We start from the raw sequence: 115,343 nt of genomic DNA, 5'->3' as shown, positions 1-115,343 counted from the left end.
TGGTTTGCGTGCCGTGAATTGTCGGTGTTTTTGCGACAGAGGCGGAAAGGTCTTGTGCAGACTGGGTTTGCGGTAGCTTGGTATGCGATTCCCGGATATTGCGGTTTTCGGTTTCGTGATCATCGATCGAGCGATGCGCCGAATTGATGCAGCAATTTGCCGTGCGCACCAGATTGAAATGCAATTCGGGTTTTATTGCACCAGACTGGCGTCATTGAAATGATTGGCCGGCTGCCTCGGGCGGTTTGACTGGAAATAGGGTGTGGCATACGGATTGCTGAGTTGGTGCAACTGCTCACGTTGCCAATTCAGGAGAACCCGATGCCTTTCAGTTTTACTCGCCGCACAGTCATTCAGCTTGCCGGTGCCGCTTTCTTGCTACTCAACGGTGGCAGTGTTCTTGCGGACGAGGCATTGAAGTTGAAGTTCACGCTCGACTGGCGCTTCGAAGGCCCGGCTGCACCATTCCTGCTGGCTAAATCGAAAGGCTACTTCGCGGCGGAAGGGCTGGATGTCACGATCGATGCAGGCAACGGCTCGGCTGGCGCGGTTACCCGCGTGGCGACCGGAGCCTACGAAATGGGCTTCGCCGATTTCAACGCACTGGTTGAATACGATGCCAAGCAGCCGGGCTCCAAGATCCAGGCTGTGTATATGGTTTACAACAGCACGCCGGCCGCCGTGTTCTCGCTGAAGAAGTCCGCCATCAACAAGCCGGCCGACCTGCTCGGAAAGACACTCGCGGCGCCGGTGTTCGATGCGGGCCGCAAGGCCTGGCCAGCGTTTGCGAAGAGCAACAAGCTCGATCCCAATGCCGTGAAGTGGCAGTCGGTTGAACCGGCACTGCGCGAGACCCTGCTGGCGCGCGGCGATGTGGATGCGATCACCGGCTTTTACTTCACCAGCCTGCTCAACCTCGAAGCGCGCGGCGTGAAGCCACAGGACATCGCCGTAATGCCCTTCGCCGACAACGGCGTGGAGTTGTACGGCAACGCGATCATCGTTGCGCCGAAGTTCGCGGCCGAACAGCCGAAAGCCGTGGCTGGCTTTCTGCGTGCGTTCAACAAGGCGCTCAAGGAGACGATCGCCTCGCCGGATGCTGCCGCAATGACAGTGAAGGAACGCGATGCGCTGGTCGATGCCGCGCTCGAGACCCGCCGCCTGAAGCTCGCACTCGCGGCCAACGTGGTCACGCCGGAGGTCAAGGCCAACGGGCTCGGCGGCGTGACGCCGGAGCGCCTGCAGCGTTCGATCGCCGAAACCGCCGAAGCCTACGCGCTGCCCAAGGTGCCGAGCGGCGCTGAACTCTTCAATCCCGCCTTCCTGCCGGCCAAGGCCGAGCGGATGGTCAAGTGAGGCGCGAATGAGCTTCGTCCGATTCGAGAACGTCAGCCTTGCCTACACGGACGATGGTCCCCGAGCGATCGAGGATGTGAACCTTGATGTGCGTGAAGGCGAGTTCGTCGCCGTCGTCGGGCCATCCGGTTGCGGCAAATCGACACTGATGAAGCTCGTCTCCGGTTTGCGCTTGCCCAACGACGGCTATGTCTATGTGAATGGCCGTCAGGTGGGCGGGCCGCTCAACTTGGTGGGCATGGCCTTTCAGGCAGCGAACCTGCTGCCCTGGCGAACCACATTGCAGAACGTCATGCTGCCGATGGAGATCGTCGAGCCTTACCGCAGCGAACTGCGCAGCCACCGCGCCGAATTCGAGCAGCGTGCGCGCGCGCAATTGGCTGCAGTGGGCCTCGCGGGCTGCGAAGACAAGTTTCCGTGGGAGCTTTCCGGCGGCATGCAGCAGCGTGCTTCGATCTGCCGCGCGCTGATCCACAAACCGCGCCTGCTGATGCTCGACGAACCCTTCGGTGCGCTCGATGCCTTTACCCGCGAAGAGCTGTGGTGCATGTTGCGCGACCTCTGGCAGACGCAGCCCTTCACGGTGATTCTGGTGACTCACGATCTGCGCGAGGCAGTCTTCCTTGCCGATACGGTGTACGTGATGAGCGCGCGCCCCGGCCGCATCCTCGTCCGGCGAGAAATCGACCTGGCGCGCCCGCGCGATCTGGATCTGACCTACACCGACCACTTTGCCAGCCATGTGCACGCCTTGCGTGAGCACATCGGCCACGTCCGAAAGCACTGAGGCAGCGCAATGGCCATTCGCCAGAAGACCCTGATGCGGCTCGCCCCATGGGCGGTCACCCTGTTCATCCTCATCATGTGGGAAGGCATGTGCGTGAGCTTCGCGGTGCCCGAATTCCTCATGCCGGCACCCAGCGCGGTGTTCAAGGCCGGCCTTGCTACCGCGGGGCCGATCTTCGAGCACGCGACGCAAACCTTCTTCACCACCCTGGTCGGCTTCGCACTGGCAGTGGTGGTGGGGCTGGTGGTCGGCGCGGTGGTGGGCTCCTCACCGTTGGTCTACAAGGCGCTCTACCCGATGCTGGTGGGCTTCAACAGCATCCCAAAGGTCGCCTTCGTGCCGGTGCTGGTGGTGTGGTTCGGCATCGGGACGGTGCCGGCGATCCTCACCGCTTTCCTGATCTCCTTTTTCCCGGTGGTGGTGAACGTGGCGACCGGGCTGGCGACGCTGGAGCCGGAACTGGAAGACGTGCTGCGCTCGCTCGGCGCATCGCGGCTGGACATCCTGCGCAAGGTTGGGCTGCCGCGCGCGATGCCTTACTTCTTTGCCTCGCTGAAGGTGGCGATCACGCTCGCCTTTGTCGGCTCGGTCATCTCCGAAACCGTCGCCTCGAACCTTGGCATTGGCTATCTGATGATGTCCGCCAGCTCGTCGATGAACATGCCGCTGGTGTTCGCTGGGCTGATCGTAATCGGCGCGATGGGCGTGGTGATGTACGAGCTTTTTGCCGCGCTTGAACGCCGCCTCACCGGCTGGGCCCATCGCGGCGCCGGCGCGGCACTCTGACAAAGCGGGGCGCCGTTTCGGGCGCCCCGTCGTTCAATCGCGCCGATACACCGGGCGGCCCATCGCGTGGGTCGCCACCACGCAGCGTTCGTCACCAAGCGTCTGCAGCGCAAACAGGCGCTCCTGCAGCGTTGAAGCATGCGAAATCCGCCACGCCAGTTCCTCGGTGGCGTGCAGGTCCAGCACCACGAAGTCCGCTTCCTTGCCGGCTTCAAAGTTGCCGATGAAGTGTTCAAGCCCCAAGGCCCTGGCGCCCCCCAGCGTGGCCAGATACCAGGCCGAGAGCGGCGCCAGCGGCTGCGCGCAGAACTGCGACACCTTGTAGGCCTCGCCCAGCGTGCGGATCAACGAGAGGGAGGTACCACCGCCCACATCGGTCGCGAGCCCCACCGCCATGCCCGCATCGCGTGCGGCGCCGTAGTCGAACATGCCGCTGCCGAGGAACAGGTTGGACGTCGGGCAGAACGCGGCCGCGGTGTGCGTGTCGGCCATCCACTTGCGTTCGGCTTCATCCAGATGCACGCAGTGGCCGTAGATCGTGCGCGGGCCGATCAGGCCGTGGCGCGCATACACATCGAGGTAGCTGCGCCGATCCGGAAAGAGCTCGCGCACCCATTCGATCTCGCGTTTGTTCTCCGCGAGGTGCGATTGCACATGCAGATCCGGCCACGCGGCGTACAGCGCGCCGGCCACGTCCAGCTGCTGCGGCGTCGAGGTCGGCGCAAAGCGCGGGGTCAGCGTGTAGCGCAGGCGGCCATGGCCGTGCCAGCGCTCGATCAGCGCGCGGCTGTCGTGTTCGGCACTCACGGCGGTGTCGCGCAGTGAATCCGGGCAGTTGCGATCCATCATCACCTTGCCGCACAACATGCGCAGATCAAAGTGCGAGGCTGCCTCGAAGAAGGCATCCACCGAATGCGGATGCACCGTCGCGAAGACCGATGCGGTGGTGGTGCCGTGCGCGAGCATCCTTCGCACCACGAACTCGGCGCACTGGTGCGCCACCGCAGGGTCGGCGAAGGCGGATTCGGCCGGGAAGGTGAATTCGGTGAGCCAGTCGATCAGTTGCCGCCCGAAAGAGCCCAGCACCCCCACCTGTGGGTAGTGGATGTGCGTATCGACCAAGCCCGGCAGGATCAGGTGGCCGCGGTAGTCATGCAACTGCGCATGCTCACGTGCAGCGGGATCAAGCGCGGCGGCGATGTGCCCCCATTCGCCGACAGCGCTGACACGGCCGGCTTCGATCAGTAGTGCGCCGTCTTCAAAGAACTCGCAGGCCGAGGCGTCGTCGACCGGCCCCGGATCGCGGAGGAAGTGCAGTACCGCGCCACGGACAAGGTGGATCTGCTGGTTCATGCGTGCCCCGCAGCGAGGGCAAGCGCGAAGCGGTTGTGGCGTTCGAGCACACGAGGCAGGTCGATCGTCGTGAGCTGACCCTCGCGCACGACCACTCGGCCGTTGATGACCGACAGGCTCACCGGCGGCGGGGTGCAGAACAGCAGCGCAGCGACCGGGTCGTGCACCGCGCCGCCCGCAAGGCTGACGCCCCCGGTATTGAAGGCCACGCAATCTGCGCTCATGCCGGGCGCGATCGCGCCGATGTCGTCGCGGCCCAGCACGCGGGCGCCGCCCAGGGTCGCCAGTTCCAGCGCCTCGCGGGCGGTGAGTGCAGCGGGACCATGGCCGACGCGCGCCAGCAGCATCGCCTGCCGCGCTTCGCCCAGCATGTGCGCACCGTCGTTCGATGCCGAACCGTCGACGCCCAGACCGACCGGCACCCCCGCCGCGCGCATCTGCGGAATCGGCGCGATGCCAGAGGCCAGACGCATGTTCGAGCATGGGCAGTGCGCCACGCCAGTGCCGCTTCGCGCAAACAGTGCGATGCCCGGGGCGTCGAGCTTCACGCAGTGCGCGTGCCATACATCGTCGCCGGTCCAGCCCAATGACTCGGCGTACTCGGCCGGCGTCATGCCGAAGACCTCGCGGCTGTAGCTGATGTCTTTGTCGTTCTCGGCCAGGTGGGTGTGCAGGCGCACGCCGTAGTGGCGCGCCAGCTCGGCCGATTCGCGCATCAGCTCGCGCGATACCGAGAAGGGTGAGCAGGGCGCCACCGCCACATGCAGCATCGAATGCCGCCGCGGGTCGTGCCAGGTCTCGATCAGTCGCCGGGTATCGGTGAGGATCGCGTCCTCGCGCTCCACCACTTCGTCCGGCGGCAAGCCGCCCTTCGACTGGCCCACGCTCATGCTGCCGCGGCATGCGGTGAAGCGCATGCCGATCTCCTGTGCGGCGGCGATCGAATCGTCGAGCCGGCTGCCGTTCGGATAGATGTAGAGGTGATCGGACGAAGTCGTGCAGCCGGAGCGGATCAGCTCCGCCATCGCCGTCTGTGTGGAGACATGGATCATCTCCGGCGTGAGCCCGGCCCACACCGGGTAGAGCGCGCGCAGCCAGTCGAACAGCTCCGCATCCTGCGCCGCGGGCATTGCGCGGGTCAGGCTCTGGTACATGTGGTGATGGGTGTTTACGAGGCCGGGCATCAGCACATGGCCGCGCAGCTCGATCGTTTCGTCCGGCGCCACACCGGCGTGCGCGCAGAGCGCGGCGAGTTCATCGGTGGTGCCGACGGTTTCGATCACGCCGTCGCGGATCAGCACTGCGCCGTCCGCGATCTCGCGGCGCGCAGCATCCATCGTCAGCAGCACATCGGCGTGGTGCAGTAAAAGGGTCGTCATGGCTTAGGTCCTGCACGGCGACGCTTCAGGTGGCGTCGCCGGATTGATTTGGGAATCAGCGCCCTGGCACGAAGCTCTTGCCGAGCGAGGCCGGCAGGTTCAGCTGCAGCAGCTTGCGGTCGCGCGAGATCAGCACCAGCACCACGATGGTGGCGATGTAGGGCAGGGCGGAGAGCAACTGCGACGGCACCCGCACGCCCAGCGCTTGCGCATGGAACTGCAGGATCGTGACGCCGCCGAACAGCCAGGCGCCGAGCAGCAGGCGGCCCGGCTTCCAGGTCGCGAACACGACCAGCGCCACGGCGATCCAGCCGCGCCCGGCGCTCATGTTCTGCACCCACATCGGCGTGTAGACAGTCGAGAGGTAAGCCCCCGCAATGCCTGCCATCGCACCGCCGAACAGCACGGCGCCATAGCGGATCGCGAACACTGGAAAGCCCAGCGCATGCGCCGATTCGGGTGATTCGCCGACCGCGCGCAGCATCAGGCCCAGCTTGGTCTTCGCCAGCACCCACCACACGATGCCGAAGAACACGAAGGACAGGTACACGCCCATGTCCTGCGTGAAGAAGACCGGGCCGAGCAGCGGAATCGACGACAACAGCGGCAGCGCAACCGGCTTGAGGCCGGGCAGGCTGTGGCTGACGTAGTGCTGGCCGATGAAGGCGGAAAGGCCGATGCCGAAGATCGTCAGCGCCAGCCCCGCCGCGGACTGGTTCGCGGCCAGCGACAGCGTCAGCACCGCGAAGCACAGCGCGGCAAGCGTGCCGGCGGCAGCGCCTGCAAGGAAGCCGGCGCCCGCACCGCCACCGGTCTCCACTGCGGCGGCAAAGCCGGCGACCGCGCCGATCAGCATCATGCCTTCGACGCCCAGATTGATGACGCCGCTGCGTTCGGCCACCAGTTCGCCGAGGCCGGCGTAGATCAGCGGCGTGGCAGCCCCCAAGGTGCCGGCGAGAATCGGAATCAGATGTTCGATCATGCGATGGCCTTTTTGGCGAGTGCGGCGGCGCGGCGTTTTTCGAGTGGCTTGCGCAGGCGGAAGTCGATGAACACGTCGCAGGCAAGCAGGAAGAACAACAACATGCCCTGGAAGATGCCGGTGATCGCGGCCGGTGTTTGCAGCGCCATCTGTGCCGCCTCGCCGCCAAGGTAGATCAGCGCCATCAACAGTCCGGCGAACACGATGCCGATTGGATGCAGGCGCCCGATCCAGGCAACGATGATCGCGGCGTAGCCATAGCCCGGTGAGATGTTCAGGTTCAGTTGCCCGACCGGGCCGGCGACTTCGCCTATGCCGGCCAGCCCTGCCGTGAGGCCGGAGAGCACCAGGCTGAGCCAGACCGTACGGCTGGCCGGAAAGCCCGCGTAGCGTGCCGCCTGCGGCGCAAGCCCACCGACCGTGACCTGGTACGACAGGAAGCTCTTCGATACGAACAGCCAGAACAACAGCACAGCGGCGGCGGTGATGAACACCGAGGTGTTCAGGCGCAGCCCTTCAAACAGCATCGAGAACAATGCCGCGTCGCCGAACATCACCGACTGCGGGAAGTTCATGCCGGCCGGGTCGCGCCAAGGGTCGCTGACGAGCCACGAGAGGATGAAGTTCGCGACATAGGCGAGCATCAGCGTGGTCAGCGTTTCTTCTGCGTTGAAACGGGTTTTCAGCAGCGCAGGAATGGCGCCCCACAATGCGCCGCCAACCGCGCCGGCCAGCACCATTGCCGGCAGCAACCAGGCGCTCTGCGATTCGGGGAAGGCAATTGCGACGCCGCCGCCGAAGATTGCGCCCATGATCAACTGGCCCTCGGCGCCGATGTTGAAGATGCGCGCCCGAAAGCCGATCGCCAACCCCTGTGCGATCAGGATCAGCGGGGCGGCCTTGAGCAGCAGTTCGCTCCAGCCGTTGGCGTCGGCCAGCGGGCCGATGAAGAAGACATGGAAGGCTTCGCGCGGATCTTTGCCGAGCGCAAGAAAGAGCAGGGCGCCGACGCCAAGGGTGAGCAGGATCGCCAGCAGCGGCGCGGCATAGCTCATCCACCGCGAGGGGGTGGCGCGGGGTTCAAGCAGCATGGGCGCTCTCCGGCGTGGGTTGGGCAAAGAGGCCAGACATCGCAAGCCCGATTGCCTCGGCGTTGGTTTGTTCGCGCGGCACCGCGGGCGAGAGACGCCCACCGGCCAGCACCGCGATGCGGTCGCAGATCTCGAACAGTTCTTCGAGTTCTTCCGAGATCACCAGCACGCCGACTCCGCTGCGCGAGAGGTCGAGCAGGGTCTGGCGCAGGAAGGCCGAGGCACCGACATCGACGCCCCAGGTCGGCTGGGCGACGATCATCACCTTGGGTGCTTGCATGATCTCGCGCCCGACGATGAACTTCTGCAGGTTGCCGCCGGAAAGACTGCGCGCCAACGCGCCGGTACCACCGCAGCGCACGTCGAAGCGCTCGATACAGCGTTGGGCAAATTCGCGCGCCGCAGCGAAGCGGCGCAGGCCGTGGCGCACCAGCCCTTGCCGGTGTGCGGTAAGCAGTGCGTTGTCGGCGAGCGACATCGCCGGCACCGCGCCGCGCCCGAGCCGCTCTTCCGGCACGAACGAGAGCCCGCGATCGCGCCGCGCCCCGGCATCGCGGTGGCCCACGGCCTCGCCGCACAGCTGCACCATCTCGCGCGCGACCGGCGTTTCGCCCGACAGCGCGGCGAGCAGTTCAGCCTGCCCGTTGCCTGAGATGCCGGCGATGCCGACCACCTCGCCGCTGTGAACGGTGAGCGCGATGTCGGCCAAGCGGGTGCCAAAGGCGTCGTCCGGCTCGCGTGATAGCGCGCGGATCTCCAGCAGCGGCTTGCGTTCGCCCTCGTAAGTCGGCGCTTCGCAATGCGGTAGTTCGCGGCCGATCATCATGCGGGCGAGGCTGGCCGAACTCTCCTGGCGCGGGTCGGCTTCGCCCGTGACACGGCCGCCGCGCATCACGGTGGCGCGTTCGCACAGCTCGCGGATCTCGTCGAGCTTGTGGCTGATGTAGAGGATGCTGACGCCCTCGCTGGCAAGCTGACGCAGCGTTTCGAACAGCTTGCGCACCGCCTGCGGCGTGAGCACCGAAGTGGGCTCGTCGAGAATCAGCAATTGCGGGTTCTGCAGCAGGCAGCGAACGATCTCCACCCGCTGCCGTTCGCCCACCGAAAGGCTGTGCACATGGCGCAGCGGATCGAGCGGCAGGCCGTAGCGCTGCGACACTTCCTTGACCTTGACCGCAAGGCTTGCGAGATCGAACTCACCGCCGAGTGAGAGCGCGATGTTCTCGACCACCGTGAGCGTTTCGAACAGCGAGAAGTGCTGGAACACCATGCCGATGCCCAGCGCGCGGGCGGCGGCGGGGTCGGGGATATCGACCTGACGGCCGTTCCACATGATCTCGCCCATGTCGGCTTTCACCGCGCCGTAGATCACCTTCATCAAGGTGCTCTTGCCGGCGCCGTTTTCACCCAGCACCGCGTGGATCTCGCCCGGTCGCACAACCAGGCTGACGTCGTCATTCGCCAATACCGACGGGTAGCGTTTCGAGATGTGGAGCAACTGCAAACGCGGCTCGCCGTGAAGCGGGATCGGAGACGCTGGCTCAGGGTTCATCGCGGGCTTCCGGTGGATTTGCAATGGATGTCGGCGAGGGCCGACGCTGCATGTTGCGAAGCGTGTTGCAACAGCAGCCGCGTTTCGCGCAGTTGCAGTAGTTGCGCGGCAACGCCGATGGCAATCGACTGCGGCGACTTGCTCTGAATGCCGGCGATACCGATCGGGCAGGTGAGTTCTTCGAGGCGCTCCGCGGCAATACCGCGCTCGATGAAGCGATGCTCAAAGCGGGCACGCTTGGTGTCGGAGCCGATCAGGCCGAAGTAGGCGAAGTCCTTGCGGCGGTAGATCGCCATGCACAGCTCGAAGTCCAGTGCGTGGCTGTGCGTCAGTACGAGAAAGCAGGTGCCGGGCGGCGCGTCGGCCACTGCTTGCTCGGGCACATCGGTGCTGATCGCGCGGACGTTGGCGGGCAGTTCAGCGGGGAACACATCCTCGCGGGTGTCTATCCACGCGATCTGGGCGCCGAGCGGTGCGAGCACCCGCACCAGTGCCTCGCCTACGTGGCCGGCACCGAAGATGCTGATCGGGAACGGCGGCTCGCCGATGTGTTGTTCGAACTGCCAGTGGCCGTCGGGCTGGCGTGAGAAGTCAGTGCCGGTTCGCCCCGCGGGGCATAGCGACCAGACTGAGTGGGCATCGCTGCTCGCGACCGAGCGTGCGAGGTGTTCGCCGCGCGCCACGGCGGCGGCGCGGTGGCGCCACATGAGCGCGCTGTCTGCGTCGATGCGTTCGAACAGCAGCCACACTGCACCGCCGCAGCATTGCCCGAGGCTTGCGCCGAGCGAGAAGCGAACGGTGCGCAAGCGGGTGCCGTCCCGCAGCAGGGCGCGTGCGATTGCGGTGGCCTCCCACTCCAGGTGGCCGCCGCCGATCGTGTCAGCCGTTTGTGTCGCACCGACGAGCATTGCCGCGCCCGCCTCGCGGGGTGTCGAGCCTAGGGTCTGCGCCACGGTGACCAACACCAGCGGCCCCTCGGCGCCGAGCAGGGGGGCTATTTGCGTGAGCCACTCGTTCATGCCGCCTCCGCGGGTATGGCGAGGCCGCCGATAGCGCGCAGCAGCGCTTCCGGCGTGGCAGGGGCAGAGAGTTCAACCGGGCCGCCGGTCGCAGCCGCGCAGGCATCGCGCAGCGCGAAGAACACGGACAAGCCCAGCATGAGCGGCGGTTCCCCCACCGCTTTGGACTTGTGGATCGCGTCTTCCACGTTCTCGCCTTCGAACAGCTTCACGTTGAAGACAGGCGGGCAGTCGGACACCGCCGGGATCTTGTAGGTGGATGGCGCGTGCGTCATCAGCCGGCCATCCGGCTTCCACCACAGTTCTTCGCTGGTGAGCCAGCCCATGCCCTGGATGAATCCGCCTTCGATCTGACCGATGTCGATGGCCGGATTCAGACTGCGGCCGACGTCGTGCAGGATGTCTGCGCGCAGCACGCGGCTCTCGCCGGTGAGGGTGTCCAGCGCCACTTCGGCACAGGCTGCGCCGTAGGCGAAGTAGTAGAACGGCCGGCCCATCATCGTGTGCGGGTCGTAGTGGATCTTGGGCGTGGCGTAGAAGCCGGCGTCCCATAGCTGGATGCGGGCGCGGTAGGCCTGCCCGACGAGATCGACGAAGGGGATGATCTCGCTGCCCGCGATGACGCGACCGCCCGTGAACAGCACATGCTCCGGGGGGACCGCGTTGCGCGCCGCGATGAAGGCCGAAAGGCGCGCGCGGATCGCCTGTGCAGCGGCCTGTGCTGCCTTGCCGTTCAGATCGGTGCCGCTCGAAGCAGCGGTAGCCGAGGTGTTGGGCACGCGGCTGGTGTCGGTGGGCGAGAGGCGCACATCCTCCACCTGCAGGCCGAACTCATGGGCGACGATCTGGCGGATCTTGGTGTAGAGCCCCTGGCCCATCTCGGTGCCGCCGTGGGTGAGCAGCACCGTGCCATCCGAATACACCGCCACCTGCGCGCCGGCCTGGTTATACATCGTCGCCGTGAAGGAGATGCCGAACTTCACCGGCGTGAGCGCCAGCCCGCGCTTGATGATGGGGCTACTGGCGTTGAAGCGGGCAATCTCCACCCGCCGCGCGGCGTAGTCGCAGTCGCGCACCAGTTGCTCGACCAGCGCGGGGGCGATGTTGTCTTCCACCTTCATGCCGTAGTGGGTGACGTTGCGCTGCGTGCCGCGGCTGTCGCCGTAGAAGTTCACCCGCCGCACATCGAGCGGATCGCAACCGAGGTGGCGCGCGATATCGTCGATGATGGTCTCGATTGCGAACATGCCCTGCGGGCCGCCGAAGCCGCGGAAGGCGGTGTTCGATACCGTGTTGGTTTTGCAGCGCAGGCTACGGATGGCGACCGCATCGAGGTAGTAGCAGTTGTCGGCGTGAAAGATCGTTCGGTCGTTGATCGGGCCGGAAAGGTCGGCCGAGAAACCGCAGCGCGAGGCCAGCGTCAACGCCAGGCCTTCGATCCGACCTTCGGCATCGAATCCCACGTTCCACTCGATGCGGAAGTCGTGGCGCTTGCCGGTGATCGTCATGTCGTCGTCGCGATCCAGCCGCAACTTCACCGGGCGCTTGGTGTGCCAGGCAGCGAGCGCGGCGGCGCAACTGATCTGCGACGATTGCGATTCCTTGCCGCCAAAGCCGCCGCCCATGCGCCGGCATTCAACGCTGACCTGGTGCGCCCGCCAGCCAAGCGCATGGGCCACCATGTGCTGCATCTCGGTCGGGTGCTGGGTCGAAACGTTCAGGTGTATCGAGTCGTCTTCGCGCAGCGTCGCGATCGCGATCTGGCCTTCGAGGTAGAAGTGCTCCTGTCCGCCCAGATCCACCGCGCCTTGCAGCCGGTACTTGGCGGCGGCCAGTGCGGTGACCACATCGCCACGGCGTACTTCCACCGGCGGCAATACCCAGGATTCGGCCGCCATCGCCGCTTCAGCGGTGAGCACTGCAGGCAGGGGCTCGAACTCGAATTTCGCGAGGCGCGCAGCACGGCGTGCGGCGTCATGGCCTGTGGCGACGACAAGGAACAGCGGTTGGCCCCAGTACTGCACCAGCCCATCGGCGAGGATGGGGTCGTCGTGCAGCACCGGGCCGCAGTTGTTCTCGCCGGGAATGTCGGCGGCGGTGAGCACCTTGACCACGCCGGGTGCGGCACGCACGGCCGCCAGATCCATCGCAGTGATTTGCCCGTGCGCGACCGGGGCGCTGCCGAACGCGGCGTGCAGCGCGCCGGCGGGTAGCGGCATATCGTCGGTGTACTGTGCGCGACCGCTGACATGGAGCTTCGCGCTTTCGTGCGGCAGAGAGGCGCCGATGACGCCACGCGGAACCATCATGCTGAGACCTCAGCGAGTCGGGTTGGTGCTGTCGCTGGGGCCGCGGTCTCCAGCCAGAAGCGCCACAGCAGGTTGCGTGCGGTGGCGTTGCGATAATTGGCGGTGGCGCGCATGTCGGTGAGCGGCATGTAGTCGGCGCTGAGCGCCAGCATTGCTGCGCGTACCGACTCGGCCGACCAGGGCTGGCCAAGCAGTGCGGCTTCGCAACGCGGTGCACGGCTGGGTGTCGCGGCCATGCCGCCGAAGGCGACACGTGCGGACTCGATCAGGCCGTCGCGCACGCTTACGGCGATGCCGGCACAGACGGCGGAGATGTCCTGATCGGCGCGCTTGCTGACCTTCCAGGTACGGAACATCGTGGGTGCTGCAGGGCCGCAGGGCACGCGAATCGCGCGCACAAATTCGCCCGCCTGCAGCGCTGACTTCTGGTAACCGAGGTAGAGGTCTTCCAGCGCGATCTCACGCGTCGCGTCGCCACGTTGCAGCAACACGCTCGCGCCGAGCGCGATCAAGCCGGGCATCGAATCGCCGATGGGCGAGCCATTGGCGATGTTGCCGCCCAAGGTGCCGGCATTGCGAATCGGCATCGATGCGAATCGCTCGGCCAGTTCTTGCCAGGCGGGATTCGCCGCGACCAGTGCGGCGAAGGCCTCGGTCAGCGTCGCGCCTGCGCCAATCACCAGTTGATCATCGTCGCGCGTGATCGTGCGCAGTTCGGTTACGGCACCGAGGTAGATCAGATCCGGCAAGTCGCGCATTTGCTTGGTGACCCAGAGCCCGATGTCGGTGGAGCCGGCGAGCAGCCTCGCGCTCGGTCGAGCGAGATAGGTGCTTGCAAGTTCATCGACGGTGCGCGGGGCGAAGAAGCGCGTGTGGTCGCTCTGGTATTCAAGTGCGGGCAGGGCGGCGAGCAAGTCGAGCGCAGCGCGCACCGGGGCGCGGTCCATGGCTACGCGCGGCCTCGCATGGGCCGCTGTCGCGGCGTCGATGATTGGCCGGTAGCCGGTGCATCGGCACAAGTTGCCCGAGAGCACGCTGAGCGTCTGTTCGCGGGTCCGCGTGCCGGAGCGCGTTTCGTAATCGGCCCACAGGCTCATTGCAAAGCCGGGCGTGCAGAAACCGCACTGCGACGCGTGGCAATCAACCATGGCTTGCTGAACCGGGTGCAGGTCGCCGCCGTCGGCGAGGTCTTCCACGGTGAACAGGGCCTTCCCGTCCAGCGTGGGCAGAAACTGGATGCAGGCGTTAACGGCGGTGAGCTTCAGCCCACCGGGTGCGCTGTCATCACGTTCGCCGATCACCACCGTGCAGGCACCGCAGTCGCCTTCCGCGCAACCTTCCTTGGTGCCCGTGGCACAGGCGTCTTCACGCAGCCACTGCAGCACGCTGCGGGTGGTCGGTTTGCCGCTGATTTGTTGGACAGCGCCGCGGAAATAGAACTGGATCGGTCGTGCGGTCATTGTGTTTTCTCTCGCGCAAGCTCATGTGCGCCGGGGTGATTCGAAGTTATCAGGTGCGCTGGCTGTGCGAAGCCGGGCAAGGCGGATAGGGGTTATCCGCCTGCGCTTATGAAGGTCTGGCGGTAGCGCTTCGAGCGTGCGACCTGCGTTGGACGAATACCGCTCATAAGCGCTGCGGGATGGGTTGCGCGGCGACGAGTCGATACAGTCGATTCCAGTCCGCGATCCGGTCACGGGACCGGCGGCGAAATTCCAACAGGAGAGCGTTCAATGTCCCGATTCAAGTGTCTTGTGGCTGGCGTCACGCTGGCCCTGGGTATCAGTAGTGCTGCGCACGCGGCCGAGCCTTTGCAGGCCGGCTTCGTCTACATCGGCCCGACCGGCGATCACGGCTGGACCTATTCGCATGACGTGGGCCGCAAGGAGGTCGACGCCAAGTTCGGCGACAAGGTGAAGACACAGGGAATCGAGAACGTGCCGGAAACGGCCGACTCGGAGCGCGTGTTCCGCGACTTGGCGAGCAAGGGCACCAAGGTGATCTTCGCCACGTCGTTCGGGTACATGAACCAGATGGAGAAAGTTTCGAAGGCCTTCCCGAAGACGGTCTTCATGCATGCGACGGGCTACAAGACCGGCAAGAACCTTGGCACCTACGATGTGCGCACCTATGAAGGGGCCTACATGCTGGGTGTGGTGGCCGGCAAGATGACCAAGAACGGCAAGCTGGGTGTGGTGGGCTCGTTCCCGATCCCGGAAGTGATCCGCAACATCAACGCGTACACCATCGGCGCGCGCAGCGTGAACCCGAACGTGACCACCCGCGTGGTGTGGGTGAACACCTGGTTCGATCCGGGCAAGGAGCGTGAAGCTGCACTGACCTTGATCGCGCAAGGCGTCGATGTGCTGATGCAGAACACCGACTCGCCGGCCATCGTGCAGGCTGCGAAAGAGAAGGGCGTTTATGCCTTCGGCTGGGACTCGGACATGACCAAGTTCGGCGACAAGGCCCACCTGGCCGCCTCAGTCCTGCACTGGGGCACGATCTACAACGAGACGGTCGAGAAGGTCATGGCCGGCACCTGGAAGCCGACGCCCATCTGGTACGGCGTGAAGCAGGGTGCGGTGAACATCGAAGCGTTTGGCCCGGCCGTGCCGGCGGACGTCAAGAAGCTCGCCGAAGATCGCCGCGACGGCATCAAGGCCGGTACGTTGCACCCCTTCACCGGCCCGCTGAAGGACCAGTCTGGCAAGGAGTTCGTTGCTGCTGGCAAGTCGTTGCCGGATAGCGAGTTGGCGAAGATGAACTTCTACGTTGAAGGCGTGGAAGGCTCAGTGCCGAAGTAAGCCGCGGGCTGTATTCGCACCATTGACACGAAACGCCCGGTGCCGCCGGGCGTTTTCGCTGGATTACCCCAAGGAGTCGCGATGCGCTATCCCGCCCAAGGCCTTGAGCCCACCCATGAGCAGATTCTGCGGCACCTTCGGCGTTCCAACGCTGTGGCCGAACGAGCTGTAAGCCTGGGTCACCACCCTTTCGGCGCAATCCTGGTCGGGCCCGATCAGGAAACCGTGCTGCTCGAACAGTGCAATATCGACACCGTGAATCACGCGGAATCGACGCTGGCTCGAATAGCGGCGACGAACTTCAGCGCGGATTACCTGTGGGGCTGCACGCTCTACACCGCTGTCGAGCCGTGCTGCATGTGTGCTGGCACCGCCTATTGGGCCAACATCGGCCGCGTCGTCTTCGGCATGACCGAAGCCCAGCTGCTTTCTGCGACCGGCGACCACGCTGAAAACCCGACCCTCAGCGTGTCGTCCGCCTACGTATTCGCGCACTCGCAGAAGCCGGTGAAGCTGATTGGCCCCGTCGACGAGATTGCCGCCGAGACCATCGCAATGCAGCGGCTTTTCTGGAGCACGCGATAGGCCTGACCGTAGCGTCGGTCGTACACTCGGAGCCATGCAAGCTCGATTGGGGGCGTGATTTTTCGAATACGCACTCGATGTGCGTTGAACTGCTCTGGAGCCAATGTTCCGCCTGCGCAAGAAACAAGCTGGCCGGCTTGAGGATCTCGTTCGCCTTGCGCAGCTCGCGCAACTTGCGCTCTAGGTCCATGATGTGCTGAGGCTCGTCGGCCGTGACGCCATTACACAGGCTGGCATCGGCCTCATGCTGCCCGACCGCGGCATGCAGCGTCTGCGGTACGCACCAAGGGAAAGCTAGGGGATTTCTCCATGCCTCCATGTTCTCAAGCGTGGGTGCGTCCTCAGAACCCACCGCGATTCGGTCTTTTGCTATCGGTGAGCGCGTTCTAGTGGCTGATCATCCAAGGGCGTTTTCCCGGGAATGATTTACTACCGTCGGGCGCTTTTGCGGTGCTCTTGCTGATGCCGCTACCACAGCCGCAGCCCGGCCCGTGAACATGCGTACTGGATCGCTTGGGTTCGTGGCGCGCGCGCTCGTTGGTGGCGTGGGCGCTGCGGGTATTGCTGTCCATCAGCGATAGCGCGGAAAGGGTCTGCACCCGTGAGGCGCGTGTACCGCAGCGCGGGCAGAAGGTGGGCGCGTCCCGGCTGGCGATGCTGCGCAGGGTCTCGAAACCGCCGCAGTCCGGGCACTCGTAGGCGTAGAGAGGCATGGCACAACTCCTGATCCGTGGAACTTGCCCTCTCCGCGGCGCGGAGAGGGCCTCATGCGCTTAAAGGTCGGGCGAGATCGGCATGTCGATCGAACCGTCGAGGTACTTCACCGGCCCGGCTGCGCTCGGGTTGATGTCGAACTCGAAGATGTCGGTCGGCAGCCACAGCGTGGCGCAGGCGTTGGGGATATCGACGACGCCGCTGATGTGGCCCTGGCAGGGCGCGGTGCCGAGGATCGAGTACGCCTGCGCGCCGGAGTAGCCGAACTTCTTGAGGTACTCGATCGCGTTGAGGCAGGCCTGGCGGTAGGCAACATGCACATCGAGGTAGTGCTGCTTGCCTTGCTCGTCGACCGAGATGCCTTCGAAGATCAGGTAGTCGTCGTACTTGGGCGTGATCGGGCTGGGCTTGAAGATCGGGTTCTTGATGCCGTACTTGGCCATGCCACCCTTGATTAGGGAGACCTTCATGTGCACCCAACCGGCCATTTCGATCGCGCCGCAGAAGCTGATCTCGCCATCGCCCTGCGAGAAATGCAGATCGCCGACCGAGAGACCCGCGCCTTCGACGTAGACCGGGAAGAAGATCTTCGAGCCACGCGACAGATCCTTGATGTCGCAGTTGCCGCCGTGTTCGCGCGGCGGCACGGTGCGCGCGCCTTCGGCGGCAATCTTCGCGGCCACCTCGCCCTTGGCCTTGCCGGCGTGCGCGGTCTTGGCGAACGGCGGGTTGGCGAGCGGCGGCACGCGATCGGGCTGGGTGGCGATGAAGTCCACTTCGCGCGTGTTCCAGGTTTCCAGCATCTTCGGGTCGGGCAGGCAGCCGATCAGGCCAGGGTGGATCAGGCCCGCGTAGCGCACACCGGGCACATGGCGGCTCTTGGTGAACATGCCCTCGATGTCCCAGATCGACTTCTGCGCCTGCGGAAAGTGATCGACGAGGAAGCCGCCGCCGTTGTTCTTCGAGAAGAAGCCGTTGAAGCCCCACAGGCTGTCCTGCTTGGCGCCGATGTCGAGCAGCTCGACCACCAGCAGATCGCCCGGCTCGGCGCCGTGCACCCCGACCGGGCCAGAGAGGAAGTGCACCGTGGAAAGATCCACATCGCGCACGTCGTCTGCGCTGTCGTTGTTCTGGATGTAGCCACCGGTCCAGTCGTAGGTTTCCAGCACGAAGTCGTCTCCGGGCTTGACCCAGCAGGCCATCGGGATATCCGGATGCCAGCGGTTGTGGATGTTCTCGTTCTCGTAGGGCGACTGCTTCAGGTCGACTTTGATGAGTGTTTCAGGCATGGCACACCTCCTTGATAAGCGGGCGCGGCGCTCGGGCCGCCCCCGGAACTCCCGATGAAAACGCTTGATTGACTGCGCGGCGCTGCCGGCTAAACGGACAGGAACTGCTTGATTTGGGCAACGTCGGTGCTGGCGCGCGGGCTCTCGTGCACCAGGCGCCCTCCCTCGATGACGAAGAGGCGGTCGGCCACGTCCATCGCAAAGCTCAGTACCTGCTCCGAGACGACGATCGTGATCTCGCGCATCTTGCGGATCTCGTTGAGCGCCTTGGCGATGTCCTTGATGATCGAAGGCTGGATCCCCTCGGTCGGTTCATCGAGCAGCAGCACCTTCGGATCGGTGACGAGCGCGCGTGCGATCGCCAGCTGTTGCTGCTGGCCGCCGGAAAGGTTGCCGCCCTTGCGGCGGCGCATCTCCCACAACACCGGGAAGAGCGCATAGATCTCGTCCGGCACCTTCTTGATGGCGGCGTTCTCCAGCCCGGTCTGGATGTTTTCTTCGACAGAGAGAGTGGGGAAGATCATCCGGCCTTGCGGCACATAGGCGATGCCCTTGGCGACGCGGCGGAAGCTCTCGTCTTTCGAGACTTCCTTCCCCGCCACCTGGATCGAGCCGCTGCGGGTGGGCAGCACGCCCATCAGCGATTTGAACAGCGTGGTCTTGCCCATGCCGTTGCGGCCCATGATCGCCACGGTTTCGTTCTTGTTGGCTTCGAACGAGATGCCATGCAGGGCTTCGCTCTGGCCGTAACACACGACGAGATCGGATACGTTGAGCATGCTGGGGTTCCTTTCTCAGTGGCCCAGATAGACGTCGATGACCTTGGGGTCTTGCTGGACTTTCTCCATCGAGCCCTCGGCGAGGATCTTTCCCTGGTGCATCACGGTGACCTTGTGGGCGATCTGCGCAACGAAGGCCATGTCGTGCTCGATCACGATCATCGAGCGGTTCTTGCAGATGCGTTTGAGCAGGTCCGCGGTCAGTTCGCGTTCGCGCGCGCTCATGCCGGCGATCGGCTCGTCGAGCATCAACAGCTCCGGGTCCTGCATCAGCAACATGCCGATCTCCAGCCACTGCTTCTGGCCGTGCGAGAGCAGGCCGGCTTCCATGTCTAGCAGGTCGCCCAGACCGATCTCGTTGGCCACGCTCTGCACCTGGTCGCGCACTTCCTGATCGCACTTGAAGGCGAGCGCGCCGAAGACCCCGCGGCCGCGCGGGAAGGACACCTCAAGGTTCTGGAACACGCTGAGGTTTTCGTAGATCGAAGGCGTCTGGAACTTGCGGCCGATGCCCGAGCGCACCCGCTTGTATTCGGCCAGCCGCGTCATCTCCACGTTCTTGAACTTGATGCTGCCGGCGCTGGCCGCGGTGCGGCCGCAGATCAGGTCGAGCAGCGTGGTCTTGCCGGCGCCGTTGGGGCCGATGATCACGCGCAGCTCACCCTTGTCGACATAGAGGTTCAGCGCGTCGATCGCCTTGAAACCATCGAAGGACACGGTCAGGTCTTCCACCGCGAGTACGAAGTCGGTATTGCTCATGTGAGGCTCCCTTCAACGAGCAGGTATGCGATCAGGTGGCGCGGATCAGGCCGGGGATTTCGGCCTCTTCGGTTTGCGGCGCGCTGTCTGCCGGCGGCTCCGCAAGGGCCTGTGATCTGATCTGAGTGGCCTTGCGGCGCGCGAGCCAGGGCTTGACGTGGCTGGTGTAAACGCCGGCCAGTCCGTTCGGGAAGGCCATCACGACGCCGATGAAGAGGCTCGCCATGAGGAAGAGCCAGAGGTCGGGGAAGCTCTCGGAGAAATATGTCTTGCCGAAGTTCACCAGCAAGGCGCCGTACACCGCGCCGATCAGTGACATGCGCCCACCCACTGCGGCGAAGATCACCATCTCGATGCTCGGGACGATGCCGACGAAGCTCGGTGACATGAAGCCGACCTGCAGCGTGAACATCGCGCCGCCAATCGCCGAGAGCATCGCGGCGAGGCAGAAGGCGAACACCTTGAACATCGACACGTCGTAACCGGAGAAACGAACCCGGTCTTCCTTGTCGCGCATCGCGAGCAACAGCGTGCCGAGTTTGCTTTTCTGCACCCACAGGCAAAGGTAGATGCAGCCGAGCAGCAACGCGGCGTTGGCGAAGTAGAGGATGTACTTGGCGCTGTTGGTGCGGATGTCCCAGCCGAGCAGGGTCTTCAGATCGGTGATGCCGTTTACCCCGCCGGTGTAACCCTGCTGGCCGATGATCAGCACCGAGAGGATCAATGCCACCGCCTGCGTGATGATGGCGAAGTACACCCCGCCGACGCGGCGCTTGAACATCGCAAAGCTGATCACGAAGGCGAGTAGCGTGGGCACCAGCAGCACCGCGATCAGCGCAAACGGCAGGTACTTGAACGGGGTCCACCACAGCGGCAGCGCGGTCAGCTGGTTCCAGTCCATGAAGTCCGGGATGCCCGGTGTGGACTGGATCTTCGTGCTGATTGGGTCGGACGCTTCGAGCTTGAGGAACATCGCCATCGCGTAGCCCCCGAGGCCAAAGAACACCCCCTGGCCGAGGCTCAGCACGCCGCCGTAACCCCAGCACATCACAAGGCCAATGGCGACGAAGCCGTAGGTGAGGTATTTGCCGACGAGATTGAGCCGGAAGATGTCCATCGCAAGCGGGAACACCACCAGGATCAGTGCGGCGAGTATGAGGAAACTGCCGAGGCCACGTTGATCGATGAATGCCTTGATCTTGTTCATGATGCGTTTCTCCGGAAGTGCTGTGCAGGTCGGGCGCCGGGTGGATACATGGGGCGATGACTAGCGGCGGATCTTTGAGGCGAACAGCCCCTGCGGCCGCATCATCAGGATCACCACGATGGTCATTAGCGTGAGCACCTTGGCCATCGAGCCGGTCATGAAGAATTCGCTGATCGATTGCATCTGCGCGATGCCGAAGGCCGAGGCCACCGTGCCAAGCAGACTGGCAGCACCCCCGAAGGTGACCACCAGGAAGGCATCGACGATGTAGAGCGAACCACTGGTGGGGCCGGTCGAACCGATCGTGGTGAAGGCTGCACCCGCAACGCCTGCGATGCCGCAGCCGATGGCATAGGTCAGGCGGTCGGTCTTCTTGGTATTGATGCCGATCGCGTTGGCCATCGCGCGGTTGGCAACCGTGGCCCGCACGCGCAGGCCCCAGCGGGATTTGTAGAGGGCCAGCAATATGCCGCCGGTGACGACAAGCGTCAGGGCCATCACGAAGAGGCCGTTGATCGGGATGTCGAGCCCCTCATGCGGCGACCAGGAACCCATCAGCCAGTCGGGCAGGGTAGGACTCACTTCCTTGGGGCCGATGAAGCTGCGGAAGCACTGTTGCATGCCGAGCGAGACGCCCCAGGTGGCTAGCAGCGTATCGAGCGGGCGCTTGTAGAGGTGGCGAATCAAGGCCCACTCGACGAACCAGCCTGCCAGGAAAGTGACAAAGAAGGCCGCGACGATGGCGACCAGAAAATACGTTTGTGTGAATTGGGGGAATAAGCTCTCGGAGAGCGAGGAGAACAGGAAGATGGTGTAGGCGCCCAGCGTCATGAACTCGCCATGCGCCATGTTGATCACCCCCATCTGGCCGAAGATGATCGCCAGACCAAGGCCCATCAGCAGTAGCACCGCGAACAGGCTAAGCCCTGCGAAGCCTTGCATCATTCCGATGTTGAGCATGTCGGCGAATGCCATGGTGCTTACCTCCCAAGTTCAGAGTGAAGTGCGTTTGCGTTGCCGCGAGGCGGCCGTCACCCCGATCCGCGTGGGCAGGGGTGACGGGTCAGGCTGTTACTGGTAACCCTTGGGGAAAGGATTCGGCTCGATCAGGTCCGGCGACTCGGCGACCACCTTGAACTGGCCGTCAGCCTGGGCCTGGCCGATACGTGTCTTGCTCCACAGGTGATGGTTGGCGTGGATCTTCACGTAGCCTTCAGGCGCGCCCTTGAACTCGATGTCCTTGGACGCTGCGGCGACCTTGTCGACATCGAAGCTGCCCGCTTTCTCGACGGTTGCTTTCCACAACCACGGGCCCAGGTAGGCCGCCTGCGTCACATCGCCAATCACCGCCTTGGCGCCGTACTTGGCCTTGAAGGCCTGCACGAAGGCCTTGTTGTTGGCGTTGTCGAGCGACTGGAAGTACTTCATCGAGGCATAGAAGCCGGCCATGTTCTCGCCACCGATACCCAGCACTTCGTCTTCGGTGACCGAGATCGTCAGCAGCGTCTGCTTCGCGTCCGTCACGCCCGCAGCCTTGAGCTGCTTGTAGAAGGACACGTTCGAGCCACCCACCACCGCGATGAAGATGACGTCTGGCTTGGCCGCCTTGATCTTGTTGATCAGCGAGTTGAACTGGGTGTGACCGAGCGGGTAGTACTCCTCGCCCACGACCTTGCTGTCGGCAAGGTGGCCCTCGATGTGCTTGCGCGCGATCTTCATCGAGGTGCGCGGCCAGATGTAATCAGAGCCGACGAGGAAGTAGGTCTTCGCCTTCTTCTCCTTCGACACCCAGTCGAGGCCCCAAAGAATCTGCTGGGTCGCTTCCTGGCCGGTGTAGATCACGTTCTTGGATTGCTCCAGGCCCTCGTAGAAGGTGGGGTAGTAGAGCATCCCGTTTTCCTTCTCGAAGATCGGTAGCACCGCCTTGCGCGAGGCAGATGTCCAGCAGCCGAACACTGCTGCGACGCGGTCGTTGATCAGCAGTTTCTTTGACTTTTCGGCGAAGGTCGGCCAGTCAGATGCGCCGTCTTCCTTGATCACCTTGATCTTGCGGCCGAGCACGCCGCCCATCGCGTTGATCTGGTCGATCGCCAGTTGTTCGGCCTGGATCGAGCCGATTTCCGAGATCGCCATGGTGCCGGTGGCCGAGTGAAGCTGGCCGACGGTGACTTCGGTGTCGGTCACCGCCAGCTTGGTCGTGTTCACCACTGCGGTGGCCGGCGGCGCGGCTTGGCCTACGGCAGACAGACCAATCAGCGGCAGGGTGACGATGCCCTGCAAGAGATGGCGGCGGAGGGTGGATCGGGGCTTGGGCGAAGCGTGGTCACGCATGATGGTCTCTCCTGATGAACGCGGGCTTCAAAGCAACGCAGCCGGGTTTCTGGTTCCGCACTGGCCGCCGCGGCGGTCGTGATGTGCTGCGTTGTTGGAACGCACTTTGGGAGCAGGGGCGGAGACGCGAAATAAGTCATTTGACGTACTGCGCATACGCACTGCGCACACCAGAATCGGCGCCACAGACTGCACGCAATCGGGCACGCCGCTTGCGTGCTTCCGGCGTGAACATTGGCGTCGACGCGCGCGTTTCAGAGGGATTACGGGTGGACCAGGAAGTCGCCAAAGCGCAGCCGGTACAGCGCATCATGAAGGTGCGGCGGGACTACAACCGCTGGGTGTCGGACGAAACGCTGGAGGACTACGCGCTGCGTTTCACGCCGCGCAGTTTCCGAAAATGGAGCGAGTTCCGCGTCGCGAATACCGCTTTTGGTGCAGTGTCCTTCCTTGCACTGGAGGCGATTGGTGCAGCCATCACCCTGAGCTACGGTTTCACCAACGCAATGTGGGCGATCGCCGTGGTCAGCCTGGTGATCTTCCTCACCGGTCTGCCGATTGCGTATCGCGCTGCGCGCCACGGGCTCGACATGGATCTGCTGGCGCGTGGTGCGGGCTTTGGTTATCTCGGCTCCACGATCACCTCGCTGATCTACGCCAGCTTCACCTTCATCTTCTTTGCCATCGAAGCGGCGATCATGGCGCAGGCCTTCGAGCTCTGGTTTGGCCTGCCACGCGGCGTGGGCTACCTGCTCAGTGCACTGATCGTGGTGCCGTTGGTGACCCACGGCGTCACCCTGATCAGCCGTCTGCAGATATGGACCCAGCCGGTGTGGCTGCTGCTGCTGGTCCTGCCTTTCATCGCGGTGGCGATCAAGAACCCGCAGGCCTTCGTCGCCTTCAGTTCGCTCAACGGCAGCAGCGCCGGCAGCGATGAATTCTCATGGGCTGCGTTCGGTGCGGCAGCCACGGTGGCGGCATCGCTGATCGCGCAGATTGGCGAGCAGGTGGACTTCCTGCGTTTCATGCCGGAGCCCACGCCTGGCCGCAAGCTGCACTGGTGGCTGGCAGTGATCGTGGCCGGGCCGGGCTGGATCCTGATGGGCGCGGCCAAGATGGTCGGCGGCGCCTTCCTGGCCTTCCTTGTCTTGCAGCACGAAATGCCACTGTCGCGTGCGCTCGAACCGATGCAGATGTACCTGATCGGCTTCCGGGAGGTGGTCGGCTATCACGGGGGGGCAATCTTTCTTGCCGGCGTTTTCGTCATCGTGTCGCAGCTGAAGATCAACATCACCAACGCCTACGCCGGGTCGCTCGCCTGGTCCAACTTCTTCGCACGGCTGACGCACAGCCATCCGGGGCGTGTGGTGTGGCTGGCCTTCAACGTGCTGATCGCGGTGCTGCTGATGGTGATGGGCGTATTCGAAGCGATCGAGCAGGTGCTGGGCCTCTATGCACACCTTGCAGTGGCCTGGGTCGGCGCGGTGGTGGCCGATCTGGTGATCAGCAAACCGCTGGGCCTCTCGCCCAGAACCATCGAATTCCGCCGCGCCTACCTGTACGACATCAACCCCTCCGGTTTCGGCGCTATGGTGATTGCGTCGGTGCTGTCTGTGGCGGTCTACGTGGGGCTGTTCGGCGAGGGCCTGCGCCCGGCCTCCACAGGTATCGCCTTGCTGGTGTCGCTGCTCGCCGCGCCGCTGATTTCGCTGCTCACGCGGCAGCGTTACACGATTGCGCGCACGCCGGTGGACTTCGGGCCGCGGCACCGCGTGATGCGCTGCGCGATATGCCGCAACAAGTTCGAATCGGACGACATGGCGCACTGTCCGGCCTACGGTGGCTCGATCTGTTCGCTATGCTGCACGCTGGACGCGCGTTGCGGCGACCGCTGCAAGACCGGCGCGCGGGTGCACGAACACCTCGCCGATCTGTTGGCCGGTTGGCTACCGCATCGCGTGTCGCTGCCGATGGCGCGTCGCGTCGGGCAGTTCGCGCTCGTGCTTGGCGGCATGGTCTGCGTGTTCGGCGCCATGCTCTGGCTCTTGTATGCACAGGAGTTGCTGCATCCCGGCGGCCCGGTGTCGGCCGACCTCGCGCCGCTGTTCTGGAAGGTGTTCGCCGGGATCTTCCTGCTTACCGCGGTGGCGGCTTGGTGGCTGGTGCTGGCGAACGAGAGCAGGGTGGTCGCGCAGGAAGAATCGGATCGGCAGAACCAGCTCTTGCAGCGCGAGATCGATGCCCACCGCCAGACCGACGCCGCGCTGCAGAAAGCGAAGGAAGTCGCCGAAAGCGGCAACCTTGCCAAGAGCCGCTTCGTTACCGGCATGAGCCACGAGATGCGCGCGCCGCTCAACAGCATCCTCGGCTATTCGCAGGTGCTCTTGCGCCAGCAGGCGCTGGCGGGCGGCTTGCGTGATGCGGTCAGCACCATCCACCGCAGCGGCGAACACCTCGCCAGCCTGGTCGATGGCTTGCTCGATCTGTCGCGCATCGAGGCGGGCAAGCTGCGGTTGGAGCAGGAAGGGCTGTACCTGGAGGAATTCTTTACCGAAATCGTCAAGATGTTCCGCCCGCTGGCCGAAAGCTCCGGCCTCAGCTTTCACTACGAGGCGCGCGGCCACTTGCCGCAGCGCGTGCATGCCGACCCCAAGCGCTTGCGCCAGATCCTCATCAACCTGCTGGGCAACGCGGTCAAATTCACCGAGCACGGCCAGGTTTGCCTGCGTGTGCGCTACCGCCGCGAGATTGCGCACATCGAGGTGATCGACACCGGGGTCGGCATCGATGCGGCCGAGCATGAGCGCATCTTCCAGCCCTTCGAACGTGGCGCCGGCCGGGTGGGGGCGGAGGGTACCGGGCTCGGGCTCACCATCACGCGTCTGCTCGTTGAATTGATGGGCGGTGACATTCAGCTCTACAGCAAGCGGGGCGAAGGGAGCCGTTTCGTCGTGCGGCTCTACCTGCCGACCTTGCCGAGCGTCGAAGTCAGTGCGTTGGCTGCGCCGGTCTGTGGCTACCTTGGGCGGCGGCAGCATGTGCTGATCGTGGACGATGAAGCGGCCCATCGTGGCGTGCTGCGCGCGATGCTGCAGCCGCTCGGCTTTCTCATCGAAGAAGTCGATAGCGGCGCCGCTTGCCTTGCGGTGCTGGCCGAGCGCACGCCGGATCTTCTGCTGCTCGACATCAGCCTGCGTGACACCACCGGATGGGTGATCTGCCGCCAACTGCGCGAAGCCGGGCATAGCACACTCGCGATCGTGATGGTGTCGGCCAACGCGCATGACAACACCGAGCAGGCGCGGGCGCAGAGCGGTTGCAATGGCTTTGTCACCAAACCGGTGGCCGAGGCGGATCTGCTTGAACAGGTGCGCAGTGCGCTGGGCATCGAGTGGTTGCACGCCGCGCCGGCGGCAGCGCCACGCATCGTCCCGCCCGGCCCCGATGTGCTGCGAGAACTGCTGGCGCTGGCCGCTGGCGGCTACCCGCGAGCGTTGCGGGCGCGGCTTGAAGAATTGGGCGACGACAGCCCTGACCTCGCACCCTGGGCCGCACGCTCCCTGGCGCTGATCGGCACTGATGATGCCGCGCTTACCGCAACCCTCAGCCAGACCTTGCAAGACCATGCATTCAGTTGAAGAAGCCTGTGACGTACTGCTTGTGGATGACAGCGCTGATGCGTTGGCACTGCTATCGCTCGAACTAGGGGCCGTTGGCCTTCAGGTGCACACTGCCGCCAGCGGGGCGCTGGCGCTTGCATATCTGGCCAAACACCTTCCGGGAGCGATTCTGCTCGACGTGCAGATGCCCGGCATGGATGGCTTTGAAGCCTGCGAGCGGATCCGCGATCTGAGCGAGGACATTCCGGTTATTTTCATGACCGGCCTGGGCGAAACCGAACACATCGTGCGGGGCTTTGCGGTGGGCGGTAATGATTACGTCACCAAGCCGGTGTCGCCGCCCGAAGTGATCGCGCGGCTGCAGGCCCACACCCGTACCGCGCGCCTGGTGCGCGCCACGCGCGAGGCGGTGAACGCCAGCAGCAATGCCATGCTGGCGGTGGACGAAACCTCGCAACTTCTGTGGTGCAACAACGCTGCGCGGCAGCTGCTCAGCGCGCTGGAGCCGGGCTTGAACCTCAACGAAGGGCTCAGAATGCCGCCTCATCTGGCGGGGCTCCTGACTGGGCTGGGCGAGCAGACTAGCACGTCGCTTTCGCTTTCAAATGGCGCCCTGCAAGCGCGGCGAGTGAGTGAGTCGGCACAGGCCATCACGGTCTTCGCGCTCACCGCCGCGGGCACGGGCGCGAGCAAGCGTGCCGCTGCCGAGCTGACTGCGCGGGAGAGCGAAGTTCTGCTGTGGGTGGCGCGTGGGAAGACCAATCGCGATATCGGCGAAATCCTCGGCATGAGCCCGCGTACGGTAAACAAGCATCTCGAACACATCTTCGAAAAGCTGGGCGTGGAAACGCGAACGGCGGCGGCTTCAGCAGCTGCCCGCGCTTTGGGTAAGGTGTGACGCGCGCGGGTTGCGGGGCCAAATCGCACAAAGGATCAGTGGTAACGCACAAACCCCACCTGATCTAACTAGCGGGCGAGCGCTTTGAAGAATATGCGTTTGTAAGACTGTTTCAATTGTCTACAGACAAAACGCACCTGGTCCGAGCGCTGTTCGCCCGATTTCCCATGGACAAATCTCAGTTGATCCGGTTGATCGAAGCGCTTGATATCCCGCGGCGCGTTCGACCATTTGCGCGCTCTTCGGTTGAAGACATCATGCAACTCGGCCAACATCGGGCGCGCTTCAGGGGGCCAGAACAATGGGTTAGGGGGTGCCAAGTCCGGCGTTACGACTCGGAGCAGCATGTATCGGTGACAGAGGTTTGGGGTGTGCATTGCGTGCGCCGTGCCCGCCGTATCGAAGCGACGGCCAAGGCTGCGCAGTCCGCAACGTGATCAAGGTCGGAAGTTGCTGTTCGCTAGGCGGTTGGCTTCGGAATCTGCATACGGTCGAGACGACTACCAAAAGAAGCTGGGCAACTCCTTTTAGTAGTCGTAGGCCGTCTGTTTGGTGACCCACGCTGCGCTGTCCCGGGCGCCTGTATGTTCCCGCTTCAGGACGATCAGGAGCTCGCCAGTTCGCTGACAGAAACCGACCTGCTGCGAGCCTTCGTATGGCTAACCGTCTACTCGCGGGTTACCGATCAGATCGGTCGCTCGTTGTGTTTGATCATCGAGGGGTGTTCGGCCTTCGCGGGCGTTCAGGCGCCGACGATCGAGATGCTCTCGACCGGCAGCTTTGGGATCCCAGGTTTGTGAGGAGCTAGCCCAAAGCCGACGTTCAAGCGCTTACGAGCAGACGGTTCTCGACCGTCAGCTTTGAAAACCCGTCGGCGTGAGAATCCGACCCATAGCGGAACTTCATTGCCAAGAGGGATATGTGGTCCGGTTTGCGCGCGAGCAGACATTCAAACGACCGCTTTATGGCTGCGGGCACTGGAGTTCCGGCGAACGTGGCGCCCGCGGCGGGTCAAGGGCCCCGGGCGCCATCGCTCAAAGCAGGTCGAACGGACTCTTTACGGTACGAACCGCCGCCTCGACATGGGTGTAGATCATCGTCGTCTGCAGATTGCGGTGTCCAAGCAGCAACTGGATGGTACGAATGTCGGTGCCTGCAGCAAGCAAATGGGTTGCAAACGAGTGGCGAAGCGTGTGAACGCTGACATGCTTGTTGACCTGAGATTTTCTCACCGCGGCCTTAAATGCTCTCTGGATCGTTGAAGGGGATGCGTGCCAGCGCACCAGACGGTCGCTATCGCCCCAGGGACGTACGGCAGCGGACGGAAACACGAACTGAATCGCCCCGGACTCCTTAGACACATTCTTGCCTCACACTGAGGCGTACAAGGAGGTGTCATGGGTACGGCGCGTTACACAGAAGAGTTCAAGGTTGAAGCGGTGAAGCTGGTCACCGATCGAGGGCATGCCGTTGCGGAGGTGGCGGCGCGGCTGGGGGTCTCCACACACAGCCTGTACCAATGGATCAAGCGCTATAGTGCGCCCGCGCCGGAGCGGGCGAAGGCGGATGCCGAGAGTGCGGAGCTCCGTCGTTTGAAGAGCGAACTCAAACGCGTCACCGAAGAGCGCGACATCCTAAGAAAAGCCGCCGCGTACTTTGCCAAGCAGTCCGGGTGAAGTACGCGTTCATCCAGGCCCATCAAAGCGAGTTCGTGGTGCGACGGATGTGCAAGGTCATTGGCGTCCATCCAAGCGGGTTCTATGCGTGGAGTCGATGCCACGAAAGTCCTAGGAGCCGCGAGGATCGTCGGCTCCTGGGGCTGATCAAGCACGCGTGGCTTGAGTCGGGCGCCGTGTATGGCTATCGCAAGATCCATGATGATCTGCGCGAGATGGGCGAACAATGCGGCAAGCATCGGTGGCTCGGCTGATGCGGGTCGAAGGGCTGCGTGCGCAAACAGGCTATTCGCGCCGGCGCGGCCACTATGGCGGACGACCGGCAATCGTCCATCCGAATGCGCTCGACCGCCAGTTCTCACCCACGGCGCCTAACAAGGCATGGGTCACCGACATCACCTACATCCGGACCTTCGAAGGTTGGCTTTACCTTGCGGTGGTGCTCGACCTGTTCTCGCGCCAAGTTATTGGATGGTCGATGGGGCCGCGTATGCATCGGGATCTGGCACTCAATGCGTTGCTGATGGCCGTCTGGCGACGCAAGCCGGACACCTCCGTCATCGTGCACTCGGACCAAGGTAGCCAGTTCTCCAGTTACGACTGGCAGGACTTCCTAAGGCACCACAATCTTGTGGGGAGCATGAGCCGGCGCGGCAACTGCCACGACAATGCAGTCGCAGAGAGCTTCTTCCAACTACTCAAACGAGAACGGATTCGCCAAAAGATCTACGCGACCCGAGAGGACGCTCGGCGCGATGTCTTCGACTACATCGAGTTGTTCTACAACCCGAAACGTCGGCATAGTCACGCCGAGAACATGTCTCCGGTCGAGTTCGAACAGCGGTATTTCAACAAGCAGAAAACTGTCTAGGGAAGTCGGGGCGATTCAGTCTTTGATTATTCGGGAACGGAATTGGCGCGATGTGCCGCATATCGTCGAGCGCTCGAAGCGGTTCGTGAACGGGTGACCTAGCGTGCGCCGCCAGCGCTCCGATTGAAGCCGTTCGTAAGCCGTTGTTATGGCGTCAGCTTTTCTTTCCGGATCAGATCGGTTTTGTCCGTGAGTAGATGCTTGTCGGTCAAACTGGATCAGGTCGTTTTGGCCAGAACGGCTGGATCAGATGGTTTTGTCCTGGAGCAGATCGGATTTGTCCGTGACCAGAACGCCGTTTTGGTAAGAACGGCACCGCTGGCAAAGGCCGCATAATCTGTATTATGTCCACCAAAGTCTGTGTGGTTGGGATGTATCTGTTTGTTAGCGCCCACCCGATCAGTCGCAACTGGCCATACTGAGTTCGCGTTTGCTACGCGCGGGAAGCATTCTGATTGGGCGTAAAGGCTATTCTTGATTCATGCCTTTACTGAAGAACCGCAGTACTCGCGCGGCACCGTTTGTGCCACGTGCATCCGGTCTGCCACCGTTCAATCCGCGCCGTGTTTGCGCCGCCATTCTTGCACTCGGCTTGTCTGCCTGCGCCAGCGTGGGACCGGACTACCGCACGCCTACGCCTGTCGAATATCCGGTCTGGCAATCGCAGGCTGCCGATTCGGTTAGCCGCCCGGCGACACCGGCGCTGCTGGCGCGTTGGTGGCAGCAATTCGATGATCCGAGCCTCAACGCATTGGTGGACGCTGCGCTTTCGGGCAGTACGGACCTTCAAAGCGCGCTAGCGCGGCTTGAGGAAGTACGTGCGCGACGCGGGCTGACCAAGGCCGGGCAACTGCCGGAAATCGATGCTTCAGCGAATGCGCGGAATCAGGCGTCACGCCCGAACGATCAGACGCTCACCACTCGCAGCTATTCGGCCTCAGCCGACTTGAGCTGGGAGATTGATCTCTTCGGTGGCAAACGTCGTGCTGTGGAGGCTGCTGAGGCCGACGTCGATGCGGCCCAGGCGGATCTGTATGCAGCCCGGGTAAGTCTGGTGGCGGCCGTAGCGAGTGCCTACATCGATCTCCGTACGGCCGAGAATCGGCTGGCGGTGCTCCAGGCGACACTCGCCAGCCGTGATGAAACCGACCAGATCACCCGCTGGCGCGAACAGGCTGGACTGACCTCCACCCTCGACGTCGCTCAATCCAAGAGCAGCCTCGAGCAGGCGCGAGCGGCTTTGCCGAGTGTTGAGCGCAGCATTTCGGAGGCTCGGAATCAGTTGGCGCTGCTGGCAGGCAAGCCTCCGGGTGCAATTGATGGCCTTGTGGGGCCACGCCGCGCCCTGCCCGACTTCCAGTTTGCGCTCGGGCTTGGTATTCCGGCACAGACCCTGCAACAACGCCCCGATCTTGTCGCTGCCGAGCGCCAATTGGCCGCTGCGACGGCACGTGTTGGCGAAGCGGAGGCGGCCCGCTATCCGAAACTGGTCTTGAGTGGCTCGATAGGTGTCGATGCACTCAGTGCAGGCGATCTGTTCCGCCCCGAAGCCGTGTTGGCCAGCATTGCGGGCGGGCTGAGCGCCCCGATCTTTGATGCGGGCCGAATCAAGCAAAGCATCGCAATTCAGAATGCCTTGCAGCAGCAGGCGCTGATTACTTGGCAGGCATCGGTCCTGACAGCCCTGAGTGAAGTCGAGAACGCGCTCGTGGCATGGCGCACGACCAACACGCGTTTGGCGAGTCTGGACACCGCGACCGCGGCCGCTAGTGAGGCGGAACAACTTGCATCGCAACGCTACAAGGCGGGCTTGATCGATCTGTCGATTCTGCTCGACACCCAGCGCACCCTCCTGTCGCTGCAGGATCAGCAGACTTCGGCACAAGGCGAGCGCGCCAAAGCGCTGGTCAATCTATACAAGGCACTGGGTGGCGGATGGTCGCCCGAAGCAGCGGGCAAGACGCCCGCCGTTGGAGATTCAATCAATGGTTGATACCCGCAAGATTCTTCACATCGCCGCCAAGGATGGCGCATGGTCGCGCCGCCGTGTGATCGTGGTCGCAGCAATCGCGCTCGTTGTGCTTGGCGCTATCGGCTTTGGGATTCGGGCCCTGGTCGCCGGCAATGGCGCGCCAAAGTTCAACACCGTCGCCGTCAAGCGTGGCGATCTCGTGGTGACCGTTACGGCCACAGGCAAGTTGGAGCCAACGAATCAGGTGACCGTGGGCTCCGAACTCTCTGGCACAGTCGCGCAGGTGCTCGTCGATACGAATGATCGGGTGCGCAAGGGGCAAACACTCGCCGTGCTCGATATCTCAAAGCTGCGCGATCAGACCGAAAAGGCCCGCGCCGTGCTCGCTGCGGCGCGCGCCAAGCTGGAACAGGCGCAGGCGACGCAAGTGGAAAGCGAAGCCACGCTCGCACGGCAAGAGGAAGTGGCGAAACTCTCGGGCGGCAAGGTGCCGGCCAAGAGCGAGCTCGATACGGCACGTGCTACCGCGGCGCGTGCTCGGGCGGATGTGGCTTCGGCCCGGGCTAGTGTTGCCGAAACCGAAGCAGCCCTGCGCACCAACGAGACCGATCTTGGCAAGGCTGCAATCCGCTCGCCGATCGATGGTGTGGTGCTGACGCGCAAGATCGACCCGGGCCAGACCGTAGCGGCCTCGTTCACTGCGCCGGAGTTGTTCGTGCTGGCCGAGGACCTCGCGCAAATGCGTCTGAAAGTGGATGTGGCCGAAGCTGACGTCGGCAAGGTGCACGACGATCAGCCCGCCTCGTTCACGGTCGACGCCTGGCCGGATCGCAACTACGCGGCAAAGGTCACCAAGGTTCAGTACGGCTCGACCTTGGTCGAGAACGTGGTGAGCTACAAGACCGAACTGCAAGTCAGCAACAAGGATCTCACCCTGCGCCCAGGCATGACCGCCACTGCGGATATCCGCATCGCCGAGCGCAAAGGTGTGCTGCTCGTGCCTGGCACGGCGCTGCGTTTCAAGCCGCGCACCGAGGCTGCCGCTACCGAGGGCGGCGGGCTGCTCTCAAGCCTGATCCCCAAACCGCCCCGCCCGCCTCGCCCCGCAGCGAACGCTGCCTCGCGCAACCGGCCGCTCGCGCAAGGCAGTGAGCAAACCCTATGGGTCTTGCGCGATGAGCGCCCGCAGCCGATCAAAGTGACCGTGGGACTCACCGATGGCCGCATGGTCGAAGTCAGTGGCACTGGCATTGAGGACGGTCTCGAAGTGATTACCGAGCAGCGCGCGGAGACTCGCAAGAAATGACGGAATCCAGCATCGCGCCCGAGCCGCTGTTCCGACTGTCCGGCATCACCAAGACCTACGGCCAGGGCGAGGCGCGTTTTGAAGCGCTTCGCGGTATCGATCTGGAAATCCCGCGCGGGCAGTTCGTCGCGGTCATGGGCCCGAGCGGCTCAGGTAAATCCACCTTGATGAACATTCTCGGTTGCCTTGATACGCCGACGACGGGCGAATACGTTTTCGATGGCCAGCATGTCGAGCGCTTCGACAGCATTCAGCGCTCGTTGCTGCGGCGGCACCATCACGGCTTCATCTTTCAGGGCTTCAACCTGCTTGCCCGCACCTCAGCGCTGGAAAACGTCGAGTTGCCGCTGCTTTACCGAGGCATGCCGCGCAAGGAGCGCGACGCCTTGGCCGCGGAGGCTCTGGCCGCGGTGGGTTTGGAAGGCAAACTCCGTAACACGCCATCAGAGCTTTCGGGCGGGCAGCAGCAGCGAGTGGCGATTGCCCGCGCGATCGTGACGAACCCCTTGGTTTTGTTTGCCGACGAACCCACCGGCAATCTCGATACGCAGACGAGTGACGACGTGATGGCGTTGATCACCCGCCTGAACACCGAGCGCGGCATTACCGTGCTGATGGTGACGCATGAAACCGACATCGCGGCGCACGCACAGCGCGTCGTCCGTGTGAAAGACGGCCGCATCGACGCGGACTCACTGCCGCCAGGGGGCGCGTGATGCTACTGAACGCCCTACTTCTTGCGCTACGCGAGATCCGCCGCAACCTGATGCGCGCCTTCCTGACGGTGCTTGGCATTGTGATCGGCGTTGCCGCAGTGATCACGATGGTGACCGTTGGCCAAGGTGCCACCGATGCGGTGACGGCACAGGTGGCGAGCCTCGGCAGCAACCTGATCATCGTGCGTCCGGGTGCCGCCATCGGCATGCCTCAGGGGGGCGTGGCGCGCTTCAAGATGACCGATGCAAGCGCGCTGGCGGATCGCGTATCGAGCATTGAATCGGTCGCCCCGGTCACGAACCGCTCCGTCAGCATCGTCTACCAGCAGAAGAACTGGACGACCAGCGTCATTGGCACGACGCCTGAGTACTTCCCGATTGCCAATCGCGAAATCGCCAGTGGCCGCGCCTTCAGTGCCGCCGATGTGCGCAGCGGACGTGCGGTGTGCGCAATCGGCAACACGGTGCGCAAGGAGTTGTTCGGAAACGAAGATCCGGTCGGTGCCAAATTGCGCGTCAACACGATGGCCTGCGAGGTGATCGGCGTCCTTGCGACGAAGGGCCAGTCTTCGTTCGGGATGGATCAGGACGACACGATCATTCTTCCGATCACCACGCTGCAGCGCCGCTTGGCGGGCCGCCAGGGCACGCAGCAAGTCGGGCAGATCTATGTGTCCGGCAAGGATGGTGTCGATGGTGATGTGCTGGTTGCAGAGATCAGCGCGGTGATGCGCGAACTGCGCAATCTTGCTGCCAATGAATCCGACGACTTCTCGGTGATGGATACGCGCCAGATCGCTCAGGCGCTCAGTTCCACCACCCGGGTCATGACATCGCTGCTCGGCGCTGTGGCGGGCGTGAGCTTGCTGGTGGGTGGGATCGGCATCATGAACATCATGCTGGTGTCCGTCACCGAGCGTACGCGGGAAATCGGCATCCGCCTTGCAATCGGCGCACTGCCACGCGAAGTGCTGTGGCAGTTCCTGGTCGAAGCGGTGACGCTGTCTTCGCTCGGCGGCCTGGTCGGTGTGCTCCTGGCGCTGGTCGCGTCAGCAGCCATGGCCGGCGCGATGAACGTGCCCTTCAATTTCGACACGAGCATCAACCTGATCGCGTTTGGTTTCGCGGCGGCCGTTGGCGTGGTGTTTGGCTTCATGCCGGCGCGGCGTGCGGCGCAGCTCGATCCGATCGAAGCGCTGCGCCACGAGTAGGACCGACAGCCGGGCTCAACCCCGGCTGGCCATCGCCTCGCCCATGCGCAGCGCGCCGCCCGGCGCCCAAGTGGGGTTGAAGCGCAAGGGGCCTTTCGGAAACAGCATCACGACCGTAGACCCAAGCAGGAAGCGCCCCATCTCGGCGCCCTGCTCCAGCACCACTGGCGTGTCGGCGTAGGTCCACTCGCGGACGACGCCGGGGCGTGGCGGATTCACCACGCCGTGCCAAACGGTGGCCATGCTGCCCACGATGGTGGCGCCGACCAGCGTCAGCACGAACGGACCATGCTCCGATTCAAAGACGCAGACGACGCGTTCGTTACGTGCGAAGAGCCCGGGAACGCCGCGCGCCGTCGTCGGGTTCACCGAGAACAGATCGCCCGGCACATGGATCATCCGCGTCAGCCGACCGGCGCAGGGCATGTGGATGCGGTGATAGTCGCGCGGGCTCAGATACAGCGTTGCGAAATGGCCGTCCTGAAACTCGGCCGCCAGCGCCGCGTCACCACCAACCAGTGCCGTCGTGCTGTAGCTGTGCCCCTTGGCCTGGAAGATCTGGTCGCGCTCGACGGCGCCAAACTGGCTGATCGCACCATCCACCGGGCAGATCAGGTCGGCTTCAGCCAATGGCCGCGCGTCAGCCTTCAATGCGCGGGTGAAGAAGTCATTGAAGCTCGCGTAGCTCGAAATATCGGGGTTGGCGGCTTCCCCCATGTTGACCCCATAGCGTGCGACGAAACGACGAATAACGGCCTGCGTCAGACTGCCGCCGTGCCACGAAGCAAAGCGCCCCGCGAGCGACGTCAGCGCCTGCTTCGGCAAAAGGTACTGCGGCAACACGGCAAGGCGATCAGACACGGCGGCTCTCGAATTCGGTAAAGCGGGTAATTGTATCGGTCCGAAGCGCGCGGAGTCACACCGCGCGTCGCAGATCTCGGACGTTCATGTCGCAAGGGCGATTGCGCGGATCAGCTTGTCGGAGTGAAATCACGCATCGCTCACCTGCCCGCTCGCCCGAACATGAAAACTCGCATCAGCCTGATTGGCGCACCCACCGACATCGGCGCAGGTAGCCGTGGCGCTTCAATGGGCCCCGAGGCCCTGCGCGTGGCGGATATCGGACCGATGCTGCAGCGCCACGGCCTCGACGTCGAAGACCGCGGCAATATCGCCGGCCCGAAGAATCCTTGGCTGCCGCCGGTTGAGGGCTATCGTCACCTCGACGAAGTCGTCGCATGGAACCGCGCCGTGCACGACGCGATCTATGGCGAACTTCAACGCGACCGGCTACCGATCATGCTCGGCGGTGACCACTGCCTCGCGATCGGCTCGATCAGCGCCGTCGCCCGTCGCTGCCGTGAGACGGGCCGCAAGCTACGCATCCTGTGGCTGGACGCTCACGCCGACTTCAACACCAGCGAGATCACGCCGAGTGGAAACATCCACGGCATGCCGGTGGCTTGCCTGTGCGGGCTCGGGCCGAAAGCCTTGATCGAGATCGGTGGTCAGACGCCCGCGATTGAGCCGGATTGCATTCGGCAAATCGGAATCCGGAGTGTCGACGAAGGTGAAAAACGCCTCGTGCACACCAAGAACCTCGAGGTCTTCGACATGCGCTTCATCGACGAAGCCGGCATGCGCGCAGCGATGGAACTCGCCCTGGACGATCTGGACCCCGACACCCACCTGCACGTGAGCTTCGACGTCGACTTCCTCGATCCGGAAATCGCCCCCGGCGTTGGCACAACAGTTCGCGGCGGCCCCACCTACCGCGAAGCACAACTGTGCATGGAAATGATCGCCGACACCGGCATGCTGGGATCCCTCGACGTCGTCGAACTCAACCCCGCCCTCGACCGCCAGAATCAGACGGCGCTACTCGCCGTGGACCTGATCGAAAGCCTCTTCGGCAAGTCGACCTTGATGCGCAAACCGAGACGCTGAGGCGGTTCGATGGCTGCAAAAGCAAAACGCCAACATATTGTCGGCGTTTTTTTTCATGTCCATCAGCAGTTAACCGCGAGGCTGACCTCGGCGCAGATGATGTCAAAGGCGAGCGGGCGTCAGTCGAAACTATCGCAATCGGCTAGCGCACTACCCTGCTGGTCCTTCCCCGAAAGCGAGGGCTCAAGGCCGTCGAGTGGCCATTGAACACCCACGGTCGGATCATTCCACTTCAAACAGCGCTCATGCGCCGGCGCGTAGTAGTCCGTGGTCTTGTAAAGAAAATCGGCTGAGTCCGACAGCACCACGAAACCGTGCGCAAAGCCTGGCGGAATCCACAACTGTCGGTGGTTGTCTTCGCTCAGCTCGACGCCGACCCATTTACCAAAGTTCGGCGAGGATCTGCGCATATCCACCGCCACGTCAAACACGCGGCCTCGCGGAACCCGTACCAGCTTGCCCTGCGGCTGCTGCAGCTGGTAGTGCAGACCGCGCAGTACTCCTCGCGTCGAGCGTGAGTGATTGTCCTGCACGAATTGCACGTCGAGCCCGGTGGCTTCACGGAACGTGTTCGCGTTAAAGCTCTCCATGAAGAAACCGCGCGAATCGCCGAATACCGTCGGTTCTAGGATCAGCACATCGGGGAGTGCAGTAGCGGTCACCTGCATCAGAACACCTTGTCTTCAAGAATTCGGGATAGGTATTGGCCGTAGCCACTTTTCCCGAGTGGCTTCGCAAGGGCGGCCAGTTGAGCGTTATCGATCCACTTCTGCCGCCAGACAATTTCCTCAGGACAACAGATCTTCAGGCCCTGGCGTTTCTCTAGCGTCTGGATGAACTGACCTGCCTCGATCAGACTATCGTGCGTGCCGGTATCGAGCCAAGCGTCACCGCGCCCCATCACCTGTACATCCATCTGCCCCTTTTCGAGGTAAATCCTGTTCAGGTCTGTAATCTCAAGCTCGCCTCGTGGCGAGGGCTTGAGGTTACGCGCGAACTCGACGACCTGCTGGTCGTAGAAATAGAGGCCCGTCACCGCGTAGCGACTCTTCGGTGCCTTGGGCTTCTCCTCAAGGCTTATTGCATGGCCGTCAGCGTCAAATTCCACTACCCCGTAGCGTTCCGGATCGTGCACCGGGTAGGCGAACACGGTTGCGCCAGTTGTTCGCGCGTCCGCAGCTTCCAGTCGGCGCTGGAGGTCGTGCCCGTAAAATATGTTGTCGCCGAGGACGAGCGCTGAGGGCGAATCCCCAACGAAATCGGCGCCGATAATGAAGGCTTGGGCCAGGCCATCGGGGCTTGGTTGCACCGCGTAGCTGATCTCGATACCCCACTGCTTGCCGTCGCCGAGTAGCTGTTCGAAGCGCGGCGTATCCTGTGGTGTCGAGATGATCAGAATCTCCCGGATACCCGCGAGCAGCAGTGCGCAGAGCGGGTAGTAGATCATCGGCTTGTCATACACCGGCATCAGTTGCTTGCTGACCGCCAAGGTCACCGGATGCAATCGGGTGCCGGAACCTCCGGCGAGGATGATGCCCTTGCGTTGCGTCATGACGACTCCTCGATACTGTTACGCGCGATGATTTCGGACTCTTAGGCCCGTTGAATGTGTGGCAAGCTCACTTGCCCAAGATCTCGACGAGCATGCGTTCTACGCCCGTTTTCCAGTCAGGCAGGGTCAGCTTGAATGTGTCCTGCAATTTTGTTGTGGAAAGACGGGAGTTGAGCGGCCGCTTTGCCGGAGTCGGAAAACTCGTCGTCGGAACCGGCGCAATCTCATTTACCGCGAGTACTTCCCCCGCACGACGGGCAAACTCGATGACGAAGCTCGCGTAGCCGTGCCAGGACGTTTCTCCGGCAGCGACAAGGTGGTACAGACCGCACAGATCCGGCCGCGCCTGCACCGTGCGAATCGCATGGGCCGTCACGTCGGCCAGCAGATCAGCGCCCGTCGGGGCGCCGATCTGGTCGTCGATGATGGTCAAACGCTCACGCTCGCGCGCCAGCTTCAGCATCGTCTTGGCGAAATTGCCGCCGCGTGCGGCGTACACCCAACTCGTGCGGAAGATCAGGTGGCGACAACCGCTTTGCTGGATCAGTTGCTCGCCTTCGAGCTTAGTAGCCCCATAAACACTCAGTGGAGCCGTGGCTGCTGACTCGTCGCGGGGTGTGTCACCACTACCGTCGAAAACATAGTCGGTGGAGTAATGCACCAGCAGTGCTCCCGTCGCTGCGGCCTCCCGCGCCAGCACGCCCGGCGCAAGCGCGTTGATGGTGCGCGCCAAATCGGATTCGCTCTCGGCTTTATCTACAGCGGTATGCGCTGCGGCATTGACGATCACATCCGGCGCCACGGCCCGGACGGTCGCAGCCAAACCGTCCAGATTCGTGAAGTCGCCGCAGTAATCGGCGCAGTCAAAGTCGACCGCGACAATCGAACCAAGCGGCGCCAGTGCCCGCTGCAGTTCCCAACCGACTTGCCCACCCCTTCCGAGCAGCAGGATCTTCATCATGCCCCCGCGCGGTCGCCGTAGTTCTTCGCAACCCAGTCGCGGTAGGCACCGCTCAGCACGTTCTGAACCCAGCCTTGGTTGTCGAGGTACCACTGAACTGTCTTACGAATGCCTGTCTCGAAGGTCTCTGCCGGCTTCCAACCAAGGTCGCGCTCGATCTTGCGGGCATCGATCGCGTAGCGGCGGTCGTGACCAGGGCGGTCAGTCACATAGGTGATCAGACGCGCATAACTACCCTCGGGGCTGGGCTTAAGTTCGTCGAGCAGCGCGATGATCGTTTTCACGATATCGATGTTCGGCTTCTCATTCCAACCGCCCACGTTGTAGACCTCGCCCACCTTGCCCTTGGCGAGGATCGTGCGGATCGCGCTACAGTGGTCGGTGACGTAGAGCCAGTCACGGATCTGCTGACCGTCACCGTAGATCGGGAGTGGCTTCCCGGCCAACGCATTGGCGATCATCAGCGGAATCAACTTCTCGGGGAAGTGATACGGGCCGTAGTTGTTCGAGCAATTGCTGGTCGTAACCGGCAGCCCATACGTGTGATGCCATGCCCGCACCAAGTGATCACTAGCGGCCTTGCTTGCCGAATAGGGGCTGTTCGGCTCGTAGGTGTTGGTCTCGGTGAAGGGCGGATCATTCGGGCCGAGCGAGCCGTAGACCTCGTCGGTCGAAACATGATGGAAGCGGAAGTTCGCCTTCGCTTCGCCTTCGAGCCCGTTCCAGTAAGCACGCGCGGCCTCGAGCAAGGTGAACGTGCCGTCAACGTTGGTGCGCACGAACTCACCGGGACCGTGAATCGAGCGGTCCACATGAGACTCGGCGGCAAAATGCACGATCGCCCGCGGCTTGTACGTCGAAAACAGCGAATCGATCAGCGCGCGATCGCAGATGTCGCCCTGCACGAAGGTGTGACGATCGTCGCTTTCCAGTGACTTCAGCGTTTCGAGGTTACCTGCGTAAGTAAGCTTATCCAGATTGACGACGGACTCACCGGTCGATGCAATCCAGTCAAGGACAAAATTACCGCCTATAAAGCCGGCGCCGCCGGTTACGAGAATGGTCATCAGGACTCCAACAGACATTAAGATCGGGGCTACGCTGTGCGTCAGCAGCGCGATCACTGGTTAGGGACAATCGGCCGCGATTTTACCTTGGCGCAGCTTGGTTGCCGTGCCGCACGCCAAACACGGAGACAGTTCGGGCCTAAGCTATGTATGCGAGGTTGTATCCAGTCCGTGCCTGTGAGGTCGGCCAAATGTCCATCACCCCCATGTTTGGTTGATTGGCCCCGGAATAATCCAGCGGCGCATTGGCGGCTACGAGGTGACCATAGCGCATTCTGGCAATACGGCCCTGCAGTGTCCTCTCGGGCGGTGGCGCGTAAGCGAGCGGACCGCTTTGCCTGCACTCAGAGGGCTTTCCCTCGTACGCCGCAGCGCCAAGAATATGGCGCTACTAAGGAGATTTTGCAGGGAGGCTTTAGCGCGTTGGCTGGAGTCCCGCCTGCACCTCCATATGGCGCGTCGGATCCGACCTCTCATTTCAAAGTAGGCTTTTCGTTTCGGGTTCAGCGGTGCTTCGTTGAGGATGCAGACGGCGCTTAATCGACAGCAGTTGGATCGCGCTCAATCATGTCGATGTCGAGGCAGGACGTGATGTGTTCCGAGTCGCGCCGCGGATACGACGGGGGGACCCGGCACCAAAAGGGACCGATATATCCTCCCAACTAAGCGCGCACCTCACTGGCTGACGATCACGAATAGCGGGCCGTCCGCCTCTTTGATTGAAACTGTGTTCACCGCACCAGCGTAGCCAGGGCTCACAGCATCGCCGTTCCAACGGCGAATGGCACTCGTCGCGGCCGGTAGGGATACGTCCACGGTCTGGCCCACGGTGTCCGACCATATTGCAAACACTCTGTCCGCCGCCCCATCCCAGCGAAGCGCATGAACACCGGGGGGAACATCGAGCACAGGGCCTTTGAACGCCCTGCCCGATTGAGCCGAAAACAACGTCTTCAATCCCGAAAAACTGGGTTTCTCCTCGCCTGGGTACGTAAGCAGACCAAAATTTGCCTCTCTGTCGAGTGGCCCAGTGATGCCATCAACCAAGTTGTAGAGGTTCAGAAACGGAATCGCCAAACCCAAATCCGTGAGCACCCGGCGCAACACCAGAACTGCTTGGCGATTTCTCGCGGCTGGCGCATTTCCGTCCCCATATTTACTCGCGTCGAAATCGCCGTACGAAGAGTATCCCCACTCAGTATCCCAAATTGGCTTATTCATACCCAAAGAAGCAAGGGAAGCCTTCAATGGATAGAGCGAGTTGGCGAAATTTTCCGGCGCTGGTTTGCTGTACGGGTGTACGGAAAAGGCGTCCACTAAGTTTTCAGGCACGGCAGAAGCCACTTTGATCGAGTAATTCATATCGACGCCTGCTGTGCTGCCAACGATCACTCTGGCATTTGGGTCTGCGGCACGAATTGCAGTTGAAGCGCTTGAAGCCAGCTTTGCGTAGGCAATCGGATCAGGATTCGACCAGAAAGATTTCAGATTTGGCTCGTTCCAGATTTCAAAACCGACGACGTTCTTTCCCTTAAAGTTGGATGCGGTTGCTGCCGCGAAGGCGGAAAAAGCCGCCCGATCCGCATCCGAGATTGGAGCACCTCCCCCATGGTCAGGATGGCCGTAGGCGAGGATCCAAAGAACCGACATTCCCCTCGAGCTGAGGTTCTCCGCGTACTTCGTGTATCTTGAGAAATCGTAGATTCCTGCCTTCTCGATGTTTGCCCAAGTCAGATCTCGACGTACTACCGTGATTCCGATGGATTTAGCCTTTTCGACAGAGATGAGGTCATCGGACGAAACGTTAACGGACATTCTTCCAACGTAACTTTGGGGAAAGCTCCCCGGGGCCGTTGCAGCTGTGGCATTTAGTGTGAAATTGAATGTGCCAGCATCGACAAGCGCAATATTGTCGAACTCGGCCAATCCCGCAGGCTGCAATTCCGCAAAGTCACCAACGCCAATTCCAATGGCTTTGATTGGCGGATGCAGAACCCCGTCATTCGCACCACCATAGTGATTCGACGAGCTAGCGATCGGTAGGATGACTCTCCTCCAGTTTTCGCCAGAAGGCCGTTCGATGTTGCGCGCGTTGGGGTGAAATTGCAGCGTTTGGCCGGTACTGTCCTGCACTCGAGTGAGCAACACTGCGACACCTTGCGGATTGCGAACGTCGAAGGCCAGCGCAGGATTGACACCGGCAGAAACGCTGACTGGAGAACTCAAAGTGTTTGTCATTTGAACGTAAGCACCGCAAGCTTGTGTGCCGCGTGGGGCTACGTTCAGGACCCCGCAGCCTAAGTCGTAGTCGACACGTGCCGCAGCGCCACCGCCAGAGCCAACCGTTTGGGTCATCGAACCAACAGCCCCAGGATATTCCGTACCGAGGGAGAATTTCCAGGCGGTAACTACATCCGGTGCGGCATCAAACGCGGCTATCGTCGTCCCGATGGGCTGCGACACCGTTACGTCCTGCAATGGCAGGGATCGGAAATCAGTGCTTGCAGGGTAAGTCTGCGTCTTGCCGTCATTCGTGTCCGACGAGCCCGAATAGCCAAGAGCCGCATCAGGCATGAATTCCGGCTGAGGTGAGGTTGTGTCGGCCCCTTGATCGACACTTCCTTCAAGCGGATCGGGGGCGCAGCCCTGACTATTGGCCCCAGTTCGTAGGCAGCCATTCTCAGGAACCGCAGCGGACGTCGGCGTAGGGAATTTACCTGAATGGGGCACGTCGTCCCCAACTCCTCCACAACCGGACAAGCCGACGCCTAGGGTCAATGTGATTCCATATATTGCGGCCAATACGACTGACTTCATCACGCGTGCTCCGTGGGCTCGATAGTCTGTATTGAGGACTACGTCAATATCCTTCACGGCTGAAGTCATCAATAGAGATTTAGAGACTCGCCTACGCGTGATTTCTTCTTTTACCTACAGCGTCAATGAAGCCCGATTTTGGTGCAAGCGCGATAGCAGTGCCGGCCTGCCACCAACGCAGAAAAAAAGAGCCGGCGAAAGGCCGGCTCTCTGGCACTAGATCGGTCGGGACTAGGTTCACGCCCGCGCGTCACCCCAGCGCAACAGGCAACGATCGTCACCGACGTACATCGTTTCACCCTTTCGATCGACGCAATACTGTGGAGACGCGATCATCTCCTCAAAGATCATATCTTCGCCGAGGCGCGTGTACTCGAAGAGCACACTACGGATCACCTTTGATCCGTGGCGCAGGTGACTGCCGTGACCGATCCAGGCTGGGCCGATGACGCTGCAACCTGGTTCTATCTTTACCCCGGAACCGATGTAAACCGGCCCCACGATCTGAACACTATCCCAAGCAATCGAGGTGTTAAGCCCAACCCACACGCCTGGCGCGACTTCCTTGCCGGGCATATCCATCTGAGCAACTTCACCGCGCAATACGCGCATCAGCACAGAGTAGTAGTCAGAAACGCGACCGATGTCGATCCAGTTGAAGAACCGCTTCTGTGCGAAGAACGGCAACCCCTTCTCAGCCAAGAGCGGGAACAACTGACTACCGATATCGAATTCGGTATCAGGCGGAATGAGATCAAGGACTTCCGGCTCGAAGATGTAGATGCCGGTCGACGCCGCCGTCGACTTGGCCTCTTCGGGCTTGGGCTTTTCCTGGAATGACGTCACGCGTCCGGTTTCATCGGTCACGACGATCCCGTAGTTCTTCGTCTCTTCGCGAGGTACGTCCAGCGTGATCACGCTGGCGATTGCGCCCTTAGTCTTATGCTCGAATAGCGCGGCCTTGATATCGAGATCAACGATTGCGTCGCCGCACAGCACGATGAACGTGTCATCGAAGAAGCCGCCGAAATCCTGAATCTTGCGCATGCCGCCTGCAGAACCGACCGGCTTGCACACCACCTCACCGTTTTCGCGCACACCCTCGTACGAGTAGCCGAGTTCGACGCCAAAGCGGCGGCCATCCCCGAAGTAGTTCTCGATCTTCCAGTGCATGAAGGCAACGTTGACCATGATCTCCTTCACGCCGTAGAGCGCGAGGTGATCGATCAAGTACTCCATCACGGGCTTGCCGAGAATCGGCACCATCGGTTTCGGCGTGTGCTTCGTCAAGGGTCTTACGCGCGTGCCCTGTCCGGCAGCAAGGATCAATGCCTTGGCCATCTTTCTCTCCTTGAGTTTGTTATGTAGCTGACCGGTAAGTACCGTGTCAGCCGTACCAACTACCTAAGAAATCCAATCACTGCCGCGGCACAAGGTTGCGCAGCCGCGTCAGTCCCTCGCTCACCAAGTGTTCGGCTCGCTCCTGAGTAGCTGCCTCAGCGTAGCAACGCAACTCTGGAGCATTCCCCGATGGACGAAGATGGAAGATCTCTCCACTGCGCAACGTAACGCGCAAACCGTCGGTTTCGTCCTGCGAAGCAATCTCGCCACACAGGCTGCCGAACAACTCGCCAAATGCCGCGGCTGACGAGGCGAAACGAGCAATCAGCGTGCCACTCAACGCCGTAGGGAATGACTGGATCCGGTCGCTTGCTGTGAACCGGCTAGGCAGGCCGAGCGACACGGCGGACACCTTCACGCCCTGCTCGCGCGCCATCATCAGCACGCATAGGATCGGTAGCACGGCGTCACGGGTCATCAATGGAGCGAGACGTCGCCCTTCGCGCTCGATCGACGAGCCAACAAGGAAACCGCCGTTCGGCTCGAAGCCCACTACCGGCGATATCCCGGCAGCGAGTTGTCGCTCAATCCCCTCAATCACGTACGGCGAACCTATCCGTGTCCGCGACACACTTGCGAATGCCCCACACTTTTCAACCGCAGTGTTCGAACTGACCGTCGTCACGACGCCCTTTGCCCGGAGATACTGGGCGCAAAGAATGCCGACCACGTCGCCTCGGAACCAGTTGCCGTTCTCGTCGCCGACCAGAGGACGATCCGCATCGCCGTCGGTCGACACGATGGCATCGAACCGATGCTCTGCTGCCCAGCGACGTGCTTGTTCAACATCAGCGCGGCTCACAGCCTCGGTGTCGATCGGCACGAACTCGTCGGTCCGGCCCAGCGAAACCACTTCAGCACCAAGAAGTTCAAGGATGCGGCGGAGCACATCGCGAGCCAAGCTCGAATGTTCATAGAAGCCGAGGCGCATTCCCGCCAGACTCTGCGCAGGGAAGAAATCCAGATAACGCGCCACGTAGGCATCGAAGGCGCTGCGGTTGGCTGCAGGCAAAGGCGTAGTGCTCGAACTCCCCATCTCGACGACTGCCGCGCTGATTCTTGCCTCGTCCGTCTTGGTGATCTCGCCCTCGGCACGATAAAACTTGATGCCGTTCCGATCGAAGGGAATGTGGCTCCCTGTCACCATGATGCCCGGCATGCCGCGCATCTGTGCGTGGTACGCCAACGCGGGCGTTGGCACCGTGCCACAAAAGTCCGTTTCAAGGCGCGCATGCTCAATCGCTGCCGCACACGCGGCGGCAATTTCGGGACTGCTCGGCCGCAGATCCATCGCAAGCGCAACCTTGCCCTCGAACGCCTTAATCGCTTCGAGGAAAGCGCTCGTATACGCAAAGCACACGTCGCTGCTCATGTCCGCCACCAGGCCTCTCGCCCCGCTGGTGCCAAAGCGCACGCCGCGTTCATTCTGAATCGCTGCGATCGATATCGTCTTTTTAGTTTCAGTCATGGCCTTCTCCGCCTTTCAGCCTGTAATCAAGATGGCCAGTCGCCCCTCGCGGGGCGCAGGCTCATCCGTATTCCCAACGTTAGGGACGGCCAATCGGCAGGTAGGTCAGCCCGGCGGCGCGAGGCATTGCCGGGTCGTACAGGTTGCGACCATCGAAGACCACGGGGCTGCGCAAAACCGCTTTGATGCGCGCAAAGTCCGGGCTACGGAATTCCTTCCACTCCGTGACAATCACTAACGCATCGGCCCCTTCAAGCGCATCCATCGGATTCCGTGCGTAAGCGAGCCGCGGCTCGTCACCAAAGATCCGCTTCGTCTCGGCCATCGCGACCGGGTCATACGCGCTCACGGTAGCGCCACGCTTGAATAGCTCTTCAATGACTACACGGCTCGTTGCCTCGCGCATGTCGTCAGTATTCGGCTTGAACGCTAAGCCCCACACAGCGAAACGCTTGCCGCTCAGGTCTTCGCCAAACTGTTTGACCACCTTGTCGACCAGTACCAGCTTCTGCGCGTCGTTCGCCGCTTCCACTGCGTTCAGCACCTTCAAGTCCTGGCCCGCGTCGGCGCCGCTCTTGATGAGAGCCTTTACATCTTTCGGGAAGCACGATCCACCGTAACCACAGCCAGCGTAGAGGAAGTGGTAGCCGATCCGCGGATCGGAGCCGATCCCCTGCCGCACCAATTCAATATCCGCACCCAGCTTTTCAGCCAACAGGGCCAGTTCGTTCATGAACGAGATCCGCGTCGCCAGCATTGCGTTTGCTGCATACTTCGTCAGCTCGGCAGAGCGCACATCCATCACTACAAGCTTGTCGTGATTGCGCTGAAACGGTGCATACAGAGCGCGCATCATGTAGATCGCGCGCTCGTCTTCAGCACCGACAACGATGCGGTCAGGTTTCATGAAATCCTCAACCGCCGCGCCCTCTTTCAAGAACTCGGGGTTTGAAACCACCGAGTACTCAAGATCAAGCCCGCGCTTTGCCAACTCGTCCGCCACTGCAGCGCGTACCTTGTCTGCCGTGCCAACAGGCACCGTACTCTTGTCGATAATGACCTTGTAGTCAGTCATCAAACGGCCGATGTTGCGGGCCGCCGCCAGCACGTATTTCAAATCCGCCGAACCGTCTTCGTCCGGCGGAGTGCCCACTGCAATGAACTGGATCGTGCCGAAACGAACCGCTTCTTCTACGTCAGTCGTGAAGTGCAGGCGGCCCGCCGCCACATTGCGCTCGACGACCTTGTCCAATCCCGGTTCGTGGATCGGGATGCCGCCGTCTTTCAGAATCTTGATCTTGTTCGGGTCGAGATCCAGGCAGAGAACGTCATTGCCCATTTCTGCAAGGCAGGCTCCGGACACCAGGCCAACATAACCCGTTCCGACAACAGTGATTTTCATAGTTGCTTACTCCACAGAGCTTGAATAATTTGGGGCGTCAAGACACGAATCGACGTCACGCTGCTGCGCGATCCCGACTCTCAGGCGTCGTAGGGTCGGCCGTTGGCGTCGTGTCGCTGCCGCGAAACGCACGCCATTCGCGATCCACAATCGTTTTGAGTTGATGGCGGAAGCTCCGCGGCGAGAATCGCTCGGCGTTCATTCGGCACGCCGCGGCGCTGAAACCGGGCCCGGCTTCGTACTGCGCAACCGCGGCCTGGATAGCAGGCACGGTCTGCTCGCTGAAAAACAAGCCCGTATCGCGCTCGCCATGCCCTTCCGCGCGCACCGTCTCAAGCGCACCGCCTTTTCCGAACGCGATAACCGGTGTTCCGCACGCCTGAGCTTCCACCGGTGTAATGCCGAAGTCTTCTTCCGCGGCAAACACAAAAGCTTTCGCGCGCTGCATGTAATCGACCATCACCTCGGTCGACTGGTACCCCAGCAAGGTCACATTAGGCGCGTTGGCCGCAGCAGCCTTGGCTTTCTCGAATTCTGGCCCTTCGCCGATAACAAAGAGTCGCTTGTCTGGCATACCCGCAAAGGCTTCCACAATCAGCGGAATCTTCTTGTACGGCACCATGCGAGAAGCCGTGAAATAGAAGTCTTCCTTCTGCTCACGAAGCGTGAACCGATCAACATCAACTGGCGGAAAGATCACCTCGGCGCTACGGCGGTAGACCTTCTTGATACGGCGGGCGATGAAATGCGAGTTCGCAATAAACGCGTCGACGCCATTCGCGGTTCGCATATCCCATATCCGCATGTAGTGCATGATTGCGCGGGCTACGAGGCTCTTGAAACCTTTCGTCAGGTTCGCCTCTTTAAGGTACTGATGCTGAAGATCCCAGGCATAACGAATCGGCGAATGCACATAGCTCACATGCAGTTGGTCCGGTCCGGTCAGCACGCCCTTCGCCACCGCATGGCTAGACGAGAGCACCACGTCGTACGCCGACAGATCCAGTTGCTCCATCGCGATCGGCATCAAAGGCAGATAGGCACGGTAGCGCTTTTCCGCTTTTGGCAAACGCTGAATGAAACTCGTAGTCGCGCGCTTTCCCTTCACGAAGAAACGCTTGTCGTCAGGCAGAAAATCCACCACGGAGAACAGATCTGCATCCGGCCAGATCTCAAACATCTGCTCCAGAACCTTCTCGGCGCCGGCATACACCGTCAGCCAGTCATGAACAATCGCCACCTTCATGCTTGCGCCTCCGCTAGCGTTCCCGCCGGTACGTATTTCGGCACCAGCGCCAGCATGCGCTCAGTGCGCCGCTCGTACGTCTGCTCACGCGCCACGTCCAACCTTTGCTCCAAGGCAGGCACCTCGCCACGCAAAGCAGCCTCGACCCCGGCAATAAAGTCGTCGTGGCTGCGTGCCAGGTGCGCCACGTGACCATACGCCTGCAATGCATGGAGGTCGGTGGCCACCACCGGACGCCCCGCTGCCAGATACTCAAAGAACTTCATCGGAAACATGCCGCGCGTGTACTCGTTCAGCATGCTCGGCAGTATTGCCACATCAAACCCCTTGAGGTACGCCGGCAAGGTGTCGTACGCGCGGGGGCCAACAAAATGGATGTTCGGCAAATTCTGCAAACTGGAAACATCTGTCCAGGGATCGCCCTCGCCCACTTTTCCGATCATTACGATCGACCAGTCCGGATGGCATTCCGCCATCTTCCTCAATAGCTCAAAGTCGACCTTGTAGCCGCTGATCGCGCCAATGAACCCGATCTTTTTCCCCGGTAGCGCAGCCAAATCGTCTGGCACCGCAGTTGACGCCTCGCGAGCCTTCTCGAAATGAGCAAAGTCGGCCACATTCGGGAAATAGTGAGTATTCGAATTGATTGCTCGTCGTGTTTCCAGAAGATGCTCGGCCGTAACGAAGCACACGTCGGCGTGTGCCGTCAGCTCAAGCTCCGCGCGCTCGATCTCCTCCGACGGCATTCCCGGCTGGGCCTTGATCTCGTCCACACAGTGATACACGCGGCAGGCGAACTGTTCATCACGAAACAGGCGCGTGGTCATCGGGTTGTAGGTCCAGAACAACTCCGGCTTCAAACCCAGTCGCCACATCCAGAAGCGCAGGCCCCAGTCGAGCAGGCGGCGGTTAAGCCCGCGCACCCATGCATAACGCTGGAATGGAATGACGAACGGCGACCAAACCCAAATCCGCTCCCGCACCGGTTGCGGCGGACGCACCGCCTTCTTCAGCCGATTGGCAATCCGTCGAAAGTCCTGCGCGCTGGCAGACGGGCGTCGCAACCCCAGCGAGTCAATGTAAAGCAACCGGTGCCCGCGCCGGGCCAACTCCACGGCAACGTGCTGCTTATTGGTCCAGAAAGGATTGTCCCAATCCGCGGTCGAGAGCAACACTACGTCCATATCACAGCCCCCTTTCTGTAGCGACGAGCGGGGCACTACCCCAATGACAATCCATTTTCGCGTCGAGCCGCTTCACAACGCGCGCCGGAGCTCCAACTGCAACCGACGCATCCGGAATTCGTCCTCGTACCACTGCATTTGCTCCAATTATGCAATTCGAACCGATCCCGGCACCTCTCGCCACGATGACGTTGGCACCAAGCCATGTATTCTTCCCAATCGTTACTGGGGCCTTGACGTACCCCTGAGCGCTAAATGGAATACTCAAATCATCGTGTGCATGGTCCGCGTCAAACACGCAAACGTTTGGTCCGAACATACTGTCGGCCTGAACGCTGACCGATTGATGGGATACCACAACACAGTTTTGATTGAAAAAGGCGCCTTGCCCGATTGTGAGTATTCCTCCAGACGCTCGAATGACGCATCCACGCGATATGTAGATTCGCTTCCCGCGTTCAAACACAATCTTGCCGCCGCCAACGATTTCTATCAGTGCGGAAGAGTCGATGTACGTTTTGAAAATATCAAAATCAAACGCCGACCGATGGCGCAGCTTAAATGCCAAGTTTCTGAATAGCGCCAGTACAAACTTTGGTTTAAGCAATCGAAATGCCGACATCGCCACCCATCCTAAAATTGTTCATCACAGCGTGGGCCCCTATGGATTGGGCCTATCTAAAGACCGACTTGATCACCGGGATCCGACAAAGCACCGGGCGAGCTGCCGTCCGAAGAGGAGGCACAACGATGGACAGCACCCCCCAAAGGACCAACGTAGCTACACAACTCGCAATGAGTCCATAGGGGTACGCAAGCCCTTCTGCTAGATATCGAGTCAGAACAAATTGAACGAAACAACAACCCACAACCACAGCCAGAAAGGGGCCAAGCTCTCGCCAAAGATGTAAGCGTGTAAACGACAACGTAAATAGAACCATGCTGTAGGAGGCAACAGCCATGCCGACGGTCTGTGCACCATACGACCGCCACAGCAGCACGTTTACAAGCATGTTTGCCGAACACGCCGCGATAGTTATCATCAACGCCTCAACGTTGCGCAACTGCGAATTCAGTGCCTTCACAAGGTAGTAGGCCGTAATCGTCATTCCCAGCGCACCACCCATCCACCGCAAAACGTCAGCTGTACTTGAGATTGACTGTTCGTTAAAGGCCCCTCGTGCGAACAGAGTTCTTATGATGTCTTCCGCATTTTGCGAAATGATAACGGCCAGAGGAAAAGCAATCAGAACAATGGTTGCGGAGACGTCGCGTATATGAGTTCGCGCCTCTTTTGTGTCCACGCCTCCGTGTTTGGACATTGTCAGGACCCCAAGAGGCATCGCGATCAGCTGCACAGTGGTGTCTGCTATGAACCGCGAGTAGTCGACGCTTGGAATCACGGACGTTCCGATCCAAGACGAGACAATTCGCTCAACCAAAACATTGACTTGGGCGATTAATGGCAATCCCAAAAGAGGCAGCATGTTGCGAGCAAATCGACTGCCGATTTGACGGACCACCGTAACAGCAATCGGGCCTTCCGGCATGAGTCGATCGAGGCGCCGCAGCTCTAGAACGGTCCACATGAAGAAAAGGACGTGGCTTATGAGAATCGCGGTTGCAAGCCAATGATCTACGTGAAATAGAACCGCCAGGCCGACACCAGCGATCGAACCAACGTTCAGCAGCACCGGACGCCATGCGATTGCTCCGAAGCTTCCGAAGCTTGCTTCAACGAAAGAAATGGTTCCGCTTAGGACGTAGAAGGGCGTTGCCAACGCTAAGACTTTCAGCAGTCCGCTGGCGACGGCCAATACCGATGGTTCCACCGCCGGCGCGATAAATCTCGCAGCAGACTCCGAGTAGAGGTAGAGCAAGATCGTAACGACCGCCGAGAAGATCAGCCCATAGAAACAGGCGACCAAAACTAAAACCCGTGCCGAATCCTTGCTCTCCGCGCTGAGCTTGCGGTAAAGCGGAAGCAAACCGGCGCTGAGCGCGTCACCGACCAGCGCCTGGGAGGGCAGCTGGAAGCCGGTCTGCGCGATGCGGAAGGCTGCGGCAGTGTCGCCGGTACCGAACGACGCCGCGAACAGCAGTTCTCGGACAATGCCAAGCCCTTTGGATGCGAGGTTTCCGATCGCAATCGAAAATACGTTACGCGCCATGCATCCGCTCCCGCACCGCCGCCACCACGTCGAGGTACTTGCGTGCGACACCGCTCCAGCCATACGGCTCAGCGGCAAGGCGGGCGGCTCGCCGCATTGCGGCGTATCGAGCCCCGTCCGATAGCAGTACAGAGACCTTCTCGACGATTGATTGGGCGTGGTAGTCGACCAGGTAGCCGGTTTCACCGTCGCGGACTACGTGGGGCGCGCATCCCACCGGTGTCATCAAAACCGGCGTGCCGCAGGCCATCGCCTCCATCACGACAAGCCCCCAGGTTTCATAGTCACTCGGCAATACGAAAACGTCGGCGGCCTGGTAGTAACGTTCTGCATCATTGACGGTGCCGAGAAACTGCACGCGCTCCGCCACGCCAAGGCGCCGCGCCAGATCAGCATACTGGGCTGACGAACTGCCACGCCCACCAATGACCCACAAGCACACGGTTGGCGGTAAAGCAGCGATTGCCTCAAGCACGAGGTCAAGCCGCTTCCTCTCGAACTCATGCCCAACGAAGAGCATCACGAAACGCTCGGCAACGCCAAGCGCCTGGCGGTTCGCGGTGCGTGTTGCGTCGTCCAGCGGGTGATAGCGCGACAGATTGATGCCGTTGTGGATGACGAATTGCAGCGCGTCAGCTCGCAGGTATGGGCGCGCCTCCTCTAGTGTCTGTTCTGAAACCGCAACGACGGCCTGCACCCTCCGGGAGCGAAGCGCAATTTGCTCCCGGACCAGGCGAAACACGAAGACCGGGTTTAGAAATTGCGGGAGCTTTCGAATGAGCGGCCGCCTGTCGGCTTTGTATTGCGCAATGAATACGTTATGGAGAACGACGATGTCGCCGCCGAAGGCCTCGATGTTGTGGTCGATCGATACATAGCCCTGTTTCTCAAGCTTCGCCAAACGCCACCGCCCCAAGCAGGAGAATATGAACATTTGGAGAAAATGCCTGAGCCGCGACGCCATACGACCCTGCGGGTGCCAACGCTTGAGCGCGTTTCCAAACGCGGTTCTGGAAAGCGCAACGGTGTTGAGGTCTGCTGGAACATCGGTGTCGACGACAAACGCAACGGTGTGGCCGCTCTCGTCAAAGTTCCGGACGGTCTCGATGGCTACGGTTCCACCGCCAGTACCAACCACATCCCTCGCGGCAACAGCGACGCGCAGCGGACCGACCGCTACCTTGTCAGCGCCGGTGAGGTCCGCTGGCATTACCTCGGGTGCACGCGGCGCCATATCTGCAGCACAATTCATCGGGCGCCCCGTAGGAGGTCAAGGTAAGCGGAGGCGCAGTGCTTGAGCGTGTAACTCGGCGTCAGCAATGACGCGTTAGCACAACCATGCACGAGCGCATCAGCGAGCTTCGCCGCGATCTTGTGAACGTCGCGCGGTGGCGCATAGGCGATCGGAAGTTCTGAATCGAACACATCTTTCATGTTGTCCGAGCAGACTGGCCGTAGGCCACATGCGAGCGCCTCAAGGACGTTCATCGGGAGGCCTTCCTGCCTGAGCGAAGGAAAGCAAAATGCGTCGCATGCCGCTAGCAGTGCCAGCACGCGCTCGCGCGACACGGCACCAGTGAAGGTCACGCGGTCAGCGCAGCCCAGGGTAGCGGCGAGCTGGCGCAGCCTTGGCAGGTCTTCGCCGTCGCCGATCATCAGCAGACGCCGGTGGCTGTCGGCCGCCATTTCGGCGAACGCTTTGAGTGTCGATTCGCCGCCTTTCTGCGGGTGCATGCGCGCCGCGAAAGCGACGACGCGATCCGCTTCGTTCCAACCCAGTTCGGTTCGGATCTGCTTGCGCACAGCAGAGTCCGGGCGGAATCGTTGCGTGTCGATGCCATTGCGGATCAGGCGAGTCGGGACACCGCGCGCGTACCAGGCGACGGGCGCACTGGAAAACTGGTTCGCCAAAACGTCACCAACCAGCACGACGTGATCAAACCGACGATAGATCAGTGCGTCCTTGAACAGCCAATAGACGTTTCGCATCGACTTGGCCCATTGCAACGGGCGTCCGGTGCGCCACTTCGAAACGATCTCGCCCCAGGAGGTGCCGTGTGCCTGAAACAAGAACGGCATTGTGGGCGCGAGTGCCCTTTTTTCTGCAATGCTTGCGGCGGCGGAGCTGATGCTCAGGACCGCGTCGAAGCGCTGATGATTGGCTTCGAACCAAGTCGCACTCAGACGCCACCACGCCTTATCACAACGTTCCGCTGTTGTGCCTTCGAGTGCAACAACACGGACGCCATCACGCGTCGACTCACCAAAGGGCTCGCCAGCAATACGCGTCGTGAGGACAGTGACCTCATGACCCTCTCTTGCGAATTCGCGGAAGAGATCCCAGGCGATCGATTGCATGCCGCCGATGCTGTGAAATGGCAACGTGCGTGCCACACCTAGAATGCGCATCAGGCTGCCCTCGCTTTGGTGCAGAAGATCATTTGCATAGCTCTGTGTAATGCCCTTCCAGTTCGGCGGACTGGCGATGAATGTCGAATCGAGTGCGCGCGAACTCGCGGGCCGCCAGCCCCATCCGTTGCTGTAGCGAAGCGTCGCTGACGAGGGTGTCGAGCGCTAATGCGAGTGCGTGGACGTCACGTTCCGGAACGAGCAGACCGGTCTTGCCCTCCTCGACCGCCTCGGGAATGCCCCCGTGATAGGTACCGATGACGGGCACGCCCGTAGCAGACGCCTCAAGGAGCACGATTCCGAGCCCTTCGGCGTCTCCGGACGCCGCAGTCACGCTTGGCAGCACCAGCGCGCTGGCGCCCTGTAGCGTGCTGCGGACCTTGTCGTGCGGCTGAACACCCAGGAACCGGACGCTCTTCGAAATGCCGAGGTCAACTGCCTGCGCCTCGAGCTCCGCGCGCAGCGGGCCATCACCAATGACGTCCAGCAAGATGTCCGGATGTTTCTGGTGGACTTGCCCGAACGCATCTAGGAGGTAACGCGTCCCTTTCTTTTCCACCAAGCGCGCAACATGGACAAATCGGGGGCGAGACTCGACCGGCGTTGCTTCGAACTGCGACGTGTCGATTCCGATGTAGTGCACGCGGAGCTTGTGCTCCGGCATGCCGGCCTTCAGCGCAGCATCGCGAATGAAGCGCGATACGCATATGAAGAGCGAACCGTCTGCTTTCAGCCGGTCCTGCAGCATCGCGTAGCGCACCAGCGCGGGGCGGCCACTCCGCAGGAAGTGCTGGCGGCTCGTAGTGATGTCGAAGCCATGCAGCGTCGTTACGAGTGGTACATCGAGCGCGCGCGCAAGCGGCAACGCGTAGAGGCCGTCAATCGAGAAATGTGCGTGCAATAGCTCCAGCCCCCGCCCCCGCAGGCCGGCGAGATATGGGGTCGGCGTTGCAGTGGCCAGAAATCTCAACAGGCGAGCGCGTTTGAGGTCCGGGGGGACCCAATGTGCGAGCGCCGGGTCTGCAGGCCCGAACATGGCCCGGCCGATCAGCAGCGGATCGGCGGTCGGCATCGCCTTCGCCTGGGCGGCTATGAAAGTCTCGGACGGCTTGAAAAGCTGAAGGCGATATACGCCAACTTTCATCGCCTTCGGGGTTGGTTCAACGTTATTCATGTTTGTATGCAGCATCCCGTGAGAATCAAGTAAACCGGGCGATTGCACGGTGGCCTGAGCGGCCGTGCAGCGCGGCCACGTCAGCGGCTTGAATCGCGGTTTGCGGAAAAAAGGCCCCATGCCACAACAACGCCAAGCGGTACTGCGGCGTTTTGGGAGCCGATCAACGGGAATGTGTCGCCCAGCGACATCACAAAAGTACAGAACAGTGCGAAAAAGGCGCCTGTGGCACGAAGCCTAGAGTCGGATTTCGTCATGCCCTTTACGAGCCGAGCCATGGCGATCAAACAGGCCGATACGAGCGCGACAGCGCCAACCACACCGCTCTCGGTCCATGCGAGCACGACTCCGTTGTGCGGAGGCCAATAGTCCTCAACGCCAAACAAAAAGGCGTACTGCTCCATGACTTTGCCCCAACCACCAAATCCCAGACCAAGGATCGGATGCTGAAAGAAGGCCTTTGCGGCGATCTGGAGCAATAGCGCCCGATACGTTGACGTCTGTGCCGTCTGCTGACCGAACTCTGAGCCGGTTGCTGCACTGTGCAGCCACTCGATCCCCCATATGCCAGCCACACCCGCGGCAAACCCGAAACAGACGATTGCGACGCGCAGAAACGGATCCTTGATTGCACTGAGTGTGAATAAGGTGCAAAGCGCAAATCCACCCACGAGGATAATCACCGCTGACTTCGAGCCGGAAGCCCCTACAGCGACAATGAATAACATCAATAGGAACCAACGCAGGGTGCGATTGATCTTGTCGAAAACCGAAAGCGTTGCGCCAACACACAACAGACTGAATGCGGCACCGGTATTGGCATTATCGAAGACGCCACCTGCTTTGAGTGGGTCCAGGACGTTTGGCTTAAATGCCACAAGATTGGCGACCCGCTTCGGGTTCTTAAACAGATTGATCGCTCCGGAGTTAAGAAACGCCGCTTCGATTGACGGCAGAAACCGGAAAACGATAACCAGAATTGCGTTAATGGCCGCAAAGTAGACAAAAGTTTTGAGGATTCTCTCCATGGCCGCTTGATCTGCCACGGAACGCGCCGCGAAGAATGCAATGAAATAGATAAATCCGTATACGACGGCGTTAGCCCATGCCCCAAAGTCTGAAGACCACCCAATGCTCAGCACAATCGACACAACGTATATCACGCTCGCGATCCAAACTGAACGGTCTTCGGGCAACTTATTAATGTAGGGAACACAGGCCCATATCAGGAAGATAGATATCGGGAAGAATGTTCCAAGTACCGGCAGGAAGTAGATCTGATAGGTCGCGACTGCCGTCGCGAATAACAGAAATTTCGATAGCCTAGATCGGCCTCGGGCCTCATGTGTTTCCGCGTTGGACGGAAAATACGCGCCGGGCACGGCATGTATCTGCGGTCGAGGTGTATGCACGGCGGGCATCGCGGTCAGCGCTTCAGAGACTGATATACGGGTTTGGGCGACCAGTCATGACGAAGCAATCCAAACGCTCCCTCAGGGTCACGAGGATTCGTATTTTCGTCTCTCAGTTCGTAGAGCATGACAGCGGCAACACCGAGGTCTTTCGCCAGCTTGATCCCACGCACGATGTAGTCTTTTTGGTCGCTTTCGCTGACCCCTCGCTCATGAGCGCTTGCTGTCGTCCAACCAAGCTCCGTAATGAATATCGGCTTACGCTCGAAACCCGGTGTAGCCCTGATGCGCTTCACGGCCGCTGTGAGCAACTGTGCAAAACCGTCGTACGAACGCATAGGCCCGTTCCGGTAGACGACATACGGATGAATTGCAACCGCATCACCGGTAACGGCTGTCTCGCGCATACTAAGGAAATCGTCCAAAGTCCGCTTCTTGTTTCCATATCCGACCAGACTGTCGTATGCAGAGGAGTCAAAGCTCCCGGTAATCACAATAGAGTCCGGCGCGACTGCCTTGATCTTCGGGTAAACGACTGAGACCAAGCGAGCATAGTCACGTGCACTTCCAGGAGTCGTATTGCCGGTCCGCCCGTCCCATTCGTTCCATATCTGGAAGTAAGGAACGCGCCCGGCGAAATGGCGCGCCAGAAACTCAGCGTATCGGGAAAACGCTTCAATCGCCTCAGGGGATACAGGCTTGTCGGCCTGATCGTAGTGCTTGTTTCCGTAATCGAGGATCATTAGGGACTGGACACCTTTTGACCGAGCGCGATCGACGATGTAATCCCACAGCGGAGGAACAACAAGCTTTCCCTTTTCGACCTCCACCGCCTTCCAGGGGGTATCCCACCGAATGACTTTGAGGTTCGCCGCCGCGGCCGCGTCAATTGTTCGATCAATCAAATCCGTCGGCGCTCCCCAGAGGTGCTCACAAACGCCAAGGATGGGAGTTTCATCCTTGGCAGCGACAGCTGAAATCGAAGCCGTGAAGAGAAGAACCACAGCCAGCGTAGCCCGAAGCGTGAATCGCATGGCCAGCGCGGCGCGCTTTGGAAGCTTGTCGATATTGCAGAGCATCATCGTCTCACCAGGAGTAAGTTGCCGGCGGCAGGCGTGCTGTCAATGAGATCGACCAGAAAACGTTCCTGCGACGTAAAGGCCTTTTCTTGCTCCTCGCTAGGCGCTCCTTTTGGAAGGATTTGCGAGACTCGGACAAGAACCCCATCTGGAATCTCGCCGTGCAGGCCTTTTAGAAAGATGTGCAATCGAGATTGAAGCGCGTTCTCCGTAAAGATATCGCCAACACGAATCCAATAGCTGACGAGCTCCATTCGGTCGCCCGATACAGCGATCATGCGTTTTCCGGTGATCGGGGAATGAGTCGGGCCGCCGTAAAGGGGGAACCGAGCGTCCGAGAGAGACAGAACCTGAAACCCCTGTGCGACGTAGCAAAGCTCTGGTCGGTGGATCTTTATCTCCTGCCGCAGGCTCTGGCTGTACGCGACCGAAAGCATCACTTTGTTGCCAGAGCCGTTTTGGTAGGTGCGCATTACCACCTGATCATAGGTGGCATTGGCGCTCTCATTGGCTCGTTGAGCGGTGGGGGTTAATCCGGTTTGCACCAGCGAGCTTGGCACCAACGTCCAATCGCGGAAGCTGCCCGGCACATTCTCCTCCAGGCTAGCAACCGCGCTTACCTGCTGGGAACGTGGCGTCGCGACAAGAGCAAGACCCGCAGCGATCAAACACGAAACCGCGATCCAAATCGCTCTACTGAACTCAATAGACGGGAGCTTCAGCGTGGTCATGACGACGCTCCGATCCGTCTTTGACGGATACGCGCGACTGTCCGAAGTAGCGAATCGAGGCCAATGATAAGAAGCAGCGCAGTAATGAAGAGAACCATCCCGGAGAACGTGTGCAAGAAACCCTGCCCCGCATCGTCGCCAAAGTGGTACGTAATGAGCGACAAGGTCACCACACGGACCAAATTCGATGAAAAACTGATTGGAACGATGAGCGCAGCAAGCAGTGCATTCCTGAGCACCGATTCATGACGCATGACGTTCATGTAAAGCAGCCCCAGTGCCTCTAACGTAAATAGTGAATTAAGCCCAGCGCACGCGTCCGCCACGAGGAGTTGATATGGGCCAATGCTAAGAACAACCCCGTTTCGAGCGATTGGGTAGTCCAGTGCGTAAAGAACGTGCTCGGCCCCCCATGAAACCGCAAGCTTCATCGGTTGGGTCAGAGTATCAACTAGCGATCCCGGCATCGGAATCATGAAAACCATAAAGAAGAAGGCGAACCAGAGGCGTTTGAGAAAGCTCAGTCCAAACAAAAGCCCCACGCTACCGGCCAAGACCAATATTAGCGAACCGACCTCGAATAGATAAACCGACTGTGACCGGCCCAGCACGTACAGCACTAACCCGATAACAAGCAACGACCACCCCGCCCCAGAGCCTCTAATAGTGTCGGGGAATTCAGGCAGGCCAACTTCTCGCGCCTTGAAGATGAGAAACCAGAACGAAACAACCAACACGATGGGGCCATGAGCGTTCTGATCTGTCGCCCATATTCCCCCGAATAGATCCGAAAAGGTCGGCAGGTAGAGAGCGGAAAGGCCGGCAACTAGCACAGCCCAAGCAATCAGCACATCTCGCGTTGCGCTCGATTGCTTCTCATCGCTTACGGCGTTACGCTGCAAGACAGGCGCCGTACTCCTTTGAATAGTCACAGGATCGTCACTCGTAGTGTTTCGTGTCGTTGGGGCAGTTAGTTTCGTCGCTTTGCGAGTTGACTAACACGCGTTCAATAGGCGTTGAGTACCGCACCAACTACGGCGACGTTTGCCGCATGCAAGGTCTTGCTTAGATTATTCAGTTTGGGTTCAGGAGTGTGGTCACGACGGGCAACAACGAGGCTAGCCTTCGCTCGCGACGAAATCACGTTAAAGTCCGCGGCCGTATCCGAAGCAGGTGTATCGATGATTACAACGTCAAACGACTCGCACACCCTTTCGATAAGCCGTCCGAATTGCGGGCGTGCAATGAGCTCCTGCGGGTTCGGTGGAAGCGCCCCTGCGGGCAGCACAGACAGCCCGAGCAAAGACGGAATCCGGATTATCGCCTCGCCGTTTGCCCTGCCCGAGAGCACGCTCGACAGGCCAGGGGTCCGGGGATCCAGTTTGAATAGAGCCTGCTGGCTCGGATAGCGCAGATCGGCGTCGATGAGCAGGGTGCGCTCGCCGAGCTGCGAGAACACCACGGCCAAATTCGCCGCTATAAAGCTCCTACCCTCACGGCGGTCAGCACTTACGACTGTGAGCGCACGTTGATTCGGCTCATCCCCAAACCAACGCACCATGAGCTGACTTCTTAGAGCCCGTAATTGCTCAACAATGGCGCTTGTGGGCCTATACGCGGCGACGATATTCTCGGAAAGCGAAGTATCGCCAGCGCCGAGGTACGGATAGTCGAATTGGCGAGCGAGCGCGAAATCAACGTCGTCTTGGGTGAGTAGGCCTAGTCGGATCGCTGCATCGCCAAAACGAAGGCCGTGGGCCTTCTGTTCTCGGATGATCTTCTCCGCCCCGTCGGCACTTAACCGCCCCGAATCAATGAGGATCGCTCCCAAGGAGCGCTCTCTGCCGGCGCCTTGGGCGTGCGTGCGGGCCGGTTCGTCAATACTGCTGGGTGGGTTCATATCCATCTCATGACCTCTTGGCGCGTAAGCCGCCTATCTCTCGCTATGGCTGTTTGTGCGCTGGAATCGCACAATCACATGCGGGCAACGCGATTTTCTAAGTGCTGCAGTGGCCGAATCGAACTATCTCGTTTGCGGCGCGTGCTCGATGAAATTGGCGCCTATTCCTGCTCCTAAGAGGCCGACACTACACGGCGCCCCGCAAATCCAAATCGGCGCACGCCAGGTTTTTGTTCGTGTTCAAGCGTGGCCAGAACGGGTACGCCAAGGGCATTGAAAAGATCTTCTTGACTGCGAATGCGGCGATTCAGCATCTCTTGCAAAAACGCCGTCCCAACGCCCAGAAAGCCTCCCAAGAATATCGACAGTAGCGTGTTCAACAATAGGCGCGGGCTGGAGTGCTTGGTTGGAGGTTCGGCCGGAGTAAGCACCACGATGTTCGTCTGCTGCGTCTGGCTCTCCAGGCTGGTCTGGGACAACCGCTGCCCAACGAGATCGTAGGCGCGCTGCGCGGTCTCCACATCACGCTGCAGGACAGCCACTTCATCTCGTTGCGCGCGAAGTTCAAGTACTCTTTTCTTTTGAGCCTCGAGCGAGGCGCGGAGTTCGGATTCGCGCTGAACATTGACGATGTTGGATGTGCCGACTGATGAGGCGACCTGGCGCATCTCTGAATCCAGCTTCGCCTTTAACGCATTCAGTTCTGCTTCCGTTCGCTGATATTGAGGGTGATTTTGGCCAAGTTGCCCGCCCATCTCTTTTAGCTTCGCCTCTTGACGTGCGACGTCGGCGCGCAGCGATTGAATGAGCGGGCTGTTGATCACGTCGGGCGAAGTACCCATGCTTCCACTAGCTTGCCTTTGGCGCGACGCGGAATCCGATCGTTGCGCTTGGATCGCTGTCAATTGTGACGAGAGCTCTGCATACCGAGCGATCTCAACATCCAAGCGATCGTCGGTTGCCACGATACCTTTTTCGCGCTGATACGCAGAAAGGCGGGACTGCGCTGTTTCTAGACTATCGCGTAGTTGTTTGGCCCGGTCGCCAAACCAGGACGCGTACTCTTTTGCTGGTTCAACCTTTAACTCAAGGTTGATGTCCATGTAGGCCCGTGCGAAGGCATTTGCAACACTAGAGGCAAAAGCAGGATCGGCCCCGGTAAATGCAATTGTGATGACACTTGACTCACGAGACGGACGAACGTCCAGCTTTTTCTGGAGCGCCTCTGCGAAGAAGCTGACAATCGTCCCCTTTCCTTCGCCCTCTTCCTTCCATTGCGCAATAGCGTCTTGGTTCTTGTCGAGGCCCAACATTTTTACGACGCGCTGGGCCACGCGGTCGCTTGTAATGATGTCGACCTGAGTAGCCATATAGCCCGGAAGAAACTGCGCCTGCATCATTGCGCCGTAAATCGGATCGCTGGACTTTACGTCCACCAACACCGACGCGTTAGCTGTGTATTTCTTTGGCAGAACCAGGCTAAGTGTGACAACAAGACTCACAACGCTGAAGAAAACAATCCAAATCGTCTTCTGGCGCGCTTTTAGTGTTAGGAGAAACTGTTGGAGAGTCATGGTGACGTCTTTCAGAAAATGCTTTCTTTGACGTACACGACGTCGTCGGGGCGTACTGGCTCGTCGAGCGCAGGCTCAATGACCTGGACTTTTCCATCGGCGGCACGGCGATGAATTCTTAGACCACGCTGGGTACCTTTCTGGGTGAGGCCGCCGCCTGACGCCAGGGCCTGCATGACGGTCATGTCGCGTTCGACCCTAAATACGCCGGGACGCTGCACTTCGCCGTAGATGTAAAACACCGGGGCGCGATGCACGTAAAGGATGTCTCCGCCTTTGAGCGAGAGGTCGTCTTGGGCATCGCCGCGGAGGAACATCGAGGCGATGTCGATTTCACGACGAACCTGTTTGCCGTCGCGCACGCCTGAGAAAATGACAACATCAGAGCCCGTCGCAGCAATGCCGCCCGCTTGGGAGAGCATGTCTGACAGGCGCGTGTTCGCGGTTTCGAGTGGGTAGCGGCCGGGGCGATTGACCTGACCCAGCACAGCAACCTGGTTGCCACGAATTTGCAACAGCAGGATCGAAACCTGCGGCTGCACGACAAAACCGCCGTCTTTCAGAAGTTTGGCGATCTTGGCCTCAGCCACGGATAGCGCAAGCCCGCCGACCTTCACATTGCCGATAAGCGGGTAGCTGATGCTACCGTTCTCGGATACACGGGTCTCGAGCAAGAGATCCGGGCTCTGGAATACGCTGATGCGAATGACATCGCCCGGACCTAGCAGGTATTCAGCCCCCTTCTCGACCGCAGGCTGCTCAGTGGCAGCCCAGACGTTTGCGCCGGTCATGGCAAAGCCAAAGAGGGCGAGCGCCGCTAGACGGACAATGCGCTGAACCCTGGAGATGGATGCTCTAAGTGAATACATGCTTCTGTTGCCTCTATTCGTTACTGCGACACGCGGCAATTACTTGAGACCTTTGATGCCTTGCTGCATCCCGTCGGCCGCTGCGGACTGGTCTGAGACAGGGGCCGACGTTTCACCCGCCGGCGCGGCCGGCGCGTCCTTTGAGAATTCGCCGACGTAGCTGATCTTTCCGGAATCGCGCAGACGCTTGACTTCAGCAGCGACCGCCTCGGACTTGGCTTTGTTCGTCAGGAACTGCTCGATGGCCTGCTTGGCCTTCGCTTGGTCTACGGGCTCGGTGCGCGACGCAGCGACCTGCAGGACGATGAGTCCTTGGCCGCGCGGGATGATCGACACCTCGCCGTCTTTCAGACCATGCAGGCGCCGTGCAGCGTCGAGCGGAAGCTGTTCCGCCGGCTTCACAAAGGCGTTTGCGGCGAAGCGAACATTCTGGGCGCGAAGTACGGCGATCAAATCGTCCATCGATTTACCTGCATCGAAATGGCTCTTGATCATGTCCTGCTTGCTGCCGTCAGCAACCGCGAGTTCACGGAAGTTATAGATGCGACGTTCTGCGAACAGTTCGGGGTGTTCGGTGTAGTACGCGGAGATGGCTTGGTCCGTTGGTTTGGCTTGGCCATTTGCCACCTGCTCCAGATACGCGCGGGCAATGACTTCGCGTCGTGCGGCTTCGATTGCCTGGACAACGCGCGGGTCACGATCGAGCTTCTTCTCCTTCGCCGCTTGCACCAGGAGGGATTCTTCGACCAGGCGGTCGAGCGCTTGTTTGCGTGCCGCGTTGACATCGGTTCCAGGAGGGATGTTCGCCTTGCCCAGCAGACCATTCAGTTGGTGAACGGTCACTTCTTCGTCATTGACCTTTGCGGCAACCTGGCTTGCGCTGGGTTCCTTGGACTTGGATCCGCAACCGGCGAGCACGGCAGCAGCGAGCAGCGCCAAGGCAACGTGGCGAACAGAAACAGCAGACATCGGGACCTCTGGATGGTGACGCCCGGGAAGTCGGGCAAGAACCCGCCAATTTGCCAGAAATATCAATGGTGGCAAATTACGGCGGGCGCCTGCAGCGCACCGAGTGTGAACTGTGACCCGGTGCGATGCAGGCAGTTGCGCTTAGACGCGAGCGGAACGGCGGCGGGCGATGGCGCCCACCATGCCGATGCCAGCGAGCATCAGCGCCCACTGCTCCGGTTCCGGAACAGCGGCAGTCATGACTTGAAGCGAGTAGTCGTGCGCAGCGATGGATGCGAAGCCGCCCTTGGCCGCGTCAGCGGACAGGAGGCTCAGCGCCCAGACGTTGAGCTTCGAAGCGTTGGCGTACGGCGTGCCAGCGAGGTTATAGGTCGAAGTCAGCGACCAGCTATCCGCACCCTTCTTCACACCGTCAAGATCGAAGATCGCGGTCTTGTACGCTGCGCTCTTGGCGACACCAGCGATCGACACGGTGCTGGTCATCGAAGCAAACACTTCGCTGTTCTTCTTCAACAGCGCGTAGTCGCCAGACTGCGACATCTCGAGCGACTTGAAGGTGTAGCCGGAATCAAGCGTGATCGAGAAGTTCAGCTTGTCGAATGCGAAGTCGGAGTCGCCTTTTTCGGCAAAGGCGGACAGTGCGTCGGTGTCGAACAGCACCGATTTACCGTCAGCGGAGAGGCTGATGGCGCCGGGGGCAAACGTGCTGCCGTTGAAGCTGACATCGAACCCCTTGCCGTCGAGCGTGGTAACCGCAGCAGATGCCGCGGCAGAGCCAATCACCGCAACAGCGGCGGCGATGATCTTGATTGCAGTAGAACTCATGGGATGACCTCTGTTGTGTTGGTCGGGCAGCTTCACTTATGCAATCGACGTGCCAAGTGCGACCTGCTTGTGGGCCCAAATGCGAAAAGAGTCCGCTGTCGCCAAAGAACACCGTCGAACGCCAGACTCCGCTGCCTGAACCGCTTTGGAGCGCGGAGTCTAGCGAGTGAAGCATTGCGTCGCAACATGACAAAGGTATTGCGCGCGACTTATTACCGTTACTGCCATTCAAGCTATTTATGCGGCCATCTTGCGGCCTTATCGGGCGGATCTTCGTTGGCGTCGTCAAGTCGGATCTGATCACCCCATGCGGGGTCTGCAACGCTGCGCTGCACCATCAAAAACCGATCTGCACTGTCACGGTGCCAGTGTGGTCGTCGTAGTCGCGCAAATATCGATTTGAGTCGCGGCGTTCGCCGCGATATCCGATGTCCACAAGCAACCAGCGCAGCGCTGCATAACGCACGCCCACGCCCCAGGACTGGAAATCGTCCTCCCTGCCCGGAGCCTCGATTTCAATCGGCAGCCCTTCGCGGGTGCTTCCGATGTAGCGGCGTTGGCCAGCTTCAAGCTGCGCATTCAGCGAGAGCTTCCCAGTCACCTCCCAAACCGGCGCAATGCGCAGCGCCTTCGTTACCGCTGCATCGAATTCGTTGTCACCGGCCGCACCCATCGTGCGGTATGCGGTGATGGCCACAACGGTGGAACCGGCTGGCTCCCAGGTCCATGCAACACGGAAGCTCGGACCCGAGAAATCGAGGTTGGAGAAGTTCTCATTGCGACGCTCCAAGTACCCAACGTAGCCCTCCAGATGACTCGCGCCAGTGACAGCCCAAAGCGCCCGAAGCGACCCCATACGCTCGCGGTAGGCAGAGTCAGAGAATGGATTTGGCGTACGCTCCGTGTAATCAACATTGGTCTGCTGGCCAACGAAATCGAGTCGACTCCCGTAGGGCGTGACGTAGCGCAGGCCGCCCTCTACAGAGCGCCCATCGAGATCATTGGCGCTGTCGAGCGTGCTGCTGTTCCTTGTCTGGTTCACAGTGCCTGCTGCGACAATGTGCCAGTTCGCCATGACAGGCACGTCGAGATCGAGTCGCACGGCATCCCGGGTGATCACGTTGCGCCGGGGTTTTGTCAAGTCGGCGAAGTTGGCGAGTTGAGCGGTTCGCGTCCACACCAATCCGGTCCGGATTTGGCCGGGAAAGTCGCCATCCCAGCCGGTCTTTATGTCCTGTTTGTCATAATCGAGTTGTGAAAATCGGCTAAACTGCGTTTTTCCGAAATTGAAGTTTCCGTAGAGCCTTTGCCGGCTGAGTGTTGTGTCAAAGCCGAGGTAGGCGTAGCTACTAGTGATGTTGTCAGATTCGACGCCGATCGGGGTTTCAACGCCAACCGGCGTTTCGACGCCAGTTGGCGTCTCGGCATCACGCCGAAACAGGTTTGAATCCCGCTGGAAGGTGACACCCGCACCGTAGCGAAGCGGTGTCGGATCTTCCGCCTGTGCAGGCGGTGTCAAGACAAGTGGCACGACGCTCATGACACTGGCGATGCCACAACGGGCGAATTTCTTGCTTGATATGTTCATCTGATTCTTAGATTGAGTAGTTCGTGTTGAACATGCGACACGATCGAATGTTCGCAACACTGGTGTCGATAGTATGACGCCCAGCTTTCAAATTCTGTGCCAACGGATTCTCGCTTAAACGATGCTTGCCCGACTTGAAGCCCAACGCACCCCCCTGCGAAACAATGTCACCCTGGCCGGCGTGGTGGAGACTTTCCTCGACCCGGTGATGGTGATCCTCACCTTGTTCGTCTCGGCCCTGATTTTCGGGGAGTCGGTCGATGCTGATTATGTGATCCTTTCGCTGATCGCGTTTTCTTTGAGCTTTCCAGGAAACACCTTGCTGAGCGACCCGCTTCGCCGGGTGGCGAAGGATGCATTCCTGAATGCGATGATCCTTGCCGGGATCTTGCTGCTGCTCGGTTACGCAACCGGCTACGCGAGCTACTTTCCGGCTGAAGTGCTGTTTGCGTGGTTCGCTTCGCTGCCCGTGGTGCTGTTTGCTACACATGCAGCGGCCCGTTATGCGATCCCTCGGGTGCTGACGCTTTCTGAGGCGGAGGTCACAGCGGTGGTGTGCGGTTTCAACGACATCGGGTCGCAGTTGTCGTCGCACTTCCTCAGCAACCGTTTCTTGGGCGTAAAGCTGATGGGGTTCTTCGATGACCGCAGCCGTGCTCGTCTGGGTGCCCAGGATGATGTGCAACTGCTGGGTTCGCTGTCCGAGGTCGCCAACTACGTGAAGCAGCACCACATCGATCGCATCTACCTCGCACTGCCGATGGCGACTCAGCCGCGGATTCTCGCGTTGCTGGATGATTTGAAGGACACCACCGCATCCATCTACTTCGTGCCGGACATCTTCGTGACCGACCTGATCCAGGGACGGACCGAGTCGGTTGCTGGCATGCCGGTGGTGGCTGTGTGCGATACGCCGTTCTCGGGATTCAATGGCGTCGTCAAGCGGTTTGAGGATATCGTCCTGTCGATCTTGATCCTGATCCTGATCTCGCCAATTCTGATTGCTGTCGCAATCGGGGTCTGGCGAAGCTCGCCGGGGCCAATCGTGTTCAAGCAGCGGCGTTACGGCCTCGATGGCAAGGACATCACGGTCTATAAGTTCCGCTCGATGACTGTCTGCGATGACGGTGCGGTGGTGAAGCAGGCTACACGCAACGATCAGCGGATTACCCCGTTCGGCGCGTTCATCCGCAAGACCTCGCTCGACGAGTTGCCGCAATTCGTCAATGTGCTGCAGGGTCGGATGAGTATCGTTGGCCCGCGCCCGCACGCAATCGCGCACAACGAGCAGTACCGCAAGCTGATCAAAGGCTACATGGTTCGCCACAAGGTGAAGCCCGGCATCACCGGCTGGGCTCAGGTGAATGGTTACCGCGGCGAAACCGAGACCATCGACAAGATGCAGAAGCGCATCGAGTTTGACCTCGAGTACCTGCGCAAGTGGTCGCCGGGTCTGGACCTCTGGATCATCTTCAAGACAGCACTTCTTGTGGTGAAGGACGACACAGCCTTCTAGGCGTGCGTTAGCAATGCCTACCAGCGGGCACCGGCGGCGAAGGCCCCAGTGCCCGTTGTCATTTATGGTATGCGCTCAGTTCGTTGGGGATACCTGGTGGGCGGCCAGGAGGCAGTCGATGAAGGTCTGCGCCACGCGTGATGGCTTTGGTGCGTGGCGAACCAAAGCTGCGAACTGAACGTCGTAGTTGAACATCTCCGGGCGCAGACGCCGCATCGCGCCACCCTCCTCAAAGCTGCGGGCGTAGTGATCCGGCAGGAATCCGACGAAGCGCCCGGACTGCACGAGCATCGCCACAGCCTCTTGGTCGTATGCCGAGGCCGCTCGCCGCAACTGCACGTTGTGACTGAGCTCCATGTTCGGCGAGTGGTAGCCGAGTCCGGCATAGCTCTCGGCACGGATGTCGTCCCAGGTCAGGTTGCCATCGTTTGCCCGAAAGAGACGGTGGTCGCACCCGCAGTAGAGGTACATGCGCTCCGGAAACAGCCGGTGATAATCGAGGCTTGCCGAACATCGATGCATCGGCGCGATGCCGATCTGATACTGACCATCCATTACGCCGCGCTCGATCGCATTCAGCGGTGCAACGTGCAGTTCAATCGCGACATCGGGTGCGCGTTCTGCGAAGGCCCCCAGAGCTTGGCTCACCCGCGCCTGAGGGTTGCTGACGATCTTGTCGAACAACGCAATCGCGATTGAACCAGTCATCCGCTGGTGGATCTCCTCCACGCCCGCTCGAAACCCGTCGATCGCGGCGAGTAGCCGCAAGGCGCCGTCATACACCTGCTGGCCCTCGGCAGTCAGCGCAAAGCCGCCCCGCCCTCGCCTGCACAGAACCAGTCCGAGCCGGTCTTCGAGGTCCTTAATATGGCGACTCACGGTAGAGACGCCTATGTTGAGTTCAAGCTCCGCCGCTGCGAGTCCGCCGCATTCCGCAACGGTCCGGAAGACCCGTAGCAGACGGATATCAAGGTCACTCACCTGGCCGAGCGTTGGCTTCCGTTTCATGGGCGCTTGTTTGCACTTTTCGGCAAGTAAACATGGAGATATTGCAATTTAACGCAAGCAAGCACTTGGGAGAAGATTGCTACGTCAGAAGACTCGCCAGCTCACTGGAGTTCGCATGAAGATGGAAAGCCTGAACTGCGGCCTGAGTGCCGAGCAGCTTGAAGCGCACTGGATGCCCTTTACCGGAAACCGGGACTTCAAGAAGAACCCACGCCTGATTACACGCGCAGAGGGTGCCTACCTGTATGACGCCAATGGGCGACAGGTGTTTGATGGGCTCTCCGGGCTCTGGTGCTCTGGATTGGGGCATTGCCGCCCGGAGATCACCGAAGCCATCCGACGCCAAGCGGCGACACTCGATTACTCCCCAGCGTTCCAGTTCGGGCACCCTACTGCTTTCGAGCTGGCGCACCGAATCAAGGAGATGGCGCCAGCAGGACTCGACTATGTGTTCTTCACCGGCTCCGGCTCCGAATCCGCCGACACCGCGCTGAAGATGGCGCGCGCGTACTGGCGGCAAAAGGGCAAAGCGAGCAAGACACGCTTGATCGGCCGCGAAAAGGGGTACCACGGCGTCAACTTCGGTGGCATCAGCGTCGGTGGCATTGCCGGCAACCGCAAGCTGTTCGGCCAAGGAATCGAGGCCGACCATCTACCGCACACCCAATTGAAGCAAAACGCGTTCTCGCGCGGATCGCCCGAATACGGCGCGCACCTCGCAGACGAACTGCTGAATCTGATTACGCTGCACGATGCGTCGAACATCGCAGCTGTGATCGTGGAACCCTTCTCGGGTTCTTCGGGGGTGGTGATTCCGCCGCAGGGCTATCTCAAACGTTTGCGCGAGATCTGCACGCAGCACGACATCCTGCTGATTTTCGACGAAGTCATCACCGGCTTCGGGCGCACCGGTTCGCTGTTCGGCGCCACGGCTTTCGACGTCGTGCCGGACATCCTCAACGTCGCAAAGCAGATTACGAACGGCGCGGTGCCGATGGGCGCCGTGATCGCGACCGAGGAGATCTACCGCACTTTCATCGATAGCGGTGGCCCGGAATACATGCTCGAGTTCCCGCACGGCTACACCTACTCAGCCCACCCGCTCGCCTGCGCCGCAGCGATGGCGGCACTGGATGTGCTGGAGAAGGAGAACCTCGTGGCGCGCGTCGCTGAAATTGCACCGTACTTCGAGAGCGCGGTGCACGGTCTGAAGGGACTCAAGTACATCAGCGATATCCGCAACTACGGGCTTGCTGCGGGCCTCACCATTGAAGCGATGCCGGGCGAGCCCGCGCGGCGCCCTTACGAGATCGCAATGAAGTGTTGGGAGAAGGGCTTCTACGTTCGGTACGGCGGCGACACGATTCAGCTGGCACCGCCATTCATTGTCGAGAAAGAGCAGATCGATCGTCTGGTCGACGCCCTGGGCGACGTCATCCAGTCGCTGCCCTGATGACCACTCAAACGAACATGCAGGATCGCACCATGAATATCGTAGGTCACCTCATCGGCGGCAAGGCGGTTGCCGACGCCGAGCGCGTGCAGAACATCTACAACCCAGCCACGGGTGAAGCGACCAAGCAGGTCGCCTTGGCCTCATCGGACACCGTTCAGGCGGCGGTCGCCGCAGCGCAGGCCGCTTTCCCTGCCTGGCGCGATACGCCACCAATCAAGCGCGCGCGCATCATGTTCCGCTTCAAGCAGTTGCTTGAAGAGCACGCCGAAAAGATCTGCGCACTAATCACGGACGAGCATGGCAAGGTGCTCAACGACGCGATGGGCGAACTCCAGCGCGGCATTGAGAACGTGGAATACGCCTGCTGCGCGCCCGAGTTACTCAAGGGCGAGCACAGCAAGAACGTTGGCCCGGCAATCGATTCATGGAGCGAATTCCAACCGCTGGGCGTTGCAGCGGGCATCACCCCCTTCAACTTCCCCTGCATGGTGCCGCTGTGGATGTGGCCGATGGCGGTGGTTTGCGGCAACACCTTCGTGTTGAAGCCCTCCGAACGCGATCCGTCTTCGACACTCTACATCGCACAATTGGCGATGGAAGCCGGGCTGCCACCTGGCGTGTTGAACGTGGTCAACGGCGACAAGGTCGCGGTCGATACCTTGCTCGCCGACCCGCGGGTACAGGCGGTGAGCTTTGTTGGCTCAACCCCGATCGCCGAGTACATCTACGCAACCGGCTGTGCCAACGGCAAACGGGTTCAGGCGTTGGGTGGGGCCAAGAACCACGCCATCGTGATGCCCGATGCCGACCTGGACAACGCGGTCAGCGCGCTGATGGGCGCGGCATATGGATCCTGCGGCGAGCGCTGCATGGCGATTCCGGTCGTCGTTGCGGTCGGCGACGCGATGGGTGACGACGTCGTGGCGCGTCTCACCGCAGAACTGGCCAAGATGAAGGTCGGGCCCGGCACCGACAACAGCAACGACATGGGGCCGCTGGTCACGCGCGAGCACTTCAACAAGGTGAAGGGCTATGTAGACCTTGGGGTCGAGGAAGGTGCCACGCTTGTCGTCGATGGCCGTGGCATCAAGGTGCCTGGGCACGAGTCCGGTTACTTCCTTGGCGGCTGTTTGTTCGACAACGTGACCCCGCAGATGAAGATCTACCGTGACGAGATCTTCGGGCCGGTGCTCTCGGTGGTGCGCGTCAAGAGCTTGCAGGAGGCCATGGACCTTATCGATGCCCACGAGTACGGCAACGGCACTTGCATCTTCACCCGCGACGGCGAAGCAGCCCGCTACTTTACCGACAACATCAAGGTCGGCATGGTGGGTGTGAACGTACCGCTGCCGGTACCGGTGGCGTATCACAGCTTTGGAGGCTGGAAGCGCTCGCTGTTCGGCGACCTGTCGGCATACGGCCCGGACGCGGTGCGCTTCTACACCCGCCGCAAGACAATTACGCAGCGCTGGCCGTCGGCTGGCGTGCGCGAAGGAACGGTGTTCAGCTTCCCAAGTAATCGCTGACCGGACAGCCTCATTCCTCCTTGCGGCCCGCCATTGTGCGGGCCGCATTGCTTTTGCCCAATGTCAAGGTCGCGCCCTGCGTGGCGCCCACAATCCGGCTCATCGGTGCGGTTCACGGCATCGTGGGGGTTTCAGGTTGGTTGGGTAGCATCAGCTTCGGGGGAGGCGCGATGTTCCAGATACGCATCCATGGTCGCGGTGGTCAGGGGGTGGTGTCCGCCGCCGAAATGCTCTCGATCGCCGCCTTTCTCGATGGCGAATGGGCGCAAGCCTTTCCCAGCTTCGGTTCAGAGCGCACAGGCGCTCCGGTAGTCGCCTTCTGCCGTATCGACAAGAAGGAGATCCGGTCGCGTGAGCCGGTCATGAAGCCGGACGCGCTGATCATTCAGGATCCCACCCTGCTCCATCAGATCGACGTGTTCGCGGGTCTAGTCAGTACCGGCTACGTGTTGATCAATTCGAGCAGCAGTTTCGAAGAGTTGGGCCTCGCCTCGGTCGCAGAGCGCTTCCCGCCGGCGCACCTATGCACGATGCCCGCGACCGAAATCGCCTTGCGGCATGTTGGTCGCCCGGTCCCGAACGTCCCGCTGCTGGCCGGCTTCGCAGCGATTACCGGCCTGGTGCGACTCGAATCCATCCACGCCGCAATTCGCGAGAAGTTCAATCCGCGCATCGCCGAGGCCAACATCGCGGCCGCGAGTGATGCCTTCGCCACCGCGCGATCAATGGCGGCACTACAACCCGCCGAAATCTGAACTGCCAGTTGGCCGACCGGGCTGCAAGGGAGTCTCACGTGCTTAAACAGATCGAAGGTTCGCGGGCCGTCGCCGAAGCGGTAGCGCTATGCCGGCCCGAGGTGATTTGCGCCTATCCGATATCTCCGCAAACGCACATCGTTGAAGCGCTTTCCGAGATGGTGCGAACCGGCGATATATGGCCCTGCGAATACATCAACGTTGAGTCGGAGTTCGCCGCATTGTCGGTAGCCATCGGCGCTTCGGCCGCGGGGGCGCGTGCGTACACGGCCACCGCCTCTCAAGGCCTGCTGTTCATGGCCGAAGCAGTGTTCAACGCATCGGGCCTGGGCCTGCCGATCGTGATGACGATAGCCAATCGTGCGATCGGTGCGCCGATCAACATCTGGAACGATCATTCCGATTCGATGGCCTTGCGCGACAGCGGATGGCTGCAACTCTTCGCCGAGAACAATCAGGAGGCTCTGGATCTGCACATCCAGGCCTTCAAGTTGGCCGAAGCCTTGTCGCTGCCGGTGATGGTGTGCATGGATGGCTTCATCCTTACCCATGCTTACGAACGCGTCGACATCCCGAGCCAGGCGCTGGTCGACAGTTACCTGCCGCCCTACGAACCGCGCCAACTCCTCGACCCGGACGATCCGGTTTCGATTGGTGCAATGGTGGGCCCCGAGGCCTTCACCGAGGTGCGCTACCTTGCCCACGCGCGGCAACTGCAGGCCCTGGCGCTGATCCCTGAACTTGCGCTTGAGTTCAGCCAGTGTTTCGGCCGGGAAGCCGGCGGACTGATTTCCGAATACCACAGCGAGGGCGCCGACACCGTGATCGTTGCGCTCGGCTCAGTGCTCGGCACCATCAAGGACGTGGTGGACGCGCTGCGCGCCGAGGGTGCCTCGATAGGCGTGCTGGCCATCAAGACCTTCCGCCCCTTCCCGCTCGACGCGGTACGTGAAGCGTTGGCTCAAGCAAAGCGCGTCGTTGTAATCGAGCGCAGCTTTGCCATTGGCCAGGGGGGCATCGTCGCCGACTCGCTGCGCAAGGCACTCGCAGGCCTGCACATTCCAACGCACACCGTCGTCGCAGGTCTCGGTGGCAGGCCGATCACGACTGTCTCGCTCGAACGCTTGTTCCGCACAGCGCTCGCAGGAGCGTTGGCGAGCCTGAGCTTCCTCGACCTCGACCAGGGCGCGGTCGACCGCGTTCTCGCGCATGAACGCGAGGTTCGCCGCAGTGGACCTTTGGCGAACCGGATGGTGCAAGAGATCGCACGTGCCAGTGTCCGCATCGAGTAGGAGAGCAGCATGAGCTTCCAACCTGTCCGCTTCTACCAGACCGGCACCTACACCGTCGGCAACCGGTTGCTCGATGAGGCGCAGCGTACCGTGCAGGCTACCGTCGCCCGCGCCAACTCTCTGACCTCGGGCCACCGCGCTTGCCAAGGCTGCGGTGAGGCACTGGGCGCCCGCTATGCAATGGACGCCGCGATGCATGCCACCGACAGGCAGATGGTGGTCGTCAATGCCACCGGTTGCCTCGAAGTGTTTTCAACGCCCTACCCCGAAACATCATGGCAGGTGCCATGGATGCACTCGCTCTTTGGCAACGCGCCGGCGGTTGCCACGGGCGTTGCCGCAGCCCTGCGCGTGAAGGGGCGGCGCAATGTCCGCGTGATCGCACAGGGCGGCGACGGCGGAACAACTGACATCGGCTTCGGTTGCCTATCGGGCATGTTCGAACGTAACGACGATGTGCTCTACATCTGCTACGACAACGAGGCCTACATGAACACCGGCGTGCAGCGCTCGTCCGCCACGCCCGCAGCGGCACGAACCGCAACAACACCGGCGATGGGGCCGGCGCCCGGCAACGAATTCGGACAAGGCAAATTCTTGCCAGAGATCGCCATGGCGCATCGGATTCCGTATGTCGCTACCGCGAGCGTTGCTGACTTGCGCGATCTGGAGGCAAAGGTAGAAGAAGCCACCCATCTTCGCGGCGCGCGCTATATCCATGTGCTTGTGCCCTGTCCGCTTGGCTGGGGCGCTGCTTCCAGCGACACGATCCGCCTGGCGCGACTGGCAACCGAGAGCGGCCTGTTCCCGATCTTCGAAGCACGCTTCGGTGACGTGAGCGAGGCTCGCCCGATCCGGCGCCCGGTTCCGGTCGATGAGTTCCTGCGCCTGCAAAAGCGCTTTGCGCATCTGTTCGAACCTACGATCGACACCGAACGGATTGCCGTCATCCAGGCGCAGGCCGATCGCAACATCAAGCGTTACGCACTGCTGCCCTGAGGAGCGGAGCCGATCATGGACAAACCGTTTGCCATCACGCTTGACCCAGGCTCGTCGCTGGCCAACCACACCGGCAGCTGGCGCACCGCCCGGCCAAGTTATGTCGACCACCTTCCGCCCTGCAACCAAGGCTGCCCAACTGGCGAAAATATCCAGGGCTGGCTCTACCACGCCGAGAGCGGGCAATACGAGGCGGCGTGGCGGGTGCTGGTTCAGGACAATCCGATGCCAGCGGTGACCGGACGCGTCTGCTACCACCCCTGCGAAGGGGCGTGCAATCGCGCGCGGCTGGATTCTGCAGTCAGCATCCACGCAGTTGAGCGCTTTCTCGGCGACGAAGCGATCAAGCAAGACTGGCAGTTCGCGCGACCGCCAGCCTTGAGTGGCAAGCGCGTGCTGGTTGTCGGCGCAGGCCCGTCTGGCCTGGCTGCGGCGTACCACCTGGCGCGCCTGGGGCATGCGGTGGAGGTGCGGGAAGCGGGCCCGATGGCGGGCGGCATGATGCGCTTTGGTATCCCGAAGTACCGCTTGCCGCGCGATGTGCTGGACGCCGAGATTCGTCGCATTGAACAACTCGGCGTGACGATCCGGCTCAATACAAAGGTCGACCATCTCCTCAAGGCGCGCGATGAAGGTGGCTTCGACGCGGCGTTCGTTGCCGTTGGTGCGCATGTATCCAAACGGGCCTGGGTGCCCGCTGGCGAGGCTGCGCGCATCATGGACGCACTGAGCGTGCTGCGCAGTGTGGAACTTGGCGAAAAGCCCCTGCTCGGCCGCCGTGTGCTGGTGTATGGCGGTGGCAATACTGCGATTGATGTTGCGCGCACTGCACGCCGCCTCGGCGCAGAGGAGGCAGTCATCATCTACCGGCGCACGCGCGACCGGATGCCGGCGCATGACTCCGAAGTTCAGGAAGCTCTGGACGAGGGCGTGATGTTCCGGTGGCTGTCCACGATCAAGATGGGGGCGGACGCGGGAGCGCGTGAGCAATTCACCATCGAGAAGATGGCGCTCGACGAATCCGGTTTTCCTCAGCCAACCGGCGAATTTGAACAGATCGAAGCCGACTCGCTGGTGCTCGCTCTGGGGCAGGACGTTGACCTGTCACTCCTTGATGATGTGCCAGGTCTGCAGCTCACTGACGGCGTGGTCGGCGTCGGCTCGAACATGATGACAGCGTGCCCGGGCATCTTTGCCGGCGGCGATATGGTGCCGGCCGAACGCACGGTAACCGTAGCCCTCGGCCACGGGAAGAAAGCGGCGCGTCATATCGATGCATGGCTGCGGGGTGAGGCCCCAGATGTACCCGAAAAGCACCCGGTGGCCCCCTTCGAACGTCTGAATACCTGGTACTACACAGACGCTCCGCGCTCGGTGCAGCAAGAGCTGGAGCGGGTGCGGCGCGAATCGACCTTCGACGAAGTCGTAAGCGGATTGAACGCAGATACGGCGCTGTTCGAAGCACGCCGCTGCCTCTCGTGCGGCAACTGCTTCGAGTGCGACAACTGCTACGGGGTTTGCCCGGACAACGCGGTGATCAAACTTGGTCCGGGCAAACGCTTCAAGATCAACCTGGACTACTGCAAGGGCTGCGGCCTGTGCGCCGCAGAGTGCCCCTGCGGCGCAATCGAGATGGTGCCGGAGACGATCTGAACTCGTTCAGGACTTGCCGAACACCTCGTTGAGCTGCTGACTGACGCGGATGAATGTGGTGCGCTTGGATAGCTCCTTGAGCTTGCGGGCGCCTACATAGGTGCAAGCTGAACGTACACCGCCGAGCAGATCCTGCAGGGTGTTTTCCACCGGACCGCGATAGTCGATCAGCACCTCCTTGCCTTCGGAGGCACGGTACTCGGCTACGCCCCCGGCGTATTTCTGCATCGCGATACGGGAGCTCATGCCGTAGAAGCGCATCTTGCGTACGCCGTCCACTTCTTCCAGTTGCCCGCCACACTCGTCATGCCCGGCCAGCATGCCACCGAGCATCACGAAGTCCGCCCCGCCGCCGAATGCTTTAGCCACGTCGCCCGGCGTCGTACAGCCGCCGTCCGCACAGATCAAACCGCCCAAGCCGTGCGCGGCATCGGCACATTCGATGATCGCGGAGAGCTGCGGATAGCCCACGCCCGTCATCTTGCGGGTCGTGCATACCGAGCCTGGGCCGATGCCAACCTTGACGATATCGGCCCCGCCCAGCACCAGCTCTTCGGTCATTTCACCGGTAACAACGTTGCCGGCCATGATCGTCAGCGCCGGATAGGCCTCGCGCAGCGAATGGATGAAGTCGACGAACGCCTTGGTATAGCCGTTCGCAACGTCGATGCAGACGCTCTTGATTGCCGGCCCTGCCCGCTCCATGACCCGGCGAAACTTCGCCATGTCCGCGGCCCCGATCCCCATCGAGTAGAAGCGGGTGGCGTTATCTGGGAGTGCGCTGAAATGGGCTACCAGGGCGTCATCGTCGTAATGCTTGTGCAGCGCGGTCGCGAGCATCTGCTTGTCGAGCGCGGTGGCCATTTCGAATGTGCCCGTGACGTCCATGTTGGCCGCAACGATTGGTACGCCGCGGTACTTCCGCCCTGAGTGCAGGAAGGTGTACTCACGCGAAATGTCGACCTCCGATCGCGACGACAAGGTCGACCGCTTTGGGCGGATCAGGACATCCTTGAAGTCCAGTTTCAGATCCTGTTCGATACGCATGCTTCAAACCTCCGTTGTCCTGGGTGGCCACGCGGGCCTTTTGCGGGCGACATGATGCGCCGATTCCAGAACAAGGCAATTGATAATCTTTAATGAACTGACGCACGGGGCGGGCGCTTGCAAGGCCTTACAATCCGCAAGGCATCCGACCTCACCAACTTCCGGCCACCATGAAAACACGCCTGCTCGTTATCAGTATCCTGCTCGTCGCCTCGCCAGTCGCATTTGCGACCACCTACAAGTGCAAGATGGCCGACGGACGGACCGTATTTCAGGATATTCCATGTGCGCCGGAAGCACGGACCGAGCATGTTGGCGCCCAACGGGATGCAGGCTCGGCTTGGCAATTCGAGAAGCGCACCGACGGCAACGGCAAGGCGGGCTGCTTCGTGCAGTCCCCATCGATCGGCTTGGGTTCGCGTTATCGCCCGGTTGCGGTGGCTCGCCTACGTGTCGAGTACACAAAAGAAGGTGAGATCGCGGAACTCGTCTCGGCTGCAGAGCCCGGCACGCCGTCGATGCCCTTCAGCACAAACACCAATGGCGTCGGCATCAACATCGCCGGCCAGGCGTTCCTCTCCGACGTGCACCTGAGCCCGAGTGGCACGTTGCGATTCGGGGCCAAGGATACGGCCAGGCTTGTCAAACAACTTCAGACTGAAGACTCGTTCGTGGTCAGGGCTCGCCATATCAAGTCCGACGCGCTGTTTGACTCGACAGGGGAGCGGTTTGATGGTTTTCTATCAGCCCAGCAGTTGGCTCGCGATTGCGTCGCAACCATCCGCTGACCTCTGAGGGGCTACGCGTCAGTTCGGGGCAAAGGGGCGCTGGCGCTCGGCGGATGGCTCGCGAACCACTCGCCGTTGTTGATCGCCCAGCGACTATCCGGTCGCGTATCGCGTAGGGGCCTTACCGGGCACACTGCAGCCCTGTTGCCCATAGCCTCAGCGCCAGCACAGCGCGGCACGGAAACACCGACAACGTGGATGTTCGCCAGCAACCTAATGAGGTCACGCCATCGCGGCGGCGGTTGGCCTCAGACGGTGGCCGTCGTCCGACTGCACGTCGCAGCATCCAGCCATCCGAGTAGGCCGCTCCATCCCGCTTCCAGCGCTTGTCGTGCCGCAAGGCTCAGTGGGTCACCCAGCTCGAACGAATGCCCCCGCAAGGAAAGCAGTTCCGCCTGTGGTGGCGTCTCCCCGATAACCTGCTCATGCACCGCCAGCAAACCCTGCGGTGAAACCGCATGCGTGGAGTAACTGGCATCGGCTCGGGCGGAAACCGCATCCAGCCGCGCCCCGTTTTCGCCTGACGCGCGCGCATCCACGAACAGCACGCGCTCGCGATCAGCCAGATCGAGGGCATGTTCGATGTTGAGCTGGAAGTCGACGATCACCTCCACGTCGTCCCGGCCTTGGGCAGCAAGCCAGTCTTCCAGCCGATCGGCAAGCATCGGTCCGAGCGCATCGTCACCGCGCCCGGGATTCCCGAACGCAAGAACAAGCACCGGTGCGGCGCTCATGCTTCGGCCTCGCGGCTGAAGCTGCCGTCGCCACTCTTGACCAAGCGGCTGACGACCTCACCATCTGGCGCGATGGCTTCGATGCTCAGCGGCATCTTGCCCACTGCATGGGTCGCGCAGGACAGGCAAGGATCGTATGCGCGGATCGCCACTTCAATGCGATTCAGAAGACCCTCTGTAACCTCTCGCCCGTCGAAACACTCGGCGGCTACGGCACGCACTGACTCGTTCATCGCGGTGTTGTTGCTGGTCGTCGAAACGATCAGGTTGGCCATCGTGATGAGGTCGTTGGAGTCGATCCGGTAATGGTGGAACAAGGTACCGCGCGGCGCCTCGATCACGCCCACCCCTTCACGCAGCGGGGTACCCGAGCGAGAGAGGTCTGTTCCGGTGATTTCCGGATCGTCCAGCAATTCCGCGATCGCCTCTGCGCAATGCAGCAACTCGATCATGCGCGCCCAGTGGTAGCCCAGTGTCGCTTGCACCAGATGGCCGCCGCCGTGGGCCATGAAATCGGCGCGCGCGGCTTCCGCACGTGGCGTCGGAATATGGTCGCAGTTGTTGATGCGAGCCAGCGGGCCCACGCGATACCACCCTTGTTCCCTGCCCAGCGCGGTCAGGAACGGGAACTTCATGTAGCTCCAGGACTTCACTTCCTCATGAAGGATGGAGTTGTAGCCCCGATAGTCAAAATGGTCGAGCACGATGCCGCCGTCGGCGTCCTTCACGCGAATGCCGCCGTGGTAGAGCTCCAAACCGCCATCCGGCGCCACCAGCGACAGGAAGTTCGAGCGCGCCGCGGCAAAGCCCTGGTTTGCGGCCTCATCGGCCACATAGAGCTGCTTGGCAATCGCGAGACCGTGTGAAGCCCAACCCAGCACGGTGAGCATGTCCTGCTTCAAGTAGTCCCGCTCTTCGGCGGACAAGGGCTTGTTGAAACCGCCCGGCACTGAGCCGGTGCCGTGAACACGCTTGCCTGTCAGCACGCGGATCACCTCTTGCCCATACTTGCGCAGCTTCACGCCGATCAATCCGATTTCGGGATGATCCTGCAGAACGCCAACGACGTTCCGATGCGCTACCGGGTCGTCATATCCAAAAAGCAGATCCGGCGAGGCGAGATGGAAGAAGTGCAGCGCGTGTGACTGCAGCACCTGGCCGAAATGCAACAGGCGGCGCAGCTTGGTTGCGGTGGGCGAGATCGGCACGTTGCCGGCGACGAAGAAGTCGGTCGCCTTCGACGCTGCAAGCAGGTGGCTCACCGGGCAGATGCCACAGAGGCGCTGGACCAGCGTCGGCACTTCCCAATAGGGCCGGCCCTGGATGAATTTCTCGAAGCCGCGGAACTCCACGACGTGAAGGCGCGCCTGCCGCACGCGGCGCTCAGCGTCCAGCAGCAGCGTGACTTTGCCGTGTCCCTCTACCCGGCTGACCGGTTCGATCGCGAGGCGCTGCAGGCCAATCGACTCGCTTGCCGTCTCCAGATTTTCGTACATGCGTTGCGCTCCGGCTCAGTCGAATCTTCGGTTTTCGTAGGCAAGCTGCGGTTCGCGCCCTTCCACCAAGGCGGTCAGCAACTCCCAGAATGCGTCGGCGGGCGGTGGGCAGCCGGGCAGCACATAGTCGACCCGCACCACCTCATGGATTGGTCGCACCTTGTTGAGCAGCAGCGGAATCTCGGCATCGAACGGAATATGCGGATTCTCGATGCCCGGTGCGTCGATGTATGCCTCCCGCAGGCAGGCTTCAAGGGTGAACTTGTTGCGCACAGCCGGCACACCGCCAGTAATCGCGCAGGAGCCCACGGCCACGATGTACTTGCAGCGGTCACGAAACTCGCGGAGCACTTCAACGTTCTCGACATTGCAGAGACCACCCTCAATCAGGCCGACGTCGACATGCTCAGAACAGTGCTTCACATCGGTGAGCGGTGTGCGGTCGAAGGTCACGAGCTGGGCGAGCTGCACGATCCGCTCGTCCACATCCAGAAAGGACATGTGGCACCCGAAACAACCTGCGAGCGAACAGGTCGCAACCGTCAGGCGTGGGGGCTGTTCGTTGGGCGCGTTCATCGTTGCGGAGTCCCGTTCAGTATTTTGATTCGAATTCACATTCGATGGTTTGGGCGTCGAAACGCCGCTCGCCAATCGGCTGTTCGTAACCGCGACGCTTCACGAGCAAGGCGCCCGTCGGGCACACCTGGATCGCGCGGTCGGTCGCCTCGATGTTGGTGTCTTTCAGCAGGCCGGTCGGCGAATTGACGACCAGTTGCGTGTCGATGCCCCGCCCAGAGAGGCCGAACAGTTCCTTGCCATCGGCGTCGCGACTGGCGCGCACGCACAATGAGCAATTGATGCAGCGATCGCGGTCCAGCACGACCTCGGGGTGCGACGCATCCATGGCCCGGCTGGGGAATCGATGCGGCAGCGAGGTGTCCTCCATGCCGAGGTGGTACGCCACGGCCTGCAGCTGGCAATTGCCGCTCTTCACGCAGAACGGGCAGAAGTGGTTGCCCTCGATGAACAGCATCTGAACGATGCGGCGTCGTGCGTCCTGGATGTCCGCCGCGTCGCTTTCTACCTTTGCGCCAGCACTCGCCGGTGTGGTGCAACTGGCGCTCAGCCAGCCATTCACCCGCACCGTGCATACCTTGCAACTGCCGTGAGGTTGGAACTCGCGGTGATGGCAAAGATGCGGGATGTAGTGACCGGCGGCCAGCGCGGCATTCATGATCGTCTGGCCAGCTTCAAATTCGACGGGCTGGCCGTCCAGTGTGAAGGTGTTCTTCGGGTCGCTCATGGGGCTCTCAATCGCTGTGAATCTGGTCAAGTTGATCCTGCCGCCCGGTCAGCGCACGCGACTCGGTCACCGAGGCATCCAGATCGAAATCGGGCACGAAGTCCGCCTCGGCCAATAGCCGACTGGAGTATTCCTCTGGGAAGCTCTTCATGGTGTCGAGCAAGGTATTCGGCGCGGTTTCTCCGAGGCCGCAATGCGAGTAGCCCTTGACGAAGTCGCAGAGCGATCGCACCTGTTCAAGGTCGCGTTTGGTGCCCTGCCCGTCCGCAATCTTGTCGGCGTAGTGCTTGAGCATCTGGGTGCCAACGCGGCATGGCGTACAGAAGCCGCATGACTCATGGGCAAAGAAGTGTGCGAACTGCCGCGCCACGTCCACCATGTCGCGCAAGTCATTGAAGACCATGATGCTGCCACCCGTGGCGAGGTCGGCGTAGCTCACGCGGCGGTCGAACTCATCGCGCCCGACGCAGGTACCCGCTGGGCCGCCTACCTGCACCGCTTTGGCGTTCTCCCCGCCGCAGCGTGCGAGCAACTCCCGAACGGTGGTCCCAAGTGGCAGTTCATAGATACCCGGGCGCATGCAATCGCCGGCAACCGACAGCAACTTGGTGCCGCGCGATTTGGCCTCCCCATGGCTGGAGAACCACTCTGCGCCCTTCCAGGCGATCTGCGCCGCCTGCACGAAGGACTCAACGTTGTTGTTGATGGTTGATTGACCGAAGAGACCAATCTTCACTGCAGACGGGGGCCGTACGCGCGGAATGCCGCGTTTGCCTTCCAGCGATTCGAGCAGCGCAGACTGTTCCCCGCATACATAGGCACCCGCCCCAAGGTGGATGCGCAGGTCGAAATCCAGCCCACTCTCACACACGTTGTCGCCCAACAGCCCGGCTGCGCGGCGCTCGGCGAGCACGGTCTGCAAGCCCTCCATCATGTATTCGTACTCACCGCGTACGTACACATAGCCCTTCTTGGCGCCCACAAGCAGTCCGGCAATCGTCATGCCTTCGAACAATTCGTCGGCGTACTTGGCCAGCAGCACGCGGTCCTTGAAGGTACCGGGCTCGCCTTCGTCGGCGTTGCAGGTGATGTAATGGGTGCCCTTCATTTCATAGGCGCCGCGCCACTTACGCCCAACCGGGAAGCCTGCACCGCCGCGCCCTTGGAGTCCGGAATGTTCGACTTCGTCGAGCGTCGCGGGGAGGCCGCGAGCGAGCGCAGTGCGAATCGCCTCACCCGGCGGGATGAACGTATCGAGCGTGATGCCGCGCTCGCGAATTCCGTCGTCGACGTGAAACCAGTCGGCGGGCCACTCGCTGACCGGCACCCTGTGCTCAATCAGCGAGGCCATCTTCTCGATGCGCGCCTCGGTCATCCGCGTGAAGACGCGGCCATTCACCAAGCCGGCCGGCGCCTGTTCGCAGTGCCCGGTGCATGAAGTCAGTGACACCGTAACGCGCCCGTCTGGCCGCGGCTTGTCAAACGTCACGCCCAGCCGCTCAGCAAGGCGCTTTGCCACAATCTGGCTGCCAGCCATGCGGTCGGTAACTGAGTCGCTGAAATAAACGTCGAACTGACCGCGCGGTGTGGTGTGCAGGAAGCTATAGAACTCGACGCAACCGCGTACACGGGCGATTGGCAAATTGAGCACATGCGCGAAGAACTGGATTGCCTCTTCCGGTACATACGAGCGCGTCGCCTGGACTTCGCGCAGCATTTGCAGAAGACGATGGCGCGCATGGAGGTGACGCGCTGCAATGTCGTGCAGCGTTGTGGACTGACCGAGGGGGGAAGCCATGTCGTGTCCCGTGGGTTGGTTTCGCTATGCGAATTGATACCCCTCATGGACGACTGCGCTCTTGTCCGGCGTCAACCTGCCGGATCGCGGTTCACTCCGGGCTGGTTGCGCTTGGTGGTGCGTCGCCGGATTCGCCAATGTCATGGTGATCGTAGCGACGCTGACCAATCGGTACCGCAAAAGCTGCCCGCTTGGGCACGATCGCCCCCACTGGGCACACCTGCGCCGCCACATCACTCGCCGAGAAGCGTGAATCGCCGAGCAGCCCGGTTGCGCTATTGACGACCAGGCGCGCGTGAATGCCCCGCCCGGACACCCCGAACACCTCTTTGTGGTCCACATCACGGCTAGCTCGCACACACAGCTCGCACAGGATGCAGCGGTCGTGATCGATCATCGTGTCCGGGTGTGAGGCATCAAGCTCGCGCCGTGGGTACTGATGCGCGTAGTGCGTGTCTTCCATGCCAAGGTGGTAGGCGACTGCTTGCAACTGGCAATTGCCGCTTTGCTGGCAGAACGGGCAGTAATGGTTGCCTTCTGCAAAGAGCATTTGCACCACGCGTTTGCGATAGCCCTGGATCTCCGGCGTCTCGCTCTCCACCTTCATGCCTTCGGTGACCGGCTCGAAGCAGGCCGAGGTGAACTTTCCGTTGGCTTTGACCGAGCACAGCTTGCACGAGCCGTGCGGTGGAAACTCCGGGCGATAGCACAGGTGCGGAATGTAGTGCCCTGCTGCCGCTGCAGCCTGGATGATCGTCTGCCCCGCGACGAACGGAGTCGGCGCGCCGTCGAACCAAAAGTGGCCCTTATCCGCCATGTTGCATCTCCTTGCCGCGCATCTGCCGCGCTTCGCTGAGCTCAGCATCCAGATCAAAACCCGGATCGCCGTTTGCGCTGGTCAAGCGGGCTTCGAACGCAGGACGAAAGCGTGTCAGCGCGTCCAACACCGGATTCGGTGCGGTCTGCCCGAGCCCGCAATGGCTCAGTGCGCGCGTCACCCGGCCGGCACCTTCAATCTCGACAAGGTCTGCTGCGCTCGCGTGGCCGTCGGCCACTTTGTCCACCAGTTGCCGGAGAACCGTCGTGCCGACACGGCATGGTGTGCAGAAACCGCATGACTCGTGCTGGAAGAAGCGCGCGAAGTTCTGCACCACGGCGATCACGTCGCGACTCCAGTCAAACACCATCAGCGAACCCGTCGTGGGCATGTCTTCAAACGCGATGCGGCGCCCGAATTCACTTGCGCCAATAAGGTGGCCCGACGGCCCACCGATCTGAATCGCCTGCACCGCGGTGGCGCCGCAATCCGCCAGCACTTCGCTGATCGTGACGCCGAATGGATACTCGAAGATGCCGCGGCGCGGCACATCACCGGAGATGGATAACAGCACCGTACCGCGTGACTTTTCCGTGCCCAGCGACGAGAACCATGGCGCCCCCATCGCGGAGATTTGCGCTGCCTGGATGAACGTTTGTACGTTATTCACGACGGTTGGCTTGTCGGCATAGCCCCGAACAGCCGGGAATGGCGGCCGCACTCGCGCCTGGCCCCGTTTGCCCTCGAGCGATTCGATCAGTGCCGACTCCTCGCCGCAGATGTAAGCGCCGGCCCCAAGGTGAATCGCAATGTCAAAGTCGAAGCCAGCGCCAATCACATTGCTGCCAAGCAGCCCTTCTTCCCTGCGCCGCTCAAGTACGGATTCGAGATGCGGCAACATGTACTCATACTCACCGCGAAGGTAGAGAAAGCCCTGGCGTGCGCCAACCACGAATCCGGCCAGCGCCATGCCCTCGAAGAGCTCGTCCGCAAAGCGTGTCAGCAACACGCGGTCCTTGAAGGTACCGGGCTCGCCCTCATCCGCGTTACACACCACGAAGCGCTGAACGCCCGGTGCCTCAAGGCAGAAGCGCCACTTGTGTGCTGTCAGGTAGCCCGCTCCACCACGCCCGCGCAGACCCGAATGCGCCAATTCGGTCAAAGTGCTGGCGGCCCCTCTTGCGACAGCAGCCTTCAATGCCGCGCCAGGCGCCATCGCCAGTTCCAGCATCGGGCCCGGGTGCCGAATGTTGTCGCGCACCGCAAACCAATCACGGGGCCAGGCTTCCAGTGCGATCCCCGCATCAACCAGGTCGGCCATCTCATCGATGCGGGCCGCGTCGAGCCGCGTCACGGCCAATCCGTTGACCAAGGCCGCCGGTCCCTGATCGCTCATGCCGGTACACGAGGTGAGATCCACGGTGACCGCGCCATCGCCGCGGGGCACACCGGCGGAAACGCCCAGCCGCTCGCCCAGCCGCTCGCACAGTCGCTGCATCAGCGTGCGGGCGCCGAGCATCTGGTCGGTGATGTTGTCCGAAAAGCGGATGTCGTAGCGGCCGCGGGGCGTCTCATGCAGGAAGGCGTAGAACTCCACCACGCCCTGGACTTGGGAGAGCGGCACGCCCAAGTGGCGCGCAAAGAACTGCATCGCCGCCTGCGGCACGTGCGAGTACGAAGCCTGCACCGCGCGCAGCATTTGCAGCAACTGGTACGGATCGTCTTGGTAGCGTGCAGATATTCTTGCAAGCACCCGATCCAGGCTGGACGACAGCGGCATCGCTTTCCTCCGCACGTATGCCCGGCAGCGTCGGGCTACAGTTCATTCTAGGCGCCGGGTGAGCGGTGCTTTTGCGCGGCGTCAGGGAAATCGGGCCAGCAGGCAGTCGCAAAGGTTGGCATCGCCAGGAATGGTCGCCGCACCTCGGGGGATCCCCACTATTGCGCCAGGCAACGAAACGACATACTGGCGCTAATCAACCGGGGCGCCAGCAGGATTCGGGGGAATCGCGGGGCCCGTCATGACGCATGGGGATGGGGGACACGATGGAACGCATCACGCTCACGCAATACCTGCTCGAACAACAGCGGGACCGCAATGTCATCACAGCCGATCTGCGACTGTTGATTGAAGTGGTTGCTCGCGCTGTTCGCGCGATCAGTGTCAATGTCGGCAAAGCCAACATTTCAAGCACGATCGGCGCCGGGTACGGGTCGGACGACGAAGTGCCACCGCACACCGAGCCGATTCACCAGGTGGCCAATGAAATCCTGCTGATGTCCAACGAATGGGGTGGCCACCTCGCGGCGATGGCGTCGGACACCATGAGCGAACCCTACGTCATCCCGAATCGCTATCCGAAGGGTGAATACCTGCTGGTGTTCAATCCGCTCGATGCCACGAACAACCTGGAATACAACGTTTCCGTCGGAACCATCTTCTCCGTGCTTCACTGCCCTGAGGGGCAGACGCCGGATACCAAGGCCTTCCTGCAACCAGGAGCCCGCCAGCACGCCGCGGGCTACGCCCTTTATGGTCCCCAGACGCTGTTGGTGCTGACCGTTGGCGCCGGCGTCGTCGGTTTTACGCTCGATCGCGAGTTCGGTACCTGGTTCCTGACACAGCGGGATATGCAGATTCCAGCCGAGACGAAGGAGTTCGCAATCAACCACTCCAACGCCCGGCTCTGGGATGCACCGATCAAGCGATATATCGACGAGTTGCTGGCTGGTAAGGATGGGCCTCGCGGCAAGGATTTCAACATGCGATGGGTGGCATCGATGGTCGCCGACATGCACCGCTTGATCACGCGCGGAGGCGTTTTCATCTACCCGAAGGACAAACGCGATCCGACCAAACCTGGGCGGCTGCGGCTGCTATACGAGGCGAGCCCGATGGCGATGATTGTGGAACAGGCCGGCGGGATGGCATCGACCGGGACCGGCCGCATCCTCGACGTGCAGCCCGACGCGTTGGATCAACGGATCCCGGTGGTGATGGGGTCGCGGTCGGAAGTCGAGCGCTTGGTGCGCTACTACGAAGAGATGTTGCCTGGCAGTTGACGCGCGAGCCTGGTGCCCACGGCAGAGCGTGATCCATGAGCTTGACAGAAATTCCTGCTGGGCTAACGTGCAAACGAAACCACCCAACACAGCAGGAATTCCCAATGTCATCGAAACTCCGCCGTCTTGCCCCCTCCTTGCTGGCGTGCATGCTGCTTCATGTTTCTGGCGCCTATGCAGAGGAGGTCATCGACCTCGGGACCCGAGTGCCGGACGCTAAAACCGTGGCTGAGGGGTTGTTCCCCGAAGACACCTGCAAGGAACTCGAGGCGAGCGGATTCAAGTGCATGGGCTTCAAGCCCGCGGTGCGCTTTTCATTGCCCGGCGCCTCCTTCGCGCGCGGCTCTTCCGAACTCAGCGATCAACTCAAGAACCAGCTCGACGCGTTTGCAGAAGTACTCAAGACCAAGACCGATACGAGCTACAAGATCGTGATCGAAGGGCACACGGACATTACCGGCCCTGATGCACTCAATGACAAACTCTCGTTCCGCCGCGCACAAGCGGTGCGTAGCTACTTGATCGCAAAGGGCGCGCAGCCGGGGCAGCTCGAAGCGGCCGGCATGGGATCGAAGAAGTTGCGCAATCCGAAAGATCCTGCCGGCGGCGAAAACCGCCGTGTTGAGATCGGCCGCCAGCAGTAAGGCTACTTCCGGGTATTGTCGAGCGTGGGCGGCGGCGTGAAACCGAGCGCCCTCGCCCGCCCCTCGTAGCGCGATGCGAGATGGGGCTGATCCGTCGCACGGTAATGCAGGGCCAACTCATAACTTGCAATACCGTTGCCAAGCTCCACGGCCAACTGCAGCCAACCCTCCCAGCGCTTCAAATCTGCCGCGATGCGGTGCGTTCCATCGCGATACATGCGCCCGATGCGCGCGGCAGCGTCCTTGTCGCCGCGAACAACCTTGCCGAGATCGCTGCGGTAATCACTGTCACCGACGTCGGTCGCGAACGCACTGCGATACAACCGTACATCACGCGCGCCCAGCGCCGTTGCTGCTTCGCGAGCACCATCGCGCGCAACCGTTGCGCTTGCGGCAAAGCGCCCCTCTGGGTAGGCGCGCAGGTAATTCTCCGCGCGACTGATCACGTCGGCTGGCCACGTCGCCGCCTCAACCTCCGCCCAAGCGCCCTGCTCGTCCGCAGCCATCGGTACAGTCTCCGTCCCAAGGCCCAGGCGCGTACGTTGACGGGTGTTCTCCGCGATATACGGGATCTGCGCGATCTGTCGTATGGCGCGCACAGGATGGCTCTCCATCGTTCGCGTCACATCGGTCTTGACCATGCGGAAGAAGTCGGAGAACGACACGTCGTCCGGCGCTTGCTTCAAAACCTTGACGAACGAGCCTGTGTAGAAAGTGTTCTGCGCTGGATCGACCGGTGAGATCGCCGGGCGTCCAGCACCGGTGGCGAAGGCAACTAGCGCGCCAGGCGGTGGCTCGATCTGATTGAGACCATCTGTGTCCCGCGTAACCGAACTGATCGACGTCCGGCACGCATCGATGACGGCCATGGTCAAACCCTCCGGCCGCTGCGGCAAGATGTCCAGAACATCCCGCCGCAGCCGGATTGCCTGCCCCAACAGATCGCGCGCTGCACTCGCTGGATTGAGCCCCGCCGACAGCAACAGATTTTCGGCCTCCACCTGCACGCCATGTCCTGAGAAGAAGAACAGCGCCACAGCATCTGGGCCCGCCGTCCGCACGCGATTCGCGAAATCACGGATAGCACCAAGAAAGGCGGGTGTAACCAGATCGGCGGCCGTCGCGACCTGAAAGCCGCGTAGTTCGAGCGCAGCACTAACGTCGCGAATGTTCTTCGGAATCGGTGGCAAATCAAACGGATCGGGGTACAGGTGGTTACCCACAACCAGCGCCAGGCGCTTCTGACCCTGTGTTGCGCCAAGCCGAGTGGCCGCTGCGAGCAAGGGCAGCGCAAGAAAGTGGCGGCGCGAGATCGACAGCGTGGCGGATGTACGGCGCATTGAGGGCGATCCAGTGTTTCGATGAGCCTGGATTGTAGGCACAAGAACACCATCACCAGAGCAAGTTGGCGGCCAATAATCTTGCAGGATGCGTAACGCTGCACACACATCACCGCCTGCCGACGGCATACTTCGCAAATATCCGTGGCATTGTTCTCGTGCTGTCGCCTTGATGCCCGGCAAGATCTGTTCTGCTGCATAGGCAGACGGCTGAGATGTTGCAGATCAGCCCAGTGTTTCCGGTCGCAGGCAGGGTTCACCGCCCGGTTTCGGAAGTGCGGCAACGAGCAAACGAGGTTTCCGATTGCGTCACCTGCTTAGTCCGCACTGCACCGAACACAAGATGCCCTGGCCGCTCGCTGCACGCCGTTTGGCTCTGCTTCTCTTGCTGACTGTCGTCGGTAGCGCCCATGCACAGACAGCGCCCATTCGGCCCGTCGTCCCCCGAATCGAAGAGCTCAAGCGCGACTTGGAACAGGCAGCCCCGCAGCGCGAGGACGAGGCCAAGCCACCGACTGCGCCTGCGGCGCCGACTCGTGAGTTGGGCAAGCCGGCGGAAGACATGCGGATTGATGTGCGCGGTTACAAGGTCACCGGCTTGACCGAGGCAAACCCGCAAGAGCTTGAGCAGCTGCTTCAGCAATTTTCGGGCAGTGCACGCAGCTATGAGGACATCTCAAACGCAGCCGCTGCCGCCACCGAGTATCTGCAAAGCGAACTCGGCTATTACCTTGGCTACGCCTACCTTCCGGAACAGACGCCGAAAGACGGGATCATCGAAATTGCGGTCATGGAGGGGCGTCTTGACCAGATCACACTTGACTGGAATCGCAAGAGTCTGATTCGCCAGAGCGTCATTGAGTCGCACCTGGCGGCGATCCAGCCGGGTGCCATCATCAAGGTGCGCGACGTCGAACGCCTCGTTTTCGTTCTTAATGATTTGCTCGGCGGGAGTGCTCGTTTCGAGGTCAAGTCCGGTCGTCTTCCGGGCACTGCCACCTTGGTGGTCATACCGGAGCCGGACGCGCGCTACACCGGCCAGGTCACGCTGGACAACCTGGGGTCGCGCTATTCCGGCGAGTATCGGCTCGGTATCGGCGGATCGGTGATGAGCCCGCTGGGGCTTGGCGACGGACTCTCTTTGAACGGCATGGTGTCGCAAACCGGCGGTCTTGGATTCGGGCTGTTGAACTATACGGTGCCGGTGTCCCGTTACGGCTTCAAGCTCGGCGTGTCGCTATCGCACATGCGCTATCGCCTGAACGAGGACGACTTCCCGCTGGGGCTGACGGGCACCACCGACGCGTATTCCCTGTTCGCGCTCTATCCCGTGGTGCGTGGGCGCAACCTCAATCTGTTTGCGCAACTAGGCTGGGACCGCAAAGACTTCGTCGATAGCCAGACCGCCCTTGATATCGAGAGCCGGAAGCAAACGCGCTTGGTGTGGACGGGCCTCGCGGGCGACTCGCGAGACCTGTTGCTCGGCGGCGGCATCATGTCATTCAGCGCATTGCTTGCCAGCGGGAAGGTGGTGCCTGAGAACCCAGCCGAGGGGCTCGACAATCATCGAAGCTTCACAAAGCTCGGTCTTTCTGCATCACGCCTTCAAGCCATCATTCCCAATCGGCTTCTGCTTTTCGCACGATACAACGGGCAGGTTGCATTCGCGAACCTGGACTCAACAGAGCGTTTCAGCCTCGGTGGTGAGTCTGGCGTACGCGCCTATGCACCAGGCGAAGGGGCCGGCGACAGTGCGCACGTCGGGACCTTGGAATTCCGCTTTCTCCCGCCACCGCAATGGTTCTATATCGCACGCGAACTTTCGCTGTCGGCCTTTGGTGACTGGGGCTACGCTAAGTTGAGGCACGACGTTTCCAGGCAGCCGCACGGGTTCGACAATTCGGTCTACCTCGCCGGTGGCGGCCTTGGCCTGACCTGGGAACGACCGCAGCGCAGCACGGTTCGCGCGTCAGTAGCCTGGCGGGCGACCGGGCCGGGCACCAGTGACTCGGCAGACCGTCTGCCACGCTTCTACTTCGTTGCAACGCAAGCATTCTGATCCCGTTCGCCAACCGACCAAGGCTCAAGCACGATGGCAAACAACCCCAACGCTCGCCGCACTATCACGCTGCCTCGTCGAACGATCCTTGCGAACGCGATTGCGATAGCGCTGCTCGGTTGCGACGTGGCGTACGCACTGCCCACAGATCCCGTTGTGGAAACGGGGCAGGCGGCAATCAAGAGTGCTGCGCCCAACGCCTTGACAGTCCGTCAGACCACCGACAAGGCGGTCATCAACTGGCGGAGTTTCGGCATCGGCGCGGGAGAGTCAGTGGAGTTTGCCCAGCCCTCGTCTAGTGCCGTCGTCCTCAATCGCGTTCTCGGCATGGATCCGAGCCAACTGCTGGGTGACCTCAAAGCCAACGGTCGCGTATTCCTCGTTAACCCAAACGGCATCGTGTTTGGCCGCAATGCTCGTGTCGACGTTGGTGGGCTGGTTGCATCAACGCTGTCGCTCTCGACACAAGACTTCCTCGCAAATCGACTGCGCTTCACCAAAGATGGCAGCGCTGGCGTTGTCCGCAATGAAGGGGCCATCACCGCCGGCTCCGGCGGGATCGCGTTGATAGCGCCGACCGTCGCGAACCAAGGCAACTTGCGGGCTGACGGGGCGAGCGTTGGCTTGATCGCTGGTGACACAGTACTCGTGGATGTTGACGGCGACGGATTGATGGCCTTCCGCGTCGAAAGTGGCGCACTGGCGCCTCGCATCGAACAACTCGGGCGCATACAGGCTGATGGTGGTTCGGTCAGCCTGCAGGCAAAGGCACGAGCAGTGCTGTCTGACACCGTCCTGAACATGGAGGGCATAGTTCAGGCGCGTGGGATCGGACAGAAGAGCGGTCGAATTGTGCTGGATGGTGGTCCGTCCGGCATCACCCGCGTGGCCGGAACCCTCGATGCCAGGTCATCGCAGGGCCGTGGCGGCGACATAAGCGTCACGAGCGAGAAGGTGTTGATCGACGCCTCTGCCAAACTCGACGGTTCTGGGGTAAGGGGCGGAGCTATCCGGATCGGCGGCGGGATCCGCGGGTCCGATCGCTCGATAGAGAACGCCGAGCAAGTCCATATTGCGGATGGCGCATTGCTGCGAGCAGACGGCAGCGACTTCGGTGCTGGTGGATCGCTTGTCGTTTGGTCAAATCGAAGCACCTACGTGGGCGGCGCACTCAGAACACAGGGTAAATCCGGCGGCTTTATTGAGACGTCCTCCGCGGGCCATCTCGATATTGCGGGCACACCAAATGCGGGCGTTGGCGGAAGCTGGTTGATCGACCCGCTCAACATCGAGATCGTGCCTGGAGACAGTGTTACCAACGCGACAGGCTCGTCGCCGTTCAGCCCGTCAGCGACGGGCTCGCAAATTGGCGTCGACAAAATTGTCGGGGCTCTCGACGCGGGGACTACTGTTAAGGTCACGACCGTTGGTAGTGGCCCTGCCGCCGAGAATGGCGACATCATCCTGACAGCGGATCTCAAATACACACGCACCGGCGATAACGGGCGGCTAGTTCTGGATGCAGCAGGAAGCGTCATTCTTAATGGAAAAATTTCCGGTGAAACTGACACAACGCGGCTCAATCTGACGCTGCAAAGCGGAACGGGAGGCATCCGGCTCAATAACTCAACGATTGATCTTAAGAATGGAAGTTTTACTGCGAGCGCCCCAACGAGCCTTCTAAAGGACGTCACAATCACAGCCCAAAGTGGGGCGAGTTTTGGGAAGGTCGACGGCGCATACGCACTGGCCATTAACACCTCCGGAACTGCCACCTTCTCCGAGGCGGTTGGAGGCACGACCCCGCTATCCAGCCTTACGGTGAGTGGCGCAACCAATGCACTCGGGGTCAAAACCAACGGCGCCCAAGCATTTAACGGCATTGCGACACTCAACGGCGTCTACACAACGGGTGACGGCGATTTCTCCGCGGGTGGCGCGGTTAGGTTGGGCGGCGACACGTCGATCACTGCGGGGTCTGGCGCGATCACGTTCAGCGGCACGGTGAATGGCGCCCATTTACTGAGCACATCGAACAGCGCGAGTACCTCATTCGTTGGAGCCGTCGGCAACAGCACCCCCCTGCGCAGCCTGACCGTCAGCGCTGGCATCGTCAATGCAGCGCAAACCATCACCACAAGTGGTGCGTTAAGCGTTACCGCAATTGACATCAGCGCCAATAGCATCTCGACCGGTGGTGACATCACACTAACCGGTGCAGTCAGTCTGACGGGGGCTATCGCAACGTCGAATGACTCATTTAGCGTTTTCGGTGCGACAACCCTGACGGGTGCAACAACGATCAACACGGGCAGTGGGGCCATCATTTTTGACGGTTCGGTGGATGGTGCGCAGTCCCTTTCCACCATCTCATCTGCTGGTACAAGCTTTGGTGCAGGCGTAGGTCTCAGTACCCGGCTCGGCAGCCTTTCCGTAACAGGCCCCGTGGACGCGCGCGGCGTGAGCGCATCGGGCGCGATTGCTATCGGCGGGCCGGCGACGCTACAAGGCGCATACTCGACAACCGGTGGCGATTTTGGCGTTACAGGTGCAACCACTCTCGCCGGCGCCAGTTCTGTTAGCACGGGGAGCGGCGCGATCAGCTTCGGCAGCACAGTCGATGGCGCGTATGCGCTGAGCACGACCAACACCGGCGGCACCATTTTCAGCGGCACGGTTGGCGCCAGCAGCCCGCTTACCGCTCTCACCGCCTCGGCGGGCAGCCTCAATGCGGCTCAAGCGATCAGTACCAGCGGTACGGCGAGTCTCACTGGCACGAGCATTCGCCTCAAGAACCTCGCTGCCGGTGGGGATATAGCACTGCAAGGCGATGCAACCCTGAGTGGCAATTACACCACCACAGGTGGCTACTTCGGCGTTACGGGTGCGACCACCCTCGCTGGCGACACGACCGTCAGCACGGGCAGTGGTGCGATCCGCTTCGGCGGCACGGTCGACGGCGCGCATGCGCTTTTGCTCACGAACAGCGGTACTACCCACGTCGGAGGCGCGTTCGGCGCAACGACGCCACTCAGGAGCCTCACCATCACTGGTGGAGGCTTGACGGAATTGGCCGTTGCCGGCACCAGCTATCCAAATATCGCCAGCGTTACAACAACGAACGACCAGACTTACGACGACCCGGTGCAGCTTGAGCAACCGACCTTCCTCAAGAGCATCTCGGGGTCCATTAAAGGACTTCTCTGGCTGGACCGTGCTGACAAGGGCTTCGCAAAACGAGAAGGAGCCATTGGCGGATGTGACAGTATAGTCGGCACGTTCTCGGCCAGTGGCAGCATGCCCTGTATAAATCTGCTCGGTGACGTCACGTTGAACGCCAGCGGGACATTGACATTCAGCGGACCGGTCGACGGCGCCTACGCGCTCAATCTCGACGGCAACTTCGACAAGACTTTCGCTGCGCTCGTCGGAGGCGCCACGAATCTTGCCAGCCTCACCAGCAATGGCATTGGCACCACGCAGTTGGTTGGCGCCGAGACGAACGGCGGCGCGATCTCGATTGTCGGAAATGCAGCGCTGAGCGGCAACTACACCACCACGGGTGGCTATTTCGGCGTTACGGGTGCGACCACCCTCGCTGGCGACACGACCGTCAGCACGGGCAGTGGCGCGATCCGCTTCGGCGGCACGGTCGACGGCGCGCATGCGCTTTTGCTCACGAACAGCGGTACTACCCACGTCGGAGGCGCGTTCGGCGCAACGACGCCACTCAGGAGCCTCACCATCACTGGTGGAGGCTTGACGGAATTGGCCGTTGCCGGCACCAGCTATCCAAATATCGCCAGCGTTACAACAACGAACGACCAGACTTACGACGACCCGGTGCAGCTTGAGCAACCGACCTTCCTCAAGAGCATCTCGGGGTCCATTAAAGGACTTCTCTGGCTGGACCGTGCTGACAAGGGCTTCGCAAAACGAGAAGGAGCCATTGGCGGATGTGACAGTATAGTCGGCACGTTCTCGGCCAGTGGCAGCATGCCCTGTATAAATCTGCTCGGTGACGTCACGTTGAACGCCAGCGGGACATTGACATTCAGCGGACCGGTCGACGGCGCCTACGCGCTCAATCTCGACGGCAACTTCGACAAGATTTTCGCTGCGCTCGTCGGAGGCGCCACGAATCTTGCCAGCCTCACCAGCAATGGCATTGGCACCACGCAGTTGGTTGGCGCCGAGACGAACGGCGGCGCGATCTCGATTGTCGGAAATGCAGCGCTGAGCGGCAACTACACCACCACAGGTGGCTATTTCGGCGTTACGGGTGCGACCACCCTCGCTGGCGACACGACCGTCAGCACGGGCAGTGGCGCGATCAGCTTCGGCGGCACGGTCGACGGCGCGCATGCACTGAGCACCACCGGCACCGGCAGCACCACGTTCAGCGGCGCGGTAGGCGGGAGCACCCCGCTCACCACCCTCTCCGCCGCGGCGGGCAGCTTTGATGCAGCCCAAGCGATCAGCACCAGCGGTGCGGTCAGCATCACAGCCGCCAGCATTGCGCTCAAGAACCTCACCGCAGGGGGCAATGTGGCGCTCAACGGTGCCAAGACGCTCGATGGCAGCTACACCACCAACAACGGTGCGTTTGTCGTTAACGGTGCAACAACCCTCGCTGGCGACACGACCGTCAGCACGGGCAGTGGCGCGATCAGCTTTGCCAGCACGGTCGATGGCGCGCATGCACTGAATACCACCAACACCGGCAGCACCACCTTCAGCGGCGCGGTGGGCGGCAGCAGCCGCCTCACCACCCTCTCCGCCGCAGCGGGCAGCTTTGATGCAGCCCAAGCGATCAGCACCAGCGATGCGGTCAGCATCACAGCCGCCAGCATTGCGCTCAAGAACCTCACCGCAGGGGGCAATGTGGCGCTCAACGGTGCCACGACGCTCGATGGCAGCTACACCACCAACAACGGTGCGTTTGTCGTTAACGGTGCAACAACCCTCGCTGGCGACACGACCGTCAGCACGGGCAGTGGCGCGATCAGCTTTGCCAGCACGGTCGATGGCGCGCATGCACTGAATACCACCAACACCGGCAGCACCACCTTCAGCGGCGCGGTGGGCGGCAGCAGCCGCCTCACCACCCTCTCCGCCGCAGCGGGCAGCTTTGATGCAGCCCAAGCGATCAGCACCAGCGATGCGGTCAGCATCACAGCCGCCAGCATTGCGCTCAAGAACCTCACCGCAGGGGGCAATGTGGCGCTCAACGGTGCCACGACGCTCGACGGCAGCTACACCACCAACAACGGTGCGTTTGTCGTTAACGGTGCGACCACCCTCGCTGGCGACACGACCGTCAGCACGGGCAGTGGCGCGATCAGCTTTGCCAGCACGGTCGATGGCGCGCATGCACTGAATACCACCAACACCGGCAGCACCACCTTCAGCGGCGCGGTGGGCGGCAGCACCCCGCTCACCACCCTCTCCGCCGCGGCGGGCAGCTTTAATGCAGCCCAAGCGATCAGTACCAGCGGTGCGGTCCGTGTCACAGCCGCCAGCATTGCGCTCAAGAACCTCACCGCAGGGGGCAATGTGGCGCTCAACGGTGCCACGACGCTCGATGGCAGCTACACCACCAGCAACGACGCGTTTGCCGTCACCGGCGCAACGACCCTCGCGGGCGACACCACGGTCACCACCGGCACGGGGGCGATCGGCTTCGGCGGCACGGTCGACGGCGCACATGCACTGAGCACCACCAACACCGGCAGCACCACGTTCAGCGGCGCGGTCGGCGCCAGCAGCCCGCTCACCACCCTCACCGCCGCGGCGGGCAGCTTCAATGCAACCCAAGCGATCCGCACCAACGGTGCGGTGAGCGTCACGGCCACCAGCATTGCGCTGAAGAACCTCTCCGCCGGTGGCGATGTGGCGCTCAACGGCGCCACGACGCTCGATGGCAGCTACACCACCAACAACGGTGCGTTTGTCGTTAACGGTGCAACAACCCTCGCTGGCGACACGACCGTCAGCACGGGCAGTGGCGCGATCAGCTTTGCCAGCACGGTCGATGGCGCGCATGCACTGAATACCACCAACACCGGCAGCACCACCTTCAGCGGCACGGTCGGCGGCAGCAGCCCGCTCACTACCCTCACCGCCTCGGCGGGCAGCTTCAATGCAACCCAAGCGATCCGCACCAACGGTGCGGTGAGCGTCACGGCCACCAGCATTGCGCTGAAGAACCTCTCCGCCGGTGGCGATGTGGCGCTCAACGGCGCCACGACGCTCGATGGCAGCTACACCACCAACAACGGTGCGTTTGTCGTTAACGGTGCAACAACCCTCGCTGGCGACACGACCGTCAGCACGGGCAGTGGCGCGATCAGCTTTGCCAGCACGGTCGATGGCGCGCATGCACTGAATACCACCAACACCGGCAGCACCACCTTCAGCGGCACGGTCGGCGGCAGCAGCCCGCTCACTACCCTCACCGCCTCGGCGGGCAGCTTCAACGCAGCCCAAGCGATCAGCACCAGCGGTGCGGTGAGCGTTACGGCGACGAGCATTGGCCTGAAGAATCTCGCCGCCGGGGGCGATGTGGCACTCAACGGCGCCGCGACGCTCGATGGCAGCTACACCACCAGCAACGACGCGTTTGCCGTCACCGGCGCAACGACCCTCGCGGGCGACACCACGGTCACCACCGGCACGGGGGCGATCGGCTTCGGCGGCACTGTCGACGGCGCACATGCACTGAGCACCACCAACACCGGCAGCACAACGTTCAGCGGCGCGGTCGGCGCCAGCAGCCCGCTCACCACCCTCACCGCCTCGGCGGGCAGCTTCAATGCAACCCAAGCGATCCGCACCAACGGTGCGGTGAGCGTCACGGCCACCAGCATTGCGCTGAAGAACCTCTCCGCCGGTGGCGATGTGGCGCTCAACGGCGCCACGACGCTCGATGGCAGCTACACCACCAGCAACGACGCGTTTGCGGTCACGGGTGCAACCACCCTCGCCGGCGACACGACCGTTAGCACTGGCAGCGGCTCAATTTCGTTCTCCGATCGAATCGACGGTGGCCGCAGCTTAACCCTCGACAGCACCAAGGCCACGGAGCTTTCAAGTCTGGTCGGGAGCAATGCTGCGCTCACCATGCTCGATGTATCGGGCCCCGCGAGCCTGCATGGCGTGCAGACAAGTGGCTCGCAACACTACGGCTCTGCTGTTGTGCTGACGAACACGTTCGGCGCCTCAGCTGGCACGATCACGTTTGACGGTCCGGTCACGTTAGGCGGCAATGTCGCCGTGCGCGCCAATACAGTGGCCGTTCGTGCGCCAATCGACGGGCCACACGCTTTGATGCTCGACGCTGCGACGCGAATTACGATCAGCGGTGCCGTCGGTGCAACCGCCGCTCCGACGTCGCTGATAGCTAGCGCAGTAGACCGGATTGACGTTGCAGCGCCGTCCATCACGACACGCGGAGACCAGAACTGGAATGGGGCCGTTTGGCTGAATAGCGACGCTCGACTCGTCAGCCAGGAAGCGGGGTCGATCGTTTTCAACGGCGCCATCAATAGTGCTAACGGCTCGTCGCTAACTGCCGAAACAGCAGGCGTTACACGGTTCACGCGCGCCCTGGGAGTCGAAGGAGCGCTGGGCAGCGTCGCGACTGATTACTCGGGTTCGGCCGGTGACAAAACGGAGTTCGCTTTTGGAACCGCTGGCCCGTCCGTTCGTACGACGGGCGACATCGTCATTCGAGACGCAGTGGTAAGCGACGGTCCTTTGACCTTGAACGCCGGTGGCAGCGTTATTGTGACCAACACCGCCAATCGTTGGGCCGCACCGGGCAATGCTCTGAATATCGACGCGAACAGCGCAGAAGTTCGTAGCTCGAATTCGCTGCGTCTTGGAGACGTCCATCTACGCGCGGGCGGCGACATCACGGCCGACCAGGTCGTCACCTTTGGCGGCGACCTGGTATTGGACGGCGGAACGCTGGTGGTGACAAGTAACGCGACGCCGACGGTACTGGGCCACTACTCTGATCCCACTCTCCTTGCCCGTGCCGCCCAGGCAGGTGTTCCAACGCTTCGTTTTGGTTCGGCCGATTTGCAGGAATACAGCGCGACGATCTCACAAGAGGCGGGCTCGTCCATCAATACTGCCGCGGGTAGTCTGCTCGCCTTGCGATCCACCGATGGCGGCTCCATCAACATCGAAGGGACAACGAACACCCTACACGGCGGCGTATCCGCCGTCAGCGGATCGTACAGCGATTCCAATCGTTTTAGCCAGACCGCGAAATCAATACCGGTGAGCTTCGTCCGGCTCAGCTCAGACCAGATCAATGTTGCGGGTTCCCCCAAAGCTGATCTCACGGCCCCCGCATCAGGCCTGCTCGCGGACGCCGTCAAGATCACAAGCGCCCGTCTGAGGACAGGCGCGGACGGACTAATCAAAGCTCGCCTGCCATATATCAACGCGCAGGGTGTGCCCACCTCGTTACCTGGTGTGGTCTTTGACATTCTCCTTCCCGCATTCACGAGTCATGGTTTCGGGTCCCCTTCCCAGGGTGATTGGATACGAATTCAGATCGGTGACGAGGGGCGTGGTGGGTTCGTGACACTTACCCCAAAGGGGGCATTCCGACCAGACTTTGCTGTATTCGCTGGCGGCTCTGCTGCTCAGATCCCGTATTACGACGGGACGAATATAAGTACTGAGATACAGATCTTTTATAACGGCTCACAACCAGAAATGGCGAACCTTGTTGGTGCGCTGACGGCCATATCGGCCATTGCGGAGGATGCACGTCGCCAGAAGATTGAGGATGCGGTACGAACGGAGAACGTAACGCGGCGCCTTCGCAGTGGCGTCATCGCTGAGGTGGGCCCCGGCCGCCCCGCCACAACCGACGTTGACGGGCTGCGTCGTCCAGAAACTTGTGATCCGGACGCTAATTCGCTGTCATGCAAGTAGTCGTAACGCACCTCATGCGTGCAGAATATCGGGATAGCGCCGTGCCACGCAGGTCGGTGACTCCGGAGGGGACAAAGTGAATATCGACGAAGCACTCAAGCCAGTGTCAGATTCATCACCCTGTGGTCCGAACCTTGAGTACGACCCAGAGTTTCTGGAACTGGAGGAAGCGGCCAAAGCTCAGCCCGACCAGGAGTTCGGGACGACCGACGGCTCCGGCGTGCGTCGCATCGAAGGGAGTGGCCCAGACTGGGCCTTGGTGAGTCGTATTGCCACTTCGCTGCTAACACGTTCGAAGGACCTGCGAGTCGCGATGCAACTGCTTCGGGCCTCGACCCACATTGAGGGCTTTGCGGGATTTGTCCAGGGCATTACGCTGATTCAGCGGCTTCTCGAAACCTACTGGGACGCACTTCATCCCGAGTTGGATGCGGAGGACGACAATGACCCGACCATGCGCGTCAACGCGCTGACGCCGCTGACTGCGGTAGAGGCTGTCGTCGGTGATCTGCGCGAAGCATGGTTGGTCCGGTCGCGACAGGCAGGTGCCCTCACCGTACGCGATATCGAGGTGGCTGCGGGTCGCCTGCCGCCGCGATCCGAGAATCCGCTGAGCGAAGCGCAAGTGAGCGGCATGCTGTCCGCAGGTATCGCTGACGATCCGGAACTACCGGCACGAGTCCGCGCCTCATTCGAAATCATCAAAGCCATCGAGAGCTACATCGCCGACAAGGTTGGCGGTGCCCAATCGCTTGATCTAAAACCAATCTTGGGGACGCTGTTTTCAGTGCGCCAGTTCGTCGATCGACTTGCTCCCCAGACGGCCGAGACCGCCGCGGAGTCGGAAACGGCTGGTGCGCAGCCCGGCGAATCCGATCGTCAAGGGGCAGTCGTCACGAGGCCAGGTGAAATTCGATCTCGCGAGGATGTTGTCACGACACTTGAACGGATGTGCGAGTACCTTGCCAGAACGGAGCCGAGCAACCCAGTGCAACTGGTCCTGCGACGTGCTCAGCGAATGATGAATATGAATTTCCTTGAGCTGCTGAACGATCTTGCGCCAGACGGCCTGTCGCAGGCTGAGAAGATTGTCGGAGCCAAGCTCGAAAACGAGTAATGACCATCGCGGTCCCCTCGACGGGGATCACGCTAATACCCTGACCGGAGGCAGACATGGCCGATAGCAGCCAGAAGTTCATTGCGCGGAACCGCGCACCGCGTGTCCAGATCGAGTACGACGTCGAACTTTACGGCGCGGAAAAGAAGGTCCAGTTGCCTTTTGTGATGGGTGTTCTTGCGGATCTGTCCGGCAAGCCCGCGGAGCCCCTGGCACCCGTGGCCGATCGCAAATTCCTGGAGATTGATGTCGATAACTTCGACAGTCGCCTCAAGTCGATGAAACCACGTGTCGCATTCGCCGTGCCCAATACGCTGACCGGCGAAGGCAACCTGAATGTCGAACTCACGTTCGAGAGCATGGACGACTTTTCGCCTGCTGCGGTCGCTCGCAAAGTAGACGCACTGAACAAATTGCTCGAAGCGCGTCAGCAACTCTCGAACCTGATTACCTACATGGACGGAAAGACCGGCGCTGAAGAGCTCATCTCGCAAGTCCTGAGTGATCCCGCCCTGCTCCAGACGCTCGCCGCGACACCGAAGCCGGCTGAAGAGTCAGGCAGCTAAGCGCATACCGTTCCGTCCAATTACTAATTTAGCCGGAGGAAACCCTAATGGCCGACCCGCAAATGCAAACGGAATCGCAAGCCGCCGTTGCAGCAGAAGGAAGCGACTTTTCTTCGCTACTCCAACGCGAGTTCAAGCCGAAAACCGACGAGGCGCGCGATGCCGTAAGCCGCGCTGTGCAGACACTCGCGCAACAAGCGCTGTCGCAGACGCAGTTGATCGGTTCGGATGTCATCAAGTCGATCGAGTCAATGATCGCGGAGCTCGATCGCAAGCTGTCGGAGCAGATCAATCTGATCATGCACAGCGAGGACTTCCAGAAGCTCGAGGGCGCATGGCGCGGTCTTCACTATCTGGTCAACAACACCGAGACCGACGAGCAGCTCAAGATCCGTGTGATGAACATCTCAAAGGCGGAGCTTGGTAAGACCCTCAAACGGTACAAGGGTACCGCCTGGGATCAAAGCCCGTTGTTCAAGAAGGTCTACGAAGAAGAGTACGGTCAGTTTGGTGGCGAGCCCTTTGGGTGTCTGGTTGGTGACTACCACTTTGATCAGAGCGCCCCCGATGTCGAGATGCTTGGCGAAATGGCGAAGGTCGCAGCTTCCGCCCACGCGCCGTTTATCGCTGGCGTGTCACCGACCGTCATGCAGATGGGTTCGTGGCAAGAGCTCGCCAATCCCCGTGACCTGACTAAGATCTTCTCGACCCCGGAGTACGCGGCATGGCGGTCTCTGCGTGACTCCGATGACGCCCGATATATCGGCCTTGCCATGCCGCGCTTTCTGGCGCGCTTGCCGTACGGCGCCAAGACGAGCCCGGTCGAGGCATTCAATTTCGAAGAAGACACTGGCGCGGCCGACCACAGCAAGTACACCTGGGCCAACTCGGCCTATGCCATGGCGGTCAATATCAACCGCTCCTTCAAGGAGTTTGGTTGGTGCTCACGTATCCGCGGCATTGAGTCCGGCGGTGCCGTGGAAGGGCTTCCGGTCCATAGCTTCCCGACCGATGACGGCGGCGTTGACATGAAGTGCCCGACCGAGATCGCCATCAGCGATCGCCGCGAAGCCGAGCTTGCTAAGTGCGGATTCATGCCGTTGATTCACCGCAAGAATTCAGACTTTGCTGCGTTCATCGGTGCCCAGTCCCTGCAGAAGCCCGCTGAGTATGACGACCCGGACGCCACAGCCAATGCAAACCTTGCGGCGCGCCTGCCGTATCTCTTTGCATGCTGCCGCTTTGCGCACTACCTGAAGTGCATCGTCCGCGACAAGGTCGGCTCATTCAAGGAGCGTGACGACATGGAGCGCTGGTTGCAGAAGTGGATCATGAATTACGTCGATGGCGATCCCGCGCACTCGTCGGAACAAACGAAAGCCCGTCGCCCGCTCGCGGCAGCGGAAGTCAAGGTTGAAGAGGTCGAAGGCAACCCGGGCTACTACTCATCGAAGTTCTTCCTGCGGCCGCATTACCAGCTTGAGGGCCTAACGGTCTCTCTGCGACTGGTTTCGAAGCTGCCTTCGCAGAAGAGCGCCTGACGCGCAGGACACCAGGATCGTTTGTTGAAGCTAGTGCCGGTCGTCGCTTTGGCGATTGCGCACAACAGGTAGTACCCCGCCCGCGTCGGGCAGGGTTGGATCTGGGCGGGCACGCCGTCTCGTGCTCATGACGTACCTGCCCGAAACGGGCGCGAACAGCAGGCAACCCACTAAGGAGAGGCACCATGGCAGTTGATATGTTCATGAAGATCAAAGGCATTGACGGTGAGTCCACCGACAAGTCGCACAAGAAAGAGATTGATGTGCTTGCCTGGAGCTGGGGCATGTCGCAATCCGGCACAACCCACATGGGTGGCGGTGGCGGCTCGGGCAAGGTGAGCGTTCAGGACATCTCTTTTACCAAGTGGGTCGACGCATCCACCCACGCACTGATGCTCTCCTGCTGCAACGGCGAGCACCACGACGAAGCCGTTCTTGTCGTCCGGAAGGCCGGCAAGGATCCGCTTGAGTACATCAAGATCACGATGAACGAAGTGATCATCACCTCCGTCAGCACGGGTGGCAGCGGCGGCGAAGACCGTCTCACCGAGAACGTCACGCTGAATTTCGCCAAGGTCAAGTTTGAGTACCAACCGCAGAACGAAAAAGGCGGTCCGGATGGCGGTCCGAAGATCGTTGGTTGGAACATTGCCGAGAACACGGCATTCGGCTGATCTGCAGCCGGCACCCTGCGCACATCACCGCAGGGTGCCTAGTTTCGTCGAGAGTCTTACTTAACGGCTTGATTGGAGCTCGCACCCCATGTCACACCGCGACATGTTCGTGAAAATCGAAGGCACAAAGCAAGGTGTGATCAAGGGCGAATCGGTTGACCCCAAACATCCGGACGAAATAGACGTCATCAGCTGGGCTTGGGGGATGGACGCTTCGCACGAAGCGCTCGGCCAACGCGGAGGGAGAACCTCTTTACAGGAGCTTGAAATCACCAAGCGTGTGGATTCGGCGACCACAGCGCTGATGGCCGCATTGCGCAGCAACGAGGTGATCAAGAAGCTCACGCTTTCTGTTCGAAAAGCGGGCGGTGTCGACGCCCTGGACTATTTCACGATCACGCTGGAGAAAGCACGGATTACCCACCACCACATAGAGGGCGGACTGGATGCCGATTCCACCGTGCTGGGTGAAGTGTTTCGAGTGGGATTCCAGAAGATTGCCGTTGAGTATCAGCCACAGACCAAGACTGGTGGCTCACGCGGCGCGATGATTTTTGAGACTGACGTTCAACCCGACTGACACGCCTGGCGCGAGATCGAACCTATGAATCCGGTTGCCGCTGCTGAACAAGCCATTCGCGATGCTGATCCTGACCTCGCGCTCAAGTACCTGCAGGACGGCGTCAGGGGCAACCCAGCCGATCCGAAGCTTCGCGTTTTCTTGTTCCAGCTACTCTCAGTCCAAGGGCAGTGGGATCGAGCTCTCAATCAGCTCAACGTTGCTGCAGAGCTCGACGCATCCACCCTTGCCATGGCGCAGATGTATCGCGAGGCGCTTCGTTGCGAAGCGTTGCGGAATGATGTGTTTGCGGGTCGTCGCTCCCCGCTCGTGTTTGGGATGCCGGAGCAATGGCTCGCGCTGCTAATTGAGTCTTTGCTCGCAGCCGGCCAAGGCGACGCGGCGCGTGCAACGGCCTTGCGAGAGCAGGCGTTCAACGATGCGCCGCCTTCGGCCGGCACGATTGACGGAGAGGCTTTCTCTTGGATTGCCGATGCTGACATGCGCCTTGGCCCGGTATGTGAGGCGGTCATCAACGGCAAGTACTACTTCGTTCCTTATTCGGCACTCGCGAAGATCGATATCGAGCCGCCGGAGGATCTGCGTGATCTCGTGTGGATGCCTGCGCACTTCTTGTTCACCAATGGCGGTGAAGCGGTTGGAGTGATTCCGACGCGCTACCCCGGTTCAGAGCAAGACCCAGACCCTTTGATCCGCCTGGCGCGGAAGACCGATTGGGTTGAGGTTTCCAACGGCGTATTCCATGGCCTCGGACAGCGGGTGCTGACGACAAACGTCAGCGAGAAACCGTTGATGAACATACGGGAAATCGCCTTTTCACCAACTGCGGTTGCGTAGGCATGGCCGAATTAACGCCGCTCGATCGGCTGCAACCAGCCTTGCTCGACCGCCTCACCGACGACGAGCCTAGCCAGCAGTCCGAAGCGCGGGAGCGACGCGTTTTGACGAAGAGCCAACTTCGATTCGCGGTGCTGCGCGATCTGGCTTGGCTCATGAACGCAACCCGTCTGTCGGCCACCGAGGATCTCTCGCTCTATCCGGACGTCGAGTCGTCCGTATTGAATTTCGGACTACCTGCATTCTCAGGCGAGACAGCATCAACCCTTGAAGTGGGCGACCTGGAACGCGCAATCCGCGAAGCCATCGTCCGCTTCGAACCGCGAATCCTTCCCGAAACGCTTCAGGTTGAGGCGGTTACGCAGGACAGCGTTCTGAATTGGCACAACATCGTGAGTGTTCGCATCTCTGCACAACTGTGGGCTCAGCCGGTACCGCTCGAATTGCTGCTGCGTACGGAAGTCGATCTCGAAACCGGCCAAGTGGAATTGGCCGATGCTAACGCCTAAGTAGCCCCATGGATCCTCGCCTGCTTCGCTACTACAACGACGAATTGCGGCATCTGCGCGAGATGGGCGCAGAGTTTGCCCAGCAGTTTCCGAAGATCGCCGGCCGGCTTGGCGTTGATGGCATCGAAGTGACTGATCCATACGTCGAGCGCTTGATGGAAGGCTTTGCCTTTCTCACATCGCGAGTCCAGCTCAAGCTGGACGCAGAGTTTCCGAGGTTCACCCAGCGTCTGCTCGAGATGCTGTACCCGCACTACCTGGCACCCACGCCGGCAATGTTGGTGGCGCAGTTGCAACCAGAGTTGGGCGACCCGAATTTGGGAACGGGGGTGATCATCCCTCGCGGCACTGCCTTACAAGGAGTCATCCCACGCAACGAGATTACGCCCTGTGAATTCACCACCGCTCAGGATGTGACGCTGTGGCCGCTCGAAGTGGTTGGCGCACGCTATTTCTCATTTGCGCCAGACATTCCCCTACCCCGCTTGCCCGCGGGCGCGCGCGTGAAAGGCGGGGTGCGGCTGCAGTTGCGGACCACCGCCGGTTTGAACTTCTCTGACCTGCTGACCAAGCAATTGCGCTTCTTTCTGGCAGGAGCTGATGAGGTCGCATACCGCCTTCACGAATTCATCGGCTCGAGCTGCCTGGGTGCAGTCGTTGCGCCACCGTCGGGCGCGCCGTCTTGGAGTGAATTCCTCGACTCGGATCAGGTTCAACTCGCCGGATTTGATGATGCCGACGCGCTTCTCCCGATATCGACTCGCTCCTTCGGTGGCTATCGTCTGCTGCAGGAATATTTTTCATTCCCGCAGCGCTACTTGTTCTTTGATGTCAGCGGACTCGCGCGGGCCTTCTCTCGATGCAAGGCTAACGAAGTTGAACTGATCCTGTTGTTCGGGCGGGGCGATGCTGCGCTGGAGGGGGTTGTCGAAGCCGCGAATTTCGCGCTGAACTGCACCCCAGCGATCAATCTCTTCTCCCGTCGCACCGACCGTATCCACCTTGACGACAGCAACCACGAATTTCAGGTCGTGGTGGACCGAACACGGCCGATGGACTTCGAGGTCTATGACCTTGTTGAAGTCACGGGCCACGGAACCGGCCCCGATAGTGAGCAGCGTTTCGAGCCTTTTTATGCAGATATCGGGGCGGCAGAAGCCGCATCGCACGGCTTTTATACGCTGCGCCGGGAGCCCCGCCTCTACTCCGAGAAGCAAAAGCGTGTTGGGGCAAGGTCGAGTTATATCGGCAGTGAGGTCTTTATCTCGCTGGTAGACCCGAACGAGGCTCCCTATCGCGCGGATCTGCGGCAGCTATCGCTGAAAGCGTTGTGCACGAACCGTGATTTGCCGATCCTGATGCCCTTCGGGCTGACCCGGAGTGACTTCACGCTGGACATCTCGGCACCCGTAACCGCAATCCGGGTCGTCAAGGGCCCCTCAAAACCCTACGCCGCTGTCGCCGATGGGGTGACGGCCTGGAAGCTGATTAGCCACCTTTCGCTCAACTACCTTTCGCTGCTTGATACGGACAAACAGTCAGGCGCCGCGGCTCTGCGCGAACTGCTCGAACTCTATGCCTCCACCAATGATGCTGGCATGCGACGCCAAATCGAAGGCGTTCGAGGGATCGAAAGCGTGCCCGTCGTAACCCGCTTGCCAATGCCGGGCCCGCTTTGCTTCGGCCGAGGCGTACAAATTGCCGTGACCGTCGATGAAATGGCCTTTGAGGGGGGCAGTGCGTTCTTGCTTGGCGCCGTGCTTGAGCGGTTCTTCGCCCGCCACGTCAGCCTGAACAGCTTCACCGAGACCGTGCTGCACTCGATGTCGCGCGGACAACTGATGCATTGGAGTGCGCGATGCGGCTTGCGACCGACGCTGTAAGGCAAGCGAGCCGCGATGCGCTGCTTGGGGCGATCGCGCAGGCTCCCTGGAAACACGACTTCTTCCAGGCCCTAAGGCGCTTGGAATGTCTGTATCCAGAGCGTCCACGCTGGGGGGCTGCGCTAAAGCCCGCGGAAGAGCCAATCCGGCTCGGGCAGGAACCCGCCATGTCCTTCGCGCCAGCAAGCCTCTCTGCGTTGGTTCGCCCAAGCAATGCCCCTACGCCACGACTCGAAGTGCGCTTCTTCGGGTTGTTCGGTCCAAACGGCCCGCTGCCGCTACACCTGACTGAGTACGCTCGCGGGCGTCTGATGAATGCCGGCGATCCAACTTTCGCCCGCTTCGCCGACATCTTCCACCACCGCTTGCTCACGCTCTTCTACCGTGCGTGGGCACAGGCGCAGCCAACGGTAAGCCTTGACCGCCCCGACGAAGATCGTTTCGGTTATCAGGTGGGCGCCCTTTTTGGCGTCGGCTTGCCATCGCTGCGTAACCGCGATGCGATGCCCGATTTTGCCAAGCTGCACCACGCGGGGCTGTTAAGCCGCCAGGTCAGGAATGCAGAAGGTCTCGCGAAGCTGGTATCTGGCACCTTCCGAATTCACGCCGAGGTCGAACAGTTTGTCGGTCACTGGATGACGATGGAAACGCGCGACCGCACGCGTCTAGGTGGAAATACCGCCCGCCTCGGGCGCAATGCGCTGGCGGGGCAACGAATCTGGGATCGCCAGCACAAATTCCGCCTGCATCTCGGTCCGCTATCGTTTGCGGAATACGCGGCGCTGCTTCCCGACACAGTCGGGATCTCGAAGCTTGCAGCCTGTGTGCGGAACTACACCGGTCACGAGTATGACTGGGATGCGCGGCTCACTCTGAAGCGCGGCGAGATTCCCAAGCTGGCGTTAGGTCGTCTAGGTCGCCTCGGCTTGAGTGGTTGGCTCGGATGCCAGCACCGAACAAAGGATGCGACCGATCTCGTTTTGGACGTCGAACGCCTCGTAAGGCGAAAGCGCAGCGCACCAGACGCATCCAAAGTCTGACTCCACAACCCTACACCCCACAGCGAGACAGCAATGAGTGAAATCAGTCGAGTTGCACTCTTCGGAAAACTGAACAGCCTGGGCTACAAGGCCATCGAGGGCGCCACGGTTTTCTGCAAACTCCGCGGCAATCCTTATGTGGAGCTTGTCCATTGGATTGCGCAGATCCTGCAGAACCCCGACTCGGACGTGCATCACATCGTGCGTCACTTTGAGTTGGATAGCGGCAAACTTGCTGGCGATATCACTGCGGCGCTGGACCGCTTGCCGAGGGGCTCCACAGCGATTTCCGACCTGTCGGAGCATGTGGAAAACGCTGTCGAGCGTGGCTGGGTCTATGGCTCGTTGCTGTTCAAGGACAATCAGGTACGAACAGGCCACCTGATTCTTGGCGCAATCAAAACGCCAAGCCTGCGTAACGCACTCTCCAGCATCTCCAAGCAGTTCGATCGCATCAAGCCAGACACCTTGAGCGACGACTTCGCGCGCATCGTTGCCGGATCGCCAGAAGACGGCGGAGTCCCGAGCGATGGCAGCGGCGCGCCTGGCGAAGCCAGCGGTGCCATCGCGCCGGCTGCGCTCGGCAAGCAGGAGGCGCTCAAGAAATTCACTGTTGACCTGACCGAGCAGGCTCGCGGCGGCAAGATGGATCCGATCGTTGGCCGTGACGACGAAATCCGCCAGGTTGTCGACATCCTGATGCGCCGGCGTCAGAACAATCCGATTCTGGTGGGCGAAGCCGGCGTCGGTAAGACCGCCGTTGTGGAGGGGTTTGCGCAGCGCATTGCCCGTGGCGACGTGCCGCCCAGCCTGAAGGATGTGGAGCTTCGTTCCCTTGACGTTGGCCTGCTGCAAGCCGGGGCCAGCATGAAAGGCGAGTTCGAACAGCGTCTGCGTTCCGTCATCGAAGAAGTCCAATCCAGTCCCAAGCCGATCATCCTTTTCATCGACGAGACGCACACCTTGGTAGGCGCCGGCGGCGCGGCCGGAACCGGTGACGCCGCCAACCTGCTGAAGCCCGCATTGGCGCGTGGCACTCTGCGGACGATTGGCGCAACGACGTTTGCCGAATACAAGAAGCACATCGAGAAGGACCCGGCACTTACACGGCGCTTCCAGACGGTGCAGGTCGACGAACCTGACGAGCCCAAGGCGATATTGATGATGCGCGGCGTCGCCTCAACGATGGAGCAACACCACAAGGTTCAGATTCTCGACGAAGCCCTTGAGGCCGCCGTCAAACTCTCGCATCGCTACATTCCTGCACGGCAATTGCCAGACAAGTCGGTAAGCCTCCTCGACACCGCATGTGCGCGCGTTGCAGTGAGCCTGCACGCCGTCCCCGCGGAGGTCGACGACAGCCGCAAGCGCATCGAGGGTCTGGAAACAGAGCTGGCGATCATTGGGCGCGAAAAGGCCATCGGCATCGATATCGGCAAGCGTGAGGTCGAAGCCAACGAGCTACTTGCCCACGAGCGAGAGCGGCTGGCCTCGCTAGAGACGCGCTGGAATGGCGAGCGTGAACTCGTTACGCAGTTGCTCGATCTGCGTGCCAAACTGCGCGCCGGCATCAAGCCGGTGGAAGGTACCGGCAGCAAGCTCGAAGCCGCCGCGGAGGCGGTTGCTGCAGAGAGCACAACCCCACCGACAGGTGACGATGCTGCCGCTGAGGCGGAACGCTTGACGCACCTCGAAACCCTCAAATCTGTGCAGCGGCAGCTCGCAGATTTGCAGGGTGAAAACCCGCTCATCCTGCCCACCGTTGACTACCAAGCCGTCGCGAGTGTTGTGGGCGACTGGACCGGTATCCCAGTTGGGCGCATGGCACGCAACGAAGTCGAGACAATTCTCAATCTTGCCAAGACGCTTGGCGAACGAGTCATTGGTCAAGACCACGCGATGGAGATGATCGCAAAGCGCATCCAGACTTCGCGTGCCGGTTTGGACAACCCGCAAAAGCCCATCGGCGTCTTCATGCTTGCTGGCACGTCTGGTGTCGGCAAGACGGAAACTGCACTGGCGCTGGCCGAGGCGCTCTACGGGGGCGAACAGAACCTCATCATCATCAACATGAGCGAATATCAGGAGGCGCACACCGTCTCCACGCTCAAAGGCGCCCCGCCCGGCTACGTCGGCTACGGGGAAGGCGGCGTGCTGACCGAAGCGGTGCGCCGCAAGCCCTATTCCGTCGTGCTACTCGATGAAGTGGAGAAGGCCCACCCGGATGTCCACGAGATCTTCTTCCAGGTATTCGACAAGGGGTTCATGGAAGATGGCGAAGGCCGTTTCATCGACTTCAAGAACACGCTGATCCTGCTGACCACCAATGCCGGCACCGAAATGATCGCAGGCATGTGCCGCGATCCGGAATTGCTGCCAGATCCGGAAGGCCTCGCCAAGGCATTGCGTGAGCCACTTCTGAAGATCTTCCCGCCCGCCCTACTCGGCCGCTTGGTGACGATTCCCTACTACCCGCTTTCGGACGAGATGCTCGGCAAGATCGTCAAGCTGCAACTCAACCGCATTAAGAAGCGCGTTGAAGCGCGCTACAAGATTCCGTTCGAATACTCGGACGACGTTGTCAAGCTGGTGGTCTCGCGCTGCACTGAGAGCGAGTCCGGTGGGCGGATGATCGACGCGATTCTGACTAACACCATGCTGCCGGATATCTCGCGCGAATTCCTTACCCGAATGATGGAAGGCACACCGATCCAACGGGTACGCGTCGGAACGGAGAGTGGAGACTTCAAATACGAGTTCTGAGCCCTCAACTCGCTTTCTCGTTCGTCGAGCGATCCCGTGGTCCGACGGGCCGCTCCGTGTCCAGACTGAAACTTAAATGAGGATGCCGCCATGCCCTTCAAATTTGATGGTTTTTCGATCCCTCAACAGCAACAACTGATTGCGGCGACAATGGTTCTCAAGGCCGCATCGGCGGCGGCGAAGGACGCCCTGCTTTCGGGTGACCTTACGGCCTTCAGCAAGTGGTTTGATAGCACCGGAAAGAACGCTCACCTGATGAAGGTGGCAAGCATCGTCAAGGAAATCGACGAAGCGATCCAGAAGCGTCCAATCACCTTTGCAGACGCTACGGGGAACGCGATCGACAAGCAGGAAGGTGGGCTTTGCGGCTACGTCTGGAAGATCCGTAACGACGGCCCGGGTGACCAGTTCAGCCGAACCATCCATGCCGGTAGCGGTATGCGCGTACTCATGGTCCCCAAAACGCATAACGGGAACATCAACGATCTCGCGGAGACCATGTATCACGAACTCTCACACAAGGTTGGCGGTACGACCGATCTCAGCTACAAGGTCGATGTCTGCTTGAGTTATGCGGCAAACGACCCGCAGAAGGCGGCCCTGAATGCGGAGAACTACAACCGTTTTCTGGGTGAGTTCATACGCTAAGGCCGGAAAGGTGGCTTAGAACGCGTTGCCACCACCACAGTTTCCTCGCACGAGAGGCCAGTAACGCTAGGCAGAGATGGCGAGTTTTGAGGAGCATCTCCGCCGCCAGTCGCGATGGTCTGGCCCAGACGTGCGACTGGCTGAGCTTGCGTCTGGAGAACAACCGTAGCGTTGCGCATTCCAATCGACCGAATCTGAATTTCTGATCTGTAAGCCGACCCGGGGGAATCTCAGCCTTGAATACGAGTGAACGTCTGGCTCCTCCTCCATCCGGTGCAGAGGCGGAAGTGGCTACTGAGTTGAACCTTGAAGAAGCCATTGCATACGCGGTAGCGCTGCATCGTCAGCGTCGGCTTGATCCGGCAGAGGCGCTGTATCGCCGAATACTGGAGGTTGCTCCTGAACACCCCGATGTGCTGCATTTTCTCGGCGTTCTTACTAATCAGAAAGGGCGCCCTGACGAGGCGATAGCGCTTATTGAGCAAGCCATCGCGATGGTCCCGGACTTCCCAGACTTTCACAACAACCTCGGCAATATCCTCGCCCTTGCCGGTCGACTCGACGAGGCCGAACGACACTACCGACGTGTACTCGAACTGCGACTGGAGACCCCGGACACGCTATCCAACCTCGCAACGCTTTGCCGGGCGCAGGATCGCTTCGGGGAAGCCGAAGCCTTGCTGAACACTGCGCTCAGCATCGCGCCAGATCACCTCAAGTCGCTCAATAATTTCGGACTTCTTTGCGATCAGCTTGAACGCCACGACGACGCGATCGGCTACTACTCGCGGGCCATTTCTTTGATGCCGCAGCACGCGGATGGCCACCATCTTCTCGGAGCACTCTATTTCACACAGGGGCGCCTACAGGAAGCGGCAGATGTCTACCGCCACTGGATGGAGGTCATGCCCGACCACCCTACCCCACGCCATATGTACGCCGCCTGCAGCGGTATCGACGTGCCCGTACGTGCAGCGGACGACTATGTGGAGCGGACCTTCGACCTTTTCGCAGAGAGCTTCGAGCAGCAACTCCAACAGAAACTCTCATATCGCGCGCCGGAGCTTGTCGCGGAGGCAAGCGCCAGAGTGTTACCCGCACCGTGTCACGCGTTGGATGTGCTGGATGCGGGTTGCGGAACCGGCCTCTGCGGTCCGCTGTTCAAGCCATGGGCGCGGCGCATGGTTGGGGTGGATCTATCATCGGGAATGCTTCAGAAAGCCACTGGCAAGGCCTGCTATGACGAGCTGATCAAAGCCGAACTGACTTCATGGATCGCGGCCCATCCAGTGCAGTTCGATTTGATCGTATCCGCCGATACGCTGTGCTACTTTGGATCGCTTGCCGAACCCATTCAGGCGGCTGCGCGAGCATTGCGCGGTGGAGGCGTACTCACATTCAGCGTCGAGGCAACCGACGAGTCCATTGCGGACGAAGGGCATAAAATCAATCCGCACGGGCGCTACAGCCACACGGTTGGCCATATCGAAGCATGCTTGCGCGCGTCCGGTTTCGAGCGATGTTCCATCGATTCTGCGATCCTGCGGACGGAGAACGGCAAGCCGGTCGAAGGCCTAGTGGTGGTCGCCCGCAAGCCACAGAATTGAGTCGAACATTGGCCAAACTTCTTGAGGCTCAACCCGCAATAGAACCGATGTGCGCTGAGCACGCCGGGAGGAATCAATGCAGCTAGACAGCTTCGTGGAGATCACCTCACCACTGAGGGGGGATCTGCTCTTCCGGTCGATGCAAGGCCACGAAGAGCTCAGTCGGCTTTTCCAGTATCAGGTTGTCGTGCTCTCACAGAAAGAGCAGATTGAACTCAACGATCTGATCGG

The 115,343-nt window shown here is 61.2% G+C and carries 91 protein-coding genes and 1 pseudogene (1 of these 92 cut by a window edge); 40 read left to right on the top strand and 52 right to left on the bottom strand.

Annotated features, from left to right (window positions below; all coding sequences use genetic code 11):
* Positions 1–321: 321 nt before the first annotated feature.
* Genes JY500_RS10845 through JY500_RS10835 form a run of 3 tightly spaced genes read left to right on the top strand, consistent with a single transcriptional unit; the run spans position 322 to position 2,929 of the window.
* On the top strand, positions 322–1,356 hold the full coding sequence (locus JY500_RS10845; RefSeq protein WP_206256367.1) for an ABC transporter substrate-binding protein: 1,035 nt from the start codon (positions 322–324) through the stop codon (positions 1,354–1,356).
* Between the two features lie 7 nt (positions 1,357–1,363).
* Positions 1,364–2,143, top strand: coding sequence for an ABC transporter ATP-binding protein (locus JY500_RS10840; RefSeq protein WP_206256366.1), 780 nt, complete (start codon positions 1,364–1,366; stop codon positions 2,141–2,143).
* Between the two features lie 9 nt (positions 2,144–2,152).
* Positions 2,153–2,929 carry an ABC transporter permease gene (locus JY500_RS10835; protein WP_206256365.1) on the top strand — a complete coding sequence of 259 codons (777 nt, stop codon included), beginning with the start codon at positions 2,153–2,155 and terminating at the stop codon, positions 2,927–2,929.
* A gap of 33 nt (positions 2,930–2,962) precedes the next feature.
* Here the strand turns inward: JY500_RS10835 and guaD are convergent, their stop codons facing one another.
* From guaD to xdhA, 8 genes are read right to left on the bottom strand one after another with little or no spacing between them, the layout of a single operon-like run.
* Positions 2,963–4,282 (bottom strand): guanine deaminase, encoded by a 1,320-nt coding sequence (gene guaD / locus JY500_RS10830; protein ID WP_206256364.1) that lies wholly within the window; start codon positions 4,280–4,282, stop codon positions 2,963–2,965.
* A complete protein-coding gene (locus JY500_RS10825; protein WP_206256363.1) occupies positions 4,279–5,661 on the bottom strand; it encodes an 8-oxoguanine deaminase in 1,383 nt (460 codons plus the stop codon). Before JY500_RS10825 ends, guaD begins: the two co-directional genes overlap by 4 nt.
* Positions 5,662–5,716: 55 nt before the next feature.
* Positions 5,717–6,643, bottom strand: a complete 927-nt coding sequence (locus JY500_RS10820; protein ID WP_172200054.1) for an ABC transporter permease — start codon at positions 6,641–6,643, stop codon at positions 5,717–5,719.
* Positions 6,640–7,734, bottom strand: coding sequence for an ABC transporter permease (locus JY500_RS10815; protein ID WP_206256362.1), 1,095 nt, complete (start codon positions 7,732–7,734; stop codon positions 6,640–6,642). The genes JY500_RS10820 and JY500_RS10815 overlap by 4 nt, the downstream gene beginning before the upstream one ends.
* Positions 7,724–9,286 (bottom strand): ABC transporter ATP-binding protein, encoded by a 1,563-nt coding sequence (locus tag JY500_RS10810; protein WP_206256361.1) that lies wholly within the window; start codon positions 9,284–9,286, stop codon positions 7,724–7,726. The genes JY500_RS10815 and JY500_RS10810 overlap by 11 nt, the downstream gene beginning before the upstream one ends.
* The gene (xdhC, locus tag JY500_RS10805) at positions 9,283–10,305 is read right to left on the bottom strand and encodes a xanthine dehydrogenase accessory protein XdhC (protein ID WP_206256360.1); all 1,023 of its coding nucleotides are present in this window, start codon (positions 10,303–10,305) and stop codon (positions 9,283–9,285) included. Before xdhC ends, JY500_RS10810 begins: the two co-directional genes overlap by 4 nt.
* Entirely contained in the window at positions 10,302–12,614 is a 2,313-nt protein-coding gene (gene xdhB, locus JY500_RS10800) for a xanthine dehydrogenase molybdopterin binding subunit (protein WP_206256359.1), read from the bottom strand. The genes xdhC and xdhB overlap by 4 nt, the downstream gene beginning before the upstream one ends.
* Positions 12,611–14,074 (bottom strand): xanthine dehydrogenase small subunit, encoded by a 1,464-nt coding sequence (gene xdhA / locus JY500_RS10795; RefSeq protein ID WP_206256358.1) that lies wholly within the window; start codon positions 14,072–14,074, stop codon positions 12,611–12,613. Before xdhA ends, xdhB begins: the two co-directional genes overlap by 4 nt.
* A gap of 270 nt (positions 14,075–14,344) precedes the next feature.
* On the opposite strand from xdhA, the gene JY500_RS10790 reads away from it, so the two are divergent.
* Positions 14,345–15,418 (top strand): BMP family ABC transporter substrate-binding protein, encoded by a 1,074-nt coding sequence (locus tag JY500_RS10790; protein WP_206256357.1) that lies wholly within the window; start codon positions 14,345–14,347, stop codon positions 15,416–15,418.
* Between the two features lie 81 nt (positions 15,419–15,499).
* On the top strand, positions 15,500–16,003 hold the full coding sequence (locus tag JY500_RS10785) for a nucleoside deaminase (protein WP_206256356.1): 504 nt from the start codon (positions 15,500–15,502) through the stop codon (positions 16,001–16,003).
* Between the two features lie 386 nt (positions 16,004–16,389).
* Here JY500_RS10785 and JY500_RS10780 read toward each other — a convergent pair whose 3' ends face one another.
* The 7 genes from JY500_RS10780 to urtA all read right to left on the bottom strand — a co-directional run bounded on the left by JY500_RS10780 (position 16,390) and on the right by urtA (position 23,082).
* Positions 16,390–16,716: an FmdB family zinc ribbon protein gene (locus JY500_RS10780; protein ID WP_206256355.1), complete on the bottom strand. Its 327-nt coding sequence runs from the start codon at positions 16,714–16,716 to the stop codon at positions 16,390–16,392.
* A 60-nt stretch (positions 16,717–16,776) separates the two neighbouring features.
* On the bottom strand, positions 16,777–18,006 hold the full coding sequence (fmdA, locus tag JY500_RS10775) for a formamidase (protein ID WP_172200029.1): 1,230 nt from the start codon (positions 18,004–18,006) through the stop codon (positions 16,777–16,779).
* Between the two features lie 89 nt (positions 18,007–18,095).
* Positions 18,096–18,785 carry an urea ABC transporter ATP-binding subunit UrtE gene (gene urtE, locus JY500_RS10770; RefSeq protein WP_206256354.1) on the bottom strand — a complete coding sequence of 230 codons (690 nt, stop codon included), beginning with the start codon at positions 18,783–18,785 and terminating at the stop codon, positions 18,096–18,098.
* A 15-nt stretch (positions 18,786–18,800) separates the two neighbouring features.
* On the bottom strand, positions 18,801–19,544 hold the full coding sequence (gene urtD, locus JY500_RS10765) for an urea ABC transporter ATP-binding protein UrtD (RefSeq protein WP_183634636.1): 744 nt from the start codon (positions 19,542–19,544) through the stop codon (positions 18,801–18,803).
* A gap of 31 nt (positions 19,545–19,575) precedes the next feature.
* The gene (urtC, locus tag JY500_RS10760) at positions 19,576–20,751 is read right to left on the bottom strand and encodes an urea ABC transporter permease subunit UrtC (protein WP_206256353.1); all 1,176 of its coding nucleotides are present in this window, start codon (positions 20,749–20,751) and stop codon (positions 19,576–19,578) included.
* 60 nt (positions 20,752–20,811) lie between these two features.
* Complete coding sequence (gene urtB / locus JY500_RS10755) at positions 20,812–21,726, bottom strand: urea ABC transporter permease subunit UrtB (protein WP_206256352.1); 915 nt, start codon at positions 21,724–21,726, stop codon at positions 20,812–20,814.
* Between the two features lie 96 nt (positions 21,727–21,822).
* Positions 21,823–23,082 (bottom strand): urea ABC transporter substrate-binding protein, encoded by a 1,260-nt coding sequence (urtA, locus tag JY500_RS10750; RefSeq protein ID WP_206256351.1) that lies wholly within the window; start codon positions 23,080–23,082, stop codon positions 21,823–21,825.
* 269 nt (positions 23,083–23,351) lie between these two features.
* On the opposite strand from urtA, the gene JY500_RS10745 reads away from it, so the two are divergent.
* The 3 genes from JY500_RS10745 to JY500_RS10730 all read left to right on the top strand — a co-directional run bounded on the left by JY500_RS10745 (position 23,352) and on the right by JY500_RS10730 (position 28,400).
* Positions 23,352–26,720: a hybrid sensor histidine kinase/response regulator gene (locus JY500_RS10745; protein ID WP_206256350.1), complete on the top strand. Its 3,369-nt coding sequence runs from the start codon at positions 23,352–23,354 to the stop codon at positions 26,718–26,720.
* Positions 26,707–27,600 (top strand): response regulator transcription factor, encoded by an 894-nt coding sequence (locus JY500_RS22140; RefSeq protein WP_246479875.1) that lies wholly within the window; start codon positions 26,707–26,709, stop codon positions 27,598–27,600. The genes JY500_RS10745 and JY500_RS22140 overlap by 14 nt, the downstream gene beginning before the upstream one ends.
* Positions 27,601–28,184: 584 nt before the next feature.
* Complete coding sequence (locus JY500_RS10730) at positions 28,185–28,400, top strand: hypothetical protein (protein WP_206256349.1); 216 nt, start codon at positions 28,185–28,187, stop codon at positions 28,398–28,400.
* Positions 28,401–28,634: 234 nt separating this feature from the next.
* Here JY500_RS10730 and JY500_RS10725 read toward each other — a convergent pair whose 3' ends face one another.
* The gene (locus tag JY500_RS10725) at positions 28,635–28,961 is read right to left on the bottom strand and encodes a tyrosine-type recombinase/integrase (protein WP_206256348.1); all 327 of its coding nucleotides are present in this window, start codon (positions 28,959–28,961) and stop codon (positions 28,635–28,637) included.
* A 36-nt stretch (positions 28,962–28,997) separates the two neighbouring features.
* Between JY500_RS10725 and JY500_RS10720 the strand changes: the two are divergent.
* From JY500_RS10720 to JY500_RS10700, 5 genes and pseudogenes are all read left to right on the top strand, one after another.
* A pseudogene (locus JY500_RS10720) lies at positions 28,998–30,147 on the top strand (IS3 family transposase).
* Between the two features lie 481 nt (positions 30,148–30,628).
* Positions 30,629–32,140 carry an efflux transporter outer membrane subunit gene (locus tag JY500_RS10715; protein WP_206256347.1) on the top strand — a complete coding sequence of 504 codons (1,512 nt, stop codon included), beginning with the start codon at positions 30,629–30,631 and terminating at the stop codon, positions 32,138–32,140.
* Positions 32,133–33,425 (top strand): efflux RND transporter periplasmic adaptor subunit, encoded by a 1,293-nt coding sequence (locus JY500_RS10710; protein WP_206256346.1) that lies wholly within the window; start codon positions 32,133–32,135, stop codon positions 33,423–33,425. Before JY500_RS10715 ends, JY500_RS10710 begins: the two co-directional genes overlap by 8 nt.
* Positions 33,422–34,141 (top strand): ABC transporter ATP-binding protein, encoded by a 720-nt coding sequence (locus JY500_RS10705; RefSeq protein WP_246479873.1) that lies wholly within the window; start codon positions 33,422–33,424, stop codon positions 34,139–34,141. The genes JY500_RS10710 and JY500_RS10705 overlap by 4 nt, the downstream gene beginning before the upstream one ends.
* A complete protein-coding gene (locus JY500_RS10700) occupies positions 34,141–35,352 on the top strand; it encodes an ABC transporter permease (protein ID WP_206256345.1) in 1,212 nt (403 codons plus the stop codon). The genes JY500_RS10705 and JY500_RS10700 overlap by 1 nt, the downstream gene beginning before the upstream one ends.
* A 15-nt stretch (positions 35,353–35,367) precedes the next feature.
* Here the strand turns inward: JY500_RS10700 and asd are convergent, their stop codons facing one another.
* Positions 35,368–36,213, bottom strand: a complete 846-nt coding sequence (asd, locus tag JY500_RS10695) for an archaetidylserine decarboxylase (protein WP_206256344.1) — start codon at positions 36,211–36,213, stop codon at positions 35,368–35,370.
* Positions 36,214–36,375: 162 nt separating this feature from the next.
* On the opposite strand from asd, the gene rocF reads away from it, so the two are divergent.
* Positions 36,376–37,299 (top strand): arginase, encoded by a 924-nt coding sequence (gene rocF / locus JY500_RS10690; protein ID WP_206256343.1) that lies wholly within the window; start codon positions 36,376–36,378, stop codon positions 37,297–37,299.
* Between the two features lie 119 nt (positions 37,300–37,418).
* On the opposite strand, the gene rfbC is transcribed toward rocF, so the two are convergent.
* The 13 genes from rfbC to JY500_RS22375 form a co-directional block, all read right to left on the bottom strand.
* Positions 37,419–37,967, bottom strand: coding sequence for a dTDP-4-dehydrorhamnose 3,5-epimerase (rfbC, locus tag JY500_RS10685; protein WP_206256342.1), 549 nt, complete (start codon positions 37,965–37,967; stop codon positions 37,419–37,421).
* The gene (gene rfbA / locus JY500_RS10680; RefSeq protein ID WP_206256341.1) at positions 37,967–38,851 is read right to left on the bottom strand and encodes a glucose-1-phosphate thymidylyltransferase RfbA; all 885 of its coding nucleotides are present in this window, start codon (positions 38,849–38,851) and stop codon (positions 37,967–37,969) included. Before rfbA ends, rfbC begins: the two co-directional genes overlap by 1 nt.
* A gap of 67 nt (positions 38,852–38,918) precedes the next feature.
* Entirely contained in the window at positions 38,919–39,809 is an 891-nt protein-coding gene (gene rfbD / locus JY500_RS10675) for a dTDP-4-dehydrorhamnose reductase (protein ID WP_206256340.1), read from the bottom strand.
* Positions 39,809–40,879, bottom strand: coding sequence for a dTDP-glucose 4,6-dehydratase (gene rfbB, locus JY500_RS10670; RefSeq protein ID WP_206256339.1), 1,071 nt, complete (start codon positions 40,877–40,879; stop codon positions 39,809–39,811). Before rfbB ends, rfbD begins: the two co-directional genes overlap by 1 nt.
* 675 nt (positions 40,880–41,554) lie before the next feature.
* Complete coding sequence (locus JY500_RS10665; protein WP_206256338.1) at positions 41,555–43,696, bottom strand: cellulase family glycosylhydrolase; 2,142 nt, start codon at positions 43,694–43,696, stop codon at positions 41,555–41,557.
* Between the two features lie 237 nt (positions 43,697–43,933).
* Entirely contained in the window at positions 43,934–45,037 is a 1,104-nt protein-coding gene (locus tag JY500_RS10660) for a nucleotidyltransferase family protein (RefSeq protein ID WP_206256337.1), read from the bottom strand.
* A 76-nt stretch (positions 45,038–45,113) separates the two neighbouring features.
* Positions 45,114–46,565, bottom strand: coding sequence for a phosphomannomutase (locus tag JY500_RS10655; protein ID WP_206256336.1), 1,452 nt, complete (start codon positions 46,563–46,565; stop codon positions 45,114–45,116).
* 79 nt (positions 46,566–46,644) lie between these two features.
* Entirely contained in the window at positions 46,645–47,967 is a 1,323-nt protein-coding gene (locus JY500_RS10650; RefSeq protein ID WP_206256335.1) for a UDP-glucose dehydrogenase family protein, read from the bottom strand.
* Positions 47,968–48,022: 55 nt separating this feature from the next.
* Positions 48,023–49,213, bottom strand: a complete 1,191-nt coding sequence (locus tag JY500_RS10645) for a glycosyltransferase family 4 protein (RefSeq protein ID WP_206256334.1) — start codon at positions 49,211–49,213, stop codon at positions 48,023–48,025.
* The gene (locus JY500_RS10640; protein WP_206256333.1) at positions 49,210–50,397 is read right to left on the bottom strand and encodes a glycosyltransferase; all 1,188 of its coding nucleotides are present in this window, start codon (positions 50,395–50,397) and stop codon (positions 49,210–49,212) included. Before JY500_RS10640 ends, JY500_RS10645 begins: the two co-directional genes overlap by 4 nt.
* Before the next feature lies 1 nt (position 50,398).
* Positions 50,399–51,019 (bottom strand): acyltransferase, encoded by a 621-nt coding sequence (locus JY500_RS22320; RefSeq protein WP_206256332.1) that lies wholly within the window; start codon positions 51,017–51,019, stop codon positions 50,399–50,401.
* 52 nt (positions 51,020–51,071) lie between these two features.
* A complete protein-coding gene (gene murJ / locus JY500_RS10630; RefSeq protein WP_206256331.1) occupies positions 51,072–52,568 on the bottom strand; it encodes a murein biosynthesis integral membrane protein MurJ in 1,497 nt (498 codons plus the stop codon).
* On the bottom strand, positions 52,558–53,265 hold the full coding sequence (locus JY500_RS22375) for a glycosyltransferase family 4 protein (protein ID WP_343073483.1): 708 nt from the start codon (positions 53,263–53,265) through the stop codon (positions 52,558–52,560). The genes murJ and JY500_RS22375 overlap by 11 nt, the downstream gene beginning before the upstream one ends.
* Positions 53,266–53,388: 123 nt before the next feature.
* On the opposite strand from JY500_RS22375, the gene JY500_RS22370 reads away from it, so the two are divergent.
* Positions 53,389–53,847 (top strand): hypothetical protein, encoded by a 459-nt coding sequence (locus JY500_RS22370; RefSeq protein WP_343073482.1) that lies wholly within the window; start codon positions 53,389–53,391, stop codon positions 53,845–53,847.
* Here JY500_RS22370 and JY500_RS10620 read toward each other — a convergent pair.
* From JY500_RS10620 to JY500_RS10565, 12 genes are all read right to left on the bottom strand, one after another.
* Positions 53,817–54,926, bottom strand: coding sequence for a glycosyltransferase family 4 protein (locus JY500_RS10620; protein WP_206256329.1), 1,110 nt, complete (start codon positions 54,924–54,926; stop codon positions 53,817–53,819). The genes JY500_RS22370 and JY500_RS10620 overlap by 31 nt on opposite strands.
* Before the next feature lie 79 nt (positions 54,927–55,005).
* The gene (locus JY500_RS10615; RefSeq protein WP_206256328.1) at positions 55,006–56,199 is read right to left on the bottom strand and encodes a glycosyltransferase; all 1,194 of its coding nucleotides are present in this window, start codon (positions 56,197–56,199) and stop codon (positions 55,006–55,008) included.
* Positions 56,200–56,231: 32 nt separating this feature from the next.
* Entirely contained in the window at positions 56,232–57,572 is a 1,341-nt protein-coding gene (locus JY500_RS10610; RefSeq protein WP_206256327.1) for an O-antigen ligase family protein, read from the bottom strand.
* Positions 57,573–57,577: 5 nt separating this feature from the next.
* A complete protein-coding gene (locus JY500_RS10605; RefSeq protein ID WP_206256326.1) occupies positions 57,578–58,645 on the bottom strand; it encodes a cellulase family glycosylhydrolase in 1,068 nt (355 codons plus the stop codon).
* A complete protein-coding gene (gene epsI, locus JY500_RS10600) occupies positions 58,642–59,373 on the bottom strand; it encodes an exosortase-associated protein EpsI, B-type (RefSeq protein ID WP_206256325.1) in 732 nt (243 codons plus the stop codon). Before epsI ends, JY500_RS10605 begins: the two co-directional genes overlap by 4 nt.
* Entirely contained in the window at positions 59,370–60,275 is a 906-nt protein-coding gene (gene xrtB / locus JY500_RS10595; protein ID WP_206256324.1) for an exosortase B, read from the bottom strand. Before xrtB ends, epsI begins: the two co-directional genes overlap by 4 nt.
* Positions 60,276–60,379: 104 nt before the next feature.
* On the bottom strand, positions 60,380–61,273 hold the full coding sequence (epsG, locus tag JY500_RS10590; RefSeq protein ID WP_206256323.1) for a chain length determinant protein tyrosine kinase EpsG: 894 nt from the start codon (positions 61,271–61,273) through the stop codon (positions 60,380–60,382).
* 173 nt (positions 61,274–61,446) lie between these two features.
* The gene (epsF, locus tag JY500_RS10585; RefSeq protein WP_206256322.1) at positions 61,447–62,847 is read right to left on the bottom strand and encodes a chain length determinant protein EpsF; all 1,401 of its coding nucleotides are present in this window, start codon (positions 62,845–62,847) and stop codon (positions 61,447–61,449) included.
* An 11-nt stretch (positions 62,848–62,858) separates the two neighbouring features.
* Complete coding sequence (epsE, locus tag JY500_RS10580) at positions 62,859–63,716, bottom strand: polysaccharide export protein EpsE (RefSeq protein WP_246479871.1); 858 nt, start codon at positions 63,714–63,716, stop codon at positions 62,859–62,861.
* A gap of 39 nt (positions 63,717–63,755) precedes the next feature.
* Complete coding sequence (locus JY500_RS10575) at positions 63,756–64,655, bottom strand: EpsD family peptidyl-prolyl cis-trans isomerase (protein ID WP_206256321.1); 900 nt, start codon at positions 64,653–64,655, stop codon at positions 63,756–63,758.
* Positions 64,656–64,826: 171 nt separating this feature from the next.
* Positions 64,827–65,510, bottom strand: a complete 684-nt coding sequence (locus JY500_RS10570) for a PEPxxWA-CTERM sorting domain-containing protein (protein WP_172199950.1) — start codon at positions 65,508–65,510, stop codon at positions 64,827–64,829.
* A gap of 337 nt (positions 65,511–65,847) precedes the next feature.
* The gene (locus JY500_RS10565) at positions 65,848–67,098 is read right to left on the bottom strand and encodes an outer membrane beta-barrel protein (protein ID WP_206256320.1); all 1,251 of its coding nucleotides are present in this window, start codon (positions 67,096–67,098) and stop codon (positions 65,848–65,850) included.
* Between the two features lie 121 nt (positions 67,099–67,219).
* On the opposite strand from JY500_RS10565, the gene JY500_RS10560 reads away from it, so the two are divergent.
* Positions 67,220–68,614 carry an undecaprenyl-phosphate glucose phosphotransferase gene (locus tag JY500_RS10560; RefSeq protein WP_206256319.1) on the top strand — a complete coding sequence of 465 codons (1,395 nt, stop codon included), beginning with the start codon at positions 67,220–67,222 and terminating at the stop codon, positions 68,612–68,614.
* 75 nt (positions 68,615–68,689) lie between these two features.
* On the opposite strand, the gene JY500_RS10555 is transcribed toward JY500_RS10560, so the two are convergent.
* On the bottom strand, positions 68,690–69,622 hold the full coding sequence (locus JY500_RS10555) for a LysR family transcriptional regulator (protein ID WP_206256318.1): 933 nt from the start codon (positions 69,620–69,622) through the stop codon (positions 68,690–68,692).
* A gap of 115 nt (positions 69,623–69,737) precedes the next feature.
* Between JY500_RS10555 and aptA the strand changes: the two genes are divergently transcribed.
* The 6 genes from aptA (at position 69,738) to JY500_RS10525 (ending at position 77,303) form a co-directional block, all read left to right on the top strand.
* Positions 69,738–71,075 (top strand): omega-aminotransferase AptA, encoded by a 1,338-nt coding sequence (aptA, locus tag JY500_RS10550; protein WP_246479870.1) that lies wholly within the window; start codon positions 69,738–69,740, stop codon positions 71,073–71,075.
* Positions 71,076–71,107: 32 nt separating this feature from the next.
* The gene (locus tag JY500_RS10545; protein WP_206256317.1) at positions 71,108–72,604 is read left to right on the top strand and encodes a CoA-acylating methylmalonate-semialdehyde dehydrogenase; all 1,497 of its coding nucleotides are present in this window, start codon (positions 71,108–71,110) and stop codon (positions 72,602–72,604) included.
* A 170-nt stretch (positions 72,605–72,774) separates the two neighbouring features.
* Entirely contained in the window at positions 72,775–73,359 is a 585-nt protein-coding gene (locus tag JY500_RS10540) for a 2-oxoacid:acceptor oxidoreductase family protein (RefSeq protein ID WP_172199913.1), read from the top strand.
* Between the two features lie 38 nt (positions 73,360–73,397).
* Positions 73,398–74,651 (top strand): transketolase C-terminal domain-containing protein, encoded by a 1,254-nt coding sequence (locus tag JY500_RS10535; RefSeq protein WP_206256316.1) that lies wholly within the window; start codon positions 73,398–73,400, stop codon positions 74,649–74,651.
* A gap of 9 nt (positions 74,652–74,660) precedes the next feature.
* Positions 74,661–75,650, top strand: a complete 990-nt coding sequence (locus JY500_RS10530) for a thiamine pyrophosphate-dependent enzyme (protein ID WP_206256315.1) — start codon at positions 74,661–74,663, stop codon at positions 75,648–75,650.
* 15 nt (positions 75,651–75,665) lie between these two features.
* On the top strand, positions 75,666–77,303 hold the full coding sequence (locus JY500_RS10525) for an NAD(P)-binding protein (protein ID WP_206256314.1): 1,638 nt from the start codon (positions 75,666–75,668) through the stop codon (positions 77,301–77,303).
* Positions 77,304–77,309: 6 nt separating this feature from the next.
* Here the strand turns inward: JY500_RS10525 and JY500_RS10520 are convergent, their stop codons facing one another.
* Positions 77,310–78,350, bottom strand: a complete 1,041-nt coding sequence (locus JY500_RS10520; RefSeq protein WP_206256313.1) for a GMP reductase — start codon at positions 78,348–78,350, stop codon at positions 77,310–77,312.
* Positions 78,351–78,520: 170 nt separating this feature from the next.
* On the opposite strand from JY500_RS10520, the gene JY500_RS10515 reads away from it, so the two are divergent.
* Complete coding sequence (locus tag JY500_RS10515; RefSeq protein WP_206256312.1) at positions 78,521–79,138, top strand: DUF4124 domain-containing protein; 618 nt, start codon at positions 78,521–78,523, stop codon at positions 79,136–79,138.
* A gap of 248 nt (positions 79,139–79,386) precedes the next feature.
* Here the strand turns inward: JY500_RS10515 and JY500_RS10510 are convergent, their stop codons facing one another.
* From JY500_RS10510 to JY500_RS10480, 7 genes are all read right to left on the bottom strand, one after another.
* A complete protein-coding gene (locus JY500_RS10510) occupies positions 79,387–79,872 on the bottom strand; it encodes a hydrogenase maturation protease (RefSeq protein WP_206256311.1) in 486 nt (161 codons plus the stop codon).
* Positions 79,869–81,368: a Ni/Fe hydrogenase subunit alpha gene (locus JY500_RS10505; RefSeq protein WP_172199892.1), complete on the bottom strand. Its 1,500-nt coding sequence runs from the start codon at positions 81,366–81,368 to the stop codon at positions 79,869–79,871. The genes JY500_RS10510 and JY500_RS10505 overlap by 4 nt, the downstream gene beginning before the upstream one ends.
* A 15-nt stretch (positions 81,369–81,383) precedes the next feature.
* The gene (locus tag JY500_RS10500) at positions 81,384–81,944 is read right to left on the bottom strand and encodes an NADH-quinone oxidoreductase subunit B family protein (RefSeq protein WP_172199889.1); all 561 of its coding nucleotides are present in this window, start codon (positions 81,942–81,944) and stop codon (positions 81,384–81,386) included.
* Positions 81,945–81,960: 16 nt separating this feature from the next.
* Positions 81,961–82,671 (bottom strand): 2Fe-2S iron-sulfur cluster-binding protein, encoded by a 711-nt coding sequence (locus tag JY500_RS10495; RefSeq protein ID WP_172199886.1) that lies wholly within the window; start codon positions 82,669–82,671, stop codon positions 81,961–81,963.
* A gap of 7 nt (positions 82,672–82,678) precedes the next feature.
* The gene (locus tag JY500_RS10490; RefSeq protein WP_206256310.1) at positions 82,679–84,469 is read right to left on the bottom strand and encodes an NAD(P)H-dependent oxidoreductase subunit E; all 1,791 of its coding nucleotides are present in this window, start codon (positions 84,467–84,469) and stop codon (positions 82,679–82,681) included.
* A 91-nt stretch (positions 84,470–84,560) separates the two neighbouring features.
* Positions 84,561–85,286 carry a 2Fe-2S iron-sulfur cluster-binding protein gene (locus tag JY500_RS10485; protein WP_206256309.1) on the bottom strand — a complete coding sequence of 242 codons (726 nt, stop codon included), beginning with the start codon at positions 85,284–85,286 and terminating at the stop codon, positions 84,561–84,563.
* Positions 85,276–87,066 (bottom strand): NAD(P)H-dependent oxidoreductase subunit E, encoded by a 1,791-nt coding sequence (locus JY500_RS10480; protein WP_206256308.1) that lies wholly within the window; start codon positions 87,064–87,066, stop codon positions 85,276–85,278. Before JY500_RS10480 ends, JY500_RS10485 begins: the two co-directional genes overlap by 11 nt.
* Positions 87,067–87,332: 266 nt before the next feature.
* On the opposite strand from JY500_RS10480, the gene JY500_RS10475 reads away from it, so the two are divergent.
* Complete coding sequence (locus JY500_RS10475; protein WP_206256307.1) at positions 87,333–88,349, top strand: class 1 fructose-bisphosphatase; 1,017 nt, start codon at positions 87,333–87,335, stop codon at positions 88,347–88,349.
* A gap of 35 nt (positions 88,350–88,384) precedes the next feature.
* Complete coding sequence (locus JY500_RS10470) at positions 88,385–88,993, top strand: OmpA family protein (RefSeq protein WP_206256306.1); 609 nt, start codon at positions 88,385–88,387, stop codon at positions 88,991–88,993.
* 2 nt (positions 88,994–88,995) lie between these two features.
* Here JY500_RS10470 and JY500_RS10465 read toward each other — a convergent pair whose 3' ends face one another.
* Entirely contained in the window at positions 88,996–90,516 is a 1,521-nt protein-coding gene (locus JY500_RS10465) for a caspase family protein (protein ID WP_206256305.1), read from the bottom strand.
* A gap of 358 nt (positions 90,517–90,874) precedes the next feature.
* Between JY500_RS10465 and JY500_RS10460 the strand changes: the two genes are divergently transcribed.
* The 15 genes from JY500_RS10460 to JY500_RS10390 form a co-directional block, all read left to right on the top strand.
* On the top strand, positions 90,875–92,392 hold the full coding sequence (locus JY500_RS10460; protein WP_206256304.1) for a ShlB/FhaC/HecB family hemolysin secretion/activation protein: 1,518 nt from the start codon (positions 90,875–90,877) through the stop codon (positions 92,390–92,392).
* A gap of 33 nt (positions 92,393–92,425) precedes the next feature.
* Positions 92,426–101,347, top strand: a complete 8,922-nt coding sequence (locus tag JY500_RS10455; protein WP_206256303.1) for a two-partner secretion domain-containing protein — start codon at positions 92,426–92,428, stop codon at positions 101,345–101,347.
* Positions 101,348–101,423: 76 nt separating this feature from the next.
* Positions 101,424–102,464, top strand: a complete 1,041-nt coding sequence (gene tssA, locus JY500_RS10450; protein ID WP_206256302.1) for a type VI secretion system protein TssA — start codon at positions 101,424–101,426, stop codon at positions 102,462–102,464.
* Between the two features lie 56 nt (positions 102,465–102,520).
* Entirely contained in the window at positions 102,521–103,030 is a 510-nt protein-coding gene (gene tssB / locus JY500_RS10445; protein ID WP_172199798.1) for a type VI secretion system contractile sheath small subunit, read from the top strand.
* Between the two features lie 47 nt (positions 103,031–103,077).
* Positions 103,078–104,571, top strand: coding sequence for a type VI secretion system contractile sheath large subunit (tssC, locus tag JY500_RS10440; protein WP_172199795.1), 1,494 nt, complete (start codon positions 103,078–103,080; stop codon positions 104,569–104,571).
* Positions 104,572–104,756: 185 nt separating this feature from the next.
* Positions 104,757–105,245, top strand: a complete 489-nt coding sequence (locus tag JY500_RS10435) for an Hcp family type VI secretion system effector (protein ID WP_172199792.1) — start codon at positions 104,757–104,759, stop codon at positions 105,243–105,245.
* A gap of 88 nt (positions 105,246–105,333) precedes the next feature.
* On the top strand, positions 105,334–105,825 hold the full coding sequence (locus tag JY500_RS10430) for an Hcp family type VI secretion system effector (RefSeq protein ID WP_172199789.1): 492 nt from the start codon (positions 105,334–105,336) through the stop codon (positions 105,823–105,825).
* A gap of 24 nt (positions 105,826–105,849) precedes the next feature.
* Positions 105,850–106,662 (top strand): type VI secretion system accessory protein TagJ, encoded by an 813-nt coding sequence (locus JY500_RS10425; protein ID WP_206256301.1) that lies wholly within the window; start codon positions 105,850–105,852, stop codon positions 106,660–106,662.
* Positions 106,663–106,703: 41 nt separating this feature from the next.
* Positions 106,704–107,171 (top strand): type VI secretion system baseplate subunit TssE, encoded by a 468-nt coding sequence (gene tssE / locus JY500_RS10420; RefSeq protein ID WP_246479869.1) that lies wholly within the window; start codon positions 106,704–106,706, stop codon positions 107,169–107,171.
* Between the two features lie 8 nt (positions 107,172–107,179).
* Positions 107,180–109,054: a type VI secretion system baseplate subunit TssF gene (gene tssF / locus JY500_RS10415; RefSeq protein ID WP_206256299.1), complete on the top strand. Its 1,875-nt coding sequence runs from the start codon at positions 107,180–107,182 to the stop codon at positions 109,052–109,054.
* On the top strand, positions 109,030–110,094 hold the full coding sequence (gene tssG, locus JY500_RS10410) for a type VI secretion system baseplate subunit TssG (protein WP_206256298.1): 1,065 nt from the start codon (positions 109,030–109,032) through the stop codon (positions 110,092–110,094). The genes tssF and tssG overlap by 25 nt, the downstream gene beginning before the upstream one ends.
* A gap of 33 nt (positions 110,095–110,127) precedes the next feature.
* On the top strand, positions 110,128–112,857 hold the full coding sequence (gene tssH, locus JY500_RS10405) for a type VI secretion system ATPase TssH (protein ID WP_206256297.1): 2,730 nt from the start codon (positions 110,128–110,130) through the stop codon (positions 112,855–112,857).
* A gap of 90 nt (positions 112,858–112,947) precedes the next feature.
* Positions 112,948–113,505, top strand: a complete 558-nt coding sequence (locus JY500_RS10400) for a M35 family metallo-endopeptidase (RefSeq protein WP_172199771.1) — start codon at positions 112,948–112,950, stop codon at positions 113,503–113,505.
* Positions 113,506–113,741: 236 nt separating this feature from the next.
* Positions 113,742–115,112 carry a tetratricopeptide repeat protein gene (locus JY500_RS10395; RefSeq protein ID WP_206256296.1) on the top strand — a complete coding sequence of 457 codons (1,371 nt, stop codon included), beginning with the start codon at positions 113,742–113,744 and terminating at the stop codon, positions 115,110–115,112.
* A gap of 76 nt (positions 115,113–115,188) precedes the next feature.
* Positions 115,189–115,343, top strand: partial view of a type VI secretion system Vgr family protein gene (locus JY500_RS10390; RefSeq protein ID WP_206256295.1) — the 5' end (the start) only. 1,969 nt of this gene lie beyond the right edge of the window; only the first 155 of its 2,124 coding nucleotides appear in the window; the start codon lies at positions 115,189–115,191; its stop codon lies beyond the right edge, outside the window.

Origin of the sequence: Niveibacterium microcysteis (genome assembly GCF_017161445.1) — a bacterium.
GTDB classification, from domain to species: domain Bacteria; phylum Pseudomonadota; class Gammaproteobacteria; order Burkholderiales; family Rhodocyclaceae; genus Niveibacterium; species Niveibacterium microcysteis.
The sequence above is the reverse complement of the archived record's forward strand: the minus strand, read 5'-3'. Positions and strand labels throughout refer to the sequence as shown.

Coding starts and splice junctions, on each gene's coding strand:
- JY500_RS10845 (WP_206256367.1), top strand. CDS start 322: ATGCCTTTCAGTTTTACTCGCCGCACAGTCATTCAGCTTGCCGGTGCC.
- JY500_RS10840 (WP_206256366.1), top strand. CDS start 1,364: ATGAGCTTCGTCCGATTCGAGAACGTCAGCCTTGCCTACACGGACGAT.
- JY500_RS10835 (WP_206256365.1), top strand. CDS start 2,153: ATGGCCATTCGCCAGAAGACCCTGATGCGGCTCGCCCCATGGGCGGTC.
- guaD (WP_206256364.1), bottom strand. CDS start 4,282: ATGAACCAGCAGATCCACCTTGTCCGTGGCGCGGTACTGCACTTCCTC.
- JY500_RS10825 (WP_206256363.1), bottom strand. CDS start 5,661: ATGACGACCCTTTTACTGCACCACGCCGATGTGCTGCTGACGATGGAT.
- JY500_RS10820 (WP_172200054.1), bottom strand. CDS start 6,643: ATGATCGAACATCTGATTCCGATTCTCGCCGGCACCTTGGGGGCTGCC.
- JY500_RS10815 (WP_206256362.1), bottom strand. CDS start 7,734: ATGCTGCTTGAACCCCGCGCCACCCCCTCGCGGTGGATGAGCTATGCC.
- JY500_RS10810 (WP_206256361.1), bottom strand. CDS start 9,286: ATGAACCCTGAGCCAGCGTCTCCGATCCCGCTTCACGGCGAGCCGCGT.
- xdhC (WP_206256360.1), bottom strand. CDS start 10,305: ATGAACGAGTGGCTCACGCAAATAGCCCCCCTGCTCGGCGCCGAGGGG.
- xdhB (WP_206256359.1), bottom strand. CDS start 12,614: ATGATGGTTCCGCGTGGCGTCATCGGCGCCTCTCTGCCGCACGAAAGC.
- xdhA (WP_206256358.1), bottom strand. CDS start 14,074: ATGACCGCACGACCGATCCAGTTCTATTTCCGCGGCGCTGTCCAACAA.
- JY500_RS10790 (WP_206256357.1), top strand. CDS start 14,345: ATGTCCCGATTCAAGTGTCTTGTGGCTGGCGTCACGCTGGCCCTGGGT.
- JY500_RS10785 (WP_206256356.1), top strand. CDS start 15,500: ATGCGCTATCCCGCCCAAGGCCTTGAGCCCACCCATGAGCAGATTCTG.
- JY500_RS10780 (WP_206256355.1), bottom strand. CDS start 16,716: ATGCCTCTCTACGCCTACGAGTGCCCGGACTGCGGCGGTTTCGAGACC.
- fmdA (WP_172200029.1), bottom strand. CDS start 18,006: ATGCCTGAAACACTCATCAAAGTCGACCTGAAGCAGTCGCCCTACGAG.
- urtE (WP_206256354.1), bottom strand. CDS start 18,785: ATGCTCAACGTATCCGATCTCGTCGTGTGTTACGGCCAGAGCGAAGCC.
- urtD (WP_183634636.1), bottom strand. CDS start 19,544: ATGAGCAATACCGACTTCGTACTCGCGGTGGAAGACCTGACCGTGTCC.
- urtC (WP_206256353.1), bottom strand. CDS start 20,751: ATGAACAAGATCAAGGCATTCATCGATCAACGTGGCCTCGGCAGTTTC.
- urtB (WP_206256352.1), bottom strand. CDS start 21,726: ATGGCATTCGCCGACATGCTCAACATCGGAATGATGCAAGGCTTCGCA.
- urtA (WP_206256351.1), bottom strand. CDS start 23,082: ATGCGTGACCACGCTTCGCCCAAGCCCCGATCCACCCTCCGCCGCCAT.
- JY500_RS22140 (WP_246479875.1), top strand. CDS start 26,707: ATGCATTCAGTTGAAGAAGCCTGTGACGTACTGCTTGTGGATGACAGC.
- JY500_RS10730 (WP_206256349.1), top strand. CDS start 28,185: ATGTTCCCGCTTCAGGACGATCAGGAGCTCGCCAGTTCGCTGACAGAA.
- JY500_RS10715 (WP_206256347.1), top strand. CDS start 30,629: ATGCCTTTACTGAAGAACCGCAGTACTCGCGCGGCACCGTTTGTGCCA.
- JY500_RS10710 (WP_206256346.1), top strand. CDS start 32,133: ATGGTTGATACCCGCAAGATTCTTCACATCGCCGCCAAGGATGGCGCA.
- JY500_RS10705 (WP_246479873.1), top strand. CDS start 33,422: ATGACGGAATCCAGCATCGCGCCCGAGCCGCTGTTCCGACTGTCCGGC.
- JY500_RS10700 (WP_206256345.1), top strand. CDS start 34,141: ATGCTACTGAACGCCCTACTTCTTGCGCTACGCGAGATCCGCCGCAAC.
- rocF (WP_206256343.1), top strand. CDS start 36,376: ATGAAAACTCGCATCAGCCTGATTGGCGCACCCACCGACATCGGCGCA.
- rfbC (WP_206256342.1), bottom strand. CDS start 37,967: ATGCAGGTGACCGCTACTGCACTCCCCGATGTGCTGATCCTAGAACCG.
- rfbA (WP_206256341.1), bottom strand. CDS start 38,851: ATGACGCAACGCAAGGGCATCATCCTCGCCGGAGGTTCCGGCACCCGA.
- rfbD (WP_206256340.1), bottom strand. CDS start 39,809: ATGAAGATCCTGCTGCTCGGAAGGGGTGGGCAAGTCGGTTGGGAACTG.
- rfbB (WP_206256339.1), bottom strand. CDS start 40,879: ATGACCATTCTCGTAACCGGCGGCGCCGGCTTTATAGGCGGTAATTTT.
- JY500_RS10665 (WP_206256338.1), bottom strand. CDS start 43,696: ATGAAGTCAGTCGTATTGGCCGCAATATATGGAATCACATTGACCCTA.
- JY500_RS10660 (WP_206256337.1), bottom strand. CDS start 45,037: ATGGCCAAGGCATTGATCCTTGCTGCCGGACAGGGCACGCGCGTAAGA.
- JY500_RS10655 (WP_206256336.1), bottom strand. CDS start 46,565: ATGACTGAAACTAAAAAGACGATATCGATCGCAGCGATTCAGAATGAA.
- JY500_RS10650 (WP_206256335.1), bottom strand. CDS start 47,967: ATGAAAATCACTGTTGTCGGAACGGGTTATGTTGGCCTGGTGTCCGGA.
- JY500_RS10645 (WP_206256334.1), bottom strand. CDS start 49,213: ATGAAGGTGGCGATTGTTCATGACTGGCTGACGGTGTATGCCGGCGCC.
- JY500_RS10640 (WP_206256333.1), bottom strand. CDS start 50,397: ATGGACGTAGTGTTGCTCTCGACCGCGGATTGGGACAATCCTTTCTGG.
- JY500_RS22320 (WP_206256332.1), bottom strand. CDS start 51,019: ATGTCGGCATTTCGATTGCTTAAACCAAAGTTTGTACTGGCGCTATTC.
- murJ (WP_206256331.1), bottom strand. CDS start 52,568: ATGGCGCGTAACGTATTTTCGATTGCGATCGGAAACCTCGCATCCAAA.
- JY500_RS22370 (WP_343073482.1), top strand. CDS start 53,389: ATGGAGAACGACGATGTCGCCGCCGAAGGCCTCGATGTTGTGGTCGAT.
- JY500_RS10620 (WP_206256329.1), bottom strand. CDS start 54,926: ATGCAATCGATCGCCTGGGATCTCTTCCGCGAATTCGCAAGAGAGGGT.
- JY500_RS10610 (WP_206256327.1), bottom strand. CDS start 57,572: ATGCCCGCCGTGCATACACCTCGACCGCAGATACATGCCGTGCCCGGC.
- JY500_RS10605 (WP_206256326.1), bottom strand. CDS start 58,645: ATGATGCTCTGCAATATCGACAAGCTTCCAAAGCGCGCCGCGCTGGCC.
- epsI (WP_206256325.1), bottom strand. CDS start 59,373: ATGACCACGCTGAAGCTCCCGTCTATTGAGTTCAGTAGAGCGATTTGG.
- epsG (WP_206256323.1), bottom strand. CDS start 61,273: ATGAACCCACCCAGCAGTATTGACGAACCGGCCCGCACGCACGCCCAA.
- epsF (WP_206256322.1), bottom strand. CDS start 62,847: ATGACTCTCCAACAGTTTCTCCTAACACTAAAAGCGCGCCAGAAGACG.
- epsE (WP_246479871.1), bottom strand. CDS start 63,716: ATGTATTCACTTAGAGCATCCATCTCCAGGGTTCAGCGCATTGTCCGT.
- JY500_RS10570 (WP_172199950.1), bottom strand. CDS start 65,510: ATGAGTTCTACTGCAATCAAGATCATCGCCGCCGCTGTTGCGGTGATT.
- JY500_RS10565 (WP_206256320.1), bottom strand. CDS start 67,098: ATGAACATATCAAGCAAGAAATTCGCCCGTTGTGGCATCGCCAGTGTC.
- JY500_RS10560 (WP_206256319.1), top strand. CDS start 67,220: ATGCTTGCCCGACTTGAAGCCCAACGCACCCCCCTGCGAAACAATGTC.
- JY500_RS10555 (WP_206256318.1), bottom strand. CDS start 69,622: ATGAAACGGAAGCCAACGCTCGGCCAGGTGAGTGACCTTGATATCCGT.
- aptA (WP_246479870.1), top strand. CDS start 69,738: ATGAAGATGGAAAGCCTGAACTGCGGCCTGAGTGCCGAGCAGCTTGAA.
- JY500_RS10545 (WP_206256317.1), top strand. CDS start 71,108: ATGAATATCGTAGGTCACCTCATCGGCGGCAAGGCGGTTGCCGACGCC.
- JY500_RS10540 (WP_172199913.1), top strand. CDS start 72,775: ATGTTCCAGATACGCATCCATGGTCGCGGTGGTCAGGGGGTGGTGTCC.
- JY500_RS10530 (WP_206256315.1), top strand. CDS start 74,661: ATGAGCTTCCAACCTGTCCGCTTCTACCAGACCGGCACCTACACCGTC.
- JY500_RS10525 (WP_206256314.1), top strand. CDS start 75,666: ATGGACAAACCGTTTGCCATCACGCTTGACCCAGGCTCGTCGCTGGCC.
- JY500_RS10520 (WP_206256313.1), bottom strand. CDS start 78,350: ATGCGTATCGAACAGGATCTGAAACTGGACTTCAAGGATGTCCTGATC.
- JY500_RS10515 (WP_206256312.1), top strand. CDS start 78,521: ATGAAAACACGCCTGCTCGTTATCAGTATCCTGCTCGTCGCCTCGCCA.
- JY500_RS10510 (WP_206256311.1), bottom strand. CDS start 79,872: ATGAGCGCCGCACCGGTGCTTGTTCTTGCGTTCGGGAATCCCGGGCGC.
- JY500_RS10505 (WP_172199892.1), bottom strand. CDS start 81,368: ATGTACGAAAATCTGGAGACGGCAAGCGAGTCGATTGGCCTGCAGCGC.
- JY500_RS10500 (WP_172199889.1), bottom strand. CDS start 81,944: ATGAACGCGCCCAACGAACAGCCCCCACGCCTGACGGTTGCGACCTGT.
- JY500_RS10495 (WP_172199886.1), bottom strand. CDS start 82,671: ATGAGCGACCCGAAGAACACCTTCACACTGGACGGCCAGCCCGTCGAA.
- JY500_RS10490 (WP_206256310.1), bottom strand. CDS start 84,469: ATGGCTTCCCCCCTCGGTCAGTCCACAACGCTGCACGACATTGCAGCG.
- JY500_RS10485 (WP_206256309.1), bottom strand. CDS start 85,286: ATGGCGGATAAGGGCCACTTTTGGTTCGACGGCGCGCCGACTCCGTTC.
- JY500_RS10480 (WP_206256308.1), bottom strand. CDS start 87,066: ATGCCGCTGTCGTCCAGCCTGGATCGGGTGCTTGCAAGAATATCTGCA.
- JY500_RS10475 (WP_206256307.1), top strand. CDS start 87,333: ATGGAACGCATCACGCTCACGCAATACCTGCTCGAACAACAGCGGGAC.
- JY500_RS10470 (WP_206256306.1), top strand. CDS start 88,385: ATGAGCTTGACAGAAATTCCTGCTGGGCTAACGTGCAAACGAAACCAC.
- JY500_RS10455 (WP_206256303.1), top strand. CDS start 92,426: ATGGCAAACAACCCCAACGCTCGCCGCACTATCACGCTGCCTCGTCGA.
- tssB (WP_172199798.1), top strand. CDS start 102,521: ATGGCCGATAGCAGCCAGAAGTTCATTGCGCGGAACCGCGCACCGCGT.
- tssC (WP_172199795.1), top strand. CDS start 103,078: ATGGCCGACCCGCAAATGCAAACGGAATCGCAAGCCGCCGTTGCAGCA.
- JY500_RS10435 (WP_172199792.1), top strand. CDS start 104,757: ATGGCAGTTGATATGTTCATGAAGATCAAAGGCATTGACGGTGAGTCC.
- JY500_RS10430 (WP_172199789.1), top strand. CDS start 105,334: ATGTCACACCGCGACATGTTCGTGAAAATCGAAGGCACAAAGCAAGGT.
- JY500_RS10425 (WP_206256301.1), top strand. CDS start 105,850: ATGAATCCGGTTGCCGCTGCTGAACAAGCCATTCGCGATGCTGATCCT.
- tssF (WP_206256299.1), top strand. CDS start 107,180: ATGGATCCTCGCCTGCTTCGCTACTACAACGACGAATTGCGGCATCTG.
- tssG (WP_206256298.1), top strand. CDS start 109,030: ATGCGGCTTGCGACCGACGCTGTAAGGCAAGCGAGCCGCGATGCGCTG.
- tssH (WP_206256297.1), top strand. CDS start 110,128: ATGAGTGAAATCAGTCGAGTTGCACTCTTCGGAAAACTGAACAGCCTG.
- JY500_RS10400 (WP_172199771.1), top strand. CDS start 112,948: ATGCCCTTCAAATTTGATGGTTTTTCGATCCCTCAACAGCAACAACTG.